The sequence below is a fragment of the Bradyrhizobium sp. 25ACV genome, assembly GCF_054863005.1.
The window spans coordinates 280,274-391,102 of the sequence record NZ_JAVAYO010000006.1; the positions used below are offsets into that span (position 1 = coordinate 280,274).

Genomic DNA, 110,829 nt, shown 5'->3' on the forward strand with positions numbered 1-110,829 from the left:
GTTGCGAGGAGCGTCCGCGGCGCTGCCGCCACAGTCGGGCAAAATTGCCCGGTTCCCGTATTTCTCCGGCTTCGGTTTATGGGTAATTTTTCTACAATCCGAATCGTCAAATGGACTCCGGACGCTGGGTCGAGTCGGCCAGGCCAGCGTGTTGTTTGCGTGTCACAGGCTCTGGCACTCCGCTTGCATCCTCTTCGTGGTCTGAAACTACCGATGAGGTGACAGGAATGTTCGTGACCGTCGTTGCCGTGCTCTGCCGGCTGAGTGCAGCCAGCTCAGGCAGTTGCATCGAGGAAATCGTGACCGACAGCAACATGACGCCCGAGATGTCGTTGATGCAATGTGCGATCGGCGCACAGGCGCCGTTGGCGAAATGGATGGGTGAGCATCCGATCTATCGCGCCAATTGGCGCTTGGATCGGTACAAATGCGTGCCCGGCCATTACGAGATCAAGGGCCACGCCTAAGGCCCCGCAAAACTACTGATCCGAAGACGACAGATACGAGGAAACGCCCCGGGGGCCGCTTGTCCCTCCGCGGGCACTGCCAGCGCCAAGCCCCAGCGAGGCGGCGCGCCCTGTGGCCACGGTCACACGCTGTGACCACGGTCACACGCTTCTCCCATCACGCCACCGCGCGCATGATGAGCGCCCGCGCCTTGCGCCCTTCCGGCGTCGGCATCAGCGCGTAATTGTGCGGCTGGTCCCGCAGCAGATGCAGATCGACCGGCACGCCCACGGCCCTCGCCCGCTCGGCGAGATCGACGCTGTCGGGGTAAAGCAGATCGCGCGTGCCTGCGAAGATCGTCATCGGCGCCAGCGCGCGAAAGGCGCCGTTGAGCGGGCTGACGAAGGGATGGCCGATATCGAGATCACCGGCATAGAGATGCCCGGCCTCGACGATCCCCGGAATGTCCTGGATCGGATCGCGCTTTGCGATCTCGATCTGTTCGGGACGGCTGACCGAGGCATCGGCGGCGGGCGAGATCAGCATCATCCGGTCCGGCTGCCGATGCCCGCGATCGCGCAGCCATTGGCACGCGGCGAGCGCGAGGCCCGCGCCGGCGGAGTTGCCGACCACCGTGACCTTTGCGGATCCCGCGTCTTCCAGCAGCATGCGCAAGATCTCGGCCGTAACAGGCACGACATCCTTCGCGGTGGCGCGCGGCGCCAGCGGATAGATCGGCACGACGCACACGACGTTCGCCTTGCGCGTCATCTCGCCTATGAAGCGCCAATGCGCGGGCACGATCTCGTTGATGAAGCCGCCACCGTGCAGGAACATCACGAAATTGCAGCCCTCATGCCCCGACGACGGTGCGGTGTAATAGACCGGCCAGCCGCCCATCTTCGTCAGCGTCACCTCGACACCACGACCAAGCCCCGTCGGCTCGAACGAGGCCGGCTGCAAGGCGAGCTTCTGCACATGCGCGTGCACCGCTTCGGCCGATGCCAGCTGCTGCTTGAACGGAAGCAGCCGAAGCAGCGCATTGAAGGCGCGGCTTTGCAGGCTGGGTGCGGGATCGCGCCGGGCCGGCGAGCTGAACAAGCAACCACCGGGACAAAACTGCAAGGCCGACACGATCCTGGCAACGCTCATGGCCACATCCCCATTTGGCGCGTTCGCGACGGCGACAAAGAGGCTTGCCGACCCGCCGCTATTTGCCGTTATAATGCGAGCATTCACTCGCTTTTCCAACTCGCATTCAGATCACAAGGCCGTGGCCCGCAAACCGCCGACAAAACCCCGGAAAACTGCCTCGCAGGCGCGATCACGCGCCACCATCGACGCGCTGATCGAGGCGACTGCTCGCATTCTGGTCCGCGAAGGTTTCGAGAAGGCCAGCACCAACCGCATCGCCGAGGTCGCCGGGGTCAGCGTCGGCTCGCTGTACCAGTATTTTCCGAGCAAGGAAGCGCTCGTCGCCGCCGTGATCGATCGTCACAACGAGGAGATCATGGGCCTCGTGCGCACAGCGCTGACCGAAGTCGCCGACCTGCCGATCGAAAAGGCGGTGCGAAAACTCGTCAGCGTCGCGATCGAAGCCCACCGCATCGACCCGAAGCTACATCGGGTGCTCGCCGAACAGATCCCGCGCACCGGCCAGCTTAGGGACGTCGAAGCCTTCAACCGCGAGGTCCAAACGTTAGTGCGCGCCTATCTCGAAAGCCGCCACAAGGAGATGCGCAAGATTGACCTCGACGTCGCGACCTTCATCTGCGTCAGCACGATCGAAGCGGTGGCGCACAACACAGTGCTGAACGGGGCGGAGATGCTGTCGGAGAAGATGGTGAAGGTGCTGGTGGATGAGACGACGAGGTTGGTGGCGGGGTATTTGAGGTAGGTGGAACGATGCCGAAACCTGGACACGCTTGCTTAGGCTGCGAGGAAGGTCGCACTTCATAAGCGCGCGGAGAAGTCAGCCCCTCTCCGTGAGATTGAATGAGATATCCCGCTAAATCACTCCGGGAGTTCATGGAGCGCACTGATCGAGTATGCCGATAAGCTTCGGCCTGCCGCTCCCGATGCTCATTCCCTCGAACCCGAGGAATATAGGTGCCTCATACGAGACCTGAATCGCCACACCAACATTCTCTCCCTTGCGAAGGGCGACTGTTTCCTTTTGCGACAGCGCGTATACGACATTGAACAGGCCGTTTTGAATCCGCTTGGACTTCGGACTCAGTCGATACACCTGCCCATCGATCAAAAGAGAATGAGCGGCCATATTCATGAGCTCAGTATCCCTACGAAGGGTATCGAAGATAGCGAGTAAGAATGCGCGGCGCTTTTCGCAGTAGAGGATGAATTTATTTATTCCGGATTCTTCGGTTGTTCGCTGTCCTTTCAGATAAAGTTGTCCGTCGGTACTTTCGATTGTCCAAACAGGTCGGGTCCGCCCGTTATTGACGACATTCAGCCGTTCCAAAGTCGCTTTGTCGATTTCATGCATCCCGTCAGGGCTCGCGGCGGCGCTCAACGTGAAAAGATCTGGATCAACATCCATCGAGCGCATGTATTCGACTGCCAGGGCGGAGATGATCTGGGCAATCCCTTCAATGCGCTCATCGGCCCGCACCGACTTGAATTGGTGAACGCCGTAACGAGACTCGCGTTTCAAACACCTGAATTCACCGCCCAAATAGGCGTATGCGCACGCGCTGTAACAGCCGCCCTCATCAATATCGAAGGGCTTCGAAGAGAATGGTGATTTCCGACCGATGTCGGTGGAGAACCCATATTTTCGAAACAGGCGGCCGAGTTCTATTCCCGCAACCAGGCTTCCACCGGGTGAGTCCAGATAGACAATAGAGCGATCGGGAATACGATTCTGCGTTACGTATCGCTCAAACCGCTGGGGGCGTCGGGATCGATGTCTCCGTCCAAAAAGACGAACCACCGATTGCCCGCTATCTCAATGGGTAACTCCGGCGGGAATCCCCTTACAGTCATGTTCGATTGAGCATCCGCTGAACCCGACTGAAAAGCCAATAGAAGAGCGAGCGCGTAGATCGTTCGCCACACCATGGCTTTCACAAGCTGCGCCATCGATTCAATTCCTGCCTCAAACGCCACAAGGTAGCGTGAGAGCACAGGCCGTCGCCACACCTTTTGGTAGAAGGCAAGCCGCGCCGCAAGTCGCTTCGGAAAAGCGACATTCCGTCAATCACGTTGCTACTGTGCATGGGGTTGTTTTCGGGCATTTTGGTTTGCCCGACCGCCGGGGCAGCCACCCGCTGCCGACCGTCGCGCACGCGCCCCCGGCCAGCACGAGCTCTACGCCCCGCTCAGTCCACCCGACAGATGCTTTGAGGAAAAATGGTCGGAGCGAGAGGATTTGAACCTCCGACCCCTAGTCTCCCAGACGAGCGCTAAAGTCTGAAAACACTAAATGTATTTGCAAACCCCCGGATTCTAGACGCACTGATTCTGCACCGCTTTTCACCACCGCTGCAAACGAGGAAAGCGATATTGGCAGCGCGCATTTCTGGAAATCCGACTCACTTCCGCCACAATCGCCGCGCAACATAATTGCGTGTTCGGAAGTCGTTCCGAAACAATAGCACAGCACCGAGGACTTCTCCCCTCGCCCGCCTAACCAGCGGGCTAACCGTGCATGTTGCTTTTTTGTCTCTAGCGTCCCGCTTCAAATCGCTCTTCGAAACCAAGACCTCGTCTGGCGTCTCCTCGCCGGAGGCTTGGCTGATCGACCTGTTCGGCGCCGGCACTACCCTTGCCGGTGTGAACGTCACGCCACATGGCGCAATGACTTGTGCTCCCGTCTCAGCCGCAGTGCGCTCGATCTCCGAGGCAGCCGGTTCTCTTCCCCTTCACGTCTATAAGAAGCTCCCGGGCGGCGGCAAAGAGAAGGCGCCGCACCATCCCCTCTACAAACTCCTGCACGACGCGGCAAACGGCTGGACCCCGGCTGCGCTCTTCCGCACCCAACTCATGGCGGACGCGCTGTTGCAGCCCTGGGGCGGCTTCGCCCAGGTTGTCCGCGTTGACGGCGGTAAGGCCGCCGAACTAATTCGGCTCGACCCCAAGACCGCACCCGTTGCTGTAGACGACCGCGACCTTGAGCCGACTTACAAGGTCAATGGTCGGGAAATCGACGGCGCCGATCTGATCCATATTCCCAGCCCGGCTTACGATCAGCGCAAGGGCCTGGTCGGCGAAGGTCGCGAAGTCATCGCGCTGGCGATCGTTTTGGAGCGTCATGCGGCGCGTCTGTTCGGCAACGGCGCTAGACCTTCTGGCGTTCTCAGCTTGAAGGGCACCATTACGCCCGACGCGCTCGGCAAGGCTAAGGCCGCGTGGCAGGCCGCGCATAGTGGCAGTAGCTCCGGCGGCACCGCAGTCTTACCGAGCGATGCATCTTGGCAGGCGCTCACGTTCAACAGCGTCGACAGCCAATTTCTGGAGATGCGGACGTATGCGGTCGCTGAGATCGCGCGACTGTTTCGTGTCCCGTTGCACATGCTGATGCAGGTTGATCGTGCTCAGCCGCGCTCGATTGAATCGATCGGCCAAGAGTTCCTCTCGCAAGCGTTATTGCCCAGGCTGAAGTCATTCGAGCAAGAGCTTGAGTTGAAGCTTCTGACGCCGGAAGAGCGCGATCAATTTGCCATCGAATTCAATATCGACGGCTTCGCCCGTGCCGACTTGCTCGCGCGTGCGCAGGCCCTTAGCGCCACCGTCTCAGCGCGCATCCTCAACCCGAATGAAGCGCGCCAGATTGGCTTTGGTTTGCCGGCCTATGAGGGCGGCGACGTGTTCGAAAACTTCAATACGTCATCCGCACATGCCGGCGGCGCCCTCAATGCGCAGAACGACAACAACAATCAAGCGGCCGCCTAATGCTCCGGACAGTCCATCTCCACGGCAAGCTCGGCAAGGAATTCGGCGCATCCCATCGTTTCCACGTGGCGACCGCTGCTGAAGCGCTCCGCGCGCTCAACTGCACCTTCCCCGGGCGCTTCTTGAAGGCGATCGAACAGGGCGCCTATAAGATCGTGCGGGGCGACAAGCGCTCGGGCATGCAGCTAGATGTCGACCTCGTCAACCAGTTCAACCTCGGCCATGCCGACTTGCACCTCATCCCGGTCGCACGCGGCGCCAAGAACGAAACCGCGAAGGGCACCACAAAGATCGTGCTCGGTGCTGCCCTTGTCGGCGGCGCAATCTTCCTCTCCGGCGGCATGCTCGCAACCCCGCTCGCGGCTTCCGGTATTCTCAGCGGTGCAACCTACGGCACCGTTGCGGCGATCGGCCTTGGCCTCGCGCTGTCCGGCGCCTCAACGCTGCTCACCAAGCCCCCCGGCGAGCAAACCCAAGCCTCCAATAGTCTCAGCGTCAACGGCGGCAACATCGGCAATTCAGGCCGGCAAGGCGACGCCATCCCGCTGATTTATGGCGAGTGCCTCGTCGGATCGACGCCGGTTCAAGCGTGGTCCGACGTCGAAGACATCAGCGTCTATGCCGACAGCGCCGGCTCCATCGAAACCGCTTTTGGGGAGGCCGGCTGATGCCTGATCTCTTCACCTTCTTTGGGGATGGCGAGCACACGTTCAGGCTCACCAAGCCCATGATCCATGAGCTTGAGAAGCAGTGCGGCCCCATTGGCGCGCTCAGCAACCGCATGTTCGCGCGTTCGTTCAGTCAGGCCGATCTTTCCGAGACCATCCGGCTCGCGCTGATCGGCGGCGGCACCACACCCAAGCGCGCTCATGAACTGATCGTCGCCTATGTCGACGGCCGGCCGCTGGTCGAAACATACGAACTCGCCGCCAAGATCCTTGAGCGGACGCTGTTCGGCAATCACGAGGAAAAAAGGACATGAAGACCACGCTTACCGCGAACGGCACCACATCTCCAACGTTCTGGCCGGGTGGTTCCGGCACCTTCTCTGCCACCGGCACATTCGGCGGCGGCACTGCGAAGCTGCAAATGTCTCCGAACAATGGTGTCACCTGGATCGACGTCGACCGCAACGGCGACACTTACGTCACGTTCACGGCGAACGGTCAGGGCGGCTTCGAGCTTGCACCCTGCCTGTTGCGCGTCAGCCTGACCGGCGCAACGTCTCCATCTCTGTCGTTCAAGGCGAACCGCTCGTGACCGCGATGGACCGCCTTGAGATCAAGGCGACGCTCAGCGTCAGCGATGAAGGCGAAGTCACCGGCATTGCGTGGCCGTTCAATGCAGGCCCCGACAGCTACGGCGACTTGATCACCAAGGGCGCTTTCGGCGCGATCATTCCCGATCTGCCGATTCTGTATCAGCACCGGCCGGACGATCTCGTCGGAACGTGGAACGAAGTGAAAGAGACCGAGGACGGGTTGACTGTCAAAGGTCAGCTTCACCTCGACCAGCCCCGCGCGCGTTCAATCCGCGCGATGCTCAAGACTGGTCTCGTCACCGGCCTTTCCATCGGCTTCCGGACCAAAGCCGCGCGCAAGCAAGCCCGGGGCCGCATCATCGACGCGCTGGACCTCGCTGAGATCAGCTTGGTTCGCGACCCCGCCCATTCTCGCGCCCGGATCACGGGCACGAAATCCGACGACGCGGCGCGTGCCGTGGCCGATCTCATCAAGCGTTTCACGGCAACGCTGAAATCCTAGTAGGAGCTTTGACGACCCAATGAAGACTATGAACGCCCTGGAATTCAAGGATACCGGCGAAGCCGACGATCCGATTGCCTCCGTTGCCAAAGAACTGGCGGATTTGAAGACGGCCCTCGAAACGAAGGCCGCCAACGACAACACCAAGCTGACCGAGCGCTTGGACCGCATCGAGGCTAAGGTTAACCGGCCCGGCGCCAAGTCTGCCGCGAACGACAATGAGCCCCAGGTCGAGACCAAGGCGCTCAACGGCTTCCTTCGCAACGGCGCACAGTCGCTCGACGACCTGGAGCGCAAGACTCTCAATCTCGGCACCACCACGGCCGGCGGCTATGTGGTCGCGCCCGAATATTCGACCCGCGTCATCGAAGGCCTGACCCAGTTCTCGCCGCTGCGGTCGCTCGCCAGTGCCATGTCGATCGGCACCACCGAGACCTACATTCCGATCCTCACGTCCGGCACTGATGGCGGCTGGGTGACGGAAACCGGAACGCGCCCTTCGGCTGAACCGGCGTTCGAACAGGCCAACATCAAGACCTTCGAATATGCCGCCACGCTTCCGGTGTCGGTGCAGCTCCTGGAGGACAACGCCGTCGATCTCGCCAGCCTGTTAAAGCGCTGGATTACGAAGAAATTCGGCAAGGCGGAGGCAAGCGCTTTCGTTGTCGGCGACGGCAACGGCAAGCCCACCGGCCTGCTGCATACGCCCGCCGACTACACCCAAATCGTGGCCGACCAGGACGGCTCCGACCTCCTGGAAAAGCTGATCGACCTGTTTTATGCGCTGCCGGGCGAATATGCGAATGTCGGCGCGTGGATGATGAAGCGCTCCACCATGGGCCTCATCCGCAAGTTGGCCGACGTCTCGACCACCCGTCGCAGCATCTGGTCAGACAGCATCGCCAAGGGCACACCGGCCACGCTGCTCGGCGCCCCGATCTTTGAAGCTCCGGATATGGACGGCATGGCTGGAGCGGGCAGCCCCGCCGCCGATACGTTCCCGGTTATCTTCGGCGACTACGCCAGCGCCTACCAGATCGTCGATCGCGTCGGCGTGGCTGTGATGCGCGACGATTTCACCGGCGCCGACAACGGCATCGTGAAGCTTCGCGCCCGTCGTCGCGTCGGTGGCAAGCCGATTCTGCCTGAAGCGGCCGTGGTCCTCAAGGCAACGGCGTAACAGCTATGCGGCTCGCAGCGAATACTTTTGCCCTCCAGCTCGGCGACAAGTCTTTCGACCTGAAGCCGTCGCTGCGAGCCGCATTCATCCTATACGAACGTTATGACGGCTTCCATAACCTCTCGCGCCACCTCGCCGACGGAAGCCTGACCGCCGCTCTCGACATCATCAGCGCGACCATCGTCAACGCCAAGGCCTGGGGCAAATACGCGCTGCCAGCCAATGGTGCCGTCGTGCGCGACCTCTTGGCCGCTACCGGCGACCTGATCGAATTCGTCCTGGTGCTCGCCGGCGCTGACGACGAGACCAGCGGCGATGGCGACACCGGCAAGCCGATCCCGTTCGATGAATACTTCACTCAGCTTTACCAGATCGGCACTGGCTGGCTTGGCTGGACGCCTGATGACACGTGGGAAGCAACGGCCGCCGAGATCATCAACGCCCAGAAGGGCCGCATGGACATGCTCAAGGCTTTGTTCGGCAGCAAGGAACAAACCGCCGAATCTTCCGACCTAGCGACCGTCAAGGCCGACCTCAACGCCATCGGCGACCTTACCGTTCATTCATTGGGGGCGCGCTGATGGCCTGGAAACCACGCCGCGTATGCTGCGGCAAGATCATTGCGGCAGCCGATCTCTGCGAATGCCAGATCCGGCGCAAGGCTGAGTCCGACAAGCTCAGGCCCAACGCCACCGATCGCGGCTATGACAGCAAATGGCGCCGTGAGAGCAAGGCATTCCTCGCCCTTCCTCAGAACCGCTTCTGTGCATGTGGCTGCGGTCGCACTGCCGATTGTGTTGACCACAAGACTCCCCATCGCGGCGACATGAAGCTGTTCTGGGACCGGAAGAACTGGCAGCCGCTCGCCAGTTCGCCCTGTCATGCCAGCCGCAAACAAAGCATGGAGCGCCAATCATGAGCGACAAGGCCCTTTGGCGTGCGGTCGTCCACCAAGCGATCACGGATGCAACGCAGCCACTCTCGATCGGTCGACAATCGGTTCGCCTCGACCAGATGCGCACCCGTGAATGGCTGACTCAGCCCAACGTCGACTTTGAAGATGTTTGCAGCCTCGCGGAGCTGGATCCGGTCAAGGTGCGTAAGCACGTGCTGCCCCTAATCGCCAAGGCCATGGAGAACGATCAGCCGATGCCTCAACGCACGCCGCAACGCCGCGTCCGCTTCTCAGCGAGGTATACCCGGGGGGTGGATCAAAACCCTCAAGAAATCGTCCGCGACCGGTGCCTCCGGGTCGCGCAAGAGAGCGTTTAATTGGAGTTTTTCTGACTATGCCCGGCATCACCCTGGACCAAGCGAAGGCCCACCTGAACGTCACCCTGGACAATGACGACGCACTGCTTACGGACAAGCTGGCCGCCGCAAAGGCATGGGTTTCAGCTTACACGGCCGGCGATCCAGACGCAGACGGCGCCCCGGCGCCGCTCCAAGAGGCAGTGCTGCAATTGACAGCGCACCTCTATCAGAACCGTGAAGCCAGCCTTGTCGGCGTCACAGCCCAGCAACTTCCGTTCGGTTTCCTCGACCTTTTGGCCCCTTATCGGGCTTGGTGCTTCGGGTAATGGCCTTTTCCGACCCCTCTTTTGCCCTTCAGAAGGCCATCCGAGCGCGCCTGATTGCGAGCCCGGAATTGATGGCCCTGGTCCAGGCAGAGCACGTCCTGGACGCCAATGGACGGCCTGAGATCATCCCGGCCGTCTACATCGGCGAGGGACAGACCCTATTCCGACGCTGGGACGCGACGACGCATGCCACGCTGCACGTTTGGTTCCAAGAGCCGGGCTTGGTCCAGTGCAAAGAGGCCGTTTCCGCCATCGTTGCCGCGCTGCGGATCGACGCCCAGGCCGATGGGGTGCTGCCGATCGACGGCTTCACCGTCCACGACATGCAGGCCACCCAGACCCGGTATATGCGCGACCCGCACGGCTCTTACAGCCACGGCATCGTCTCGGTCGTGGCAATCGTCAAAGCGAGGGCGGCATGAGGGCCGGCAACCTCGACCGCGTCATTGAAATTCAGCGCCGCACCACCGGCCTGGACCTCTACGGCACGCCCGTAGAGACCTGGAGCACGTTCGCCACGATGCGGGCGGAGCTGCTTAAGAATGCCACCGACGACCGCGAGGGCCCGCGCGGCCACACCACCGACGCGACGCGGACCTTCCGTATGTATTACTTCGCCAGTCTGAGCCTCAATGACCGGCTGCTCTATGAGGGGCAGCAATTCGAAATCAAGAGTATCACTGAGATCGGTCGCCGCGTCGGGATGGACGTCGCCTGTGAACGGGTTGGACTTAGCGTATGAAGCAATCAGACAGGCGACTTGATACCATCTCGCTCAAATACTTCGGCGAGGCCTTCATCGAAGTTCTTCACGAAGTGATGCATGCGTTCGAGCGTTTGCCGTATCGTATCCAGTCTTCGGTGCCGAGGAACAATTCCTGGATCGTATTTGATCATGGACACGATGGTGCTCAGTCGATGAACAATCATCAAGTAGTGCAGGCGGTCTGGGATCTTCAATTGTGGTGCGACATCTCGCAAGAGAGGGTCCAACAAATGCGCCTCCATTTGGGCCCTCGCCTTGTCGGTTGCTGTGTCCCATCGCATCTGATCGTTATGGGTCGTCGCAGCAATCGCTTTTCTGACCGCAAAGAGCAGAGCGGCCGCGGCATGAACGGTCTGAGTGACCAACACTCCTGCAACTACCCTGGCCTCAGCGAATTCATGCTCTTTTCGAGAAGCATCCGCTTCACTACGCGAATGTTCAATTGCTTGCGCGGCGCGAATTTGCCTTTGCACAGCAAACCAAGCGATGATCGCCGCGATCAAAGTTACGCAAGCGCCAATGACCGCACCAAAAATGCCAAACCAGTCCGCTCGCGGTCCTTCCTTCGCGAAATTAATCGCAAACATCACCCAAACCGGCAGGGTGAAAAACGAAACCGCCGTCCCGGCGCAAAACGCCGCCACGGCAAGTGTTGCATTGAATGCGCGTTTCCCCATTCTCAAAATCTGCCCTGCTACTCGATATTTGTCGAGAGGGCCGTGGCATGAAGGGCCGAAAACCACAGCTTGCCGCCGATGCGAATGCACTTGACGCCGCGACCAAACCGCCGGCGTGGCTGAGCAAGCATGCCAAGGCCGAATGGCGCCGCGTCATGCCAGAGCTTGCCAAGCGTCGAATCCTCACCATCGCGGACCTGGGTTCGCTGGAGAGCTACTGCCTTGCCATGGGCCGGGTCAGGCAGTTGGAAGCGCTGTTGCGCACCGAGATCGACCTGAAGCTCCTCCGCGCCCAGGACAAGAGCATGGTGACCGCGCGCCAACTTGCCGCGGAACTCGGTTTGACGCCGGTCTCGCGCTCCCGGCCGGCTGTCCGCGACAATGACAACGAAGGCGACGATGACAACCCGCTCGCCCTCTAAGGACACCTATCCGCACTGGATCTTCGACGACTCGCCCATTCCCGACCCGTTCGGCTATGGCGAGCGCGCCGTCGAATTCCTCCGGCGGCTTAAGCATCCCAAATCGACGCTTCCCCGGAAGCAATTCCAGCTTGATCCGTGGCAGGAACGTATCGTGCGCGCGATCTATGGGCCGCGCGACGACGCCGGCAATCGGATCATCTCGCGCGTCGTCATCTTGATCGCAAAAGGAAATCGCAAGACGTCTCTCTCGGCAGCGCTGGCGTTGCTGCATACGATCGGCCCCGAGCGCGTCTCCGGCGGCGAAGTCATCTTTGCGGCTAGCGATCGTAAGCAGGCCGGAATCGCGTTCAAAGAGGCACGCGGAATCATCAAGGCGGACCCGAAACATTTGGTTCCGGTAACGAAGGTCTATGACGCCTTTAACAGCGCAAAGAAGATCAGTTATCCCCGGGAGGGCACCGAGCTTGAAGTAATCTCTTCCGATGCGCCGTCTCAGGACGGGCGGACGCCGAGCTTCTGCCTGGCTGACGAAATCCATTGCTGGCGCGGAACGTCACTCTGGACCGTTCTCGCCAACGGCCTGGACAAGATCGACAATAGCCTACTTGTCATCGCCACGACGGCGGGTCGCGGACAGGATAATATTGCCTATGAGATCATCGAGCGCGCGCGCAAGGTCGCGCGCGGCGACATCTTCGATCCAACTTGGTTGCCGGTGCTGCTCGAATCCCCTCCGGACGTTGACTATTCCAGCGAGGACGCTTGGCGCCGCGTAAACCCCGGCAGCGCACATGGGTATCCGTCGATCGCGGGCTTTCGGCGGCATGTTGCGAATGCAAAGGACAGCCCGACCGAACGCGACAGCCTGTTGCAATACAAGCTCAACGTCTGGCTTGACCATTCAACTTCGCCCTTTGTCGACATGGCGACCTATGACCAGGGCGCCGCACCGATCGACTATGAGGGGATGCACGGTGCGCCGTGCTGGGTTGGCGTCGACATGAGCAAGACGACTGACCTTTCGGCCGTCGTCGCGTGCTTCCGAGACGGTGACACCTACACCGTGTTGCCGCACTTCTTTTGCCCAGAGGCCGATATCCGCAAGCGCGGCGACCTGGACGGAGTGAATTACGCCTCATGGGCAAGGGACGGTTTCATTACGGCCACGCCCGGCAACGTCATCGATAATGCCGCCGTCGCAGACTACATTCGCGGTCTAGCTGAGCGCTTCCAGGTGCAAGAGATCGGCTTTGACGTGGCGTTTGCCCAGGGTGTCATGGCGCCCCTGGTCGACGAAGGGTATCCGGTCGTCACCATTCGCCAAGGATGGGTGACGCAATCGCCGGCTCTCAATGTCCTGGAGCGCGCGATCATCAGCGGCAACTTCCGGCACGGCGGACACCCGGTCTTGCGCTGGAACTTCGCCAACGTAGCGATCCACAATGACGCGAACGACAACCGTATCATCCACAAGAGCAAGTCGACCGATCGCATTGACGGCGTCGCGGCGACTTGGATGGCGGTGTCGCGCGCGGCTGCCGGCGAAAGCAACCGATCACTCTATGACCTGCCTAATGCCATTGAACTGCTTTCCTGGTGATGCATGACTGACGATCTAGACGCATACCTCAATTCGCTTCCCGACAAGCTCACCGAGCATCTATCGGACGTGCTGCGGGAGCAGGCATTCCGTCTTTCCGACGCTCAGCGCGCCGCGTTGCGATCTCTTGAGCAGTCGCCAGAGACCGGCGCTTTAGAAGCGTCGTGCACCGTGGCCCAGGGCGAAAACGAATTGGAATACCTGGTGAAGGCCGGCGGCGACATGACGACCAAGGAAGTCCGCGAGGGGAGCGGCGAACCCTATGACTACGCGCTCGGCTTCGAATTCGGGACCAGCCGTCAGCCGGCGCGGCCGTTTTTCTTCAACACCTATGAAGCCATGCGCGATGACATGCAGCAGGCAATCGACGATGCAGTTAGCGAGGTTCTAAATGACTGACACTACCGGCCGCGAAATCACCTGGGCGGGCGGCACCCATACCTTTGACCTGGGGCATCCCTGGGTGCGCCGCGTTATTTCTTGGCGCGGCATCAACGGACACGCGCCGGCCGCGCTGCTCGCTCGTTTCGGCGCGGACAGCTACGGCTCGGAAGAGGTAGAGCGCGTCATCGAATTGGGCTTGATCGGCGGCGGCATGCCGGAACGTGACGTTGAGGCCACGCTTGACGCCCATGTGCGCGGCAAGCCGATGGCTACCAGCGTTGCGCTGGCCAGCACTGTGCTGGCGACGTTGCTTGTGGGGGCCGAAAATGCCCGCGCCTAGTCTCTCAATCCCGATCAAGCTCAACCTCGACCAGTTGAAGGAACAGTTGCGACAAACCACGTCGCTCACCGGCAACGCTACGCGCCAGATCGCGAAGCAATTTCTGGACATGAACAAGGATCTCGCCAAGGACGCGATCTTTGCGACGATGGCGCGCGGTGCCGTTGATCTCGCCGGCAAGGTCGCGCTCGCGGTCGGCGCCTATAAGCTCATGACGGCTGCGATCAGCGGCGCCCGTGAACAGATGGCGCAAATGGTGGAGATCGCCAATAAGGCTCAAAACCGTGGCGTCTCGCCCGCGTTCCTCCAGGCATTCACTTCGGAAGCCCGCAAGCTGAAGGTAGAGGCCGGCGAGCTCGAGTCCGCCCTGGATCACGCTTTCCAGGCGACCAAGGACCGCTCGCCAATCGACATCGGCGAATGGAGCGTCGGCGAAGAGAAGATTACCGACGTTGAAAAGGCATTGCGCGTCTACAATGAGACGCTTGCCAAGACGGCCGGCCAACAGCTACAGGGCTTGGTTCTGTTCCGGGACGCTCAGACGCAAGAGGACAAGGTCAAGGCGGTTCTGGCCGCCATGGTGCAGCTCGACAGCATCGGGCAGCATGCCGCGAGCCTGGACCTTGGCGAGAAGATGTTCGGCGCCCAGATCGTCGATCGCATGCGGCAGGGCAAAACGTCGGCTGAAGGCATGCTGCAAACGATCAAGGAAGCGAGCGCAAGCGCAGACGGCATTTTCAGCAACGTCCTGGTTGAGCGGGCGAAGGAAGTCGACGACCAGCTCAAGATTGCCCATCAGCGACTCTCGACCGCGCTCAAGCCGTCCTGGGACGACCTCGCCAGCGTCATGATGGATATCAAGGGCGCATGGGCCGACGTGATCGGCTACATCGCCAAGGCGGTGGAGCTATCCAACAAGCTGCCCCGCATCCCCGGCATGCCGGCGAGCGCCACCGACCTCGACGCCAAGCGGGACGCGCTCGCCCAGGTCAACGCCCGTTTGAACGGGATCGGGGGCGGGTTGCTCGGGAGCGTCAACCTTCCGCCGCTCTCGATCCCCGGCATCGGACAGGTCTACGCTGGCACGACGGCGGACCTTGAGGCGCACCGCGACCGCCTGCAAAAGGAGATCGCGGCCCTGACGGCCGGCCAAGATCAGTCTGGCCCGGCTGTCCCCGGTCAATCGCGCGGCACTGGTCCAGCGCCCACCAAGATCAGCACCGGCAGCAATGTGGACAAGCTCGGCAGCGCCGCCGACAGCATTGAGAAGCGCATTGCCGCGTTGCAGGCGGAGGCAGCTGGCCTCGACCTCACTACGGCTGCACGCGAGCGCTCTAAGGTCGCCGCTCAGCTCGAAACCGTCGCAATGCAGGCCAATGCCGCCGCTGGAAAGGGCGAAGGTGTTGTTACGGCTGAGCAGCGCCAGCGTATCGAGGAAGTCACAGAGGCCTACGGCAAGGCCACCGAGGCCATTGAGAAGGCCACCGTCGCTCAATCGATCCGGCGGGGCCGGCAGACCTCGCTCTTGGATCCCCAGGACGTGCAGATCGCCGAACAGCTCAAGGGCCTCTATCCGGACGTCGCCACCGCCCTGAATTCGGTTGAGGCGTCGGCTATGCGAACCAATGAGGCCATGCGCTCGGTCGGCAGCGCCATGAGCAGCAGCCTCACCAGCGGCCTCGCGGACATCCTGGACGGCACCAAGAGCGTGGCGGCAGGCTTCGCGGACATGTCCAGGGCCGTCGTCCGCGCGCTCGAAGAGGCCATGATCAAAATGCTGATCGTGCAGCCGATCATGCGGGCTCTGTCCAGTGGGATGGGCTTCAGCGACGGCGGCTTGGTTGGCCCAGCGCTTGCTAAGGCGGAGGGCGGCTATATCAGCGGACCAGGAAGCAGCACTTCAGACAGCATTCCGGCCCGGCTCAGCAACGGCGAGTTCGTCGTGCGGGCCTCCGCGACCGCGAAGCACCGCGCCGTCCTTGAGGCGATCAACAGCGACCGCATTCCCAGGTTCGCAGACGGGGGCTTGGTCGGTAACGCCGGCAGCGGAGGCGCCCCCATGATCGCCCCCTCGAATGTCATCGCGCCGCAGATCGCCGTCACCGTGCAAGGCTCGCCTGGTATGTCGGACCAGGACCACCAGCGCACCGGAGAAAACGTCGCGCGGTCTATTGAGCATCAGGTTCGCAGCATGATCGCCAACGAACTCCGCACGCAGCGGCGACCGGGTGGCGTGCTGCGGTAGCAAGAAAAGCCCCCGGCGGAGTGACACCGGAGGCTTTCCCTGATGAGACACACGGCGATCGGTGTCGGTAGTGCTATAGCAATCGCCTCGCGGATTTCGCAGATTTTTTTGGTCTGGGCTGCAAAAAATACGGCGTGATCCTAAAGCAGAACGCTATATGCCGAAGTTGATGAGACCCTGTTGCGCCTAGCGCGGCAGTATAGCGGCCTTGAACGAACGGTGTGGCGGAACATGACGCCACCTATGAGCCAGCCGCAGGCGCACGGATATCGGATCAAGCGCTCCCCTTTATAGGACGCCTTGGTAGGGTTGCACCGGACGATCTCTATGATCGTCGAACGCGCCAAAAAGATGAAGGCACTGCCTTGCGGCATCCTTCTCCAACCCCTCTGTTGATGGACATCTGGCAGATGGTTGGGCATCCGGCTTCGGCCGGGTAACCGCGTGATCGCTTGCGATCGAGATGCGGAGTTTAAGGCGAGGGCACGGGACGCCACCTCGCCGCATTGGTCATCACCAACGCTACGCTCCAGATTAACCTTCGATGGAATGAACCTTCGAATCTCTCTCCCTTCGGGATAAGCATTAGGGCTGTTGCTCTCTGCTTATCTCAGGAGGGAGAAAGTTTCCCTTGGAATGGGCTTGGTTGTGGGCTTTAGGTTGGTTAGCGTAGGGGTAGCGGGGACGTGACCGACGCCGAGAGCGAAGCGAGCGGCTAGGAGCGGCCCCTAAAACGACGGTTCAAGCGAACTGGGTTGGCTGGGGGAACGATGGACAAAGAGGAGCTCGCGGCGCGGGCCGCCGTGGCGTGCTGGAACGGTTCGGAGGGAAGAAACGCCGGCGCAATACGGGCGGCTAACCCCCTGGACCTGGACACGCTGACGTTATTCCTGAACGCCTGGATGTTGGCGCGCGGAAATCCAATACCGAGGCGACCAGGACTTCTATCGTTCCTGAATGCTCACGCTATGCCGGCGCTACGAGCCGTTGATCAGGCTTCTGATGACGCCTATCGGATCATCGAAAAGCTCAGCGTTAGGGCCGTTTCGGAACAGGCAACCCGGGGACGGCCCACCTCGATGCTGTCCAAACTTGCTCACGCAGTCAGCCCCCTAGTTTTCATTCCCTACGACTCGCGGGTCCAGAAGGCGCTCCGGGCTGTAAGCAAAGGGGTCAAGGCTCATCACTACTGCGATTACATGCGGGCGGTTTTGTCAGAGAAGCCCGCTTTCGATCGCGAGCTTAGGCAGCGAGGCCTATCGGTCGAGAGCTTGCGGGCAACCGGCATGAGCCAGACGCTTTTCGAGATGAGGGCATTGGACAAATGGCTAATGTTGCGAGGCGGCTTCAGCGCGACCAGGATGGAGCGGGAAGTTCGTGCACTCGCAATGTAAACAACGACTGACTTTAAAAGATTTTTCGATCATCTGAGTAAGTTGTCACTGACCCTAGTTGGATCTTCAATATGGCAAAGAGCCCGCTCGCAAACACTCCCGGCTTCATCGCCGCTCGCGACATCGTTCAGAAGGAATTCGACAAGGCCCAAGAGGAAGTTAATCACGCAAACAAGCCCGGCAGCGCCTTCGCAGCGACGAATCGAGACAGGGCGATTCTAAGAAGAGACGTGCTGGCGAAGGTATTGCGCGATCTTAGCTGATGAAGTCATTGCTGACTTCAATTTCAGATTTAGCGAATATCGCCCGCTTGCCGGCGACTCGCAAATCGCGCATCTCGATTCCCGTGCATCACCGCACCACATGGGGCTGACAGATGACCACCGACCTGGGAACGTTCATTCCAACCTCGACCTACAACGATCTTGTCACCGCGCTGACCGAGATCGACGACCGCAATCCCTTCAGCGAGGGCAGCCGGCGCTGCCCGCGAATGGCGCGAGAACGAGATCAAGCTCGTGCTCGGCATGACTGGCGACATTTGGCCAGTAGATCTTCGTGCCGACCTCGTTACCGACGTGCTCCCGCACGCGGACAAAATGTCGCACTAAAGAATCTGCGATTGCCCACATCGTCCTGACTACAGGCTCTTCGCGAGCAGCACTCACAGTCGGAGCCGTTCGCTCCTCCATGTCGTCACCAGCCGGCGCACCCCGCCGGCTGGTTTCTTCTCAGGGGATCAATTCGACTGATTACATGGAGAGTGATGAGATGCCTACCGGAGTGCTTCCCGAGGTCACCATTGTTAATGCCGCAGAGCGCGTCGTCGCCATCGGTTTGAAAGTATGGGACCAAGAATGGAAAGTGATGATCGAAAGCGACGACGCCGAGCGCTTCGTCGAACGTGTCCGTGGCCTACGGAAGCGATCGACGGCGCGGCTGACCTATCTGGACACTCACAACGACGACGTGAAGGCTTATGTCGAGATCAAGCGTTCGAGCAGCGGTTATATCCTTTGCGTCGATCTCATCCGCGCTGAGATCGCAGGCGACGAGGTTGTTGCTGACAAAGCTCAGCGATCGATGCTTTTGTGTGACGCGGAGATGTTCGAGCTCCTCGCTGACCTCGAACTCGCCGGAGGAGTCACGGCGCCGGCCTCGACTGCCAGCACCGACTCAGAGACCACTAAGCCGTTGCGGACGGCGACTTCGTCGATCTGTCGGAGACGCTCAAACAAGCGGTGGAAATCTTCCGCAGCCGCTGACTTCTAGCCATTGCTCAAGATCGTCCCTCGCGCTTAGATTGCGCGGGGGATTTTTCATGCCTGATTATTCAAGCTCATTCACAAAATACCGCGCCTACAATATCACGCCAGACACCCTGGGGGCGATCGTCTCTCTGGTGACAAAATTCACCGAGAGGCCAGCAACTATTACCATCTATCTGGACGACGACCACGAGGTCAAAGACACCGACCTTAATGCGCTGATCAACGATACGTTCGTCAAGGCGCAGAGAATCCAACGCGTGAAAATCGATGGCAGGAACAGGTTGGGACCAGACTTAGTCCATTCCATATCAATCAGCTTTGATTCCGACCAGTTGTTGAGAGTAGTGCAGGTGACAATTGCCGGAGATCGCGATCGATCTATCGTGGCTCGTCGAGAGTTGGACACACTACTTCGAGGGGCCGAGTATTGGTATTCGGCCCTACTTCCGTCGAGATCATCCTTCCTTTTCTTCCAGCTATCGTTCTTCGTGCCGATTGTCATTATTGCGGCTCTGTCGGTCTATTTAACCTGGTTATTCGGCGGTGCCGTGACGGAAAGCTCGATAACTGGTTGGGTGCTTGTTCCGGCTGTCGTTCTTCTGGCGGGATATTTCGGCCTCAAGGACTACGTTTTTCCAAGGCTAACCTTTGACATTGGTCGTTCAGCGGATCGAATTAAGATGGCAAGTTACTGGCGGAATATTCTGCTCACGGGCGTCGTGATTGGGATCGTCATCAAGCTGGTGATTGATCGGCTGCTAAAGTGATCAACAGAAGCGTGTCTCAGCGCCTCTCGATCGGCGTCACGCGGTCCCGCAGCGATCACTCCAAAAAATCTGAGTGATCCCGAGCTCCAACGCTATATGCGAACCAGAAACCGAACTGGATCGCACACCTTGCCGACGCTCAGCAAACGCGGACTGACAAAACAGGAAGCGGCCGACTATTGCGGCTGCAACACGCTGTCCGCCTTTGATCGCTGGATTCAGAAGGGACTTATCCCCAAGGCATTGCCAGGGACCAGCCGCTGGGACCTCAAGGCCCTTGACGCCGCCCTAGACCGGGCATCGGGCCTTGTGACAGAATCAGCACCTGAACTGACCCCCTACCAGCGCTGGAAAGTCGAGAATGCGCGTAAAGCCGAAGCCGCTTAAGCTCAAGGGCATCAACCGCGTTCCGAAGCGGCAGGCAGACGGCACGGTCAGAATCTATTTCTATCACCGCGCCACCGGCATTCGCCTGGACCCCGACCGCCTGGCAGAAACTTACGCTGAGGCGGAGAAGCGCACCCGTCGCAAGAGCGAGAAGACGCTCACCGATCTCATTCGCCTGTTCGATACGTCCAGCACATTCGCCGCCCTGAGCGAAGAATCGCGCAAGCAGTATCCCTGGAAGCTCAAGCGCATTGAGCAGAGGTGGGGCACCGTCCCCGAGGACACGTTCAACAACGCCGACGACGCCGACGCATTCGCAGCGGACGCCCTCGCGTGGCACCAGGAGCTAGGCAAGACCTCGCGCCGATCGGCCGACAATCTCATGTCGGCGCTCTGCCGCGTGCTATCGTTTGCGAAAGAGCAGCGCCGCATCAAGCACCACCCTATCCCGACCTTCCACCGGCTCTACAAGAGCGACCGGGCCGACAAGACATGGTCGGAGGAGCTTCAGCAGCAGTTCATCAAGACGGCACGGCCCGCGATGGCGACGGCCATGATCCTGGTCCGAAATACCGCAATGCGCGCCAGCGACGTCCGCAAGTTTGCCTGGACGCGATACGACGGGCAGCGCGTCCAAATTCGATCCAGCAAGACCGGCAAGATGCTCTGGATTCCTGCGACGCGAGAGCTGAAAGCGCATCTGGACGCCCTGCCCCGCACCGGCGCGCTGGTTATGCTGACGCCGACCGGCAAGGCTTACACCAAGCGCTACTTCAATGATCACTGGCGCGAGGATGCCGACGCAGTCGGAGCCGGCGATCTGAACTTCCACGACAACCGGGGCACGGCCGCGACGTTGCTGGCGGAGGCCGGCGCCACGGCGCCAGAGATCGCCGAGGCGCTGACCTGGACCGTAGACAAGGCCCAGCGCGTCATTGACGCCTATCTGGCCCGGCGCGGCGTTCTAGCGGCCAACGCCTACGCTAAGCTTGAAGACTATCGAGATCGAAATAGAGAGGCCGCCCACTGAGGCGGCCTTACTTTTGCGTGTTCCGCTTATAAATACACGTGTCGAGAACAAATGCGGATCTATATATTATAGCAGTTGTTCTATTCCGGAGAACACGGGTCTCCACTTAGGCGGCCTTATTTCTCCGGATCGAATCTGGCTACCCGCACAGGCCCTTCCCAGAGCTCTACGGCGTGCCCATCGACAAGCTGCTTGGCTCTCTCCCTTGCTGTCGGCTCGTCCACCACCTCAAGGTCAATTCGGGATTCGATGTGTCCGTCTGACCCTATCAGGTAGGCTCGATATTCGCGCATGGTCCCGCTCCAAAACTCGCCTCGTTCCGAAGCCGAAAATGAAATTTAGAGCCGATCCAAAAACCCGTCAAAGTCAAATTAGGCCACTCCGTCTTTCAACTTAGGCCACTGAGGTCGGAAACAGGCCAGCGCCAGAAATTGGAGGCGAACAAAAGCGCACTTGCAGAGCGGCCGCCGAACAAAATTCAGAACGGCCGGCGAACGGAATTGCAAACTATTTGCAAACGGGCGGTAGGCTGCAAACCAACCGCCGCTGGACGCACTTGATTTTATTGAGAAAAATGGTCGGAGCGAGAGGATTTGAACCTCCGACCCCTAGTCTCCCAGACTAGTGCGCTAACCGGGCTGCGCCACGCTCCGAACGTCGTTCCATTAGCTAGGATCGCTGCTTTGCGCAAGGCGACGCGGCACCATTTTGGTGCCTCTCCGTCCATGGCTCGGAGCCCAAGCGGCCGGAACTGCCGGCAAAGCCGACTGAACCCGCCCCTAGCCGTCCTTCAGTGCCTGATCCAGCATCTCGCGGCAGGCGACGAGGTCGGCGAGGACGCGCCCTAACCGTTCCCGGTCCAGTGCACTGGGGCCGGCCGGGGCCGCGGTAGTCGTGCCGCCCTTGCGGAAGGTGGTGAGGATTTCCTCGTCGTCGACCTCGGTGAAGCGGAAGTCGATGCCTTCCTCCTCATCCCCCTGGTAGTCGTCATCGTCGGTGTCGGCGACGCCCTTGATCGGCGCCTCCTCGTCGTCGGGCTCCATCAGGCTGGCGCCGATGGCGTCCTCGATGGCGCCGAACGAGACCGCGGCGGCGCTGTCGGCGAGGCCCTGCACCGATTTGACGCCGTGTTCCTTCAGGATCCGCTGCACCCCGCGGATGGTGTAGCCCTCGCCGTAGAGCAGACGGCGGATGCCCTTGAGCAGGTCGACATCATCGGGGCGGTAATAGCGGCGGCCGCCGCTGCGCTTCATCGGCTTGATCTGGGAGAATCGGGTCTCCCAGAACCGCAGCACGTGCTGCGGAATGTCGAGCTCCTGCGCTACTTCGCTGATGGTTCGGAACGCATCCGGCGCCTTGTCCAAATGCCAGTCCTTTCCGAAAGGCGGTTACGCCTCTTGTGGAGCCTTGGTGGCGTCGCCGTTGGCGCGGTGCTGGCCGTTGATCCGCTGCTTCAGGATCGCCGACGGCTTGAACACCATGACGCGGCGCGGCGAGATCGGCACCTCGGTGCCGGTCTTCGGGTTGCGGCCGATACGCTGACCCTTTTTGCGGACCATGAAGGACCCGAACGAGGACAGTTTCACCGTCTCGCCCTTTTCCAGGCAGTCGGTGATCTCCTTCAGCACGAGTTCCACGAAGGCGGACGATTCCGTGCGCGACAGGCCCACCTTCTGGTAGACGGCTTCGCACAGATCAACACGCGTTACGGTTTTACTTTGATCGGTCATCGCCCTGCCCCACATCACGGCGAACAATTGTTGTCTGAAATTATGAGGTTACGATACGGCGGTCAACAGCGCTCATCAATGCAGACGCATCGATCTTGCGGCCAAATCCGGCAAAATTTTATCGACTGTTGCTCTACCAGCGCACGAGCGCGGAGCCCCAGGTGAAGCCGCCGCCCATGGCCTCCAGCAGGACCATGTCGCCCTTCTTGATGCGGCCGTCCTTGCGGGCCACCGACAGCGCCAGCGGAATCGAGGCCGCCGAGGTGTTGCCGTGACGGTCCACGGTCAGCACCACCTTCTCCGGCGCGATGTGGAGCTTGTGGGCGGAAGCGTCGATGATTCGCTTGTTGGCCTGGTGCGGCACGAACCAGTCGATGGTCTCGGCATTGAGCCCGGTGGCCTGGAAGGCATCGACGATGACGTCGGTGATCATCCCGACCGCATGCTTGAAGACCTCGCGGCCCTCCATGCGCAGATGGCCGACGGTCTGGGTCGAGGACGGCCCGCCATCGACGAACAGCTTTGCCTTGTGGCGGCCGTCGGAACGCAGATGCGTGGTGACGATGCCGCGGTCGGTCGCGGCCTTGCCCGGCTGCTCCTGCGCCTCCAGCACCACCGCGCCGGCGCCGTCACCGAACAGCACGCAGGTGCCGCGGTCGTTCCAGTCGAGGATGCGCGAGAAGGTCTCCGCGCCGATCACCAGCGCGCGCTTGAAGGCGCCGGTGCGGAGGAAATTGTCGGCGGTGGCGAGCGCGAACACGAAGCCGGAGCATACCGCCTGGAGGTCGAAGGCCGCGCCGTGGGTGATGCCGAGCCCATGCTGCACGGCGACCGCCGTCGCCGGGAAGGTATTGTCCGGTGTCGAGGTCGCGAGCACGATCAGGTCGATCGACTGCGCGTCCATGCCGGCGTCGGTCAGCGCAGCCTGCGCCGCCTTGATCGCCAGATGCGAGGTGAACTCGCCCTCGGCGGCGATGTGCCGCTCGCGAATGCCGGTGCGCTGCACGATCCACTCATCGGACGTATCAATGCGCGCCGCCAGCTGGGCGTTGGTCACCACCTGCTCCGGCAAATAAGAGCCGCAGCCCAGCACGACCGAACGAATCTGAGTCACGAAACAGCCTCCTGCGCGGCCTGCACGGAATTGAGTGCACCACCTTCGCGGTTGAGCATCTGATTGATCTTGTTCAGGAGATCGAATTTGACCATCTCATAGCCAACATCGATCGCTGAGGCAAAGCCTTCGGCGCTGATTCCGCCGTGGCTCTTGACCACTAATCCGTTCAAACCCAGGAACACGCCGCCATTGGACTTGTTCGGGTCCATCTTATTGCGCAACGCCTGAAAGGCGTCGCGCGCGAAGAGGTAGCCGAGCTTGGACATCCAGCTCCGCTGCATCCCTTCACGCAACAGTTCCGCCATCTGCCGCGCGGTTCCCTCGGCAGCCTTGAGCGCGATATTGCCGCTGTAACCTTCGGTCACGATGACGTCGGCGTGCCCCTTGCCGATGCCGTCGCCCTCGACGAAACCGATATAGTCGAGTTCCGGCAGGTTCCTGGCGCGCAGGATTTCCCCGGCTTCGCGGATCTCCTCGTGCCCCTTGATCTCCTCGACCCCGATATTGAGCAGCCCGACCGTGGGGCGCTTCTTGTCGAACAGCACGCTTGCCATCGCCGCGCCCATCACCGCGAGCGACACCAGATGGTGCGCGTCGCCGCCGATGGTGGCGCCGAGGTCGAGCACGACGGATTCGCCGCGCTTGGTCGGCCATACCCCGGTGATTGCCGGACGGTCGATCCCCGGCAGCGTGCGCAGATGGAAGCGCGACATCGCCATCAGCGCGCCGGTATTGCCGGCCGAGACCGCGACATCCGCCTCGCCCTTCTTCACGGCATCGATGGCAAGCCACATCGAGGAGGTCTTGCGGCCGCGCCGCAGCGCCTGGCTCGGCTTGTCCGAGCCGCTGACGGCCACGTCGGTGTGGATGATCTTCGAAGCGGCCTTGAGGGCCGGATGCTTCTCGAGCTCGGGCTCGATCCTGGCGCGGTCCCCGACCAGCAGGAACTCGGTCCCGCGATGCCTCTGAAGCGAGATGGCGGCGCCGGGAATGACCACGGCGGCGCCGGCGTCGCCCCCCATGGCGTCCAGCGCGATGCGAACCTTGCTTGGCATAAAAGTCCTGGAAACCTGGTCTGGTGCGGTCTTGGGTCAGCGGGACCGCAAAATGAGTTCGCCACGGACATGGCGGCCGGCCAAGCGCCACGCCGCACCCGGGTCGGGGCGCGACAATAGCGTTTTGTTACCCCGAAACAACCTCTTGCCCCCAGCCTTTTGCTTCCAGGGCGATCCGGCTGCCAAACCGCAAATTTACAGGAAACATATCGAAATCAAATAGATAAATCAGCCTTTCAAACCATCCGCGCAAGCACCTCGCGTCCCGTAGCAAAGCGGTGCTCCCGGCAATGCCCAGCTATTTGCCCTTCTTGTTGTCCTGGAGCGCCTTCAGGGCAGCGAATGGATGGTCCTCCGGGTCGGGGGCGGTGACCTCCGCCTCGAACACGACCCCCTCCTTGCGCGGATAGGGATCGATCGCCAGGAACAGGGCGTCGGTGGCGAGCCGGCCGAGATCGATGATGCCCCCCACGATCGGTTCGGGCGGGTCGGCGACCTCCGACGGCTCCTTGTCGTCCTGCCCCTCCGCGATCAGGTCGGCGAGGCGGCGCGCCTCGGCCTCGGGGGCGAACACCAGGTCCACCTCCTCCTCGATCTCGCTTTCGATCGGATCGAGCGTGACCACGCAGGTCTGGCCGATTCGGGCCCGGACGCTGCCGGTCACCTGGACCCGACCGCCGCTCCGGGGCACCACGTCGAAGTCGGCCTTGGCCGACAGGACTTCGCGAAGGCCCGCAAGCTCGGCCATCGCCTGCCGCTCGGCGGCCGAGGCCTCGAGCTTGCGGTGCAGGCCGGTGTCGGGGATCTGCGCGACGATGACGGGGGCCCGCCAGGGATCGGGCTCGGATCCGGTATTGGGTCGGCTCATGGCGTGTCGCCCTCGGAAAGCGCTGGAGGAAACCTGAAGGAGGCGCGCAGCAGCGCTGCCTCGTCTGTTCGGCCGAGATCGGCCTCGGTGGCCCGGGCATAGGCCGCGAGCCGCTTCGCCTGGTCCAGGTCGGTCCCGTTCAAGATATTCTTGCAGATCGCCTCTGCCAGGGCCTCGCCGCCGGCCTCGATGGCCTGGTCATAGGCCTGGGCGCGGCCGTAAAACGCCTCCCCGAACGCCCGCATCCGCTTCGGCACGGTCTGGTCGCCGATCCCCATCTCGCGCAGATTGTCGTCCATGTCCTCGCAGAAGCGGTCGAACAGCGCCTGCGACAGCTCCGAGGCTCCTGCGATGGCGCCCTGGACCGTGCGCAGGCGCCGCAGCAGCAGCCACAGATGCAGCAGCAACAGGTCGAAACGCCCGTTAACCGTATCGGGCACGCCCAAGTCGCGGTAAAATATGGGTTCTCGCGCCTGCGTCACGATCATGCCATAGATGGCTTCAATGGTGCCCGACGGGGTTAGCCGGGGTTTCCTGAAGTGATTGAACGGCCAAAACATTGTGGTTTCCGCAAGCGGGCGCGCGCGAGTTGCATTAAGACGCCCAGCCCGGTACTTCAGCGCCTCGCGCGACGCAAGGGGACGGAATCAGTTCCGCTATGACGACAACGAACCAGATCAGCCTGCGCGCAGGTACGCGGCGCGGCCTTCACGCACGCTGGCGTGGCCTGCGCATGCTCGCCGCCGTCGCCCTGGTCGGCGCCGCGCTCACCGGCTGCACCGGCGAGCAATTCCAGAAGGGTTACATCCTGCCGCCCGGCGCGCTGGAGCAGATTCCGATTGGCGCGAGCCAGGACCAAGTGCTGATCGTGATGGGCACGCCCTCCACGGTGGCGACCCTCGATGGCGAAGTGTTCTACTACATCTCGCAGCGCTCGGAGCGCATGGTCGCCTTCATGAACCAGAAGGTGGTCGATCAGCGCGTCATCGCGATCTATTTCGACAAGAACCGGCGCGTGCGGCGCCTCGCGAATTACGGCCTGCAGGACGGCAAGATCTTCGACTTCATCAGCCGCACCACGCCGACGTCGGGCCAGGAGATGAGCTACCTCACGCCGCTGTTCAAGCTGCTCAGCTTTAACTAAGTCCCCGGAGCGTTTTCGGGCGAAGCCGGTGACCGGCTCGCATCAGGAAAACGCTTCAGGACAAGCATCCAAACGCCTTCCAATTCCACCGGAAGGTATATGGCCCTCGCCTGCGGCGTCGTGCCGCTCTCCGCGCGGCGCTGACCGCCGCGCGCGACTTGCCGCCGCACCTGCGGTTTCCTACGCTCCCTGCAAAGAAAGAAGCAGGGAGTGGATTCGTGCCTAAGACTTTGTCCCGACGTCGCGTGCTCACCGGAGTGGCCGGCCTTTCGGCCGCAGCGATCCTGCCGCGATCGAGCCTTGCCGACTGGAAGCCGACCGAAAACGTCCGCCTCGTCGTGCCGGCTGCGGCCGGCGGCTCGACCGACGTGTTGGGCCGGCTTCTGGCTGCGCATCTGCAAACCGCCTGGGGCCAGTCGGCCGTCGTGGAAAACCGCTCGGGCGGCGGCGGCACCATCGGCACCGCCGAGGTGGTTCGTGCCAAGCCTGACGGCCACACCATCCTGGTCGGCAATCCTGGTCCGAACGCGATCGCCTACAGCATCTTCAAGAATCTGACCTACAAGCCGGACCAGCTCCAGCCGGTATCCAACATGATCCGGATCCCGAACATCGTGTCGGCGCATCCGAAGACCGGCATCAAGTCGATCGCCGAGCTGATCGCCTATCTCAAGGCCAATCCGGACAAGCTCAGCTACGCCTCCTCCGGCGTCGGCCAGAGCCCTCACCTCACCGGCGCCTGGTTCCTCCAGCTCACCGGCCTCAAGATGACGCACATCCCGTTCCGCGGCGCCGGACCCGCGCTCCAGGCGGCGCTGGCGGGCGACATCCAGATCCTGTTCGACAATCTCTATCCGAGCCTGCCGCAGGTGCAGAACGGCACGCTCAACGGCCTCTGCGTCACCACCACCGAGCGCAGCGACCTCGCGAAAGACCTGCCGACCATGCGCGAGAGCGCACCGGAGCTGGCGAACTTCGACGTCTCGTCCTGGTTCTCGGTCTTCCTGCCGAAGGGCGTCTCGCCCGAGGTGCTGAGCGCGCTCAATCTCCAGGTCAAGGCGATGCTGGAGCGCGACGACATCAAGAAGCAGATCGCCGCCATGGGCGCCCGCGCCGATTACGGCACGCCGGAGCAGTTCGCCGCCTTCGTGGATGCCGAGACGAAGAAGTTCGCCGGCATCATCCAGAAGGAAGGGCTGCAGATGGACGTGCAGTAGGTCTCACCTTCGTGATTGCGAGCGTAGCGAACGTAGGGCGGACTAGCGAAGCGTAATCCGCCGCCTTCTTTGCCGCCCCGATGTTGGCGGATTACGCTTCGCTAATCCGCCCTACGCGGAAAACAAAAACCCCGCGGCTCGCACCGCGGGGTTTTGTCTTGTCTCGTCTCCCGCCGCTCAGTGCGCGAGGATCGCCAGCAGCAGCAGGGCCACGATGTTGGTGATCTTGATCATCGGGTTCACCGCGGGACCCGCCGTGTCCTTGTAGGGGTCGCCGACGGTATCGCCGGTCACCGCCGACTTGTGGGCATCAGAGCCCTTGCCGCCGAAATGACCGTCCTCGATGTACTTCTTGGCGTTGTCCCAGGCGCCGCCGCCCGAGGTCATGGAGATCGCGACGAACAGGCCCGTCACGATGACGCCGAGCAGCATGGCACCGACGGCGGAGAACGCCGCCGACTTGCCGGCCACGCCGCCGCCCGCGATCGCGTAGATCAGGAAGTAGACGACGATCGGCGACAGCACCGGGAGCAGCGAGGGGATGATCATCTCCTTGATCGCCGCCCGGGTCAGCAGGTCGACCGCCTTACCGTAATCCGGCTTGTCGGTGCCCTGCATGATGCCCGGCTTCTCGCGGAACTGACGCCGGACCTCCTCAACGATCGCGCCGGCCGCACGGCCGACCGCGGTCATGCCCATCGCGCCGAACAGGTACGGCAGCAGGCCGCCGAACAGCAGGCCCACCACCACATACGGGTTGTTGAGCGAGAAGTCCGGATTGACGCCGGCGAAGTAAGGATGACGCGCGGAGTCTGCAACGAAGAACTTGAGGTCCTGGTTGTAGGCCGCAAACAGCACGAGGGCACCGAGACCGGCGGAGCCGATCGCGTAGCCCTTGGTGACCGCCTTGGTGGTGTTGCCGACCGCATCGAGCGCGTCGGTCGACTTGCGCACCTCCTTCGGCAGGCCCGCCATCTCGGCAATGCCGCCGGCATTGTCGGTGACGGGGCCGAACGCGTCGAGCGCGACGACCATGCCGGCCAGCGCCAGCATGGTGGCGGTCGCGATCGCGATGCCGAACAGGCCGGCGAGGCTATAGGTGACCAGGATGCCGGCGATGATCACGATCGCCGGGAGCGCGGTCGCTTCCATCGAGACGGCGAGCCCCTGGATCACGTTGGTGCCGTGACCGGTCACCGAGGCCTGGGCAATCGACTTCACCGGCCGATAGTCGGTGCCGGTGTAGTATTCGGTGATCCAGATGATCAGCGCGGTGACGATGAGGCCGACCACGCCGCATTGGAACAGCGCCATGCCGGTATAGTCGACGCCATCGAGCTTGCCGAAGCCGATCAGGCTGTAGATCACGCCGGCGATGCCGATCAGCGACAGGACGCCGGTTGCGATCAGGCCCTTGTAGAGCGCGCCCATGATCGACTGGCTCGGCCCGAGCTTGACGAAGAAGGTGCCGATGATCGAGGTGATGATGCAGATGCCGCCGATCGCAAGCGGCAGCGTCATCATGTTGGCGAGGATCGGCGTCTTGGCGAAGAAGATCGCAGCGAGCACCATGGTGGCGACCGCGGTCACCGCATAGGTCTCGAACAAGTCGGCGGCCATGCCGGCGCAGTCGCCGACATTGTCGCCGACGTTGTCGGCGATGGTGGCCGGGTTGCGCGGATCGTCCTCGGGAATGCCGGCCTCGACCTTGCCGACGAGGTCGCCGCCGACGTCCGCACCCTTGGTGAAGATGCCGCCGCCGAGACGGGCGAAGATCGAGATCAGCGAGGCGCCGAAGCCGAGTGCCACCATGGCATCGATGACAGTACGGCTGTCGGGCGCAAGCTTCAGGGAATGCACCAGGAAGCCGAAATAGAGCGTCACCCCGAGCAATGCGAGACCTGCCACCAGCATGCCGGTGATCGCGCCTGCCTTGAAGGCGAGCTCGAGGCCGCCGGCGAGCGACGTCGTCGCGGCTTGCGCGGTGCGCACATTGGCGCGGACCGAGACATTCATGCCGATGAAGCCGGCTGCCCCCGACAGGACGGCGCCGATCAGAAAGCCGATGGCGACGTAGATTCCGAGGAAATAGACAAGCAAGAGGAAGATGACCACGCCGACGATGCCGATCGTGGTGTACTGGCGCCGCAGATACGCCTGTGCACCCTCAGCGACCGCTCCCGCGATCTCCTGCATGCGCGGCGACCCCGCATCCGCGCTTAACACCGAAGACGTCGCCCAAATCGCGTAGACGACGGAAAGCACTCCGCAGAGCACTATCAACCATAATGCTGTCATGTGATTTTTGCCTCAGATCCTTGATGTACCCCCGGCGCCTTTTGTTGTCCGTCGAGCGGTGCGGCGCCTTGATTTCGAACAAAGCCGCCCCTTGCCCAAAAGGGGCGGCCTTAGTCGGTAGCAAGCTTGCCAAAATCAAATTGAGGGTGCAACGCCGGATAAGGCCGAAAACGCCGATCTCGGCAGGTATTTAGGCCAAGTGCAGCGAACTAAGATGCCGGTTTGGAGCAATTCCTAGAAGTGGCTGTAGGACAGCCGCCTCAAGACCAATTCCTGGCCCTGCCCGTCCAGGAAACGCGGCCCCTGCTTGCCCGCGACGATCGTGCCGATCGCGGTGACGGCAAGGCCGGCCGCCCGCCCCGCGGCCATCAGCGCATCGCCCTGCGCCGGCGGGACGGTGCACAGCACCTCGTAATCGTCGCCGCCCGCAAGCAGCGTCTCGACGCAAGCGACGTTGCGGGCAACCAGGCTTGCTGCCGCGGCCGAGAACGGCACGCTCGTTACGTCGACCGTGGCGGAGACCCCGGATGCGGCGCAGAGTTTGGTCAGGTCGCCGGCGAGCCCGTCGGAGACGTCCATCGCTGCGGTCGCATGATCGCGCACGGCCCATGCCAACCGGTTGCGCGGCTGCGGCACGCGATAGCGTGAGATCAGGGCTTCCCTTGCAGCGGGATCGGTCGTGAGCGCAGCCGCAGCGGCGCCGCCTGTGAGCACGTCGAGGCCGAGCGCAGCGTCGCCGATCGTGCCGGTCACCAGGATGCGATCACCCGGCCTCGCGCCGGTACGGCCGACCATCCGCCCCTGCGGCACGCGGCCAAAGGCGGTGATCGAAATCATCTGCGGGCCCGGCGTCGAGACCGTGTCACCACCGAGCAGCGGACAAGCGAATTCCTTTGCGTCTTCGCCCAGCGCGTCCGCAAAGGGCCGGAGCCAGGCATCCTCCTTGCTCCGAAGCGCCAGAGTCAGCACGAATCCCGCCGGCGTCGCGCCCTTGGCGGCGAGATCGGACAGGTTCACCCGCAGCGCCTTGCGCGCGATGGTGTCAGGGGGATCGGTGGCAAGATAGTGCACGCCTTCGACGACGGCGTCGGTGGTGACGACGATGTCGTCGCCGGATGACGACAGCACCGCAGCGTCATCGACCAGACCGAACGCACCGGGATCGGTCGCCAGCGGCTTGAAATAGCGCGCGATGAGGGAGTCTTCGGGGGAGGGGTTTTGCGGAGTGGTCATCGATGCAAGCGCCCCCCCCCGCTGTCATCGCCCGGCATGACCGGGCGATCCAGTATTCCAGAGACGATCGTGTGACATCGACAGGCCGCGGCGTACTGGATCACCCGCCTTCGCGGGTGATGACAGCGGAGTATGGGGCAGCCGTCTCGCATGAATTCACCGCCCTCGCCGGAAATTACCCCCGCCCGAACTCGTCGCCGCGAAACTGGCGGCCGATCTGGTCGAGCACGGCGTTGACCATGCCGGTCTCCTCGCGGTCGACGAAGGCGTTGGCGACATCGACATATTCGGAGACGACGACGCGGCCCGGCACGTCCTTGCGGTGCTCCAGCTCATAGGCCCCTGCCCGCAGCACCGCGCGCAGGATCGCTTCGATCCGCTTCAAGGGCCAGCCCTTCGACAGCGCCTCGTCGATCAGGGGATCGAGCTTCTTCTGGTCGCGCACGACGCCCGAGACGACGTCGCGGAAGAAGGCCGCTTCGGCCGGCAGATACGTGTCGCCCTCGACCTCGTTGCCGAGCCAATGGCTCTCGAACTCGGCGAAGATGTCGTTGATGCCGGCGCCGGCGATATCCATCTGGTACAGCGCCTGCACCGCCGCGAGCCGCGCCGCGCCGCGCCGGTTTGCCTTCTTCTCGTTTGGCCCTGCCGGCTTCTTGGTGGGGTCAGCCATGGCTTCAGGCCCGTGCCATGCGGCGTTTGATGCGCAGCATCGCAAGCGCCGCACGCGCGGCATCGCCGCCCTTGTTGAGCTCGCTGGCCCGCGCACGTGCCCAGGCCTGCGCCTCATTGTTGACGGTGAGAATGCCGTTGCCGAGCGGCAGCTTTCGCGCCACGGCAAGATCCATCAGCGCGCGCGAGGATTCCTGCGACACGATCTCGAAATGGATGGTGTCGCCGCGGATCACGCAGCCGAGCGCGATCACCGCGTCATAGGGCTTGCCGTTCGCCGCCGCCGCGTCGATGGCGATGGCGACTGCCGCAGGGATCTCAAGCGCGCCGGGAACCGTGATGACGTCATGCGTCAGGCCGGCCGCCTTCAATTCAGTCACCGCGCCGTCCAAAAGCGCGTCCTGGAGATCGTCATAGAACCGCGCCTCGACAATCAGCGCGCGTGCGCCGGAAATGTCGGTCTGGTCCTTCAGGGGTGCGCGCCGCGCGTCTGCCATCGTCTCAATCCGTTTACTGGGGTCGGCGCGTTATGTAGTCGCCGCAGGCACGTAAGCCAAGTTCAAAGACTGTTATTCCGGGGCGCGGAGCGAACCCGGCATCTCGAGATTCCGGGTTCGGCTCTTCGAGCCGCCCCGGAATGACGGCTCTGCCGTCACTTCATTTCCGTCAGCCGCGCCGCGTAGCGGGCCATCAGGTCGACCTCGATATTGACCTCGTCCCCCGCCTTCCAGCCGCCGATCGTCGTGACCGAGAGCGTGTGCGGGATGATCAGCACCGAAAAGGTCGTGTCCTTCACCGTATTGACCGTCAGTGAGACGCCATCGAGCGTGATCGAGCCCTTGGTGGCGATGAACCGCGCCAGCTCCCGCGTGGTCGAGAGCTCGAACCGCGCCATGTCGGGCAGATCCTCGCGGCTGACGAGGGTCGCGATACCGTCGGCGTGGCCAGCGACGATATGCCCGCCGAGCTCGTCGCCGATCTTGAGCGCGCGCTCGAGGTTGAGCCTGGTCCCAACCTTCCAATGCTTGGCCGTCGTGAGTGCCAGCGTCTCCGCCGCAGCATCGACGTCATACCAGGTCCCTTGCTGAGAGTCCTTGCCGCCTGCGACGCCGGAAGCAACCACAGTCAGGCAGACGCCGTTGCTGGCGATCGACGCACCGTCGGCGATGGTGGTCTGATCGTAGCGGCAGGCGATGCGCAGCCGGTGCAGCTGGCCCTGTGCCACGGGCGTGAAGCTGACGATCTCGCCGATATCGGTGACAATGCCGGTGAACATTACGCGCGCTCGTAGATGGTGAGAGTATCCTTGTCGAATGTTTCGCTAGCATGAACCTTGTAGGCCCGCGACTGCGTGATTTTCGACAGGGGCAATGCATCGAGCGCATCGACGCCGCCACTGCCCACCGCTTCCGCGCCGCGGAACAGCCAGATCTCGTCGACGAGGTCGGCGGCGACGAACGAAGCCGCAACGCGGCTGCCGCCCTCGACCATCAGGCGGGTGATGCCCTTCCCGGCCAGCGCACGCAGTGCGGCCGGCAAATCGAGCCCGGAGGCGCTTGCCGGCGGGATGCGGATCACTTGCGCGCCGGTCGCGCCGAGACGTGTTGCTGCCGCGGCTTCCGCAAGGTCGGAGCCCATCACCCAGAGCGGCGTCTCGCGCGCGGAGCCTATGAGCTTGCTCGCCCCGGGAATGCGCAGGCTCTGATCGAGCACCACGCGCACCGGCGAGCGCGCCGCCATGCCCGGCAGGCGGCAGGTGAGAAGCGGATCGTCCGCCAGCACCGTGCCGATGCCGACCAGGATGGCATCGCTCTGCGCCCGCAGGAGATGCACGCGATTGCGCGCCGCCTCCCCCGTGATCGCGACCGGCTTGCCGCCGGCGGCGCCGATCTTGCCGTCGGGCGAGACCGCGAGCTTCAGGATCACATGCGGGCGCTTGTCCCGGATGCGGCGGAAATGCCCGGCATGGTCGAATGCGGCTTCCGCCGCGCACAGGCCCACGTCCACATTGATGCCGGCCGCGCGCAGCCGCGCATGGCCCTGGCCTGCGACCTCAGGATTGGGATCCTCGATCGCCGCCACCACCCGCTTGATGCCGGCGGCGATCACCGCGTCGGCGCAAGGCGGCGACTTGCCGAAATGCGAGCACGGCTCCAGCGTGACATAGAGCGTGGCCCCCCGCGCCGCCTCGCCGGCCCGGCGCAAAGCCTCGGGCTCGCCGTGCGGCCGTCCGCCCGGCTGTGTCCAGCCGCGGCCGACGATCACGCCGTCTTTCACGATGACGGCGCCCACGGCCGGGTTCGGCCAGGTGCGTCCCTGCCCACGGCGTCCGAGCGCCAGCGCAAGCTGCATGAAACGAAGATCGGCGTCCTTGGCCTCGCGGGCCTTCTGCGCGAACTGATCCTCCAGGATACGGAAGATCATTTGCGGATCGCGGCGAGCCGCGCTTCCTCCTCACCGGAGAGCTCGCCGAGCACATCGGCGAAATCCTTGGCCTCGCGGAAATTGCGGTAGACCGAGGCGAAGCGCACATAGGCGACGTCGTCGAGGGTGCGCAGATGCTCCATCACGGTCTCGCCGATCACCTCGGAGGAGATCTCGGCCTCGCCTCCGGTCTCGAGCTCGCGGACGATGGTGGAGACCATCTTCTCCACCCGCTCCGGCTCGACCTGCCGCTTGCGCAAAGAGATCTGCACCGAGCGCATCAGCTTGTCGCGGTCGAACGGCACCCGGCGACCGTTGCGCTTGATCACGGTGAGCTCGCGCAGCTGCACGCGCTCGAAGGTGGTGAAGCGGAAATTGCAGGCGACGCACACGCGCCGCCTGCGGATCACGGAAGAGTCCTCGGTCGGACGCGAGTCCTTTACCTGCGTGTCGAGACTATTGCAGTTAGGGCAGCGCATCCTCGTGGCCCAGCCTTACTGATAGATCGGGAACCGATCGGTGAGCGCCTTGACGCGTTCCTTGATCGCGGCCTCGACCAGCGGCGCCTTGCCGTCGTCCGACTGCGCGATCGCGTTGAGGACCTCGGCGATCATGCCGCCGACCTGCTGGAATTCGGCGACGCCGAAGCCGCGCGTGGTCGCCGCCGGCGTGCCCAGACGAATACCGGAGGTCACAAACGGCGACTCGGGGTCGAACGGAATGCCGTTCTTGTTGCAAGTGATGGCGGCGCGAACCAGCGCCTTCTCCGAGGCGTTGCCCTTCAGGCCCTTCGGCCTGAGGTCGACCAGCATCAGATGGTTGTCGGTGCCGCCGGAGACGATGTCGAAGCCGTGGCTCTTCATCGCCTCGGCCAGCGCCTTGGCGTTCTCGACGACGTTCTTGGCGTAGACCTTGAAGTCCGGACGCAGCGCCTCGCCGAAGGCGACCGCCTTGGCCGCGATCACGTGCATCAGGGGGCCGCCCTGCAGCCCCGGGAAGATCGCCGAGTTGAACTTCTTGGTCAGCGTCTCGTCATTCCACAGCATCAGGCCGCCGCGCGGACCGCGCAGCGATTTGTGCGTCGTCGTCGTGGTGATGTGAGCATGCGGCACGGGCGAGGCATGCACGCCGCCGGCGACGAGGCCCGCGAAGTGCGCCATGTCGACCAGCAGGTACGCGCCGACGCTGTCCGCGATCTCACGGAAGCGCTTGAAGTCCCAGGCGCGCGAATAGGCCGAGCCGCCGGCGACGATCAGCTTCGGCTTGACCTGTTCGGCCTGCTTGGCAACCGCATCCATGTCGATGATCTGGTCCTCGCGGCGCACGGTGTAGTGCGCGGCCTTGAACCACTTGCCGCTCATGTTGACGGGCGAGCCGTGGGTGAGATGGCCGCCCGCAGCAAGGTCGAGACCCATGAAGGTGTCGCCGGGCTGCAGCAGCGCCAGGAACACCGCCTGGTTCATCTGGCTGCCGGAGTTCGGCTGCACGTTGGCGAATTTGGCACCGAACAGCTTCTTGGCGCGGTCGATCGCGAGGTTCTCGGCGACGTCGACCCACTCACAACCGCCATAGTAGCGCGCGCCCGGATAGCCTTCCGCGTATTTGTTGGTCATCACCGAACCCTGCGCTTCCAGCACGGCCCGGCTGACGATGTTCTCGGAGGCGATCAGCTCGACCTCATGGCGCTGCCGGCCGAGCTCGCCCTTGATGGCGGCGGCGATTTCCGGGTCGGCCTGCTCGAGCGGAGCGGTGAAAAACGAATCGGGCGCGGAGGCGGTTTTGGGTGCGGTCATCTTGCGAATATCTCCACCGCCGCAGCCTTTTGGCGGGCTACGGGCGGTCTGGTGTGGCGATCGGAAGCGGCGTGCGCGATCTACCACATCGCCCGCAACAGGCCAAGCATTTGCGGGTCGGGCCTGATATTTATGCAAGATATGGTGGAGGGTGGCGGTTTTCGGCACTTGGGGCCGGCTCTGGGGAGCCGCCCGTCCACCCCTCCCGAATGGGGCCGCTTTGGGCCCTAACTCCTTATCCAGCCGCCGGCTGTCTGTCACAGCCCGGTATACCCCGCCTTCACCGGGTCCACGCTGCCGTCGAGCTGGCGCAGATAGGTCAGGCCGCAGACCGTCAACCGGTGGGTGTCCTTCTCGCCGGCTTCCATCAGGATGTTGAGATAGTTCGTGACCTTCTCCCTCGCCTCCTCGCTGGCCGCGGCGGTGCGGTTGGCGAGCAGGTCATAGGTCTGCATGATGCGGTCGATGGCGGCTTCCATGGCACCCTCTGGTTCGTGCGATATTCTGGGTTCGTCGGTATTTTGGGACTGTTGATCAGGCAACCGCGCGGGCCTCGGCCTGCGCCTGGAACCGGGCGATCGCCGTGTTGGCGAGCCGGATCTTGTTGAACTCCCCGTTCTGGAGCAGCTTGATGATGATCCCGAGCAGGCGTTCGTCGGTGACGAGCGTATCGGGAATCGCGCCGGAACGGCGAAGGTAGTTCGCGGCGATGGCGTAGGCCTCGCTCACGAGTTCCACGTTCATCGCCTGCAGCCCGCGCTCGACCAGCATCGACATTTCTCCGATCCGAAGGAGATAAGCGCCAAGCCCGGAACAGGTTCCTCGGGTCGCAAAATTTTCTTCGCAGATGCAAAATGCAAAACGCACCGGTCCGGGGGCAACTCCGGGCCGGCGCGCTGGGGAAGTTGAGGCACGTTCGGGCGGCTTGCCGGTCTTGTTGCGGGCCGGCTTGGCCTTATCCCTTGGAAACTCAGAGCCGATACAGGATCTGGTCGGTCCAGAACCGCTCGAGGCGGTGCAGCGACTTGTTGAGGGTCGAGAACTCCTCGCCCGAGATGCCGCCGACCTGCTCCACCGTCTTGACGTGCTTCTGGTAGAGCGCATCGACGATGCGGCGGACTTCCTGGCCCTGCGGGGTCAGGCGAATGCGCACCGAGCGGCGATCGACGCGCGAGCGCTGATGATCGAGGAAGCCGAGCTCGACGAGCTTCTTCAGATTGTAGGAGACGTTGGAGCCGAGATAGTAGCCGCGCGTGCGCAGCTCGCCCGCGGTCAGCTCCTTGTCGCCGATGTTGTAGAGCAGGAGAGCCTGCACCGAGTTGATGTCCGCGCGGCCGCGGCGATCGAATTCGTCCTTGATCACGTCGAGGAGCCGGCGATGCAGCCGCTCCACCAGAGTCAAAGCTTCCAGATAGAGCGACTGCACCGAACCCTGCTGGCCGGAGACGCGCTCTGCGGTATCTGCCGCAGTTGCGACGGCTTTCATCATGACACTTCCCCTGTTGTCGTTTTTATCGACACTTATTCGACGAAACTTGTGTCCCGTCTGATAGGTGCAACTTAAGGGGCTCGTTTGAAGATCGGCTTAAATAAGAGAATAAAGAGATCATGAATTTAAGACAGTGAATTGCGGATTAAGCCTGTGCCACAAGCACTTTTCGCAACGCTCTGTTGACCTTCGCAAGGTCCTGTTCACCCTCCGTCCGCCGCAACTGTCGCATTCCAGAACAGCCCCGCTCCGTTTCGAAACGGGCGCGTAACGGCTGTGGCGGAACCGGCTGGTCAACGAAAACTTACCGCAAATTTTAGGCAACCAACGGTCAACCAATCCGGCACAACTCCGCTAACGCCACTCTCGTGTCCCGGACAAGCGAAGCGCAGATCCGGGACCCAGAGGGCCACAAACGAGATCGCAGAGATATGGGCCCCGGCTCTGCAACGCATCACGCCGCAAGCGCGGCGCGGTGCATTGCGTCCGGGGCACGAGATTGTGCGTTGTGATCGTCTGATCTCTACGGCGGCCGCTCGCGCGCGGCCATCCAGGCGAGCGCGAGATAGGCGGCGAGCATGAAGGCTTCGACGCCGACGACGATCAGGCTGCCGCCGTAGATTCCCGGGAACATCAGCTCGATCACCGCCATCGACACCACGGTGGTGAGCCACACCACGGCGCCCCACGGCGTTGCCAGCCACAGGCCGACCGCGGCGACGAGCTCGATCACCGCGAAGTAGACGGTCGCGGCCTGCCAGGCCATCGACTGGTTCTCGAATGCCTCGTCCTCGCCGCCGACGAAGCCCGTCACCTGCGCCCAGTGATAGAGACCCTTCAGGATCGAAAGCAGCGCCATCACCCGCAGGAACAGCACGAGGCGGCGCGTCCAGACATTGTCGTCGGACTCCGAGCGCTCCGACGAGATCGCGGCCACCGACATCGCGCTGTCTCTGGCGCTGTCTCTGACGGCGTCCCTGGGGCTGCCGTCACGGGCCGCATCGCGGGTGGAAATCTCGGACATGGCCCCCTTCTGGCTGCTTCGGCCCGCAAAATCAATCGGCGCCCAAGCTCGACTGCCAAGTCGGCTCAATTCTGCCTTGCGGCAGGTCAAGCCGCGGTGACGGGAACCATGCGAGCTGGTATAAGAATAATTCCAGCCGGAGGAAGAGTGATGGCGATTAAATACGGACGTCCGATCGAATTGCGCGAGGTTTCGCGCCGCGAGGGAGCGGCGGTGCCCCATGCCCTCGATCTGACCGTCCGCCCGCGCCGCAACCGCAAGGCCGAATGGGCCCGGCGGATGGTGCGCGAGAACGTCCTCACCACCGACGATCTGATCTGGCCGCTGTTTCTGATCGACGGCCACAACAAGCGCGAGCAGGTCACCTCGATGCCCGGCGTCGAGCGCCTCAGCGTCGACCAGGCCGTGCGCGAGGCCGAGCGCGCCATGAAGCTCACCATCCCCTGCCTCGCGCTGTTTCCCTACACCGAGCCGTCCTTGCGCGACGAGGAAGGCTCTGAAGCGACCAATCCGAACAATTTGGTCTGCCAGGCGGTGCGCGCGATCAAGAAGGAGTTTCCGGAGATCGGCATCCTCTGCGACGTCGCGCTCGACCCCTTCACCAGCCACGGCCATGACGGCCTGATCTCGGATGGCAGGATTCTCAACGACGAGACGGTCGCCGTGCTGGTGCGTCAGGCGCTGGTGCAGGCCGAAGCCGGCTGCGACATCATCGCGCCCTCCGACATGATGGACGGCCGCGTCGCCGCGATCCGCGAGGGGCTGGACCGCACCGGCCTGCTCGACGTGCAGATCATGGCCTACGCCGCGAAATACGCTTCCGCCTTCTACGGCCCGTTCCGCGACGCCATCGGTTCGGCCAAGACGCTGACCGGCGACAAGCGTACCTATCAGATGGACAGCGCCAACACCGACGAGGCGCTACGCGAGGTCGAGCTCGACATCGCTGAGGGCGCCGACATGGTGATGGTGAAACCCGGCATGCCTTATCTCGACGTCGTTCGCCGCGTGAAGGACACCTTTGCGATGCCGACCTTCGCCTACCAGGTCTCGGGCGAATACGCGATGATCGCGGCCGCCGCGAACAACGGCTGGCTCGACGGCGAGCGCGCCATGATGGAGAGCCTGCTCGCCTTCAAGCGCGCCGGCGCCGATGGCGTGCTGAGCTATTTTGCGCCGAAGGCGGCGGAGAAGTTGCGCGCGCAGGGGTAAGCTCGCACCCAATCCTCGCTGTCGTCCCTGCCTAGTGCGCAATTGCGCACGGGGCGCAGGGACCCATACCGCGTGATCCATCCGTGATTGCGCGGTGTACGTACCGGCGAAGGATACACTGCAAGTCTTCGCCAAACTCCTCCCTGTGGTAATGGGTCCCTGCGCCCGTGCGCAATTGCGCACTAGGCAGGGACGACATGGGAGTTTGGGGCGCGGGCTATGCCTCTCCTCCCGCCCCCGAATCGCCGGAATATTTCGGCTTGTTAACGTCCCTGCGCCCTTGGCACGGGGATGGCCTGTTCCCATGTCCTGCCTTGAGGGTTTTCCTTCTGTTTCCCTCTGGGAGGACGGATCATGTCGTATGACTCGGGCAATTCGGGCGCCTGGCGCAATGACGGCGGAGCGCAGCCGCACGCCTACGACCCCTATCTGCACCCGGAGCTGTTCCGCGGCGTTGCGACGCGGCGCGTGTTCGCCTTCCTGATCGACATGGTCGTGATCTCGGTGCCTGTGATCCTCGGCTACATCTTCATCGCATTGTTCGGCGTGGTCACGCTCGGCATCGGCTGGGCGCTGTTCTGGCTGGCCTGGCCGGCCTCCGTGATCTGGGCCATCGTCTATTACGGCGCCTGCATTGGTGGCCCCTCCTCCGCGACGATCGGCATGCGGGTGATGGATCTGGAGCTGCGCACCTGGTACGGCGCGCCCGGCTATTTCGTGCTCGGCGCCACCCATGCCGTGCTGTTCTGGGTGTCAGTCTCGTTCCTGACGCCCTTCGTGGTGCTGCTCGGCCTGTTCAACGGCCGCCGGCGCCTGCTGCAGGATTTCGTGCTGGGAACGGTCGTGATCAACAATTCCGTCCGCGCTCCGGTGCCGCAGGCCGCAAGGACCTGGTGATCAAGAACCTATCAACCTGGATCCTCTAAGCTGACTGATCTGACCTGCCGAGCTGACCAATTGACCGGGGGCTTCCGTAGCGCGATGCTGATACTCACTTCGGAGGCCCACGACGTCCCTTGACCCAGCACTCGCGCGATACCCCCCAATTTTACCTTACGGCGCCGTCCCCCTGCCCGTATCTGCCGGGTCGGCATGAGCGCAAGGTGTTCACGCACCTCGTGGGGGAGCGCGCAGGTGACCTCAACGACCTCCTGACCCATGGCGGCTTCCGCCGCAGCCAGTCGATCGCCTACCGGCCGGCCTGCGACCAATGCCGCGCCTGCGTCTCGGTCCGGGTCATCGCCAACGAGTTCCGCCCCTCCCGCAACTTCCGCAAGGTGATGGCGCGCAACGCCGACATCATCGGCGAGCAGCGCAGCGCGGTGCCCACCTCCGAGCAATATTCGGTGTTCCGCGCCTATCTCGACGCCCGCCACCGCCATGGCGGCATGGCCGACATGACCGTGCTCGACTACGCCATGATGGTCGAGGACAGCCATGTCGAGACCCGCATCATCGAATACCGCAAGCGCGGCCCCGATAGCGGCATCACCGGCCGCGGCGAGGAGCTGATTGCGGTCGCACTCACCGACGTGCTCAGCGACGGCCTGTCGATGGTCTATTCGTTCTTCGAGCCGGGCCAGGTCAGCCGCTCGATGGGCACCTTCATGATCCTCGACCACATCGCCCGCGCCCGCCGGCAGGGCTTGCCTTACGTCTATCTCGGCTACTGGATCGAGGGCTCGAAGAAGATGGACTACAAGGCCCGCTTCCTGCCGCAGCAGCGCCTCGCGCCCTCGGGCTGGCTGCGCATCGACGCACAGGGCGACGCGGCATCCGAGCCGCAGGATTGAGGTCCGACTTCGCAGCTCTCAGGGGGCCGCAGCTTCGGCCAGTTCCGACGTCGCGAACTTTGCAGCCCCCTCCTCACCGACGATGAATTTGAGCGCCGCAAGTCCGGGCAGGAAGAAGTAGCCTCCCCCGAGCGTCGTCGTGAAGTTCGCCAGGGAGACCTCTCCACCGCTCGGCAGGCCCGGCACCGACAAGGCCTTCGGGAAGGTCTGCGGGTCGGACGACCCGACGAGCGGATCGTCGGCGTGAAGGTTGACGAAACTCGGATTCCGCGCCCAACGCTGCTGGACGAACTCGAACTGCCGCTCGATATCCGCATTGCAGGCGATGAAGAAGATGCCCTTGCGCGTCTCGCCGTTGCTATCCTCGCGATACGGCCGGCCGCGACGAAGCAGCCTGTGCAGCTTGGTCGACTTGATGCTCGACTTGACGTCGACGCCCAGCGTATCCCGCGGATTAACCCGTCGAATGTGAGCCCCCTTCGGACATATGAAGCCGTTGGCGTCGTCGACACGATAGCGGAACGCGTCAAGTTCCGAATCCGTTTTTGGGTTGCTCGGGTCGTATTTCCACGCGAGCGACCAGCCATTGTCCTGGCGCCCCATCAGCTTATTGCAGATGTCCTGGCCATTCACCTCCCGAAAGCGATCGAACGCCGCCACGTCCTGCTCGATCTGGCGCACGGCGAGGTAGCTTCCGTTCAGGGCAAAACGGCCGCCGGGATGTTTGGCGAGGCCTGAGGGCCCCCACCCCTTCACGTCCGGGCAATAAGTGAGCTCATCATATTCGTTGCGATAGCCGAGGATGAACTCTCCAGGCTGGACGACGCGATCATCGTACAGCGCATCGGCCTCCTTCTTGTCCTTGTCCTTGTCCTTCTCTGACCGGAGCAGTCGGACACTGTCGTCTTGCTTCAATCCCTTGATGACGGGCTGCGCCAGGCCGTCGCGAAACCCGAACGCTTCGCGCAATTTCTCTTCCTTGTCGCCTTCCAGTTTTCGAAATGAGCAAGGGTCGTTATCGACTTGGATGGCGCTGAATATCGTCTCATCCGGGCGCGAAATGATCGGCCCAACGCCTCTCTCCGTCCATTCGGCAATCAGGACATGTACGGCATCGCCGCTGTCACCATCAACGTCTGACCAGCGCCATGCGCGGGGATTGTCCCTCAGGAGCAACGCGCGCGCATCGCTGCCCATGCCACTGCGGAAGGGGGTCGGGAATGGATAAAGGTCGTCTTCCACGCATCCGAGCTTTGTCAGCCCCGAAAAACTGAACGCGATTGCCGCAGCCCTCGCGATCGGATGCGTTCTCGACTTCTTGACCTCCTTTGCGTTTGCAATGATGCCGCTTTGGACGAATTTTGCGAGCCACGCCCGGGCCGCCGTCTCCTGCCCGTCCCTGATCGTCAGCAGCCAGAACCGACTGTCTTGCAGCCAGCCGTAGCCGCTCCTCAGCATTCCCTGGATGTCATCGAAATGGTGCGCGAGATGTGCTGCCGGCGCTTTCATGATTCGATGGCCCTCATGATCAGGTCGTCGTTGCTGTCGTTCCGCTCTCCGAACAGAGCGTCGCGCAGTCCCGTTGCGAGGTTGATCTGGTCGACAGATTCTTTGCGCGCGTCGAAGCGGAACATATGCGGAAGCATGCTGTCGCGCGCGTATGACTTGAACTGCAGCTCGCGCTTCACGCCCCGGAACACGATAAATCGCGTCGGCGGGAAGCTGCGCGCATGGATCACGGCGGGCTGGCCGATCGCTGCCGCATCACGGGGCTTCAACGTGGTCCACCGCCAGGCGAGGTTCGTCCCGATCGTGGCGCCATTGATGAAATCGTCGAGATAGCCGCCGAAACTGCCATCATAGTTCGAGCAGAACAGGTAGCGGCGCCCGTCCTCGATGATGTGCCAATGGCCGAAATGAATGCCCGGCGCACTGCCCAGCCGACTGTCGGTGAAGATCACACGTCCAAACAGCGTCACGATGCGCAGCGACACCCGGATCCACCAGGCACTCCAGCCGGTCGGACTGCGGAGATCCGTCAGGCTGACCATATGGGCGGTTTCGCGCACCACCAGCCCTTCGCTATTCTCGATCGACGGATCGACCTGTTGGGCGCGAGGCACGTTGTCTTCGTAAGGTTGAAAGAACCAGTTGCCAACCGTCGCGAGATCCTGATTGATCCGGGACAGCAGGCGGACCGCGCAGATCAAGACGACGATCGCGAGGATAACGAAGGCGATGATCTGCCATCCGAGGAATTTGGCAGTCAACGCTTCGTAAGCGTGCACGATCGTCCAGGGCCAGAAGATCAAGGCGAACGCGAGCGCGACGAGGGCGAAAGCGATCGGCACGCTGAGCAACAGGCCGATCCGATAGGTAAGCCATGACGACCACGTGTCCGTGGGCCGGTCGAGCTCGCGCCCCACGCTCTCCAGCCAGCGTCGCCACGTCCTGGAAAGGGCTGGCAGAGCGATCAGGAACAGCCATACCAAGACCCCGAACCCGAGCAGCGCAAGTACACTGCGGATACTGACGCCAAGCACCCAGCGACTGGCCCTTGAAATGAAGGCCACTACGTCCGTCACGCCGGAATATGGCGGCCCGAACAACCAAGTGTAGACGCCAAGCGCACCGCGCGGCACTGCGCCGACCAGCCAGACTGCGATCAGCCACAGCACGAACAGCGTCAGCAAATAGCCGATTTTTGCGGAGATGCTCGCGCCCTTGCCGCGCCAGTACGAACGCGGCGCCGGATCCAGTGCCCAGCCGAAACGAGGATTCTGGAATGCCCTTTGCGCGAGCGCGAGCGCGAACGCAGAGCGATCATCGCCATACAGCATGGCCTGCTTCATGGCCCGCGCCTCGTCTCGGGTCCATTCAAGCAGCTCCTGCTCCTTCTCGATCTGCCGGGCCGTTCGATCGCGGGCGCCGATGAAGCCGCCATCGGCGATGCTGAGATGCTTCATCAACATCTTGTGCAGCTTTTCGTTGCGTTCGCTCCGCAGCGCTGTGGCATCGCCCGGCCAGAACGAGCTGTACAGCGACCACATCGCCTCGCTCCAATGGTAGACGAGCCGGTAGAGCAGATCGTAGGGATCGATTCCTTCTTCGATCGCGAGTTCGAGCATCAACAAGGGCCTCTTGTCGCCTGCGTCGGCCCTGGCCGGCAGCAAGGCGATGGAGGCGAACTGGACCACCTCGACGTCTCGGAACAGAGAGTACAGCCCCTTGGAAATGGGGCTGTCTTCCGAAAGATCGGTCGTGCCGTTCCAGCCTGGCACTACGATGCAGATCATCTGCTGGCGGACTATCTCGAGCATGCCCGTCTTCTCCCGCCTACTAGATGAAACTCACACGCATTCGCGACATCAGCGCTCCGTCATAGGTGATGGGCTTGCCCTCACCCCGCGCCAGTTGCAGCTCGGGCAGGATCAACAGACCGATCAGCGCGCTGGTCAGGATCTTGACCGCGTAGACCATAGCCGGACACTGGCGCGTGCCGTATCCGAACATCAGCCAGCGCAGATCTTCGTTCGTGCCCCAGTTGCGCGCCGGAGAAAATTGGCTGATGTCTTTGTCTATAGCGGCATCGAACATTGCGGCGATCCCCCAGATCGCCATCTTTCCGCCGGCGGGGCACTTGGCATTGTGCCGCGCACCCGTCTCGAATTCCGCGTCGCGCGGCACATCGCGCGCGAGCAGCGGAAAAATCGGGCGGAAACGCAAAAGCTCGAGGACATGATCTTGCACCAGCTTGCGGAAGGCCTCGTCCTCCCAAACCTGGTTCGGACTTATTTTTAGGAGCTGCTGCGCCTGCGCGCGCAATGCCTTGTGAACATCGGGACGCCCCAGCAGCTCCTGCACGGCAAGTGCCCCCGATTGCACGGTGACCGGATGCGAGATCCAGGCGAGGCCGACCGCGTTCCGCTTGATGACACCGAACGGACAGGACGTCCCCCATGCGAGCTGGATGTCTTTGCCCACGCCAGCGATACGCGAGCTCAGTGCGTCAGCGTTGAGTTCGGCCCTGCGCTGCACTCTCAGCGTCGCCGAGCTGCCAGCCAGGAGTTGCCCCGCCACATAGCGGATCTCGAGGAGATATTGCCGCTGCAGCCCTGGATCATCGAGGCTTCCGGTCGCGCCCGCTGCCACCCTGTTGGTGGCCTCCCCGAACAGGGGATGCATAGCGCGAAACACGATCCACATCAGGTAATCCTCGATGAGATCGAACGATTTCTTCTTGCCGAGCGGCCGGAGCTTCTCAACGTAGTCTCGGACCGCAAGATCGGCCGCGGCGGGCAATGTCGCGTCCAGGACAGCCAGCCGACCATCCAGCAGAAGCCTGTCCGCCTTGTATGTGGCGTCGGGATCCATGCCGATCAGATAGTCGCCGGCCGACAGGTTCGCCGCGTGAGCGGTGTTGGAGAAACTGTTCGGCCTGGTCAGCACCCTTTTTACAGCGTCGGCCCGGGCCGCCATGCCCAACCAGCCGCCGACGAACGGCCAATGCCGAAGCACCGCACCGATCGCGCGCAAAGCGCCCGGATGGCGATTGGCCCAGCAAAAGATCCCATAGGAGAGGCTGCGCAGCCCCGGCGGCATTGCATCAGGAGTGCCAGCTGAGATTTTCATGCTGCGTACCCGTCCTTCCGCCGATCTGCGAGCGCCGCGGCGGCCCGCATCCGATAGTGAGGCATGCCCAGACGCTCCGCCGCCTCGGCGGTTCGCTTGAAATGCGCTTCGGCCCCGGCCTGATCGCCGGCATGCCGCAGCGTTTCGGCGAGCTCGTACAGGGCTTCGGTCTGGTGTCCGTATTCCTCAGCGGCCTGCTCGACCGCCTTGCGTCCGACGGCGATCGCATCGTCCAGTCGTCCGAGCTTGCGATAGGCGACACCCAGGCTGACGCGCATGAACGTCCTGCCATAGGGGCCGGCCGCCTCGTAGATGCGATCGGCGAACCCCTTCTCCAGCATGGGTACCGCTTCGGCAGCCTTGCCATTGCGCGCCAGCGCGCTGCCGAGAACGCCGGTGCACACGGACAGCATCGTCGGCACGTTGTGCGTCATGCATCGCTGCACACCCGTGCGCATCAAGGACTCGGCGCGGTCGAGCTCCTCGCGTTCGATCCAGATCTGCGATTGGACCGTGTCGATCAACAGACGGGAATATGGGTGATCGATGTTCGACAGAATCTCATAGCTCTTGGCGAAGAAATCGTCCGCCGCGCCGCCATCCCCGAGGCGCCACAGCGTGCTGGCATGAAATGCGTACAGGTTGATGATCGGAATCGCGGCCCAGCCGGACTGGACATAATGCGCCGACAATTCCGGTTCGTAGTCCGACAGCAGGATGCGGCCTTCGGCCGCCGCGTCCGCGTACCGCCCGAGCGCATGCAGATGCATGAGGCGGGTCTGATGCGCCGCCATCATCATGTGACGACGCTGTGCGAGGCGCGCCGCTTCCAGTCCCTGCGAAGCGTAGCCCAGACCTTGCTCGAAATGTCCGCGCATCCACAGAAACACGGCCGTCTCGGTCGAAACCGCCGCCCTTGCACGCTGATCGTTCAGTTGCACGGCGATGGCTTCAGCCCGCTCCATGTTGTCGAAGATCTCGTCGATCTGCCCGAGAGCCAGCATTGCGCCAATGGCCTCCAGCCGAAGCGCGAGCTCCAGGGTCTGGGCGGTCGTCGCGCCCTCGACACGCCGTGCCGCCTGGATACCCTTCTCCAGCAGCTGAACGGCCTCCCGATTGGCCGAGCGCGAGATCGCACGAGCCATCGACTTGACGGCGAATCTTGCCGCCTGCTCCCACTCCTCGCCCCCGAAGGCATGATGCGCCAGTGCCGGCGCGGCATCGACATCGGCGGCCCCGGGCTGGGCGTGTAGCGCCAGGAAGGCCTGGCGATGAAGTGCCTTGAGCCTGGCGCGCGTGAGCACCCCGAGCACGACGTCACGGACCAGCGCATGGCGGAACGCGAAGGCGTGCGATCCGTGCGAGCCGCTCGCCTGATCCGGACTCGTCAGCAATCCGGACGCGACACAAAGGCCTAGCAATTCTTCGGCGCGGTCGAGATCCACGGCCTGCATCGCGGCAACCAAATCGTGCGTGATGGGATCACCAAGGATGGCCGCAGCCTCGAGCGCCGACTTTGCGGCTTCGGGCAGTCTGTCGACCCGCGCCCCGATCACCGCCGCGATGGAGCCCGGCACACGCAGCTCTCCGAAAGGCCTCTGCAAACGGTAGGCGCCAGGGGTCCCTTCCAGCGACCCGTCATCGATCAGCGTGAAGACCAGTTGCTCCAGGAAGAAGGGATTGCCGTCGGCACGCGCGACCAGTTCGGTCGTGACGCCGAGCACGGACGGATCATCGCCGAGAAAGGCGCGCGCGAGCTGGAGCATTTCTCCGTCGCCCAGCGGCTCGATCACGCGCTCGGAAAACCAGGACGCCCGTCGCCACTGGTGGTCGAAATCCGGGCGATAGGTGACGCAAATCAGGACCGGCAGCGCCTGAAGTTTGGGAAGCAGGCCCTCGAACAGCCGCCGGCTCTCGCGGTCGGCCAGGAAGACGTCCTCGAGCACGAGCAGGAAGGCGCCGGACCGCACGCGTCTGTGCACGAGCCAGAGCAACGCCTCGCCGATCCGGCGCCGTCGTTGCGCCGGGTTCAGCGCCAGCCAGGCCTCATCCGGCGCCGCAAGTCCCAAGAGATCATTGACCGCCGCCAGATGCTCGGCGCCGTCATCGGGCCATTTCGCAATCAACGCCTGCTTGGCGGAATGCCGAATGTCTGCCGCACTCGTTTGCGGAAGCCCGACCAAACTTGCGGTCAGATCGGTGGCGGTGCTGTAGGCCCGCGTGCTCGCATACCCTCTCGCCTGGGAAAAGCAGACTTCCACCCCCTCCCGCGCGAGGCTGTCCATCCAGTCGACGATCAGGCGCGACTTGCCAATCCCGGCATCGCCGCACAACCCGATCGTTCGCATTCCGGACTTTTGAACGGTCTTCAGGGTCCCTTCCAGGATCCTCAAGGTGTCTTCGCGCCCGATCAGAGGCGCCCAGCGCGGCTTCCGCGTCAACGGCGCCGCCGCCGAACTTTCGGTCTCCACCACGACTTCATGCACTTCGATCGGAACATCCAGTCCGCGCACGGTCCGCACGCCGGCGGTACGCGTGTCGATTTGCTGCGCCACCAGCCGCTGCGTCGCGGCGCTGATCAGAATGCCGCCGGGCGGCGCCATCTTCTCAAGTCGCGAGGCGAGATGGATTGTCTTTCCGTCCGCGCCGTAATGGGACCACCGGTACTGTCCGACGATACCGACCAGCACCTCGCCCGAATTGATACCGATGCGTAGCGTCGGGCTGACAACGCCTCCGACGTCATGGGCTGGAATGGATGCTCTCTGCATCTTGAGAGCGGCAAGGCATGCCCGCAGGGCGTGGTCTTCCTGCGCCACGGGCGCGCCGAACAAGGCGACGAGGCCATCGCCGAGCAACTGGCTCACCGTGCCGCCATAAGTCTCGACCGCTTCAGCCAGCCGGTCCAGTGCCCTGCCGAGATAGGCGCGGGCTTCCTCGGGGTCGACATGCTGCAAAAGGGAGGTCGAGTTGCAGACGTCGACGAACAGCACGCTGACCTGCTTGTTTTCAGTCAGCATCTGCGAGCGAACGGGAAGATGATGGTGCAGCTGGACGACGTGCGCATCGCGCTCCGGGGCGCCCGGCTCCTCCGCGTTACGATTGAGACTCGCGCCACATTGAGAGCAGAAGCGATGCTCGCGGGAAATACGGGCTGAACAAGCGGGACACCTGGTCACGGCAGCACACACTCATCAATGACTTGAACGAAATTACCAACGCGTTCTGGCTTGAACATCGCCCCTTCGGGGCGTGAACCCGCTCAGCAGAAAAACAAGCCGTCGATCAATCCAAACGATCAAACCAAACATTTCGTGCGCCAACTATATTCGCGCACAACCGATAGATGAGTCTGGAGATTTGCAGTGGCCGCTCTTGGTCCGGCGCAGGACCCGCCGATCATCCCGCCGGAAGCAAAATCAATGCTGAAACAGGGGTTATTATTGTACGCCCGGTCAGCAATTGCAACTAGTATACGCGCGCCGCACAAATTGAAAAGTGACAGTTTGCCAAATCGAGTTCCGACGCCAGGTTTTGCAACCCCTGCGCGCAAAACGGAAGCAACGTCGCCAGCCAACACATCTAACCGGGCAGACGCTCGCTTTCGCAAAGGTCATGCTCGCTGCCTGATCGGGGGCCGTCCGAGCAAGGCCCAATTGAACGGGCCGGACAGATAGCCGCCGCCCTCACCCGAACAGTGTATCCACCAGCAGCTTCACGTTCAAAATCACGATGACGCCCGCGACGATCCACGCGATCGCCGCGACATATCCCGGAATCGCGAACTGCCCCATCTTGCGACGGTCGGAGACGAAGCGGACCAGCGGGATCACCGCAAAGGGCAGCTGCATCGACAGCACGACCTGGCTGAACACCAGCAGATCAGCGGTGCCGCGCTCGCCATAGATCGCCGTCACCACGATCACCGGAACGATGGCGATGCCGCGCGTGAGCAGGCGGCGCGCCCAGCTCGGCAGGCGCAGGTCGAGAAAGCCTTCCATCACGATCTGGCCGGCCAGCGTTGCCGTCACCGTCGAGTTGAGGCCGGAGGCGAGCAGCGCCACCGCGAACAGCGTCGAGGCAATACCGAGGCCGAGCAGCGGCGACAGCAACTCGAAGGCCTGACCGATCTCGGCAACGTCGGAGTGGCCGCTCTTGTGGAAGGTTGCGGCTGCGACCACCAGGATCGCGGCGTTGATGAACAGCGCCAGCATCAGGGCGATGGTCGAGTCCGTCGTCGCCCATTTGATCGCCTCGCGCCGGCCGGTGTCGTTGCGCTCATAGGCGCGCGTCTGCACGATCGAGGAATGCAAATAGAGATTATGCGGCATCACCGTCGCGCCGATGATCCCGATCGCGATGTAGAGCATCTCGGGGTTGGTGAAGATCTCGCTCTTCGGCATGAAGCCGTGCAGGACCTCCGCCACTGGCGGCGACGCGGCCACGATCTGGACCGCGAAGCAGACCGCGATCACCGCCAGGAGTGCGATGACGAAGGCTTCGAGGAAACGGAAGCCACGGTTCATCAGGAGCAGCAGCAGGAAGGCATCGAGGGCCGCGAGCAGCGCGCCGCCGATCAGGGGAATGCCGAACAGCAGCTTCAGCGCGATCGCGGTGCCGATGACTTCGGCGAGATCGCAGGCGATGATCGCCGCCTCGCAGGCGAGCCAGAGCAGGAAATTCACCGCCGGCGAATAGGTGGCGCGGCAGGCCTGGGCGAGGTCGCGGTCAGTGACGATGCCGAGCCGTGCCGCCAGCGACTGCAGCAGGATCGCCATCAAATTCGAAAGCAGGATGACGGACAGCAGCGTGTAGCCGAACTTCGAGCCACCGGCGAGGTCGGTCGCCCAATTGCCGGGGTCCATGTAGCCGACCGAGACCAGATAGCCCGGGCCGACAAAGGCGAGTAGCCGGCGCCACCAGCGGCCCGCGGCCGGAATGGCAACCGTGGCGTTGACCTCGGCGAGACTTTTGGTGACGGGCGCATCAGCGCGCCAGCCGGCGGCGTCGGGTGTGAAATCAGGCGAGCGGGCATCCATGGGGCGAGAATACCGAAATCGAGTCTTATTGCAACTCATTTGCAACTGCATCTAGCGGCATGGGTTCCCGTTCCTGCCGTTATTCGCCGCCGTGTCGGGAAGCGGGTGGGTTCGGCGGCCCTTGGCGCCGGATACTGGCGCCAACCCGACTTTGCAGGAAATGAGCCATGTCAAACCCGCCTCGCCTCCCTGACACCTTTGGCCGCCTCGCCTGGTCCAACCTCGCGGCGCAGTCGGCCGAGCAGATCGCATTGGCCGCAGCTCCGATCGTCGCCGTGCTCACGCTCGGGGTCGCGGAAGGCCAGACCGGCCTGTTGCAGACCGCGCTGACCCTGCCCTTCGTGCTGTTCGCGATCCCGGCCGGCCTGCTCGCCGACCGGATCTCACGCCGCTCGCTGATGGCCGGGGCCGAGGCGCTGCGGGCGGTGGCCCTCGGGACAATCGTGCTGCTGCTCGCGCTCGGCGCCCTCAATCTTCCGCTGCTGGCCCTGCTCGGCTTCGCGGCCGTGTGCGGCACCGTCGTCTACAGCGTGGCCGCGCCGGCGCTGGTGCCGTCGTTGGTGAGCTCCGACCTCCTGCCGGCGGCGAATGCCCGGATCGAGCTGGCGCGCACTATCGCCTTCGCCAGCGGACCCGCCCTCGGCGGCGCACTGGTCGGCTGGTGGGGCGCGAGCCCGGCCTTCGGCTTTGCCGCGGCGCTCTCCGCCATCGCTGTCGTGCTGCTCTCGGGCATCTTCGAACCCGCGCGCGCACCCGCCCCGCGGCGCCATCCGTTCCAGGACATCCGCGAAGGCGCGGCCTTCGTATTCCATCATCCGCTGCTGCGGCCGGTGTTCATCACCCAGTTCATCTTCAACACCGGCTGGTTCCTGCAGATCGCGGTGTTCGTGCCCTACGCGGTGCGCCATCTCGGCCTCACCGCCGCCGGCGTCGGCATCGTGCTGACCATATATGGCGTCGGCATGGTGATCGGCGCGCTGTTCGCAACGCGCGTGATGCAGCGCGTGGCTTTTGGCACCGTCGTCGGTCTCGGCCCGGTGACGGGCTTCGTTGCAGCTGTGGTGATGGCGCTGACGGTGCTGGTGCCCTCGCCCTGGCTTGCGGCGTTGAGCTTCTTCCTGCTCGGCGTCGGGCCGATCCTGTGGGTGATCTCGACCACGACGCTGCGCCAGTCGGTGACGCCGCCGCGCCTCTTGGGCCGCGTCTCCGCCATCAACATCATGAGCTACGGTGCCCGCCCGCTCGGCTCGGCACTGGGCGCGATCGTCGGCGGTCTCTGGAGCGCGGAAGCTTGCCTTTATCTCGCGGCCGCCGTGTTCGGCCTGCAGGCGCTGGTGATCTGGCTGTCGCCGGCGGTGGCGCTGGATCGGCAGCCGGACATGGTGGGGGATGAAGTGGCGGCGCGGTGCTAGCTCGCCAGGTACCGCTCGTAGCTCCCCGTCACCGGCTCGCTGGCGTCGACCTCGGGATCGAGCGTGTAGAGATCCTGCGCGCGGCCGATGCCGCGTAGCGCGTAGCGGCCGGTGGACACGAGATAGCGCCGGCCGGCGGCATCCAGGCCCTTGTAGAATTCCGCCGATGCCAATAGCTCGCGGTCGACCGAGCGGCTCATCGAGGCGATGCGGCTGACCTCGTTGACGGTCGGCCCGACCACCGTGAAATCGAGCCGGTCCTCGCTGCCGATATTGCCGTAAAAGACCTCGCCGACATGCAGGCCGATATAGGCCGACGTCGTCGGACGGCCATCGGCCTCGCGCCGCTTGTTCAGCGCCGCGACGTTCTTGCGGAACAGATGCTCGGCGCGGAGCGCAGCGCGCCGCGCATCCGCCATGTCCTCACCCCAGAACATCGCGAGCACGCCGTCCCCGATCAGCTTGAGCACGTCGCCGCCGGCCTCGTGGATCGCGTCGATCACGGCCTGCGCATAATCGTTGAGGAACGGGATGATCTCGTCGGGGCCGATGCTCTCGCTGATTCCGGTCGAGCCGCGCAGATCGGAATACCAGAGCACGGCGTTGATGCGCTCGGTGACGCCGCGCGAGATGCGGCCGCGCAGCACCTGCTCGGAGGCGTCGCGGCCGAGATAGACGCGCCCGAGCGTGCGCGCGATGTCGACCTGCTGCCCCGATTTGATCGCGAGCCCCAGCACCGGCACGAGATCGCGCAGGGCCTCGAGCTCGCCCTCGGAGAAGCCGCCGTCGCGCCGCGTGGTCCAGCAGGAATAGAGGCAGTCCATCAGGCCGAGCGCGCCGTTCTCGCCGAAGCGATGCACGAAGGCGAGATAGTGCTTGTGGCCTTTTTCGGCGAGCTCGCCGATCTGCGAGAAATCCATCGACGGCGCGTCGGCCAGATCGATCACCATCTCGTCGTGGCCGTGCTCCAGCATGTGGAAGAACACCGAGCGGCGCCAGCTTGCGGCGGCGTCGCCCTCGGCGGTCGAGCGGTATTCGAACGCGTCGCTCTCGTTGCTGGGACGGTCGCTCCAGCGGAAGCCGCGGCCCTCATAGATCGGATGCAGCGTGTCGATCACGACCAGCGCACGCGACAGCTCCAGCCCTTCGGCGCGGCAGCGCTCGCAGAAGCCGCGGAGCAGTTCGTTTTCGGGAAGGCCCGTGAGCCCCTGGCCGGTCAGCCAGTTCATCAGCGCAAGGCGCGAGGTCAATTGCATGCGCCATTATGGCGTGCATTCGTGACGAGCGGAAGGCCACGCGCGAACGTCATGCAACCAAGGCGCCCGCGTGCAGCAGGTCGAATATGCCGCAGGCGCGGTTGACGCGCTGTCGTGCCGGCTGCAAATGGAACCGATGTCACTGCCGACCAGAAATACAAGAATATGAGCCAGCGCCAGCTTCCGATCATCCTGGCGCTCGGCACCACGCAGACCCTGGCCTGGGCGTCCAGCTATTATCTGCCGGCGCTGATCGCCGATCCCATGGCGCGCGACCTCGGCGTCTCCTCCAACTGGATCTTTGGCGCGTTCTCGGCCTCGCTGGTGATCTCGGCGATGCTCGGCCCGCGCATCGGGCGCCAGATCGATCTCGTCGGCGGCCGGCAGGTGCTGTCGGCCTCGAACCTGACGATTGCCGCCGGCCTCGCGCTGCTTGGCTTCGCACACTCCGTTCCGGTGATGGTGTTCGCCTGGCTGGTGCTCGGCATCGGCATGGCGATGGGGCTCTACGACGCCGCCTTCGCCGCGCTGGGGCGCATCTACGGCACCGAGGCGCGCAAGCCCATCACCGGCATCACGCTGATGGCGGGCTTCGCCTCCACCGTCGGCTGGCCCCTCACCGCCTGGGGCCTCGCCCATATCGGCTGGCGCGAGACCTGCTTTGCCTGGGCGGTCGCCAACATCCTGATCGGCCTGCCGCTCAATTTCTTCCTGCTCCCGACGATCAAGGGCGCCAGGCAGGCGGCGGCGACGGCGGAGAAGCCGCATTTGCCGCTCGACCGCACCATGGTCCTGCTCGCCTTCATCTTCGCGGCGGTCTGGACCGTCACCGGCGCCATGGCCGCGCATTTCCCGCGTATCCTCGAAACGACAGGCGCAACGCCGGTCGAGGCGATCGCGGCGGGCGCGCTGATCGGCCCGGCGCAGGTCGGCGCCCGTATCCTGGAAGCCGGCTTCCTCAGCCGCTTCCATCCGCTGTGGTCGACCCGCCTCGCCTGCCTCACCCACCCGATCGGCGCGGTGATCGTGGCGATCTTCGGCGGCGCCGCGGCGAGCGCGTTCGCGCTGTTCCACGGCTCAGGCAACGGCATTTTGACGATCGCGCGCGGCACGCTTCCGCTGTCGATCTTCGGCCCAAAGGATTTCGGCTACCGTCTCGGCATCATCGGCGCGCCGGCACGCATGGCGCAGGCGGTGGCGCCGCTGACCTTTGGCCTGCTGATCGACCTCATGGGCGCCAAGGTGTTGATCGTCTCGTCCGCGCTCAGCCTGTCGGCGCTGGCGGCGTTGTTCCTGATCCGCACCAAGCCGCGGCCGGATTGACCCTACAGCCGCTTTCGCGCACAAGCGACCCATGAGCGAAGAGACCCGCCCGCCCCGCACATTCAAAGGCCTCGTGCGCTGGGCCACCACGCCGCCGCAGGCCTGGGGCGTCTATCTCCTCGCCATCATCCTGGTGTGGTTGGTCTCGTTCTATGCCGGCACGCTGAAGCCGAAGAAGACGCCGGACCCGAGCCCGCCCACAGTGACGGCACCAAAAAGCTAAGCCAGCTAATCGTAAAACTCCGGCGCCAGCTTCTGGCTGTCGCGCTGGGCCTTGTCGTGGTTGATCCAGAGCTGCGCCTTCTCCTTGGCCAGCGTGTCGGCGATCTTCTGCATCGAGGCCGCGCTCTGGTCCTTGTTGACGTTCATGCCGGGCACACGGCGGTTGTCCCAATTGTCCTTGAAGTGGACGGCATCGCCCGACAGCACCACCGCGCCGGTCTTCGGCAGTTTCACCAGCAGCGACTGATGCCCGGGCGTGTGGCCGGGCGTCGACAGGATGGTCACGCTGCCATCGCCGAAGACGTCCTTGTCGCCGTTAAGCAGCTCGACCGGGTGCGAGGGCTTGAAACGCGGCTCGTTGTTGGCGCCGGGCCAGTCATATTCTGCCTTCTGCACGTAGAGCGTCGCCTGCGGGAACAGCTCGACATTGCCGGTGTGGTCGGGATGCGTGTGCGAGACCGCCATCGCCTTGACGTCGTCGGGCTTCAGCCCAAGCTGTTCGAGCTGGGCGGCAAGCGTCTTCGGCCGGCGCCAGGTGACGGCCTTGGGATCGGCTGGCACAAGACCATTGGGCATGCTTGCGACGGAATCGGCGATGCCGGTGTCCCACAGGAACCAGCCCTTGCTGTGCTTGACGAGATAGCAGGTGTCGACGAAGTCCATCGTCTTGCCCTCGTTCAGGCCGGGCGTCCAGCGCGAGATATCGCCTGCGGTGCCCTCGCCGCAGTTGAGCACATAGAGCTTCTCGACGCCGGCCTTTTCCGATTGCGCCAGCGCCGCGGGGCCGGACAAAGCGAGTGCAGCGATGGCGACAGCGAACGTGATCCTGGGCATCATTGTTCCTCCGGTACAGCCATGCGGGCTGCGACCGAGGATCAACCCCGGCCGCGTCGCAGAATTCCGCTCGCGCGGTTCATGTCAATGCGGGCAGGTCTCGACCTCGACCGTGACGTGACTGAGGCCCTTCAATCCGGCGAGCCGCCGCTTGTAGACCGCCGGTTGCTTCGGCTCGTCCGACACCACCGAGAGCAGCACGGCGCAATGGCCGGGGCCGACCTGCCAGAGATGCAGGTCGGTGACGCGGTCGTCGCCAACCTCCATGCGCGCCCGGATCACCCGCTCCAGCTTCTCGTCAGCGCGCACGTCGAGCAGCACCGCGCCTGACGTCTTGATCAGGCCGAACGCCCAGCTCGCGATCACCACGCTGCCGATCAGGCCAACCGCCGGATCGGCCCAGACCCATCCCGAATACATGGCGACGGCAAGAGCCGCGATCGCCAGCACCGAGGTCGCGGCATCGGCCATGACATGGACGTAGGCCGCGCGAAGGTTGTTGTCGTGGTGATGGTGATGGCCGTGATGATCATGATCGTGATCCCCGTGGTCGTCATGTGCATGGCTGTGATCATGATCATGGCCGTGATGGTGATGATCGTGGCTGTCGCGCAGCAGCCACGCGCTGGCGAGATTGACGCACAGCCCGAGGGCGGCCACAGCGATCGCCTCGCCATAGACGATCGGCACCGGATTGATCAGCCGCAGCACGCTCTCATAGGCGATCTCGACCGCGATCAGGCCGAGGATGACCGCGCTGGCGAAGGCGGCGAGATCGCCGAACTTGCCGGTGCCGAAGGTGAAATGCGCATTCCCCAGGTGCCGCCGCGCGAATCGATAGGCGAAGGCGGCAATGCCGAGCGCGGCGGCATGCGTGCCCATGTGCCAACCGTCGGCCAGCAGCGCCATCGAGCCGAACAGCGAACCGGCCACAATCTCACCGACCATCATGACCAGCGTCAGGACGACCACGAACCAGGTGCGCCGCTCGTTCTCGTCGTGCTTCTGGCCGAGAAAGGCGTGATCGTGGGTCCATTGTTCGATGGAATGGGAATGCATCGAATTCTCCAGGAGATTCAGCTCTGTTGGCGGACAATATAGTCGCCATGCATCACTTTTCGAAGGTCCAATCATCCCACGGATTGACAGTGCTTCTTAGTTTCGCTGTAATCCGCGCCATGGGGATTTGAGCGATCTCCCCACGAGGCGACATGCCCAAGTATCGCGTCCCGTTCGATTTATGCGAGGACGCATCATGTCTACGTTCACGACCATATCATCTGACAAATTGGCACGGCTGATCGGCACGGCGAACGGCCCTGCCCTGATCGATGTGCGCACCGACGAGGATTTTGCCGCCGACCGGCGGCTGATCCCCGGCTCCATCAAGCTCAGCCACGATAATGTGACGGACTGGGGCGGCGACTTCGCCGGCCGCCGGGCCGTCGTCTCATGCTTCCGCGGGGAGAAGCTCGCGCAGGGCACGGCGGCCTGGCTCCGCCAGCTCGGCGTGGAGGCCGAGACGCTCGAGGGCGGCTTCGAGGGCTGGAAGGCGGCCAAGCTGCCGCTGGTCGACGCCCGCAAGCTGCCGCCGCGCGATGCCAAGGGGCGCACCGTCTGGGTCACGCGGGCGCGACCGAAGGTCGACCGCATCGCCTGCCCCTGGCTGATCCGCCGCTTCGTCGATCCCAATGCGGTGTTCCTGTATGTGGCGCCGTCCGAGGTGGTCGCCGTCGGCGAGCGATTCAATGCTGCCCCCTTCGACATCGAGAACGTGTTCTGGAGCCACCGCGGCGAGCTCTGCACCTTCGACGTGATGGTCGAGGAGTTCGGCATTGCGACGCCGCCTTTGCTGCGGCTGGCCACGCTGGTGCGCGGCGCCGACACCGCGCGGCCCGACCTCGCGCCGGAGGCGCCCGGCCTGCTCGCGGCCTCGCTCGGGCTGTCGCGGATGTATGACGACGACCTCGCGCAGCTCGAGGCCGGCATGACGCTGTACGATGCCTTCTACCGCTGGTGCCGTGATGCCACCACCGAGACCCACAACTGGCCGACCAACAAGGTGAAGGCTTAATGGACACCCGTAACGTTCAAGCTGGAGCTGATGCCGGTCACGGCATCAGCTTCGGTGAAGCCTTTCGCGTCTGGCTCCGCGTCGCCTGCCTGAGCTTCGGCGGGCCTGCGGGCCAGATCGCGGTGATGCACCGCATCCTGGTCGAGGAGAAGAAATGGATCTCCGAAGGCCGCTTCCTGCATGCGCTGAACTACTGCATGCTGCTGCCGGGCCCGGAGGCCCAGCAGCTCGCGACCTACGTCGGCTGGCTGATGCATCGCACCGCCGGCGGACTGATGGCGGGCGGGCTGTTCATCCTGCCCGGCATCATCGCCATCATGGGCCTCAGCTACATCTACGCCATCTACGGCAATGTCAGCTTCGTCGAGGCGCTGTTCTTCGGGCTGAAGGCCGCCGTGCTCGCCATCGTCGTCGAGGCTGTGGTCCGCGTCGGCAAGCGCGCGTTGAAGAACCGCATCATGATCGCGCTGGCGGCAATCGCCTTCGTCGCGATCTTCTTCTTCGCCGTCCCCTTCCCGATCATCATCATCGCCGCCGGCCTCATCGGCTATGCCGGCGCGCGGAGCGGCCGTCCTGAGTTCGCCCCCGCCGGTCACGGCCATGGCGACAGCACGGCATTGATCGACAGCATGCTCGGCGAAGCCGTGCCCGATCACGTGCGTCCCAACACAGCGCGTGCGATCCGCGTCGGCGCTTTGTGGCTGGCACTCTGGCTCGTGCCGGTGGTCGTGTTGCTGCTCGCGCTTGGGCAAGGCAACGTGTTCAGCCAGATTGCGCTGTTCTTCTCCAAAATGTCGCTGGTGACTTTCGGCGGCGCTTATGCCGTGCTGGCCTATGTCGCCCAGCAGGCGGTCGAGCATTATCACTGGCTGAAGCCGCACGAGATGCTCGACGGCCTCGGCATGGCCGAGACCACGCCGGGCCCGCTGATCATGGTGCTCCAGTTCGTGGGCTTCATGGCCGCGTTCCGCGATCCGGGCGGCCTGTCGCCGTTGCTCGCGGCGACGTATGGCGGACTGCTCGCGACCTGGGTTACCTTCACGCCCTGCTTCCTCTGGATCTTCGTCGGCGCGCCCTATATCGAGCGCCTGCGCGGCAACACGGGATTGGCCGGCGCGCTCAGCGCAATCACCGCCGCCGTCGTCGGCGTGATCCTCAACCTCTCGATCTGGTTCGCGCTGCACACGCTGTTCCGCGAGACGGTGCCGGTGCACGCGTTTCCGCTGGATTTCGACAGGCCGGTGCTGACGAGCGTCGATCTCCCCGCGCTGGTGCTGGCAATCGCGGCAGCAACTGCGATCTTCCGGTTCAAGCTGGGGATGCTGACGGTGCTGGCGGGCAGCTGCGCGGCGGGTGTGGGGCTAAGGCTGGCGGGGGTGATTTGAGACACGTAATCGTCGGTTCGCCGACGGAGCTGCATGGCGGCTTTGGGCCAGGAAGAGACACGGTTCCAGCACATTGGCGCGGCCCGATAACCGGCGACGCCCGAGACATTCGTTTCAGCTCAGATGGCAGCTCCGGCCAGCAAGAAAGTACCGCCAAGTGCGACCATCACAAGTCCAGGCCAGTTCGATTTGATGCCGAAGCCGCCACCTGGCCTTTCAGGCTCCAGCGTGTCACGCCCGGAGCGAAGCCACCTTCCACCGCTGAATCGGCCTCGCCAGATGGGCTGAAACGCCATCTGGAGTATGCCGCCGAAAACAAGCAGCACACCAAGCCATATGAGGGTCATGCTCACCTCCTCTACCCGTGAACGCCGATAGTGCTGCGCCGAAACTTCGGTCCATTCAGCATCTATCCGCGGCTCTCGGAATCAGACCGACCTTGAAAGCCGCCGGACTCACCAGCGCGCCGCACGCAGGCTGGGGATCGCACTCACCGAAGCTCAGGCTACGCATCCCGCTTAGTCTTCGTCCGGCTCGCGCACGACCGGCGATTCGTCGGTTTGGTTCTCCTCCTCGTCTTGCTCTTCGTCCTCATCCTCTTCGTCGTCATCTTCTCCGTCGTCATCAGGATCTCGAGGCGGCATCGTGTTGCTCATAACCGCGAAGACATGCCATTCGATCCTGGCGGGAACCTGCTCGGGGAGTAGGGTCATGTTGTTGCTCCTCGGATGTGCCCTGGGGCACTTTACCCCTTTTTCGGCGAGGCAGGTGACCGAGATGGTTCGCGTGCGAGCCAGAGCTCCTTCCAAAGCTTCCTTCCAGAGTTTCTTGGCATCTTTCTCCCGCTCGGCACGAGCCATAGCCGTTTTGTTTGAGCGTGAGCTTGCGCGCCAACCGGATCGTGCCGGTCCGGGGCAGACTGAAAAGAGACAGCCAGGTGGACGCTTTTCCGTCGATCCGCCCTGAGCGGACACGATGGCGCAGGTCCGGCAGTTCATTCGGAGCCAAGAGCCGCCCCTCCGCCAGCAGTTTGTCCCTTCTCGGCTCCGTCCGAAACGGTATCAGCGTCGAGATCCTGATGCTAGATTTCCTGGGTCATACCGAACAGGAGGACGACATGCCTGATAGCGTCTACAAGGTCATAGAACTGGTCGGTACCAGCAGCGACTCGTGGGAGAAGGCGGCCGCCAATGCGGTCGAGCAAGCTGCGAAATCTCTCCGGGATCTTCGCGTTGCAGAGGTCATCAAGCTCGATATGCAACTGGATGAGAACGGAAAGGTTGAGGCCTATCGCGCCAAGCTCAGCGTTTCGTTCAAGTTCGAGGGCTCCTGAGCCTCGGCACCTCGGCCCCCACTTGCGGGGCGAGGATGGCTCGTTGGACAAGGCGCGTTGCGCGGTCCGCCCAACCGGGCGGTGTGACCCATCCCGGAGTAGGCCCTAGTCCGACTGGGGCTGATGTGCTTTGATGCGTGGGGGCGTGAGGCGCGTGTGGCGCGTGGTGGCCCCATGTACATGGTCATTCGCAAGTACGCCAAGGTTCGTTCGGTAGCGGACGCTGCTCGCCGCGCCAAGAGCGGCGTCGGCGAGATCCTACGACAATCGCACGGATTCAAATCTTACTATGTCCTGGATGCGGGCGACGGTCTTGGTATCGCTGTGATGATATTTGACGACCGCGAAAGCGCCAATGCAGCAAATGCCAAGATACTGGCGTTTGTTCAAGCAAGTCTACCCGACCTCGATCTTGGAGTTCCCGAAATCACGACCGGCGAGGTTTTGGTGCACATAGAGGCTAATGGGTCCTCGAGCATAAAGTAGCCCTAAACGCCGGCAGCTGCGTGGGAGCGCCGCCCTCTTGCTGATGTCGTCGAATTTCAGACTCGCGCCTTGTAGCGAATGGAATGCGTCTCATTCATCCGCCCATGGTCATCGCACAGGGTGATCCCATGGGTGGTCCACTCGCGTACCGTCCGATTCTCAAGTGCGCTACCTGGTTGGGTAGCAGAATGGCCGCAGGAGAAGCCGATCATGACTGACGATCAGGTCAATCTCGTCGTTCAGCACCTTTGCGAGCAATTGCACCTTGCGCTCCGATTGAAGAACAGCGAGGCACATCCACCAAATGCCAAGGATATTGGATTTGATGCGGCCTCTGTCAGAACTGTATTGCTGACCGGGTTGCGTTCGGCGGATGTCACGATCCGCCACGAGGCAGCCGGGACGAGCGAAGAGCCGCCGTGGTCCTGAACGCAAAAACGAGGGACAGAAGCCCAGCGCCAATGTCTCAGTTGGGGTCAAAATGCGAAGAACTGCGGGTGAACAGATCCAGTCCGCTATGCCTCACGGAGCGGACGTCAATCCGAGAGGGCGTCACTGCGCAGATGGGCCATCTGCGGACTCATGCAGCGCCGCTATTGTGGTCGCTATTCGATCACCTCGTCGGCGCGGACGAGCAACGAGGGGGACACAGTGAGACCGAGTGCTTTGGCGGTCTTCATGTTGATGACCAACTCGAATTTGGTTGGCCTCTCTACCGGCAACTCAGAAGGCTTGGTGCCTTTGAGTATCTTGTCCACGTAGCCGCCCGCACGGCGCATCAGATCGCCCGCTTCGGCTCCGTATACCGACAATCCGCCATTGGCGTAATGTCGGAACAAGTAGATTGCCGGCAGATGATATTTCGCCGCCAGCGCGATGACTCGCGGAGCCTCGACATAGGTGAGAGGATCACCAAAATCGATTATCGCATCGGCGTGCTGAGCGGCGGCCGAGGCAAAGGCGGCGTCGAGTTCTTCGGCCCTGGTCGCCTCAACTATTAGCAGAACTATACCAAGCCTACGAGCCAAGCTGGGTATTTCTTCCGCCAAATAATGCCTTTGCATTGGGTTGTCGGGATTGACCAAAAGCGCGATCTTCGAGGCGCCGGGTACGAGTTCCCGAAGGATCTCGATACGTTTAGCGAGGAAGTCATCTGGTACCATGGTCGAAAGCCCCGTTATGTTGCCACCGGGGCGTGACAGGCCTTGGACGAGGCCGAGCTGCACGGGATCTGCTACCCCCACGAATACAATTGGAATGGTGGCAGTCGCCGATTTCAGGGCTATTGCTGCTTGTGGTCCCGGAGCAACGAGGACATCCGGATTGAGTGCAACCAAGTCGGCGACGGAGGCTGGTAGTCGATCCGGGGGTTGGGAAAAGCGATACTCGATCACCAGATTTTTCCCCTCCACCCAGCCGAGACTTCGCAGCGTATCAACGAACACACGCTCGGCTTGGTTCAGGGCCCGCCCGCTCCCATCACCTATGGCAAGAAAGCCAAGTCGACGGCGAGCTCCCTGCGCCCACGAGCGCCTTCGCGAAACGAGCAGTGCCGCAGTAGCCGCTATGAACTCCCGCCGCTTCATCGGATCCTCATCGCAATTTGAGGATAATGGGAGACGGGAGATATGGTATCACGTTCGATGGTCGCGCGGACTGCGATGCTGCGTCGCAAGTACGGCGTGTGGCGCCGGACGGCTTTGGGTCAAAAGCCGCCGCCTCCAGCCGAACCAAGCGATGTCCGCTCGACTCTGTGAGGCGACATTCCGATGAACAGAGAGACCTTCGGCAAGGGGCCAAAAGCGGACCTTGGCGGCGCCGAAGTGGCGTCTGCTTTCTGATCGAGAGACAACGTCTCGTTAGCGCCAGATCGAGCTGATAGCAGCCACCTCAATTCGTCGTGGTCTTACTGGCGCGCATGGACACGAGCTTTTCCTCACGAAATCGGAGAATGAGCCATGCGGTCTCCTCGAAACCGTCTGCGAGCTTTCCGTGGTGAGAATACACCATCTGAGCAGCTTGCGACTTCGACGGCGGTCCCAGCGCCGTGACGACCTCCAAACGCGACATACCTAAATGCAGCTTGCCGTCGACGACGAGGGGCGCGAACTTTTCCGGGACGATGGCGCAATCGGTCGAGGTCTCGGTGTCTTTCTCGGTGATCTCTTCAACGACCTCTGTGACGAGATGGTCCGGGCCGCCTATCTCTCCGCTGGACATGACCCATAGTCGATGCTGCGCGCGCCTATAACACAGCCAATAGATGCTACCTCCTGCGTCGCCCTGGTGTTGGATGGTCCCTTCGCCCACGGCTTCGCGAACCGCGCCGAGCGGCGTCTCCTCGAAGCGGCCGGCGAATGCGCCTAGCGAAAAGCGGGTCGCCAATCTCTTCACGACTGTCGGCCGCACGCGCTCGAACGCATGTTCGCCGACCGGGGGTGGAGGTGTTTGCGCGGAGCAGTCGTCCGCGGGGATCGCGAAAATGAGAAACAACAAGAAGAGCGTCTTTCGACCATCAACTCCGAATTGCCTGACATTGAAGGTTGAGCGCTTCTGCATAGCTCAATTGCTCATCATTTTGGGCTCAAAGCTTTCTTCACCCGCCCGATCGTTTCTGGGGCGTCGGGAGCGGCCGGGGATAGCGTATCGCTATTTCCCCGCCCCCTCTTCCGACCCTTTGGTCGGGGTCACAATTCAAATGGTTCATACACGAACTCGGTCAGCTTCCGGTCCGGGTCACAAGCCGTCGATGGCGACCAAGCGGAACGACTTCCGCTTTGCCCTTAGAAGCTGCCATTCGCGAACACCCGTCCTCGAAAAAAACGCTCGTCGCAGCGCGCCCGTCGGGCAAAACAGCCGACCAATTCCGCTACGTCGCCTGTCAAGCCCCACCCCGCAAAATATTCCACTTTACCGAAATTCGGATTTATCGTACACACCGATCACCCTGGCCCGAGACGAGGGGCGGATCGCGATCGTCACGAACCGCGGGCTGGGCAGCGATGGACGCGACGGCGTCGGGCACGATGGGCATTGCAGGGCGGCTTCAGCCGTGAGCAATGGCTTTCCGCGCGAACGACACGACGCTGACAACGTCTTCGCATGGCTTCGGGGGCGAGCACACGCCACCCCTCGGATTCCCAGCGAGGACGTGCGCGGACGGAGAAGTCGTGTGGTCCCGACGCCCGGGGTCTGTGCGTCAAGTCTTGCGGTGATGTGGCGGCCGACCGGCACGCGCATCGATTATCCGCAAGGCGACGGGGGCAATAGTGCAACGCTCCCCGAGGAGAGCACGAAGGACACCGTTAAAACCATTCGCGCAGGGAAGGCCGGGCGACCGGCAACACCTGTGGTCCACCCCGTGTGCACTTCTGTCGCGCACGGATCTCGGGTGCCGCCGGCGCCCGGCCTTCCCTGCGCCCTCGTCTTTTTCGAGGGCGGCACATGAAGCAAAACTCGGGCGAGACGCGCCGCGGGAGCGCGAACGTACGTCTGCTGTTTGAAATATGAATTGGAGCGCGATGGCCTCCCCGCTTGCTCCGTCATTGCGAGGAGCTCGCGACGAAATTGCGAAGCAATTTTGCGCTGATGCGACGAAGCAATCCAGAATCCCTCCGCGGATAGATCCTGGATTGCTTCGCTACGCTCGCAATGACGGTGTTGAAGCCGCGAGCACTGCACCATCACCGTCACCCTGAGGTGGCCGCTTCTTCAGCGGCCCTCGAAGGGCGACGGCCCGGCTGTCACTGTTGAGGTATCGAAGCATCTCGGCCGGTCATCCTTCGAGGCTCCGGATGGGGCGCTATCGCGCCCCATCACTCGCTCCTCAGGATGACGGGATTCAACGCAGCAGAAACTACCGCATCATCATCCGCGCGATGGCTTCCCCAATTACCACCGTGGTGAAATGCGTGTTGGCGCGGCAGTCGGACGGCATGATCGAGGCGTCGGCGACGCGCAAGCTCGCAATGCCCTTCACCCCGCCGTCAGGATTGACCACGCCGTCGGCATCCCCGGCGCCGCTCATGCGGCAGCTGCCGGCGGCGTGCTGGATGTCGCCGGTCTCACGGCGCAGCACTGCATCGAGTTCGTGATCCGGCAGGTGAGCTGCCTGCGGCAGCGTCAGGTCGGTATCGGCGAGCCGGATCCAGTCCGCGATGCCTGCCAGCGCCGGCTGCGACGTGATCACAGCGAGCCGTCTCACCGCATCCATCATGCGCAGCATGTCGCGGGGATCGGCCAGCATGTTCTCCTCGACGACGGGATCGATCGCGGGATCGGTCGAGGCCAGCTTCAGCGTGCCGCGCGAATAGGCGTTGAACAGGCCCGCACCGATCGCCCCGGGATTGCCGATGCCGCGGTGATTGAAGGCGATCAGGATCATGTCGCGCTTGCCGCCATTGGCGAGGCCCGAGGAATAGGTCACGCAGCAATTGGTGTGACGGGTGTCCGGGTCCGTGGGGCGCAGCTCCTCGCGAAGCTGGATCGTGGCGCGAAACAGCGGGTGATCGAAGTAGTGGCGGCCGACCGGCAAATCGCGCGCAACGCCAATTCCCATCGCCTTCAATTCCTCGGCCGGGCCGACGCCCGAGCGCAGCAGGATCGCCGGACTGTGGATGGCGCCGGCGCACAGCACGATCTGCCGCGCGCTGATCTCGTGGGTGCCCTGCCCTTCGATATGAACGCGGACGCCGGTTGCCCTTCCGTCGCTGATCAGGACGCGATCGACCAGCGCATGGCCGCGAATTTCCAGATTGGCGCGGCCGCGCGCCGGCTCGAGATAACCCTCATTGGTGCTGATGCGGCGGCTGTCGCGGCTGTTGATGGGATAGCAGGCAGCACCCTCGCCATCGGGGCCGTTGAGGTCGGCGCACCAGGGATAGCCGCTCGCGAGCGCCGCATCGCGCAAGCCCCGATCGATCGGTCCCCAGGTCTCCGGCGGCGCGCGATAGACCGGCAGCGGCCCGCCGCGGCCGTGGCCCTCGGCATCGCCGAACTCCAGATCGTCCTCGATCACGGAGAATAGCGGCATCACCTCCCTGGCCGACCAGCCGGTGCAGCCGTTGGCGGCCCATTCGTCGAACGCATCGGCAACGCCGCGGATGGCGATCTGCCCGTTCATCATCGACGAGCCGCCGAGCCCCTTGCCGCGCCAGTAGAAGCGCGCCTCCTGCCCGGCCACCCGGCGCGACAACAGATCTGGCCACTGCCATTTCTCCTGGTACTCGCGCTTGTGGATGATCGGGATCGGGTTCGGCGTCCGCACCTCCCAGGGCGCCTCATCGGCGCGCCAGTCGCGCCCCGCCTCCAGCAGCAGGACGCGCCGCGCGGGATCTTCGGACAGCCGCGCCGCAACAGCCGCGCCAGCGGAGCCGCCGCCGACAACAATGACATCGTACATCGCGTTATTTCTCGACATTCCAGAAGACCCGCGTCGCGAACGGTATCAGACCGCGCTGGGCCGTGGAATGCGAATTGGAGAGCAGCCCTGTTGCAACGACGATGGAACGACAGGTGCGCGCTGCACATTCTCCGTGCCCCGGACGCGGCGCAGCGCTACTTCAGCGGTGCGCTGCAGAGCCGGGGCCCATGTCTCCGAGCAATCGGTGCGGCGTGGTTCCCGGCTCTGCGCAGCAACGCGAAGAGCGTTGCAGCGCGTCCGGGACAAGAAAGGCCCCTACCCGATCACCTTGCCGAACTTGTTCGACTTCGGGAAACCCTTCGGCGGCAGGCGGCCGGCGTCAGCGCGGGTGCCTTGCCACTCCGCCAGCTCCTTCATGGTCGCCGAGAATTCGCGGCCCGCGGAGTCCTTCCAGGTCAGGCCCGCCTTGGCCTCGAACACGGCGACGTCGGAGAGATCGCCGTCCTTGTACTTCTGCAGCCGCACGCCGCGGCCGCGCGCCATCTCGGGCACCTGGTCGAGCGGGAAGATCAGCATCTTGCGGTTCTCGCCGATGACCGCGACGGTGTCGCCCAGCACTTCGGTAACCACGCGCGCCTCGTTCGGCATGTCGACGTTGAGGACCTGCTTGCCCTTCTTGGTGGTGCCGACGCAATCGTCCTCGTTGACGACGAAGCCCTGGCCCTCACTGCTCGCGACCAGGAATTTGCGTCCGCCCTTGTTCACGAACAGCGCGACGGGCGCCGCCTCCTGCTCGAGGTCGATGAACAGGCGGATCGGCTCGCCGTGGCCGCGGCCCCCTGGCAGCTTGGCGACATCGAGCGAGTAGAACTTGCCGTTGGTGGCGAACAGCAGCAGCTTCGAGGTCGTCTCGGCGAAAAACGCAAAGCCGAGCTTGTCGTCCTGCTTGAAGGCGAGCCCCGAGAGATCCTCGACATGGCCCTTCATGGTGCGGATCCAGCCCTTGTCGGAGACCACGACCGTCACCGGCTCGCGTTCGACGAGGGCCTCCTCCATCGCGGCGAGATCGTGCTCGGGCGCGTCGGCAAAAGTGGTGCGACGCTTGCCGAGCGGCGTCTTCGGTCCGAACATGTCGCGGACCTTGCCGACCTGCTCGCCGACCTTCTTCCACTGCTCGGCTTCCGAGGCGAGCACCGCGTTGATGCCCTTGAGCTCGGCACGGAGGTTCTTGTCCTCGGTGCGGATCTCCATCTCCTCGAGCTTGCGCAAGGAGCGCAGGCGCATGTTGAGGATGGCTTCGGCCTGCACCTCGGTGAGCTTGAACTCCTTCATCAAGGCCGGCTTCGGCTCATCCTCGGTGCGGATGATCTTGATGACCTTGTCGATGTTCAGATAGGCGATCAGGAAGCCGCCGAGGACTTCCAGCCGGTGCTCGATCTGCACCTTGCGGTAGTTGCTGCGGCGGATCAGGACGTCGCGCAGATGGTCGAGCCATTCGCGCAAGCACTCGGCCAGCCCCACCACCTTGGGCACGCGGCCCTTGATCAGCACGTTGAGGTTCAGCGGGATCTTGTTTTCGAGCTCGGTGAGACGGAACAACGATTCCATCATCAGCGCAGGATCGACGTTCTTCGACTTCGGCTCGATCACGATGCGGACGTCTTCCGCCGACTCGTCCCTGATGTCGCCGACCAGCGGCAGCTTCTTCTGGTCCAGCAGCTCGGCGACCTTCTCGATCAGCCGCGACTTCTGCACCAGGAAGGGAATCTCGGTGACGACAACGACCCAGGCGCCTCGCGCGCCCTCCTCCTGCTCCCACCGCGCGCGAACGCGGAACGAGCCGCGGCCGGTGGTGTAGGCTTCGGCGATGGCCTGCTTGGAATCGACGCAGATGCCGCCGGTCGGGAAATCGGGCCCCTTGACCCACCGCATCAGCGCCTTGGATTTGGCGTCGGGCTTCTCGATCAGGTGCAGCGCGGCTTCGCAAAGCTCGGCCGCATTGTGCGGCGGGATCGAGGTCGCCATGCCGACCGCGATGCCCTGCGCACCGTTGGCGAGCAGGTTCGGGAAGCCGCCGGGCAGCACGACCGGCTCCTTCGACTGGCCGTCGTAATTGGCGCGGAACTCGACGCCGTCCTCGTCGATGCCGTCGAGCAGAAGCCGCGCGACGTCGGTCATGCGCGCTTCGGTGTAGCGGTAGGCGGCGGGATTATCGCCGTCGATATTGCCGAAATTGCCCTGGCCGTCGACCAGCGGATAGCGCGAGGAGAAGTCCTGCGCGAGGCGGACCATGGCGTCGTAGATCGCCTGGTCGCCGTGGGGATGGAACGAGCCCATCACGTCGCCGACGATTTTTGCGGATTTCTTGAATGCCGTGCCGGGGTCGAGCCTGAGCAGGCGCATGCCGTAGAGGATGCGCCGGTGAACCGGCTTCAGGCCGTCGCGCGCGTCGGGCAGCGCGCGGTGCATGATGGTGGAGAGCGCATAAGCGAGATAACGCTCCTCGAGCGCTTCGCGCAGCGGCACCTCGTGAATTTCGGCCGGTTCTTCCGGCGGAACGATTCGTTTTCCCATGCCGCCCGGTTAAACCGTGGAAGCGAATCGGGCAAGGATGGATTGGTTCCCTGTGGGCGCCTAATGCCCCGCCCAGCCGGCTGTCACGGTCTGGGTCTGGGTCCCACCAGGCGTTTGGGCCGGCGCCGGCACGTTGGTCAGGCACCGCCGGGCGGCCTCGATTTCGGCCTCCGTCGCTCCCTTCGACCGCGCCCATGTCTCTGCGGCCGCAGCAGAATATTTCGCCACATAATACCGGACGACCGTGCAGGACGCCCGGCGAAACACGCCGGGTTGCGGCTCACCGGCCATTGCATCAGGCGCAAACGTGAGCAGCGCCGCGGACAAGGCGAATCCTCTGATCAACATTTAGGCTGTCCCCGCTATGGAACCTGAGGAAGCGAACTCAACCAGCCCCACTTCGTTCCCCCGGAACTCCATACAGAGAGGCAAAGCAGAGTCCCGCTCCGCTCATGGCGCGGGAATCGCCACCTTCGCCTGCTGCCGGATCAAGGCGTTGATGAAGCCCGCGCGCGCGTCGGAATGGCCCTGCCCGCGCGGCTCCAGCACATGGCGCAGCAGGAACAGGCCGGTGAGCCGAAAGCCGTCCTGGAGATCCTGCTCGGTGAGATCGCTTGCGGTTTCGCCCTGGCGCAGGAACGGCGGCAGGCGCAACAGGCGGTCGCGCCACGGCTCGCCCGCGCCGCGCGACACCGCGCCGCCGGATTTCGGCGAGACGTAGATCAGATCGGTGGTCTCGCCCGTGACCGCGCAATTCTCCAGCGCCAGCCCGAAGCCGAGCTCGGCGAGCATCGCCAGCTCGAAATGGATGAGATGCACGGCCGCACCACCAATATCCTCGAAATCGTCGAGCGAATGCTCGAGCAGCGCGAAGATCTCCTCATGCGGATCGCGCTCCGGCAAGAGCCGCGCAATCGAGGCGAGATGGGTGACGCCGTAGACGCCATGGGACGATCCCAGCAGCGTCGCCGCGCGCAGCTTAAGCCCTTCGATCGCATAAGTGCCGAGATGCTCGTCGAGCCGCGCCCGCCACACCGCGCTGACGCTGTTCCCCGGCTGCAGCAAGGGCCGCATCCGCGAGCCGGCGCCGCCGCGCACGAGGCCGAGATGGCGGCCGTGCCCGCGCGTCAACAGCTCGACGATGGCGCTGGATTCGCCATGCCGCCGCACGCCCAGCACGATGCCTTCGTCGGTCCATTCCATGGGGTGAAGTGTAGCGGATTCCGGCCTTCAATCGTAGGGCGGATTAGCCGAAGGCGTAATCCGCCGATTGCCCAGCACAGGTAGGTGGCGGATTACGCTTCGCTAATCCGCCCTACGCACCGTTACGCGTTGAACCAGCCCTGCGCGTCGCCGCTGAAGGAGAAATACAGGCCTACCGTCGTCAGCGCACAGGAGACGATCTCGATGGCGCTGTCGAGCTCCATGCCCTTCTCCCCGATGATCTGGCCGAGCGAGATCACCGACAGCACGAGGGCCGCCGCCAGCACCCAGCGCGGCCAGTTCTTGCGCCAATGCGCGGCGAGCCAGACGAAGTAGACCAGGAGCAGGATCATGCCGCCGGCGAGCAAGGTCCCCGTCATGATCATCTGCTCGGTCACCTCGGCACTGGGCGTGCGGTCCTGGACCGCAACGGACAAGGCGTCCAGCATCAACGACGCATAGAGCAGCGCTTCGAAGCGCCGGACATTGCTGGGCACGCTCATCGGATACCGATCTGTTCTTGGTTATTCTCTCGGAAAGTCCAGGCCCATCTCGCGGTAGCGATCGGGATCGTCGCCCCAGTTCTCGCGCACTTTGACGAACAGGAACAGGTGGACCGGCACGTCCAGGATCTGCATCAGTTCCTTGCGCGAGTCCGCGCCGATCGACTTGATGGTGGCGCCGCCCTTGCCGAGCACGATCTTGCGCTGGCTCTCGCGCTCGACGAAGATCGTCTGCTCGATCCGCACCGACTTGTCCTTGCGCTCCTCCCACTTGTCGGTCTCGACCGTGGATTGGTAGGGCAATTCCTGGTGCAGCTTCTGATAGATTTTCTCGCGCGTGATCTCGGCCGCCAGCTGCCGCATCGGCGCGTCCGACATCTGATCCTCGGGGTAGAGGAACGGGCCCGATGGCACTATCTCGGCGAGAGTCTTGCGGAGGTCGTCGACGCCGTCGCCCGAGATCGCCGCGATCATGAAGGTCCGCGCGAACTTCATGCGCTCGTTGGCGGCCTGCGCCAGCGCCAGCAGTTTCTCGCGCTGAACCAGATCGACCTTGTTGATGACAAGGATCTTCTCGTGATTGACGCTGGCCGCCTTGGTGAGGATCGCCTCGGCCTCCTCGTCGATCCCGGTCTTGGCGTCGAGCAGCACGCAGACCAGATCGGCGTCATGCGCCCCGCTCCAGGCGGTCGATACCATGGCGCGGTCGAGCCGGCGCTTGGGCAGGAAGATGCCGGGCGTGTCGACCAGAATGATCTGCGCGTTGTTCTCGATGACGATGCCGCGGATCAGCGCGCGCGTGGTCTGCACCTTACGCGAGACGATCGTGACCTTGGCGCCAACCAGCGCGTTGACCAGCGTGGACTTGCCGACATTCGGCGCGCCGATCAGCGCAACGAAGCCGCAGCGCGTGGCAGTGGGCGCCTCGCCGCTTGTTTCAGCCGTCATTGCCGCCGCCAACGCCCTCACGTTCGATCATCACTGAAGCTGCTACTTTCTCTGCCGCGCGCTTGCTGCCGCCGATGCCCTCGGCCGGCGCGAGCCCCGGCAGGTCCACCGCGACGCGGAATTGCGGATCGTGGTGCGGGCCGGTGCGCTCGACCTCGCGGTAAACCGGCGTCGGCAGCCCTTTGCCCTGCGCCCATTCCTGCAGCACGGTCTTGGGATCGCGCAACGGACGGCGCGGCTTGTGCATGCGCTCGGTCCAGTTGCGCTTGACGAACTCGGCGGCCGCCGCATGGCCGCCGTCGAGGAAGATGGCGCCGATCACGGCCTCGCAGATGTCGCCGAGGATGGACTTGCGCAGGCGCGCGTCGGCGCTGGAGCCGACCGAGCCGAGCTTGATGTCGTCGAGCAGTCCGAGCGACTTGGCCACGTCGGCGCAGCTTTCCTTGCGCACGAGTTCGGCAAGACGCTTGGACAGCTCGCCCTCATCGGCGTTCGGGAAGGCATGATAGAGCATGTCGGAGACGACGAGCCCGAGCACGTGGTCGCCGAGGAATTCCAGGCGCTGGTAGCTGTCGCCGCGCTTGCGCCCGGACTTCAGCGCCGAGACATGCGTGATCGCCTGCATCAACATATTCGGGTCGGCGAAGCTGTGGCCGATGCGCGCCTCGAGCGCCGCGTTGGCATCGGTGCCCTTGGCCTTGCTGCTCCGCGTCCGCTTCTTCTTTGCAGGCGTCTTCGCTGCAGCTTCGCTCTCAGGAGCGGCTTGCGCCTCGGTCGGTTGGATCGCGATGTCCTTGGCTTCGTCTTTCATCGGACGATTTTGAAGAACCGATTCCAGCGCACCGCCCACGGCCAGCGCCAGAACATCCAGGCATGCTCGCCTTCGGCGATGGAGAAGAAGATCATCTGGGCGCGGCCGATCAAATTCTCCTGCGGCACATAGCCGACCTGGCCGAGGAAGCGGCTATCGGTGGAGTTGTCGCGGTTGTCGCCCATCATGAAGAAATGGCCGGCCGGCACGGTGTAGACATTGGTGTTGTCCACGTAGCCGTTGTCGGCGCAATCGAGCGTCTCATAGGACACCCCGTTCGGCAGCGTTTCCTTCCAGCGCTTCACGCGGGAGATGCCGCCACCTTCCGAGCCGCAGGGCTCCTCGCCGACATATTCGCTCATCCGCTGCCGCTCGACCGGCGTGTCGTTGATGTAGAGCAGCCCGTCCCGCATCTGGATGCGGTCGCCGGGAAGGCCGATCACGCGCTTGATGTAATCGGTGGAATCGTCTTTCGGCAGGCGAAACACGACGATGTCGCCGCGGTTCGGATCCGAGCCCCAGATCCGCCCGGAGAACAGCGGCGGCGAGAACGGAATCGAATAATGGCTGTAGCCGTAGGAATATTTCGAGACGAACAGATAGTCGCCGACCAGCAGCGTCGCCTTCATCGAGCCGGACGGGATGTTGAAGGGCTGGAACAGGAAGGTGCGGATCACCAGCGCGATCAGGAGAGCGTGGATCACGACCCGGATCGTCTCACCGACGCCGCTCTCAGTTTTCGTTCCTGAAGTCACGCTCATTGCTCTCTCAATTCCGCCCGGCGATCACAGAGCGCCCTCCTCCCGCGAACGGCCCACCGGTTCGCGGCGCAAGGAGATTGTCCTGATTCTGATAGTGAGGGCCAATTCCGGCGTAAAGCCGAATTTACCCAAGCTGATTTGCGTCGGCGGACTTTTAGACGGTTGTCGGAGGCCACGCAATCAAGGATCGCATCAAAACTGAATAAGGCATTGATTTATAACACAAATCATAAAATTCGCCGGGCCCTCTCAGGGTTTCGGCAGCGGGACGGCCGAAATGATAACGAAGGCCTGCGCCAGCGGCCAGTCGTCGGTGATCGACAGGTCGATCCGCGCCTCGAACCCCTCCGGGGTCAGGGCCTGGAGCCGGGCCAGCGCCCCGCCGGTCAGTTGCATGGTCGGCCGCCCGCCCGGCAGGTTGACCACCCCCATGTCGCGCCACCACACGCCGCGCCGGATCCCGGTGCCGAGCGCCTTGGAGCAGGCCTCCTTGGCGGCGAAGCGCTTGGCGTAGGTCGCCACCACCATCTTCTCGTTCTTGGCCCGCCGCTCCGCCTTGGCCCGCTCGGCCGCAGTGAAGATGCGTTCGAGGAAGCGCTCGCCATGGCGCTCGATCACCTTGCCGACGCGGGTGATGTCGATCAGGTCGGAGCCGATGCCGATGATCATGCCCGGCTCCGGCCGCGGTCCATCGCCGCGCGCATGCTGCGCACCGTCTCGGCAAGACCGACGAACAGCGCCTCGCCGATCATGTAGTAGCCGATGTTGAGCTCCATGATGTCTGGCAGCGCCGCGATCGTCTCTGCCGTCGCATAGTCGAGCCCGTGCCCGGCATGAACCTCCAGCCCGGCGGCCTTGGCCAGCTTCACCCCCGCCACGATCAGCTGCCATTCGGCCTCGGCCTTGGCGGTGTGGCCGTCGACGACGGCGTCGCACCAGGCGCCGGTGTGGATCTCGATCACCGGCGCGCGCAGCCGCGCCGCCATCTCGATCTGGGCGGGATCGGCGGCGATGAACAGGGAGACCCGAATGCCGGCATCGTTCAGCCGAGCGATATAGGGCGCCAGCGCGTTGTGCTGGCCGACCACATCCAAGCCGCCTTCGGTGGTCACCTCCTGCCGGCGCTCCGGCACCAGGCACACGGCGTGCGGCTTGGTGGCGAGCGAGATCCGCATCATGTCGTCGGTCGCCGCCATCTCGAAATTGAGCGGCTTGGAGATCTCGGCCTTCAGCCGCGCCATGTCCTCATCGCGGATGTGGCGGCGATCCTCGCGTAAATGGGCGGTGATGCCGTCGGCGCCGGCTTCGATAGCCATCAGCGCCGCCCGCACCGGATCGGGATGGCGGCCGCCGCGCGCGTTACGCACGGTTGCGACGTGATCGATATTGACGCCGAGGCGGAGCTTCGAAGCGGGCATTTCAGAACTCGCGAAGTGACATTTCCCAACTCGTCGAGCGCGGGCTCGACCCGCGCATCCATCTTCTTTGAAGAGAGATGGGTTGCCGGGTCAAGCCCGGCAACGACAAGCATCATCCATTAACACGTTCGACTTTGGCGACGACCGCCTTCGCGCGCAGCTGTGCCAGGATCGCGCTGAGGTGCTTGAGATCGTAGACTTCGAGATCGATCGTCGTCTCCGTGAAATCAGGCGAGCGGCGCTGCATGCTGATGTTGTCGATATTGCCGTCGTGCTCGGCGATCACGGTCGCGATCTGGGCGAGCGCGCCGGGCTCGTTGACGTTCTCGACCTTGATGCGGGCGGGGAAGCGCTGCGGCGCGGAGTCCTCGATGTCCCAGCGGACGTCGAGCCAGCGCTCTGGCTCCTCCTCGAAATCCTTCAGCGCCGGCGCCTGGATCGGGTAGATCGTGATGCCCTCGCCCGGCGTGACGATGCCGACGATGCGATCGCCCGGCACGGCGCCGCCATTCGGTGCGAACTTGATCGGGAGGTCGGAATTGATGCCGCGGATCGGGATCGCGACCGGGCTGCGCGGCGGCTCCGACGACTTCTCCTTGAGCTTGGCGGCAAGCCCTTTCTTGACGCCGTAGCGCGCGATGCGCTCCTCCTTGTAGTCGGGATACATCGCCCGCGCGACGTGGGAGGCCTTGATCTCGCCGCGGCCCACCGCCGCCATGACGTCGTCGATCGAGGTGCGTGCGAGGCGCGGCAGCGCGCCCTTGAGCTTGTCGTCGGCATATTCGATCTTGGCGCGCTCGAACAGGCGCTCCACGATGCGCCGGCCGAGGCCGGCATATTGATCGCGCACCGCCGTCCGCGTGGCGCGACGGATCGCGGCGCGCGCCTTGCCGGTGACCGCAAGGGTTTCCCAGGCCGAGGGCGGCGCCGATTGCGCTTCCGAGGTCAGCACTTCGACCTCGTCGCCGTTCTGCAGCTCCGAGGACAGCGGCGCGAACTGGCCGTTGATCTTGCAGCCCACCGCGCTATTGCCGACGTCGGTGTGCACGGCATAGGCGAAGTCGATCACGTTGGCGTGGCGCGGCAGCGCGATCAGCTTGCCCTTCGGGGTGAAGCAGAACACCTGGTCGTGGAACAGCTCGAGCTTGGTGTGCTCGAGGAATTCCTCCGGGTTGGCGCTCTCCGAGAGGATGCCGATGGTGTGGCGCAGCCAGGCGAACGCATTGGACTCGCGCTTGAGGAATTCGGTCGGCGAGCCGACGCCCTCCTTGTAGAAGACGTGCGCGGCGATGCCGCGCTCGGCGATCTGGTCCATCGCCTCGGTGCGGATCTGCAACTCGACGCGCTGGTTACCGGGGCCGATCACCGTGGTGTGGATCGAGCGGTAGTCGTTCTGCTTCGGCGTCGAGATGTAGTCCTTGAAGCGTCCCGGCACGACCGGCCAGGTGGTGTGGACGATGCCGAGCGCGCGATAGCAGGCCTCGATGTCGTTGACGACGAGGCGGAAGCCGAAGATATCGGACAATTGCTCGAAGCCGACCGACTTGCGCTCCATCTTGGTCCAGATCGAGAACGGCTTCTTGCGGCGGCCATAGACCCGCGCGCCAAGGCCCCGGTGGCGCAGATTGTTGGAGAGCTGGTCCTCGATCTCGCCGATCAGATTGCGGTTGCGTTCGGCGAGCGCGTCGAGACGCTGCATCACCACCGAATAGGCCTCGGGATCGAGGGTGCGGAAGGACAGATCCTCCAGCTCCTCGCGCATTTCCTGCATGCCCATGCGGCCCGCCAGCGGCGCATAGATGTCGAGCGTCTCCTCGGCGATGCGCCTGCGCGACTCCGTCGGCACGAAATCCAGCGTGCGCATGTTGTGCAGGCGGTCGGCGAGCTTGACCAGGAGCACGCGGACATCGTCAGCAATGGCCAGCAACAATTTGCGCAGATTCTCGGCCTGCTTGGCCTCGCGCGACACCAGCTCGAGCCGCTTCAGCTTGGTCAGGCCCTCGACCAGCGCGCCGATCTCCGGCCCGAAGATCTGGTCGATCTCGGCCCGCGTCGCTTCGGTGTCCTCGATGGTGTCGTGGAGCAGCGCGGCCACGATGGTGGCGTCGTCGAGCTTGAGGTCGGTGAGAATCGCTGCCACTTCGAGCGGGTGCGAGAAATACGGATCGCCCGAGGCGCGGGTCTGCGAGCCGTGCGCCTTCATGGCGTAGACATAGGCGCGGTTCAGCAGGTCTTCGTTGGTGTTGGGATTGTAGGACCTGACGCGCTCGACGAGGTCATATTGACGCATCATGCGCGCGCGGGGCTTGGCCGGGCGCGCGACCGGCGCAGTCGGGGCCACGGCAACCGATTCGGTTGCGGCCTGCATCTGCGTGGATCTGCGGCGCCGATATACCATCCCGTCCTGCCTTCAAACGAGCCCGAGCCGGCCCGCTGTATACATCTTAGCTCCGATCGCGCTTGTGTCCGATCAATTCAGTGACAGGACGCATCGCCAAGTACAACGCATGGTAACCACGAAAACGTCAACAAAAGCAAAGGCCCGAACACCGGTTCGGGCCTTTGATAAAATCACAAGAAATCGACGATCGCGACGGACGATTTACTCGTCTTCCTCGGGCTGCTCCTCGGGCGGCGCGAGGCCTTCGAGACCCTTCAGGAGCTCCTCTTCGGTCATGCGCTCGACGGCGACTTCGGTATCGTCCGCATCGACGCTCGCGCCCGCGGAACCGATCAGCGGCACCGTATCCGGCTCGGGCTCGTCGACCTCGACGAACTTCTGGAGCGAGTGCACCAGCTCCTCGCGCAGGTCCTCGGGCGAAATGGTCGTGTCAGCAATTTCGCGCAAAGACACAACAGGGTTCTTGTCGTTATCGCGGTCAACCGTTAGTTGTGAACCGGACGAAATCATGCGGGCACGGTGGGCGGCCAGCAGGACCAGGTCAAACCGGTTGTCGACCTTGTCGATACAATCTTCTACGGTGACGCGAGCCATGGACTGTCGCTCCGTTGTGGGTGGGACGAAATATGTGGATGATTGGGGCTAGTTATAGGGGCTGGGGCGGTTTCGCAAGGCCAATTTGTGATTTGGCCTCGCCAAACGGCTCTGCTACCCCCACATTAGGGCTGGGATGGGCGGTTACCCGGGCTGCCATTGAGGGCGGCGCCGGGTCTATGAAAGTCCGCCATAACTATACCTTGTTTGCCCCGACTTCTCCGGATTTGCGGCTTCGACGGATTTCGGCGGCACCCTAGACTGCGCGGCCTGCTGCCGCCGCGCCAACAATAAACGATCAATCACGAACACTACGCGAGCAAACTGAATGTCACCTTCCTCTACCGACAAGATCGCGCTCTTCATCGACGGAGCCAATCTCTACGCGACGGCGAAAACTCTGGGCTTCGACATCGACTACAAGCGCCTGCTGAAGGAGTTTCAGAGCCGCGGAACGCTGCTTCGGGCGTTCTACTACACCGCCATCATCGAGGATCAGGAATACTCCTCGATCCGCCCGCTGATCGACTGGCTGGATTACAACGGCTACACCGTCGTCACCAAGGCGACCAAGGAGTTCATCGACGCCTCCGGCCGCCGCAAGGTCAAGGGCAACATGGACATCGAGCTCGCCGTGGACGCCATGGAGCTTGCCGAGCACATCGACCAGATGGTGCTGTTCTCCGGTGACGGAGACTTCCGCTCCCTGGTCGAGGCCGTGCAGCGCCGCGGCGTGCGGGTCACGGTGATCTCCACCATCGCCAGCCAGCCGCCGATGATCGCCGACGAGCTGCGCCGCCAGGCCGACGTCTTCACCGACCTCGTCGAGCTGCAATCCAAGCTCGGCCGCGATCCCTCCGAACGCCCCGCCCCGCGCGACCGCGGCGATCGCGAGGCCCGCCACCACGCCCCGCAATTCCTCCAGCGCGCAACCACCATGGCGCCGAGGGGCGATGACGACTTCGAGGAGTGAGGCGGCCCGGTCAAGCCGCCAGCCTCCCACCGTCGTTCCCGACCGCAATTGTCCGCTCTGTCCGCGCCTGGTCGCCTTTCGCGAGGCGAACCGGGCGCGCGAGCCGTTGTGGCACAACGCGCCGGTCGCGCCCTTTGGCGACGTCAAGGCACGCCTGTTGATCGTCGGCCTCGCGCCGGGGATGCAGGGCGCCAACCGCACGGGACGGCCGTTCACCGGCGATTACGCCGGTGACCTGCTCTATGCCACGCTGCTCGAATTTGGTTTTGCCAAGGGCACCTATCAGGCACGTCCCGATGACGGCCTGAAGCTGGTCGACTGCCGGATCGCCAATGCAGTGCATTGCGTTCCGCCGCAGAACAAGCCGCTGCCGGTGGAGATCAACACCTGCCGCCAGTTCCTCGTCGCGAATCTCGAGACGATGCCGAAGCTGCGCGCGATCATCGCGCTCGGACGGATTGCGCACGACAGCGTGCTCAAGCCGCTGAAGCTGAAGGCCTCGCAGGCCCCCTTCGGCCACGGCGCCGTGCATCAGGCCGGCGCGTTCAGGCTCTACGACAGCTATCACTGCTCGCGCTACAACACGAATACTGGCGTGCTGACGCCGGACATGTTCCGGTCGGTGTTCGCGAAGGTGAAGGCGGATCTCGATTAGCGCGCTGGTTCACGCCTTGGCCGGATTGGCCTTCAGCCACTCCAGGACGTCGCCGGCGTTCCGGTCGGGCGGAAACACCGGGTAGAACACATGCGTGATCCTGGCGTCGTCGACGATCAGCGCAAGACGCTTGATCAGCGTCAGGCCCGCGACCTCCATCGTCGGCAGATTGAGCGCGCGCGTCAGCGCCAGCTTCTCGTCCGACAGCACGGGGAACGGCAGATGCAGCCGTGACGCCATCTCGGTCTGGTACTCGTTGCTCTGGGTCGAGAGGCCGAACACGTGGGAGGCGCCCGCGCCCTTCAGCTCGGCGAACAGATCGCGAAATGCGCAAGTCTGTGGCGTGCAACCGCGCGCACCCGGGATCATGTCCCAATCGTCGACCAACGAAATCTTGCCGGGTTCGCCGGTGCGGGGATAAGCGAACACCACGGTCCGGCCGTGCAGCGCCGACAGCGTCACCGAGGTGTCGTTGGTCGCGAGCAGGCCGATTGGCGGCAGCGTCATGCCGGTCAGATGCGCGGCCGCGCCGTCGTCTTCAGGTGCGGGAATCTGGCTCCAATCGACCTCGAGCAGGTTCCGTTGGTTCATCTCGCTATCCCCTCGCCCGCATCAGGCGGCCCTTCTCCCGGCTCCAGTCGCGCTTCTTTTCGGTCTCGCGCTTGTCGTGGAGCTTCTTGCCTTTTGCAACCGCCAGCTGCAATTTGGCGCGCCCACGCTCATTGAAATAGAGCTTGAGCGGGATCAGCGTCATGCCCTCGCGGTCGACGGCACCCATCAGCTTGTTGATCTGCCGGCGATGCAGCAGCAGCTTTCGCGGCCGCTTCGGCTCGTGATTGAAGCGGTTGCCTTGCAGATATTCGGGAATGGTGGCGTTGATCAGCCATATCTCGCCGTCTTTGGAATCGGCGTAGGACTCCGCGATCGTGCTCTTGCCGTTGCGGATCGACTTGACCTCGGTGCCGGTCAGCGCAATCCCCGCCTCGATCGTATCCTCGATCGCATAGTTGAAGCGGGCCTTGCGATTTTCCGCCATGACCTTGATCGGACGTTCGTTCTTTTCAGCCATGGCGACGAAACCTGAGCGCGATGCGCAGCGATGCTAACAGTTTGGATGAAGCGCGCGCGTCACTTCTTGAGGAGATCGCGGATCTCGGTCAGCAGCACGACCTCCTCCGACGGCTTCGGCGGCTCCGCGGGCTTGGTCTCTTCCTTCCGCTTCAGTGTGTTCATGGCGCGGATCACCAGGAACAGCACGAAGGCGACGATGATGAAGTTGATCGTCAGCGTCAGGAAGCTGCCGTAAGCAAGTACGGCGCCTTGCTTTTTCGCATCCGCTAAGTTGGTGGCGGTCACCGCCTTCGACAAGGGGGCGAAGTAGTTCGAGAAGTCGAGGCCGCCGGTCGCGGCGCCGATGATCGGCATGATGATGTCACCGACCAGCGAGGTGACGATGGCGCCGAAGGCCGCGCCAATGATGACGCCGACCGCGAGATCGACGACGTTGCCCTTCATGGCGAATTCGCGGAACTCCGTGAGCATCCGCCTGCCCTTTTCGTCGACGCTCATGAACGGCCTCCCCGATAGGTCAACCCATCAGTTGATGAGGCCAGCGTGCACCATGGCGCTGCGCACGGCAACGCGGGTCGGCTCGGAGACCGGCACCATCGGCAGCCGCAGCGTCTCGTCGAGCTTGCCGAGCAGCGACATCGCGTACTTGATCGGCGCCGGGTTGCTCTCGATGAAGAGGTTGTTGTGCAGCGGCATCAGCTTGTCGTGGATCTTCAGCGCAGCGGCATGGTCACCCCTAGCCCAGGCGGCCTGGAACTCCGAGCACAGGCGCGGCGCGACGTTCGACGTCACCGAGATGCAGCCGTGGCCGCCATGCGCCATGTAGCCGATGATGGTCGCGTCCTCGCCCGAGAGCTGGTTGAAATCCTCGCCCATCGCCGCACGCTGCTGCGACACGCGCACCATGCTGGCGGTGGCGTCCTTCACGCCGGCGATGTTCTTCAGCTCCCACAGTCGCTTCATGGTGTCGACTGACATGTCGATCACCGAGCGCGGCGGGATGTTGTAGATGATGATCGGAATGCCGATCGCGTCGTTGATCGCCTTGAAGTGCTGGTACATGCCTTCCTGGGTCGGCTTGTTGTAGTAAGGCGTCACCACCAGCACGGCATCCGCGCCCGCCTTCTCGGCGTGCTGGGCGAGCTCGATCGCTTCCTTGGTCGAGTTGGAGCCTGCACCGGCGATCACAGGCACGCGGCCCTTGGCTTCAGCGATGCACCATTCGACCACCTTCTTGTGCTCGTCATGGCTGAGCGTCGGGCTCTCGCCGGTGGTGCCAACCGGGACCAGGCCGTTGGTGCCCTCCGAAATCTGCCAGTTGACCAGGGATCGGAATGCCGCCTCGTCCAGCGAGCCGTTCTTGAACGGCGTGACCAAGGCGGTGAACGATCCCCGGAATTTCGTCTTGGCTGCCATGGACTTCCTCCGTACGCGGCTATCTCTTGAGCAAGCCCCTTTCATATCGGGTCTATCCCGCCGGTAAAAGGCCCGCTTCCGTGTGACGCACCGTTTAGGCCGCGATTTTGCCGCGGTAGTGGTGCAAACCCGCCCGCGGTAAGCCGCTGTTGGTATTTTGTCCGCATATTCAATCAAATACAGCTAGATCTTGAGCCACTTGACTGATTCGGGGCGACCAAACCCGTGACCTCATTCCCTCGTGCCGCCTGGCGATCCACCGGTCTCATCGTGTGCCTGATGGCAGGGCTGTCGGTCGGCTGCGCCGCCCTGGCCAAGTCCAATGAGACGACGGCGGAAGCTGGCAAGGACACCGCGAAGCCAGCTGCCAAGGACACCGCGAAGGGCTCGTCCAAGGGAACCGGCAAGGAAACTTCGAAGGACGCGGCCAAAGGAGCAAGCCCGGGCGCAAGCAAGGGCGCGAGCAAGGGTGCCGCCGGCGCTCCGGCCAAGGACGCGGCGAAGAAACCGGCCAAGGAGACGGGCAAGGACACGGGCAAGAGCGCCGGAAAAGAGCCCGCGAAGGACAAGCCCAAGCCTGCCGCAGCGGCCCCTGCGCCGAAATCGCATCCGGCCGCCGGCGGTTCGCCGCCGAAGACCGCCCCCGCGCCGGCCGTGACCGCCACCGTCAGACCTTCCGCCCCCGCGGCCAGACCGGCCGCAGCGCCCGTGCTGGCCCCGGCGACGCGCCAGCATGCCGCGCCGCGCAAGCCGGTCATACCGGCCGCGGTCGCGGCGACGTCGTCGACGCCCCAGGGCGACAAGGACGCCCTCGAGAGCATCATCGAGCTCGTGCGCAAGCGCAAGGCGGGTGAGGCCAGCAACGTCGCGGCCGGCATCTCGGATCCGGTCGCGCGAAAACTCGCGGAATGGATCATCCTGCGCAGCGAGGACAATGGCGCCACCGTGGAGCGCTACCGCGCCTTCCTCTCCGCCAATCCGAGCTGGCCGTCGCAGACCTTCCTGCGCCGGCGCCTCGAGGCCGCGATGTGGGACGACAGGCGCGACGATTCCGTCGCGTGGTCGTGGTTCGAAAACGAATCTCCGATCTCCGCCAAGGGCCGCTTCACGCTCGCCAAGGCGATGCTGGCGCGCGGCGACCGCGCCAACGCCGAGCGGCTGGTGCGCGAGGCCTGGCGCAGCGATCCGATGTCCGAGGATACCGAGAACAACGCGCTCGACCAGTTCGGCGCCCTGCTGACGCCGGGCGACCAGAAGGCGCGGATGGACACCCTGCTCTACGGCAGCGAGAACGAGGCCGCGCTACGCGCCGCAAAGCGCCTGGGTGCCGGCTATGTCGCACTCGCCAAGGCCCGCATCGCCGCCGTCAAGAAGGCGCCGAACGCGCGTGCGCTGCTCGACGCCGTGCCCCGCGAGCTGCACAACGACCCCGGCTTCACCTTCAGCAAGATCCAGCTGCTGCGCCGCGAGGAGAAGTTCGCCGAAGCAGCCCAGCTCATGCTGTCGGCGCCGAAGGATCCGAACCGGCTCCACAATCTCGACGAATGGTGGATCGAGCGGCGTCTTTTGGCGCGCAAGATGATCGACACCGAGGAATTTCGCAGCGCCTATCTGATCGCGCGCGACGCCGCACTGCCCTCGCGCGACATCTACAAGACCGAGCAGGAGTTCACGGCCGGGTGGATCGCGCTGCGCTTCCTCAACGACCCCGCGGCCGCCACCCAGCATTTCGCCCGCATCGGCGTCGGCAGCGTCAATCCGACCGCGCTGGCGCGTGCGGGGTATTGGCAGGGCCGCGCCGCGGAAGCGGCGGGTCGCCAGCAGGAGGCGCGCAACGCCTATGCCCGTGCGGCCGAACAATCGACCAGCTATTACGGCCAGCTCGCCCGGGCCAAGCTCGGCCTGCCGCAGATCGAGCTCAACAGCCAGCCGCGCGGCCGCGGCGCCGAGCGGTTGGAGATCGTGCGCGCCGCGCACCTGCTCTACGAACTCGACGAGCGCGAGATGGCGATACCGCTGCTGGCCGACATGGGCGAGAACGGCGATCCCGAAGCACTCGCCGGCCTCGGCGAGCTGACCCAGCGCTACAACGATGCGCGCGGCATGCTGCTGCTCGGCAAGGCCGCGCTCAATCGCGGCCTGCCGTTCGACTTCTACGCCTACCCCGTCAACGGCATTCCGCAGTTCACGCCGATCGGTCCCGAAGTGGAGCGCAGCATCGTCTATGCGATCGCGCGGCAGGAGAGCGCATTCAATCCGTCAGTGGTCTCGCCGGCGCAGGCCTACGGCCTGATGCAGGTGACGCCCGACGCCGCGCGCTATGTCTGCAAACGCCACGGCGCGACTTACGATCTGGGGCGGCTGAAGAACGATTCGGTCTACAACGCCACGCTCGGCTCGGCCGAGCTCGGCGGACTGCTCGAGGATTATCGCGGCTCCTACATCATGACCTTTGCCGCCTACAATGCCGGCCGCGGCAGCGTGAAGAAGTGGGTCGAGCGCTACGGCGATCCGCGCGACCCCAAGGTCGACGCGGTCGACTGGGTCGAGCTGATTCCGTTCTCCGAGACGCGCAACTACGTGCAGCGGATCATGGAGAACCTGCAGGTCTACCGTGCCCGCTTCGGGGGCGGCACGCGGCTGCAGATCGAAGCCGATCTGCGCCGCGGCGCCGGCAGCGTGGAATAGCGATCAGCTCTTTCGATTCGCAGCCGCGAGCATGGGTGGCGAGCGCTGCCGTTGCCTCGCGGTGCAGATGAAGGCGCCTGTCGCCACCGCTGCAAAGACAGGTCAGCGAAGGCGTTTGAGCGGCCAGGCCGGCCAACGGCAGTCCTTTCCCAGCGCGCCACTGTCAGGGATGGGAAGCGCGGAGCTCCCCTCTCCCACCCAAAGCATCGCATTTGGGAGCGGCCCCTCTGTGGCTATCCTTCGAGACGCCCGCCGTTGGCGGGCCCTCAGGATGAGGACGGAGTGTGCGGCAGCAGTCTTGGCGGGCATCGACGCCGCTTAGCCTCCAGGAGACCGCCGCCGGGTCCGCGCAAAGCGCGGCCCGATGACAGGCTTCGCGGTCGTCTCGAAGGACGAGGTGCGCGCTCAGCTGGCGGAAAATGCCGTATGCGATTGCCCTGCTCTCCCGGTACGCTTCCATCAGATCGCAACGAAGACCGATCAATGGAGAGCGATGCGCCAAACTTGGCCCATTGCGCGAAGTGCGAAGGCGAGCAACCGCGGCAAAAGAAAAGCCCCGGCGGTTTCCCGCCGGGGCTCTCTGTCAGGTCGTTAGACCGAACTTACCAGTTGCGCTGAGCGCGGAGGAGCAGGGTGATGGTGTCCTGATCCTTCAGCTCGTACACAGCGGCCGGCTTGGCCGTCGTGCCAGCACCGGCGTAACCAACCGTACCGGAGTACTTCTGGTCGAGGTGGGTCCAGTTCAGGTCAGCCGAGAACGTCAGGTTCTTGACCGGGGTCCAGCGGGTGATGACACCGACCTGCGCAACGGCGAAGTCAGGGTTACAACCCGTCACACCGACCAGGCCACCGAACACGCCGCCTGCACCACCAGCGCCGCAAAGCGTGGTCTTGGCGAGCGAGCCGAACTGCGCCTGAGCGTAGGCACCGTACAGCGCGGTGTTCCAGTAGGGATCCCAGTTATGGGTGTAAGCACCGCGGAAGCCCCAGGTCTTGACGGTTTCCTGCGAGCTGCCGGTCACGAACACGGTGTCCGGAGCGATGGCGAAGCCGACGCTCTGGTAAGCAACGCCCGAGCTGCCGAACATCGAGTAGCTGCCGCCCGCCAGGTTCTGGAAGTTGTAGCGGGACGCGCCGTCGGTGTAGACGCCCGAAATGTTGATCACGTCACCCGCACCAGTCGGGATGTTCTTGATCGACAGAGCGAGCTGAACAGCCCAACCCCACTTGTCGTCGGGGTGGCCAGTCGGCTCGGTGGCGCCGTAGTAGGCAACGTGGTTGTCATGAGCAGCGACCGACGCCTGGAACAGACCCCAAGCCTGGTCGACACGGACCATACCGACGAGGTTCGGCGAACGCGAACCGCCGATGGCGTTCGAGCCATACGAACCGCCGATCATGCCAGTCGCCGAAGCGCCGGTCATGTTGAGGTTGCCGGCCTGGTAGTAAGCCGTCGCGTCTTCCGCCGAGAACGACGCCGTCACGCCCTGACCGAAGTCAGCGGTGTAGGTGAACTGGTTGACACCAGTGACCGTGCCGGAACCGCCGACGAGGCTGTCGAAGTTGTTGCCGGGATAGTTGGTCCAGGGCGCGTCGAACTGCGACACGGCCTTACCCATGGTGAAGCCAGCGAACTGGATGAAGGCGTAGTACACGCCGAGCGAACCGCCCGAGGTGTTGCCGTCGGTGCCGTTGATCGACGAACCAACGAGCGCCGGGGTGGCGCCGGAGGTGTTGAGCGCCAGCGTGCCGCTGTAGGCGGTCGTGCCCGTCGCGCTGCCGGTGCCGGCGTAGTTGCCGGTGGTCCAGGAGAACACGCCGTCGAAGAAAGTACGGACGACGCCGTACTCGGTCGCGGTGCGCGTGTCGATGTTGAGATCTTCACGAGCGCGCATGGTGTAGTAGTTCGTCAGACGGTTACGCGCGCCGTTGTTCGACGTGAGCTGACCGCTGAAGCTCGAGTTGGTGTTCAGCGCGACTTCAGCGCGCAGATAACCACCCAGCTTGATGCAGGTGTCGGTGCCCGGGATGTAGTAGAAGCCCGCGCCGTACAGCGAGCAGATCTTCACGTATTCGACCGCCTTGGCCTTCACGGGCAGATCGGCTGCTTGAGCTCCGCCCACGGCGATCAGACCCGCCGCTGAGCCGAGCAAAAGGCTCTTAACCAACTTCATGTTAAACCTCCAAGTTGCTCTTCAGGGAAGGTCACTGACCGGACGGCCAATTCCCCAACCCCCTCTAAATCACCGCTCCGGGCTCCTTCGCGTCTTCGGACACACCCGCATGAACGCGAGGGACTTAAGCGAAATGACCTAAACGGGACGACCTCGGGATGCCCCCCTCCGTCGCTCAGTCACAATTACCGAACGTCCTTGCACACACAACAAGAGAACGCTTTGAAACGGGCCTATGAAGCTTGTTTTCCGACGGGTGTTGCACAAATAACACGCAGATGTGATCGAAGCGCCCTCGCAACCAATTGTTTTCATTGACGTTTTAGAGACGGTTCCTCCTGCCATCAAAGTTCCCCACTTAAGGCACCGCAAGCGAGATCTCGGCCTGGAGGGGCTTTGACGCACTCGAATCGTAGAATCGGAGGGAGACTCAAGGAGAACGCATCGACCTGCTCCGCGCCTCCAGCCTGATGCAGGCACGGCTATTATAAGGTGCGCGACGAGCACCTTGTGCCGCCCGCCCCGTCCCATCAATTCTTCCAGTAAACTCAGTGCCTTACGCGAGCTAAGACGTTCTCATAGGCGGAACTATCCTTCGAGATGCGCCGGACGCTCCAACTCTGTGCCCGATTCTCGCAACGTTACGGCCACGCCCCGGGGCCAAACTGCTTTGCCGCGAAAATCGCTGGGAATATTCGAGCGAAAACACACGCTTCCAAATTGACCGGCCCGAGTAATTAGATGCATAAGGCTCGCACCGGAGAGGTGGCCGAGTGGCTGAAGGCAACGCTTTGCTAAAGCGTCATACGGTCTCAAGCTGTATCGAGGGTTCGAATCCCTCCCTCTCCGCCAACCAGCGGCAGAATCAATCAATGTCTGGGCGTTCTTTCACCTGAAAGCGCTCGTGTGACCGGCGCGAAAGCCTGGCGCAAGGATCGGCGGCGAGCTCCAGCTCGATTCGCGCTATCTTATATGTGTGGGTATGTGTTCGGTCCGTGCCTACCGGTGGAACCGCCAGATCCGCCAATGCGAGGGCGAAATCAGCACCGCTTCGCCGGCCCAAACGTTGTACCAGACGCCGGACCTGCGCCGGCACGGAAATGACCAGGGCAGAATCCCCGTCTTGTGCGGACGTCCGAGTTCCAGATCGCACTCATCGGGAGCGATCTGAATCGGCAGCCATCGTCCATTGGTGTCGGTGTCGCTCATGCCGCTCGGTTCTTATGTGCGGCACGACGAAGAAACTTGATTCAGCGCAACCAGGCCCACCCGTGCGAACACGGGTGCGGATGCGATTCTCGGTTCAGTGCGTGGAGACCCACGCCCTCGCCTCGCGCTGCGCGGCCGAGATCTCGGCATCCGACATCTGCCCGGCGACTTCCTGGCGCAGCGTCACGGCGTCCTTGCGGCCCTTCAGGGCGGCGAGGTTGAACCATTTGTGCGCGGCGACGAGATCGACCAGCCCGGAACGGCCGCTCGCCCAATAGATCCCGCGTTCGAACAGCACGTCCGACAGCGCGGTCGCGTCGATCGGCGTTGCCGTCTCCAGATCGAAAGTACCCTGAAACATAACGCATCCCCTTTTTTCTTGTGCCTTGCTCCCCCGAGCGCGGCTCCCGTCCAACTCTGATGTGCATGACCCTTCCCGGGACCGCGCACTGTTCAACTCATCCCTTGGGCTTCTTGCCCAACGCCGTTTGCCGGCTTGTTGGAGGCGATGATGGCGGGCAAATTTGAATGGCAGTTTAAGTATCGCGATGAAGCAGACGTAAACGCGAGCGCGCGGCGCCGGCGCGCAGAATTCAAGAAGTCCCTGATTTGCAGGCACTTCCGCGATTCGTCAGATTTGGTTTACCCTGGGATTTTGGGACATCGATAACCATCGCGCGCGGTGGGCGCATCCTGTGGCGTCCCAACTCGCTTTCGTCGCGCGCCCCGGGCTAAGGCCAAGGCTTCGCCGGGGTCCGTCGTCTTGGAGCGCCGAAGCTTCAGCGAAGGCGGTAGGCGGACGAGCCGGTATTCCGGAGACAGCAATGTCGCTCGAGAAGCCGGAGCGTACTGGATCGCCCGGTCGGAGCCCGGCGATGACACCGCGAATGGCAAAGCGGCGTGCGAGCAGCGCGCAATCGGCCCCGCAGCCCTCGCCTGCCCAAGGCGGAGCGGCCAGCGCAACGATGACGCCGTGGTCAGATCAGCAATGTGGGGAAAAGGAATGCCGGCAATACCCCGGCCTCAGGAGAACGAGGGCGTCGGCGAACACGTCAGGACCAGATTCCACTTTGACCGCGAGGCCACTCGTGAAATTGCAGAACCGGAGAACCGGCCCCGCACCGAACGAAGAAAACTTGTTTCTTCTGCCGGACCGCAAAAGAGAACGGTCCGACCGTTGACCTGATGTCTCGCCGACACCCTCTATCGTCGACCAGAACCTCTGGGAGGCGCTGATGACGTGCCGGCTCTCAAGGAGCCGGCAACTTCAGAAGCGAAGTTACTTCTTCTTGGCGACCTTGCGGGTCTTCTTCGCAGTCTTCTTCACTGCGCTCTTCGCCTTCTTCGCCTTCTTTGCCTTCTTAGCTTTCTTGGCCATGTTGCCCTCCGATGTGTGAGATGGCTTAATCGCTGCATGCATTCGGGGATCGAGTGCACACTCATCCCGAATACACCAACACAACGAAAAAAACAGCGTCTCGCTTAAAGAAGTGTTGACGGCGCAAGGCGCGTGCGCTTGGCGAGCGCGATGCAAGCACGCTGCATGACGCGTCTGCACGATCGCGCAGAGTGCCAGCATCGTCGATGTCTGCGAGAGATGCGATTGCAGAAAACTCTATGCAGCAAGTATTTTCCTGCACGCGCGCATCGCGCACGATCGACCCGACGGTGCGCATCGTGACGGTCGAGATCACCTTGCAAGGGCATTTCGCGGACTCTGAGTCGCGATTTTTGGCAACGAAATTATTTTCATGCTTAACGGCGCGAGCGCTCGCCAGAGCGTGTGCGAGCCGCCTTTTTGCGCGAATCGCGTGACGGCGATTCGGCCGTCGCATCGCGTCTGGTCGGGATGAAGTTTGCCGCCGAGGATGCGCGCGAGCGCCGCATCACGAACCGAAAGCGAGGTGACGAAGCGTGTCCGTCACCTCGTTCGAACGCGCGACGCTAGACGCCGAGCTTGGACTTGAGCAGGTCGTTGACGCTCTGCGGGTTGGCCTTGCCGCCCGACGCCTTCATCACCTGGCCGACGAACCAGCCGAGCGATTGCGGCTTGTCCTTGACCTGCGCGGCCTTGTCGGGATTGGCCGCGATGATGTCGTCGACAACCTTTTCGATCGCCGAAAGATCCGTGACCTGCTTCATGCCGCGGCTTTCCACCAGCGCGCGGGGATCGCCGCCCTCCTGCCAGACGATCTCGAACAGATCCTTGGCGATCTTGCCCGAGATCGTGCCCTCGCCGATCAGGTCGATGATCCCCGAGAGCTGCTCGGCGTTGACCGGAGAGCCCGTAATATCCCGGCCTTCCTTGTTGAGACGGCCGAACAGCTCGTTGATCACCCAGTTCGCCGCCATCTTGCCGTCGCGCGCGCGGTTGCCGAGCTTGTCGAGCACGGTCTCGTAGAACACCGCGCTCTCGCGCTCGGCGACGAGCACGCTCGCATCATAGGCCGACAGGCCGAGATCGGCGACGAAGCGCGTCTTCTTCTGGTCCGGCAGCTCCGGAAGGTTCGCCTTCAGCTCGTCGACGAATTCCTGGCTGAACTCCAGCGGCAGCAGGTCGGGATCGGGGAAGTAGCGATAGTCGTGCGCCTCTTCCTTGGACCGCATCGAGCGCGTCTCGCCCTTGCTGGGATCGAACCGACGCGTCTCCTGCTCGATCTGACCGCCGTCCTCCAGGATCTCGATCTGGCGCCGCGCTTCATACTCGATCGCCTGGCCGATGAAGGTGATCGAGTTCATGTTCTTGATTTCGCAGCGGGTGCCGAGCGGCGCGCCGGGCTTGCGCACGGACACATTGACGTCGGCGCGCAAGGATCCCTTCTCCATGTCACCGTCACAGGTGCCGAGGTAGCGCATGATCGAGCGCAGCTTGGTCACATATGCCTTGGCCTGCTCGGCGTCGCGGATGTCCGGTTTCGAGACAATCTCCATCAGCGCCACGCCGCAGCGATTGAAATCGATGTAGGACAGCGACGGCGACCGGTCGTGCAGCATCTTGCCGGGATCCTGCTCCAGATGCAGCCGCTCGATGCCGATGGAGACACTGCGGCCGCCGTCGAGATCGACGATCACCTCGCCCTCGCCCACGACAGGCGACTTGTACTGGCTGATCTGGTAGCCCTGCGGCAGGTCCGGATAGAAATAGTTCTTCCGGTCGAACACCGAACGCAGATTGATCTGCGCGTTGAGACCGAGCCCGGTCCGGACAGCCTGCCTGACGCATTCCTCGTTGATGACGGGCAGCATGCCCGGCATCGCGGCATCGACCAGCGACACCTGCGTGTTCGGCTCGCCGCCGAATGCGGTGGACGCGCCCGAGAACAGTTTTGACTTCGACGTCACCTGGGCGTGGATCTCCATGCCGATGACCACCTCCCAATCACCGGTGGCGCCCTTGAGAAGCTTGTGCGTGGCCGTGCTCATGTCGTGCTCCCGAGCAGCGTGACAGCGATCCGCTCCCACTCCGCTTCCAATGAATCCTTTGCCGCCGGCTGGCCGGCCTGGCGGTACCAGTAGCCGGCGTTGCCGAGATCGCCCTCGACGCGGTGCAGGTAAGCGTGCACCCAGGCCGCGTCGCGGCCGTTGTCGTCCTGGACGATCTTGTGCGCGCGGTCCCAGTCCCCCTTCGCGGCCCACCATAGGCCGGCGAGCGGCGCACTCAGGTGTGGCGCGGGGGCCGCGCCGTCGAGGCTCGCGATGAACGCCGCGGCATTCACCACCACCTCGCGGGCGTGAAGCGGCCGGCGGCCTGCTCGATCACCTCGCCGAGCGAGAACAGCGTCTCCTCCTCGAACGGACGGCCGATCAGCTGCAGGCCGAGCGGCAGGCCCTGCGCATCCTTGCCGGCGGGCACCGCGATGCCCGGCAGGCCCGCCATGTTCACGGTCACCGTGAAGATGTCGTTGAGATACATCTCGACCGGATCGGCGCCGCCCTTCTCGCCGATGCCGAAGGCCGCCGACGGCGTCGCCGGCGTCAGGATCGCGTCGACGCCCCGCGCGAAGCAATCCTCGAAATCCTTCTTGATCAGCGTGCGCACCTTCTGGGCGCGCAAATAGTAAGCGTCGTAATAGCCGGCCGAGAGCACATAGGTGCCGATCATGACGCGGCGACGGACCTCTGCGCCGAAACCTTCGGCGCGGGTGTTCTCGTAGAGCTCGGTGATGTTCTTGGCCTGCTCGCGCAGGCCGTAGCGGACGCCGTCATAGCGCGCGAGGTTGGAGGACGCCTCCGCCGGCGCCACGATGTAATAGGCCGGCAGCGCGTATTTGGTGTGCGGCAGCGACACCTCGACCAGCTCGGCGCCGGCCGCCTTCAGCCAGGCCGCCCCCTCGCTCCAGAGTTTTTCGATCTCGGCCGGCATGCCGTCGAGGCGATACTCCTTGGGAATGCCGATCTTCATGCCCTTCACGGATTTGCCGATCGCGGCCTCGTAATCCGGCACGGGAATGTCGACCGAGGTCGTGTCCTTGGGGTCGTGACCGGCCATCGAGCGCAGCAGCATCGCGCTATCGCGCACGCTGCGCGCAATGGGACCTGCCTGGTCGAGCGAGGAGGCAAAGGCGACAATGCCCCAGCGCGAGCAGCGGCCATAGGTCGGCTTGATGCCGACGGTCGCGGTGAATGCCGCCGGCTGGCGGATCGAGCCGCCGGTGTCGGTCGCGGTCGCGCCCATGCAGAGCAGCGCCGCCACGGCCGAGGCAGAGCCGCCGGACGAGCCGCCCGGCACCAGCGTCGTGTTGCTTCCCTCGCGCCGCCAGGGATTGCCGACGGGACCGAAGCACGAGGTCTCGTTCGCCGAGCCCATCGCGAATTCGTCATTGTTGAGCTTGCCGAGCATCACCGCACCGTCGCGCCACAGCTGCGAGGTAATGGTGGACTCGTAGGTCGGCACGAAATTGCCGAGGATCTTCGAGCATGCGGTGGTGCGCACGCCCTTGGTCGCGAACAGATCCTTGATGCCGAGCGGGATGCCCGCGAGCGGACCGCCGTCACCCTTGGCGATCTTCTCGTCCACGGCCTTCGCCATGTCGCGCGCCTGCTCCGGCGTCTCCATCACGAAGGCGTTGAGCACCCGCGCGGCTTCGATCGCGCTCAGATGCGCGTCGGTCAGCTCGAGGGACGTGAAAGTCTTGTCGGCGAGACCCTTGCGGGCCTCGGCGAGCGTCAGCGATGTCAAATCGGTCATTTATTGATCGGGCTGCAGAAGAACGGAGACAGGGTCTTGTCGTTGGCCGGGTCGTCTTTTTTGGCGGCCGCATTGGCGGCGGCCTCGATTTCGTCGAGCACGGCATTGACGGCGACGTTGGGATCGGCAGCCTTGCCCTGCCGCTCCATCTTGTCGAGATAGTTCATGTAGGCCTGATAGGCCTTCTCATCGTCGCAAAGCAGGCACATCGGACCTAACCTGTCTATTCAACGACCTTGGGCACCAGGAAGAAGTGACCTTCGGTCGCGGGCGCGTTGGCAACGATATCGTCGGCGATCTCGCCGTCATTGACCACGTCCTGCCGCTTCTTCATCTGCATCGGGGTGACCGAGGTCATGGGCTCCACGCCCTCGACATTGACCTCCGAGAGCTGCTCGACAAAGGCGAGCATGGCGTTGAGCTCGCCCTGCAGATGCGGAACCTCGCCCTCGGAAACCGCAATGCGCGCCAGATGCGCGATGCGGCGGACGGTAGCGGCGTCGACGGACATTATATAAGGCCTCTCACGGCAAAACCTATGTGCCGTATAGCAGAGGCCGGTTTTGCGCCGCAACCGGCGCCGGGACTTAGCTGGCCAGCGCTTTCATGCGGGCCAGCGCCGATTTGGCAAAATCCCGGGTCAATTCGGCCGCAGGGACCTCGCGGCCCAGTGCCACGGCCTGTCCAGCCCAGAGATTGGTGAAATCCACCCTGCCCTGCTTTTCGGCAGCCGTCTTCAATGGGCCCAGCGCGGTCGCGGCATGGGGAAACGGCGGGGCATCCGGCGAGATCGGGCCGGCCTCGCGCATCAGGCGGTTCTGGATGCCGCGCGCCGGCCGGCCGGTCATGACATTGGTGATCACGGTGGAATCGTCCCGCGCTTCAGCCAGCGCCTTGCGGCCGCCGGCGCTGACCTTGGACTCCGGACAGCGCAGATAGGCGCTGCCGATCTGCACGCCCGAGGCACCGAGCGCGAAGGCGGCCGCGATGCCGCGCCCGTCTGCGATGCCACCGGCCGCGATCACCGGCACCTTCACGGCATCGGCGACCTGCGGCACCAGCGCAAACGTGCCGGGCTGCTCGGAGATCTTGTCGGTCAGGAACATGCCGCGATGGCCGCCGGCCTCGGCGCCTTGCGCAATGACGGCATCGACGCCGCGCTGTTCGAGCCAGACCGCCTCCTTCACCGTCGTCGCCGACGAGATGACGAGGCAGCCGGCGGCCTTGACGCGCTTGAGCAGCGCCTGCTCCGGCAGACCGAAATGGAAGCTGACGACCTCGGGCTTCAGCTCCTCGACGACCTCGCAGAAGGCGGAATCGAACGGCGCGCGGTTCGCCGCAGCGATCGGCGCTGCGGGATCGAGACCATGCTCGGTGTAATAGCCCGCGAGCCGCTGCTTCCAGCGCGCTTCGGCCTCGGTCGAAAGGTCAACCGGCGTGTGGCAGAAGAAGTTCATGTTCACCGGCGCCTTCACGCGCTGGCGGATCATGTTGACCTGCTCGCGCGCCTTCTCCGGCGACAGCATCGCGCTCGGTAACGAGCCGAGCCCACCGCCCTCTGCCACGGCGATCACCAGCTCCGCATCCATCACACCCGCCATCGGCGCCAGCACGATCGGAGATTCGGTCTTGAAGAGGTCGATCAGTCGACGGTCAGGCCACATGGTCATTCTCTCTCGTTTTTCTTACCCCCCTGGAGGGGGAGGGTTCGATCGCGCGAAGCGCGAGCGGGGTGGGGTGAAAGTCTCTCGATTGAGACGCTGCCCGAGTGGAGAGATCACCCCACCCCGCTCCGCACTCGCTTCGCTACATGCGTAGCGACCCTCCCCCTCCAGGGGAGGGTGAAGAATCCTACCCCGCCACTACCGAGTTCCGACGTCCGGCAAGAAGCTGTTCGGCCTCAATCGCGATCCGCTCGACGATCTCGGCTGCCGCAGGAATATCATGGATCAGACCGACCGCCTCGCCGGCAAAGACGGCGGCAATCTCGAAATTGCCGGCCGCTTTGGCGGCAGCATAGTCTCTCGCAATCTCGCTCGCGCGCTGCATCAGCTCGATCTCGCGGCCGGTCCAGCGCCTGATGTGATCGTTGACCAGCGTTCGAGCGGTGAACGGGGCCGGCCAGAACAGGCTGCGCGACCAGTCGACGATGACGCCGCGCACCGTATCGTTGGGATTTGCCGCGCGGATGCGCTGCTTGGCCTCCTCGGCGCCGTCGGCCTCCACGCTCGCATAGAAGCGCGTGCCGATCAGCACGCCGGACGCACCCAGCATCATCATTGCGGCGAGCCCCCGGCCATCGGCGATCCCGCCGGCCGCGACGACCGGCACGCGTCCGGCCGCGAGATCGACGATCGCCGGCACGATGTCGACCGTAGTACGCGATGCGCCATGGCCGCCGGCCTCCGTCCCCTGCGCGATCAAAATATCCGCGCCGGCATCGAGCGCCTGCTTGGCCATATCCTCGCTCTGCACCTGGCAGATCAGACGCAGGCCGCGATCCTTGATGCGCGGCGCGAACGGCGCGGGATCACCAAATGAGAGCATGATGGCCTGCGGACGAGCGTCGAGGGCGATGTCGAGAAGATCGGGCTGCCTTGCCAGGCTCCACGTGATGAAGCCGATGCCGAATGGTCCAAAGCCGCTCAGCTTCCTTGTCTCTGCTTCGAGCCGCGCCCGGTCCCCGTAGCCGCCGCCAAGTATTCCGAAACCGCCAGCTTCGCTGACCGCGCGCGTCAACCGGCTGCCCGCAATCGTGTCCATCGGCGCGAGCAGGATCGGATGCCTGATCCCCAGGAGCTGGGTCAGCGGCGTCGCGATCGGCATGGCGTCCCTCCAGTCTGGACAGGAAGACTAGGGGCGAATAGCATTCTCCAAAATTGAATTATACAGAACGCTACCATCTCAAACGCGAAACGGTACGATGGAACTCAGCGATCTCCAGACCTTTGCCGCCGTCGCCCGCAGCGGCGGCATCACCCGCGCCGCCGAAGAGCTCAACACGGTGCAATCCAACGTCACCCAGCGCGTGAAAGCGCTGGAGGCGGAGATCGGCACGCCGCTGTTCGAACGCCATAGCCGCGGCATGACGCTGACCGGCGCCGGCAAGCGCCTGCTGCCCTATGCTCAGAGGATGGTGGCGCTGTCGCGCGAGGCCGTGCTTGCCGCGCGCGACGATGGCGAGCCCAAGGGGCCGCTCGCGATCGGTTCGATGGAGACGACGGCAGCGGTGCGGCTGCCGCCGCTGCTCGCCGACTTCCATCGCCGCTTTCCCGCGGTGCGCCTGTCCTTGCGTACCGCGCCGACCGCCGACCTCGTCGCCTGCGTGCTCGACGGCACGCTGGACGCCGCCTTCGTCGCAGGCCCCATCACGCATGCCGACCTCACCGCAATGAGCGCGTTCCGCGAAGAGCTGGTGCTGGTCAGCGCGCGGCGCTGGACCTCGCTCGCCGAGCTGCGCGCCGGCACGCCGGAATCCGGCCCGACGGCGCTGGTGTTCCGCACAGGCTGCACCTACCGCCAACGGCTCGAGCAGATCTTCGTCGACTTCGGCTGGCCTTCGGCCGCGCGCTTCGAACTCGGCACGCTCGACGGCATGATCGGCTGCGTTGCCGCCGACATGGGCGTGACGTTGCTGCCGCGTGCCGTCGTCGAGCGCAGCTCAATGAACGGCAGCGTCTCGATCCACACGCTGAGCACCTCGCATGCGCGCGTCGAGACACTCTTCATCCAGCGCCGCGCCGGACATCAAACCAGCGCGCTGAGCGGTTTTGCCGCGTGCATGAAGCAGGACGAGGACGTCATCGCAGCCTGACGCGATGCTTCGTTCCATCGCACGAAATTCGCTGTCACAAATCCGTCGCACTTGAAACCAGCGACGTCGCGCTGCGTTTCGGCGGCCGCAGCACCGCGCGCTAAAATATTTTGAAGCGCAGATGCCTTTGACGTTAGGATGCGGCACTGCCAGCGCAAATTACCATAACGAAGCCAAAACATCGGGAGGACTATCGATGCGCAATACGCTCGTGTTGTGCTGCGTCGCCGCGTTGTCGGCGATGTCAGGAACTGCAAGCGCTCAGGACTGGACGAAATCGAAATGGGGCCCGAACGACGAGATCGGCGCCGCCAACTACATGACACCGGAGCTCGTGGTGAAGGCCGCCTCCCTGGTGAAGACCGGCAAGACCTACGCGCTCGGCATTCCCGTCACACCGCAGACGCCTGCCTATCCGCCGCGTCAGTTCAAGCTCACCATCGTGCAGCCCGGACAGGCCGGCAGCCGGGCCTCGGCCCCAACAAGGCCACCTACAATGACGACATCCTCGACACCTGGGTCGGCATCGGCAGCCAGCTCGACGGGCTCGGTCATCTCGGCGTCGAGCACGTCTATTACAACGGCAACAAGCTCGCCGACTTTGCCGATCCGAACGGATTGAAGAAGCTCGGCATCGAAAAGGTGCCGCCGACGGTCACGCGCGGCGTGCTGCTCGACATGGCCGCCTATTTCAAGACCGACGTGGTGAAGGAAGGCACCGCCTTCAACGTCAAGGAGATCGAGGAAGCCGCCAAACAGCAGAACGTCGAGATCCGCCAGGGCGACGTCGTGATCTTCCACTCCGGCTGGCTCAGCCTGATCGGCAAGGACGACAAGCGCTACTCGGCCGGCGAGCCCGGACTTGGCGTCGAGGGCGCAAAGTACCTGACCGGCAAGGGCGTCGTCGCTGTTGGCGCCGACACTTGGGCGCTCGAAGTGCTGCCGTTCGAGTCCAAGAACGTGTTCGAGGTGCACCAGATCCTGCTCGCGATGAACGGGACCTACATCCTCGAGAACATGGACACCGCCGCGCTCGCTCGCGACAAAGGCTATGAATTCCTGTTCGTGCTGGGCCAGCCGCGCTGGACCGGCGGCGTGCAGGCAATGATCAACCCGATCGCGATCCGCTGACGTCGGACGCGCGTCTGGGCGAAAGAAACCGGGTGAGGACAGCAGTGCCTCGATAGAGCGCACCCCTGCCCTCACCCGAACGTCGCCTCGGTTTCGCTGCTTCGCGAACCGAAGCGCTCATCAGAGCCGAATGTCCTCATAGGACTCGATCCGCCGCGGACCGACCGAGGTCGCCTCGTGCGAATCCGCATCAGTGAGATTGCCGAAATCGAGCTTGGTCAATTTCGCGAGGTCCGCGATCGAGACCTGGAAGACACTGACATCCTCCTCCGACATCTTTTCGCGCAGATCCGCCTCCTGGATGCGATCGATCTCCATGACCAGCTTTCGCTGGCTCATCAGGAACGCCGCCGCCTTGAGCGCGTCGTCATCCTCGTTACGTCGGATCAGAATCTTCCAGAAATATTTCGGGATCTGAACGCCGCCGAAGCTGGGATCCTTGTGCGGCCGCCCGGCCGGATTGGGCAGATCGGATCCATCGGCATCCGGCCCGTCGAACACCGGACCGTTCATGACGATGCCCTTCTCCTCGCCTTCGAGCAGGACATCGCGCGTGTAGTCCTCGAGGCCCGCCCAGAGCTGCTTGCCCTGGTTGAACGAGAAGAACTGCGGCGAGCAATTGGTGAAGTGGAAGGAATCGTCGCCATGCTGCTTGGCCGCGGCGACGGTGTCGCCCCAGGTCGCATCGAGGCGGCGCACGAGATGACCGCGATCGAAGGGATTCTTGCTGCGGTCCGCCTCGAAGGTGGCCTGCTTGCGGTAGAACTCGTCGCCGATCTGGGCATCGTCGTCGATGCGCGGATCGCGCAGCCAGGAATCCCCTTCGCGCTTGCCGACGTCCTGTTGCTGCCCGCCGTCGATATTGACACAGCTGAAGAAGGCGAGCCGGCGCTCCTTGTTCATGACGACGCTGTAGTTGAAATATTTCAGCTCGGACTGTCTGGAGCTTCCCTTCAGCGTCGCGATCCGGGACTTGAGAGCGGCCGGAATCTTCGGCAAGGCCACCGAGAATTTACCGGTGCCGAGAAAATTCGCCTTGTATCCGGGACGCGATTTCAGCGTGCTCTGATCGATATGCACGGCCTCCATGGGCAGGCCGTTCGCACTGATGCGAGGCAGGAGGCCAGCCGGCGGAGCGATCAACGGCTTGCCGCCGTTCGGCATACCGCCATTCTGCGCCCCTCCGTTGCCCCCAGCCGGGCCCGGCACGGGTGCCAGCGGAGCGAACGGAATGTCCTTCCTGAACATCGGCAACGGCACGCGGATCGGGACTACCAGCGAGGTCCCGTCGAGCGATTGCTCGACCCAGACATTGGCGCCGAAAGCAGGCGCGGCGACCGGCGCGCTGACCTTCTCGGCCTCGAGCCGGATCGGCGGCTCTTCCTCGTCCAGCACCGGCCTGATCAAGGGATGGGAGCCGACGGCGACCTTGAGATCGGCGACGATCGCGCTGATCCGGATGCCTTCATTGGCGATCCAGTCGATCAGGGATTCATCCATCGACGGCTTCCACACCTTGCCGTCCTTGGCCAGGGTGCGGCCTTGCGAATCCTTCCGGGGAACGCCGCTGTGATGCAGCCCGACCACCTGCCAGAAGCGGTTGAACGCCGGCGAGCCCGACGATCCCGCCGTCGTATCGGTGTTGTACCAGAGGAAGTCGCCGACATATTTGAGCAGCTTGTTCTCGCGGACGCAGACCTGCTTCATCTGCCCGCTGGGATGCTGGACGATGGTGAGGTACTCGCCGGGGTCTGCTTTGCCGGGCGCTCCGCTGAGCGGCAACCATCCCCAATCCTCGAGCTCCTCGTGGCCCGACAGCGAGGTCGGCGCCACCGCGACGATCGAGAAATCCAGCCTGTCATTGGTGTAGAAGAACTTGCCCGGCTCGAAGCCGAACCGCACCGGCACACGCTCTTGTCCGGAGACGTCGAGCTCGTAGTTGAAATCGGCGATCGAATTGGCGGCGTCGGCCGGCTTGCCGAAGACATGATGGTTCGTCATCAGCAGGCCCGGCCCGATCAGAAAGCCCGAGCCATAGCCGAGCAGGTTCGACTTGAGATCTCTGAGCTGAATGCGGCAGACCGAGCGCGAGGCCGCCGTCCCCTTGGCGAGATAGTTGATGCTGTCGAGATCATTGCCCTGGATGATCCGCTCCAGGCCGATCTCGGCCTTCTCCACGTCCTGCGTCTCGGCCAGAAGCTGGCGCTGGCGCACGCGCATCTTCTCGACCGTCATCTCGATCGGACCGTCGCCCAATTTCCGGTTCAAGGCTTCGGGTGAGAACTCGGCTTGCTTGAATCGCCTTTCTGAGCCCGCGATCAGGCTTGGCTTGATGAGCATCATGACCTCTCAAATGACTGGGCGAATATCGGACGTGGTCGGCGCCTGAAAAATTTGCGCCAAGGTTGCAGCACGGGCTGGACTGCCGGTTGCTGCCGCTCGTTCTGGAAATCGGGGCACATGCCCCACACTACTTTAGACCTACATTTATATCTCTTCGCAACCAGAGCGTCAATCGATGCGCGCAGCCGGAGACGCGACATCATGCCATGGCCCGCGACGTCACCCGTGTGAGATTTGCCACAAATGATCGACGCACTTTGTGTTCACGATTTCGCGCGCTCGTTGCTATCGCCGGACGATCTACGGCTTCAGCTGCCACCGCCGCAGCGCCACGACGGCCCAGATCGCTTCGACCAGACCGAACGGCCAGGCGCCCTGCAGAAAGCCGTAGGCCGAGCCGAGCGCGCAGGACGCGGCGAACAGCAGCACGAACCAATGGCTGCGATCTTCCAGGGCGTAACTGACCAGCATCGCCGTGACGGCGAACAGACCGAATAATGTCAGCGTATCCATTGTTCCGGGTTCACTCCGCGGCGCGACGCGTGATATGCGCTACGCATGCCGGCTCTTATCCTGCCTCTCGTCGATGCTGCAACCCACTGGCCCGCCCGCGGTGCGCTGGTCGGGCTCGACCTCGGTACCAAGACCATCGGCGTTGCGGTGTCCGACCCGGACCGGCGGCTTGCGACCGGCGTCGAGACGATCCAGCGCAAGCAGTTCAAGCAGGACGCGGCCCGGCTGCTCGCGATCGCGGCCGAGCGCAGGGTGGTCGGCTTCGTGCTCGGCCTGCCCATCAACATGGACGGCAGCGAAGGCCCGCGCGCGCAATCCACCCGCGCCTTCGCCCGCAATCTTGCCGGCCTGACCGCCCTCCCCATTGGCCTGTGGGACGAGCGCCTCTCGACCGCGGCTGTCGAGCGCGAGCTGATCGGCATGGATGTCAGCCGCGCCAAGCGCGCCGAGGTGATCGACGAGCACGCCGCGATCTTCATCCTGCAGGGCGCGCTCGACCGCCTCGCCAATCTCCGTCCAGGGACCGCCTGACCGATGGCCGTCGTGATTGCGGCGCTGCTGCCGGTCTTCATCCTCATCGTGCTGGGAATCGTCTTGAAGCGCAGCCTGATGCGGCTGGACACGCAGTGGCACGGGCTGGAGCGGCTGACCTATTTCGTGCTGTTTCCGATGCTGCTGATCCAGACCCTGGTGAAGGCCGACCTCTCCAAGGTGCCGGTCGCCGGCGTTGGCGGCGCGCTGCTGCTGTCGGCGCTGGCGATGTCGCTGCTCTGCCTCGCGCTGCGCCCTGCCCTGGCCCGGCTCGATATCGACGGCCCCGCCTTCACCTCGATCTTCCAGGGCGCGACGCGCTGGCAGACCTTCGTCGGGCTGTCGGTGGCCGCCAACATGTTCGGCGATGTCGGGCTGGCGCTCGCCTCCGTGGCGATGGTCGCGATCATTCCCCTGGTCAACGTGTTGAGCGTCGTGGTGCTCGCCCATTACGCCGCGCCGGAGAAGCAGTCAGCGCGCACCATCGTCATGACGGTGATCCGCAACCCCTTGATCTGGGCCTGCGCCATCGGGCTCTTCGTCAATGTCACCCACCTGCCGTTGCCAAAACTCTGGCACGAGGTGGCGGACGCGCTCAGCCGCTCCTCGCTCGCGATCGGCCTGCTCGTCACCGGCGCCGGTCTGCATCTCGAAGGCCTCTTGCGTCCAAGCCTGGCCGCGGCCATCGGCGTCGTCTTCAAGCTCGCGCTGATGCCTGCGCTGGCGCTGGTGCTGGCCGTCTGGTTCGGACTGTCGGGCGACAGCCGCGCCATCGTGGCGATCTGCGCGGCGGTGCCAACCTCGTCCAGCGCCTATGTGATGGCGCGCCAGATGGGCGGCGACGCGCCGCTGCTGGCGCAGATCATCACGCTGCAGACAATTTTGGCGGCGATCACGATGCCGATCGCGATCGCGCTGGCGGCTTAGCTCCCCAGCCACATCGTCAGGACCACCGCGGTCAGATTGTTCAGCGCATGCAGCACGATGGTGAGCCAGAGCGAATTCGCGCGATAGCGCATGTAGCCGAACCACAGGCCGATGGTGAAGACTTCGGCGAGGAAGTACATGTCGTATTGCAGGTGCACGACCGTCCAGACCAGCGACGACAGCAGGATCGCGCCCGGCACGCGCAGGAAGCTCGCCGACCAGCCGCGATAGAGGAAGCCGCGCGCCAGGATCTCCTCCGACATCGGCGCAGCGACGCTGAAGGCGAACAGCAGCAACAGCGCCGCGCCCTTGTCGCGGCCCGATTTCAACAGATCGGTCATGAAGCCCGGCGTCGCCTCGCGGCCGAGCGCGCGCGACATCGTCTCCCAGACCAGCACCAGCAGGATGAGGCCGACCGCACCGAACAGCAGCTGCTTCCAGGACGGCCAGTGCAGCGCGAGATAGTTGACGAAGGAGGCTTTCTTGATGGCAATGGCGAGCCACACCGCCAGGAGGGTCGTCGGCAGGCCCATGATGACCGAGAGCGCGAGCGCCTGCGGATCGCGGCCGACCGCCTGGAGCGAGGCGAAGTCCATGGGAAGACCACGCTGCGCCACCAGCAGGACGACGGCGCCGATTTGCCCGACGAACATCGCGACGAAGACGAAGAGGCCCCACAACGCGGTGCCCCAGAACATCCAGACGCGCGGCGTCGCTGGCGTCACGGTCAACGGCGGATGGTCGGGATTGAGGGAGTCCATCAGGAGGCTTTCGTTGGGAAGACTCACGGCAGCGCCCGCTGCAGCAACGCGCGGGCCTCGCCGCTGTCGAGCTCGACGGCGCCGTACATGCTGGCGTGATTGGCCGCAAGGCGCGTGCTCGCGAACAGTTCGGCATTGCGCGGGGAAACCCCGTTGAGAGCCGCAGCCGCAGCCAGCAGCGCCAGCTTCTCGACCGCAAGCCGCGCGACGCGCTCGCCATCGGCGCGGCGAAGAGTCTTGCCGATGAAGGTGGCCGTCTCGCCTGCGCCGGGCAAGCCCTTCGTCTCGGCCGCAAGTGATTGCAGCACAGCCGTCGCCGCCTCCGGCTCGCGCGAGAGCGCCCGGAGCACGTCGAGGCACATCACGTTGCCGGAGCCCTCCCAGATCGCGTTGACCGGCGACTCCCGGTAGTGCCGCGCCAGAATGCCGTCCTCGACATAGCCGTTGCCGCCAAGGCATTCCATGGCCTCATAGAGGAACGGCGGCGCACTCTTGCAGGTCCAGTATTTGATCGCGGGCGTCAAGAGCCGCATATAGGCGGCCTCCGCCGCATCGTGCGGCGTGCGGTCGAAGGCGCGGCAGAGCCGCATCACCAGCGCCGTGCTCGCCTCGACATGCAGCGCCATGTCCGACAGCACGGCCTGCATCAGCGGCTGGTCGGCCAGATGCTTCTGGAACACGCTGCGGTGACGGGCGTGATGCAGCGCATGCGCGAGCCCCGAGCGCATCAGGCCGACGGAGGCGATCGCGCAATCCTGCCGCGTCAGCTGGACCATCTGGATGATGGTGCGAATGCCCTTGCCCTCCTCGCCGACCCGTTCGGCGTAGGCACCGACGAACTCGACCTCGGACGAGGCATTGGAGCGATTGCCGAGCTTGTCCTTCAACCGCTGGAACTGGATCGCATTCACGGAACCATCCGGCGCGAAGCGCGGCATGAAGAAACAGGTCAGCCCGCTGTCTGCCTGCGCCAGCACCAGGAAGGCATCGCACATCGGCGCCGACATGAACCATTTGTGGCCGGTGATGCGATAGGCCACGCCCTCGCGCACCGCGCGCGTCATGTTGGTGCGCACGTCGGTGCCGCCCTGCTTCTCGGTCATGCCCATGCCGAGCGTCATGCCGCGCTTCTGCCACCACGGCGCAAAGCTCGGGTCGTAGCTCCGGGTCGACAGCACCGGCATCACCTTGCCGAGCAGGTCCGGCTGCATCGCCAGCGCACCGACCGAGGCGCGGGTCATCGTGATCGGACAGAGATGGCCGGTCTCGACTTGGGCTACCATGTAGAATTTTGCCGCACGAATGACTTCGGCGGCATCGCCCGCAGGTTTGCCGTTGGCGGTCCAGGTCGAATTGTGCACGCCGGCATGGGCGCTGTGCGCCATCAGCTCATGATATGCCGGGTGAAACTCGACCTGGTCGCGGCGATTGCCTTTGGCGTCGAAGGTGCGCAGCTTCGGCGTGCTCTCGTTCGCGACGCGCCCGCGATCGGCCATCGCGGCCGAGCCCCATTGCTTGCCGAACTCGGACAGCTCGCGTTCCGCCGCCGCACCGCCATTGGCCTTCACCGCATCGACCAGCGGCCGATCCACGACGAACAGGTCGATATCCTCGAACGGCGGCGACTGGTTGAAGACCTCGTGGGTCGCGAATACAGGCTGGGTCATGGTGCTTCCTCGGCGCGGAATCAGTTCCGGCGCGGCTGGATCGGGAAATCATAGGCTGCCCCGCCTGCCCCCGGCAGGGAAAAATGCCACCACTCCTTCGAATAGTTCACAAAGCCTTGCCCGGCCATCGCAGCCACCAGCCGCTTGCGCCAGGCGCGCTGCTCCGCCGTGATCGCCGGTGCCGCGGTATGGCCCTTGGCATCGGTACAGTCGTAGCCGGTGCCCATGTCGACGCTGCCTTCCGGCGCGCGCGCTTCGACCGGCGCGGTGCAATCGGCATAGGTCTTTGCCGGATCGTATTTGGCGGCGCTGTCGGCTTTGAGATCGACCAAAGTGAGATCGAGCGCGGCGCCCGTGGAATGCTGCGACCGGCTCGCGATGTAGCCGAGGCGGAACAGTTCGGTCTTGGGAATTTTGGGATTGTAGCGCCGCTCGGCGGCGCTCTCGTGACCGTTCTGCGACCACTTGACCATGTCGAGCGAGGCTCGCGCCGGCCGGTAGCAGTCGAACATTTTGAGCGAGAGATTTTGCGCCGCCAGCTCCTCTTGAACCGCCTTCAGCCGCAGCCCGACTTCGCGCTTCACCACGCATTCACCGGCATTGTAGCCGGCGAGCGGCCGGCCGACGAAATTGTTCGACGTGGCGTAGCGGATGTCCTGGATGATGCCGGGATCGATCTCGCGCAGATAGACGAAGCCGCCGGGGAGCGATTGGGCGTGGGCTGCACCGATTGTCATCGCAGCCAGAAGCACAGTCAGAATTGTTTTCACGAAATGCCCCCACATCGTCATGGCCGGGTTTATCCCGACCATCCACGTTCTTTTTGCGTCAAATGCGATAGAAGATCGTGGATGCCCGGGACAAGCCCGGGCATGACGGGAAGGTAGGGACAGGCCGCGCCAGAGCGACCAAACCGACAGATCAGGGGATAACTCACCGCCCCGGCTTTGGCCCTTGCCCCCTCATCCATCCGCGCCTATAGCTCTCGTTTTAATGACATCGAAATCGACCTTCGTCCTCGGCCACCGGCATTTGCTGGGCATCGAGGGCCTTTCCGCGGCCGACATCACCGGCCTCCTCGACCTGTCCGAAGAATATGTCGAGCTCAACCGCCAGGTTGACAAGAAGCGCACCGTCCTGCGGGGACGGACGCAGGTGAACCTCTTCTTCGAGGCCTCCACCCGGACCCAATCCTCGTTCGAACTCGCGGGCAAGCGGCTCGGCGCGGACGTCATGAACATGTCGGTGTCCTCCTCGTCCATGAAGAAGGGCGAGACGCTGATCGACACCGCGATGACGCTGAACGCAATGCACCCGGACATCCTGGTGATGCGCCATCACGCCTCCGGCGCGGTGGAACTGCTGGCGCGCAAGGTTGACGGTTCCGTGATCAATGCCGGCGACGGCGCCCATGAGCATCCGACCCAGGCCCTGCTCGACGCGCTGACGATCCGCCGCAACAAGGGCCGGATCGAAGGGCTCGTGGTCGCGATCTGCGGCGACGTGCTGCATTCGCGTGTCGCCCGCTCCAACATCATCCTGCTCAACACGATGGGCGCCCGCGTCCGCGTGGTCGGCCCCACCACGCTGCTGCCGCCGGGCATCGAGCGGATGGGCGTCGAGGTCGCACGCGACATGCGCGAGGGGCTCAACGGCGCCGACATCGTCATGATGCTGCGGCTGCAGCGCGAGCGCATGAACGGCTCCTTCGTGCCGTCCTCCAGCGAGTACTTCAACTATTTCGGGCTCGACCAGAAGAAGCTCGCCTACGCCAAGCCCGACGCACTGGTGATGCATCCCGGCCCCATGAACCGCGGCGTCGAGATCGACTCCATCGTGGCCGACGGCGCGCAGTCCCTGATCCGCGAACAGGTGGAGATGGGGGTGGCCGTGCGCATGGCGGTGCTGGAAGCGCTCGCCCGTAACCTGCCGAACGCGTGATGCCGATGTTGACCGATCGCCGCCCCATCCTGCTCGCCAACGCCCGCGTCGTCGATCCCTCCCGGGATTTCGACGGTGTCGGCGACGTCCTCATCGCCGACGGCGCCATCCGCGAGACCCGCCGCGGCATCGGCGCGGCCGGCGTCCCCGAAGGCACCGACATCGTCAACTGCTCCGGCAAGATCGTCGCGCCCGGCCTGATCGACATGCGCGCCTTCGTCGGCGAGCCCGGCTTCAGCCATCGCGAGACCTTTGCCACCGCCAGCCAGGCGGCCGCGACCGGCGGCATCACCACAATCATCTGCCAGCCCGACACCTCTCCGGTGATCGACAATTCGGCGACCGTCGACTTCGTGATGCGCCGCGCCCGCGACACCGCGATCGTCAACATCCAGCCGATGGCGGCGCTCACCAAGGGCATGCACGGCGATGAGATGACCGAGTTCGGTCTGCTCAAGGCCGCGGGCGCCGTCGCCTTCAGCGACGGCGTCAGAAGCGTGACCAATGCGCAGGTGATGCGCCGCGCGCTGACCTACGCGCGCGATTTCGACGCGCTGATCGTGCACTACACCGAGGACCCCGATCTCGTCGGCGAAGGCGTGATGAACGAGGGCGAGTTCGCATCGCGGCTCGGCCTGATGGGCATCCCGAATGCCGCCGAGGCCGTGATCCTCGAGCGCGACATGCGCCTCGTGGCATTGACCGGCGGCCGCTATCACGCGGCCTCGCTGACCTGCATCGATTCCCTCGAGATCCTCCAGCGCGCCCGCGACGCCGGGCTCGCCGTCAGCGCCTCGGTCTCGATCAACCATCTTGCGCTGAACGAGAACGACATCGGCCCCTACCGTTCCTTCCTGAAACTGTCACCGCCGCTGCGGACCGAGGACGACCGCCGCGCGCTGGTGGCCGCAATCGCCTCCGGCCTCCTCGACGTCATCATGTCCGACCACAATCCGCAGGACGTCGAGGTCAAGCGCCTCCCCTTCGCGGAAGCCGCTCCCGGCGCCGTTGGTCTCGAAACCATGCTGCCCGCCGGCCTCCGCCTCGTGCACAATGGCGAGCTGGACCTGAAGACGCTGATCCGCGCGATGTCGACCCGCCCGGCCGAGTTGCTCGGCCTGCCTGGCGGAACCCTGCGTGCAGGTAGCCCGGCCGACGTCATCGTGATCGACCCCGATGTGCCCTGGGTGGTCGATCCCGCCGACCTCAAATCGCCCTGCAAGAACACCCCGTTCGACGAGGCCCGCTTTACAGGCCGCGTGGTGCGCACCATTGTCGGCGGACGCACGGTCTACGAACATGTCTGATGTGCGCAATCGTTCGGCTCGGAAGTCGGGCCTTTGGAGCTGCCGCCATGGGGCTTGAAGCATTTCTGCCGGTGGCCTTCGTCATCGGCTACCTCCTCGGCTCCATCCCGTTCGGGCTGGTCCTGACCAAGCTCGCCGGCACCCAGGATATCCGCTCGATCGGCTCCGGCAGCATCGGCGCCACCAATGTGCTGCGCACGGGACGCAAGAGCCTCGCCGCCGGCACCCTGTTGTTCGACGCGCTCAAGGGCACCGTGGCCGTGGTGATCGCCGGCTACATCGCAGGACCCAATGCCGCCATGGTCGCCGGGCTCGGCGCCTTCCTCGGCCATCTCTTCCCGGTCTGGCTCAAGTTCAAGGGCGGCAAGGGCGTGGCCGTCTATATCGGCATCCTGCTCGGCCTGTTCTGGCCTGGCGCCGTCGTGTTCTGCCTGATCTGGCTGGCGACCGCCTTCACCACCCGCTACTCCTCGCTCTCCGCGCTGGTGGCGGCGTTCGTCACGCCGATGTTCCTGTGGTGGTTCGGGCATCTCGCGTTGTCGGCGCTGACGGCGCTGCTGACGCTGCTGCTGTTCTATGCGCACCGCGAGAACATCAAGCGTTTGCAGACCGGCAAGGAAAGCCGGATCGGCGAGAAGGCGTAGAGCGTTTTCGAGCGAAACGGATTCCGGTTCGCGTCAAACGCGTGTCCACAGCCGGGCATCTACGGATACCTAGGCACCTCTTCTGCATTATATGTCAGTTCCTGTTCGCAAATGACGGCCGAATCACGGTTCTATTGGCGAGCGGGTTCCGGCCTGTCATCCTGACAGCGGAAATGGGTTACGCGGTTGCTCAGAATGAGCGAGAAGATTGTTGGCGCGCATGACGGGGTTGGTTCGCGAGGTGCGGTGAGCACCGCGGCAAGCCGGCTGCTCTCGACCACCTACATCTGGTCCGATGCGCCCTCGCCGCCCCCCGCGCCAGAGCCTCCTCCCGTGCTGCCGCCAACGTCGCAGCCTGATCCGATCGCGCAAGCGCCTGTGACGGTCGAACTGGTGACCACGACCGCGCCCGTTCCGCGCGCGCAGCTACCCGCCGGCCAATGGCCGCCGCGAAAGCTCTCGCTGGCGCTGCAGGGCGGCGGCACCTTTGCCGCCTTTACCTGGGGTGTGCTGGAGCGGCTGCTGGAAGAGCCCATCGAGATCGACACCATCAGCGGCGCCAGTGCCGGCGCCATCAATGCGCTCCTGCTCGCCTCCGGCCTTGCCGAAGGCGGCCGCGAAGCGGCCCGGGCACGGCTGAGCCGGTTCTGGCTCCGCCTGATGCACGAGGCCTCGTTCCGCTCGCTGATGCTGGTCGGCGGCTTTTCGCCGGCGGGAAGTTCGGTCGCGTTCGGTCCGACGCTGCGCTCCGGCCAGTTCGATCCGTTCGATCTCGATCCGCTGCGGCAGGCGCTGTCGCGCGACATCGATTTCGCCGCCCTGCTCAATCCGGACTGCCCCAAGCTTTTGATCGCGGCGACACGGATCCGCGACGGGCAGCAGCAGATCTTCCGCAACGACGCCATCACCGCCGACGTCGCGCTGGCCTCGACCTGTCCGCCCCTGGTTCACTGCGCCGTCGAGATCGAGGGCGAAGCCTATTGGGACGGCGGCTTTGGCGGCAACCCGCCGCTGCTGCGGCTGGCGCAGGAAACGACCACCGCCGACGTCCTGCTCGTCCAGGTCA

At 63.9% G+C, this 110,829-nt stretch carries 112 protein-coding genes, 2 tRNA genes and 1 pseudogene (1 of these 115 running past the window's edge); 50 read left to right on the plus strand and 65 right to left on the minus strand.

The genetic code is table 11. The features are described 5' to 3' along the window. The first annotated feature begins 227 nt into the window (after positions 1–227). On the plus strand, positions 228–467 hold the full coding sequence (locus RAD04_RS16545) for a hypothetical protein (RefSeq protein WP_461620658.1): 240 nt from the start codon (positions 228–230) through the stop codon (positions 465–467). A 157-nt stretch (positions 468–624) separates the two neighbouring features. Here RAD04_RS16545 and RAD04_RS16550 read toward each other — a convergent pair whose 3' ends face one another. Then, positions 625–1,548, minus strand: a complete 924-nt coding sequence (locus RAD04_RS16550; RefSeq protein ID WP_461624611.1) for an alpha/beta hydrolase fold domain-containing protein — start codon at positions 1,546–1,548, stop codon at positions 625–627. Between RAD04_RS16550 and RAD04_RS16555 the strand changes: the two genes are divergently transcribed. After that, positions 1,490–2,344 (plus strand): TetR/AcrR family transcriptional regulator, encoded by an 855-nt coding sequence (locus tag RAD04_RS16555; protein WP_461624612.1) that lies wholly within the window; start codon positions 1,490–1,492, stop codon positions 2,342–2,344. The two genes, RAD04_RS16550 and RAD04_RS16555, sit on opposite strands and share 59 nt — an antisense overlap. Before the next feature lie 129 nt (positions 2,345–2,473). Here the strand turns inward: RAD04_RS16555 and RAD04_RS16560 are convergent, their stop codons facing one another. Next, positions 2,474–3,400 carry a COG3904 family protein gene (locus RAD04_RS16560; protein ID WP_461624613.1) on the minus strand — a complete coding sequence of 309 codons (927 nt, stop codon included), beginning with the start codon at positions 3,398–3,400 and terminating at the stop codon, positions 2,474–2,476. A gap of 713 nt (positions 3,401–4,113) precedes the next feature. On the opposite strand from RAD04_RS16560, the gene RAD04_RS16565 reads away from it, so the two are divergent. From RAD04_RS16565 to RAD04_RS16620, 12 genes are read left to right on the plus strand one after another with little or no spacing between them, the layout of a single operon-like run. Continuing rightward, positions 4,114–5,361 carry a phage portal protein gene (locus RAD04_RS16565; RefSeq protein WP_461624614.1) on the plus strand — a complete coding sequence of 416 codons (1,248 nt, stop codon included), beginning with the start codon at positions 4,114–4,116 and terminating at the stop codon, positions 5,359–5,361. Further along, a complete protein-coding gene (locus RAD04_RS16570; protein ID WP_461624615.1) occupies positions 5,361–6,029 on the plus strand; it encodes a tail assembly protein in 669 nt (222 codons plus the stop codon). The genes RAD04_RS16565 and RAD04_RS16570 overlap by 1 nt, the downstream gene beginning before the upstream one ends. Continuing rightward, positions 6,029–6,343, plus strand: a complete 315-nt coding sequence (locus tag RAD04_RS16575) for a gene transfer agent family protein (RefSeq protein WP_461624616.1) — start codon at positions 6,029–6,031, stop codon at positions 6,341–6,343. The genes RAD04_RS16570 and RAD04_RS16575 overlap by 1 nt, the downstream gene beginning before the upstream one ends. Beyond that, on the plus strand, positions 6,340–6,621 hold the full coding sequence (locus RAD04_RS16580) for a hypothetical protein (RefSeq protein WP_461624617.1): 282 nt from the start codon (positions 6,340–6,342) through the stop codon (positions 6,619–6,621). The genes RAD04_RS16575 and RAD04_RS16580 overlap by 4 nt, the downstream gene beginning before the upstream one ends. A gap of 5 nt (positions 6,622–6,626) precedes the next feature. Then, positions 6,627–7,124 (plus strand): HK97 family phage prohead protease, encoded by a 498-nt coding sequence (locus RAD04_RS16585; RefSeq protein ID WP_461624735.1) that lies wholly within the window; start codon positions 6,627–6,629, stop codon positions 7,122–7,124. A gap of 19 nt (positions 7,125–7,143) precedes the next feature. Continuing rightward, entirely contained in the window at positions 7,144–8,304 is a 1,161-nt protein-coding gene (locus tag RAD04_RS16590; RefSeq protein ID WP_461624618.1) for a phage major capsid protein, read from the plus strand. A 5-nt stretch (positions 8,305–8,309) separates the two neighbouring features. Further along, positions 8,310–8,885, plus strand: a complete 576-nt coding sequence (locus tag RAD04_RS16595; RefSeq protein ID WP_461624619.1) for a hypothetical protein — start codon at positions 8,310–8,312, stop codon at positions 8,883–8,885. After that, a complete protein-coding gene (locus tag RAD04_RS16600) occupies positions 8,885–9,223 on the plus strand; it encodes an HNH endonuclease (protein WP_461624620.1) in 339 nt (112 codons plus the stop codon). Before RAD04_RS16595 ends, RAD04_RS16600 begins: the two co-directional genes overlap by 1 nt. Continuing rightward, the gene (locus RAD04_RS16605; RefSeq protein WP_461624621.1) at positions 9,220–9,576 is read left to right on the plus strand and encodes a hypothetical protein; all 357 of its coding nucleotides are present in this window, start codon (positions 9,220–9,222) and stop codon (positions 9,574–9,576) included. The genes RAD04_RS16600 and RAD04_RS16605 overlap by 4 nt, the downstream gene beginning before the upstream one ends. A gap of 17 nt (positions 9,577–9,593) precedes the next feature. Beyond that, positions 9,594–9,884: a head-tail connector protein gene (locus RAD04_RS16610; RefSeq protein ID WP_461624622.1), complete on the plus strand. Its 291-nt coding sequence runs from the start codon at positions 9,594–9,596 to the stop codon at positions 9,882–9,884. After that, positions 9,884–10,306 carry a DUF3168 domain-containing protein gene (locus tag RAD04_RS16615; protein WP_461624623.1) on the plus strand — a complete coding sequence of 141 codons (423 nt, stop codon included), beginning with the start codon at positions 9,884–9,886 and terminating at the stop codon, positions 10,304–10,306. The genes RAD04_RS16610 and RAD04_RS16615 overlap by 1 nt, the downstream gene beginning before the upstream one ends. Beyond that, a complete protein-coding gene (locus RAD04_RS16620; protein ID WP_461624624.1) occupies positions 10,303–10,626 on the plus strand; it encodes a phage head closure protein in 324 nt (107 codons plus the stop codon). Before RAD04_RS16615 ends, RAD04_RS16620 begins: the two co-directional genes overlap by 4 nt. Positions 10,627–10,631: 5 nt before the next feature. On the opposite strand, the gene RAD04_RS16625 is transcribed toward RAD04_RS16620, so the two are convergent. Continuing rightward, the gene (locus RAD04_RS16625; RefSeq protein WP_461624625.1) at positions 10,632–11,327 is read right to left on the minus strand and encodes a hypothetical protein; all 696 of its coding nucleotides are present in this window, start codon (positions 11,325–11,327) and stop codon (positions 10,632–10,634) included. Between the two features lie 47 nt (positions 11,328–11,374). Between RAD04_RS16625 and RAD04_RS16630 the strand changes: the two genes are divergently transcribed. The 11 genes from RAD04_RS16630 to RAD04_RS16680 all read left to right on the plus strand — a co-directional run bounded on the left by RAD04_RS16630 (position 11,375) and on the right by RAD04_RS16680 (position 21,170). Next, positions 11,375–11,749, plus strand: coding sequence for a phage terminase small subunit P27 family (locus RAD04_RS16630; protein ID WP_461624626.1), 375 nt, complete (start codon positions 11,375–11,377; stop codon positions 11,747–11,749). Next, on the plus strand, positions 11,727–13,352 hold the full coding sequence (locus RAD04_RS16635; protein ID WP_461624627.1) for a terminase large subunit: 1,626 nt from the start codon (positions 11,727–11,729) through the stop codon (positions 13,350–13,352). The genes RAD04_RS16630 and RAD04_RS16635 overlap by 23 nt, the downstream gene beginning before the upstream one ends. A 3-nt stretch (positions 13,353–13,355) precedes the next feature. Continuing rightward, the gene (locus RAD04_RS16640) at positions 13,356–13,751 is read left to right on the plus strand and encodes an HK97-gp10 family putative phage morphogenesis protein (RefSeq protein ID WP_461624628.1); all 396 of its coding nucleotides are present in this window, start codon (positions 13,356–13,358) and stop codon (positions 13,749–13,751) included. Beyond that, complete coding sequence (locus RAD04_RS16645) at positions 13,744–14,076, plus strand: gene transfer agent family protein (protein WP_461624629.1); 333 nt, start codon at positions 13,744–13,746, stop codon at positions 14,074–14,076. Before RAD04_RS16640 ends, RAD04_RS16645 begins: the two co-directional genes overlap by 8 nt. Then, positions 14,063–16,321, plus strand: a complete 2,259-nt coding sequence (locus RAD04_RS16650) for a phage tail tape measure protein (protein ID WP_461624630.1) — start codon at positions 14,063–14,065, stop codon at positions 16,319–16,321. Before RAD04_RS16645 ends, RAD04_RS16650 begins: the two co-directional genes overlap by 14 nt. A 770-nt stretch (positions 16,322–17,091) precedes the next feature. Continuing rightward, positions 17,092–17,715 carry a hypothetical protein gene (locus RAD04_RS16655; RefSeq protein ID WP_461624631.1) on the plus strand — a complete coding sequence of 208 codons (624 nt, stop codon included), beginning with the start codon at positions 17,092–17,094 and terminating at the stop codon, positions 17,713–17,715. A gap of 71 nt (positions 17,716–17,786) precedes the next feature. Beyond that, positions 17,787–17,978: a hypothetical protein gene (locus RAD04_RS16660; protein ID WP_461624632.1), complete on the plus strand. Its 192-nt coding sequence runs from the start codon at positions 17,787–17,789 to the stop codon at positions 17,976–17,978. A gap of 427 nt (positions 17,979–18,405) precedes the next feature. After that, positions 18,406–18,987 (plus strand): hypothetical protein, encoded by a 582-nt coding sequence (locus tag RAD04_RS16665; RefSeq protein WP_461624633.1) that lies wholly within the window; start codon positions 18,406–18,408, stop codon positions 18,985–18,987. Positions 18,988–19,036: 49 nt separating this feature from the next. Then, positions 19,037–19,753: a hypothetical protein gene (locus tag RAD04_RS16670; RefSeq protein WP_461624634.1), complete on the plus strand. Its 717-nt coding sequence runs from the start codon at positions 19,037–19,039 to the stop codon at positions 19,751–19,753. A gap of 129 nt (positions 19,754–19,882) precedes the next feature. Beyond that, positions 19,883–20,140, plus strand: coding sequence for a helix-turn-helix transcriptional regulator (locus RAD04_RS16675; protein WP_461624635.1), 258 nt, complete (start codon positions 19,883–19,885; stop codon positions 20,138–20,140). Continuing rightward, positions 20,115–21,170: a tyrosine-type recombinase/integrase gene (locus RAD04_RS16680; protein ID WP_461624636.1), complete on the plus strand. Its 1,056-nt coding sequence runs from the start codon at positions 20,115–20,117 to the stop codon at positions 21,168–21,170. Before RAD04_RS16675 ends, RAD04_RS16680 begins: the two co-directional genes overlap by 26 nt. Before the next feature lie 575 nt (positions 21,171–21,745). Here RAD04_RS16680 and RAD04_RS16685 read toward each other — a convergent pair. The 7 genes from RAD04_RS16685 to RAD04_RS16715 all read right to left on the minus strand — a co-directional run bounded on the left by RAD04_RS16685 (position 21,746) and on the right by RAD04_RS16715 (position 26,500). Next, a tRNA-Pro gene (locus RAD04_RS16685) sits at positions 21,746–21,823 on the minus strand. Positions 21,824–21,949: 126 nt separating this feature from the next. After that, on the minus strand, positions 21,950–22,534 hold the full coding sequence (locus RAD04_RS16690; RefSeq protein WP_461624637.1) for a MerR family transcriptional regulator: 585 nt from the start codon (positions 22,532–22,534) through the stop codon (positions 21,950–21,952). A gap of 24 nt (positions 22,535–22,558) precedes the next feature. Further along, on the minus strand, positions 22,559–22,900 hold the full coding sequence (locus RAD04_RS16695; RefSeq protein ID WP_461624736.1) for an integration host factor subunit alpha: 342 nt from the start codon (positions 22,898–22,900) through the stop codon (positions 22,559–22,561). A gap of 133 nt (positions 22,901–23,033) precedes the next feature. Further along, positions 23,034–24,014, minus strand: coding sequence for a beta-ketoacyl-ACP synthase III (locus RAD04_RS16700; protein ID WP_018320056.1), 981 nt, complete (start codon positions 24,012–24,014; stop codon positions 23,034–23,036). Then, entirely contained in the window at positions 24,011–25,072 is a 1,062-nt protein-coding gene (gene plsX, locus RAD04_RS16705; RefSeq protein ID WP_461620654.1) for a phosphate acyltransferase PlsX, read from the minus strand. Before plsX ends, RAD04_RS16700 begins: the two co-directional genes overlap by 4 nt. 298 nt (positions 25,073–25,370) lie before the next feature. Next, positions 25,371–25,940 (minus strand): YceD family protein, encoded by a 570-nt coding sequence (locus RAD04_RS16710; protein ID WP_461624638.1) that lies wholly within the window; start codon positions 25,938–25,940, stop codon positions 25,371–25,373. Further along, the gene (locus RAD04_RS16715; RefSeq protein WP_461624639.1) at positions 25,937–26,500 is read right to left on the minus strand and encodes a ubiquinol-cytochrome C chaperone family protein; all 564 of its coding nucleotides are present in this window, start codon (positions 26,498–26,500) and stop codon (positions 25,937–25,939) included. Before RAD04_RS16715 ends, RAD04_RS16710 begins: the two co-directional genes overlap by 4 nt. A 98-nt stretch (positions 26,501–26,598) precedes the next feature. Between RAD04_RS16715 and RAD04_RS16720 the strand changes: the two genes are divergently transcribed. Both RAD04_RS16720 and RAD04_RS16725 read left to right on the plus strand, forming a co-directional pair. Further along, positions 26,599–27,084: an outer membrane protein assembly factor BamE gene (locus RAD04_RS16720; RefSeq protein WP_177237153.1), complete on the plus strand. Its 486-nt coding sequence runs from the start codon at positions 26,599–26,601 to the stop codon at positions 27,082–27,084. A gap of 218 nt (positions 27,085–27,302) precedes the next feature. Continuing rightward, complete coding sequence (locus RAD04_RS16725; protein WP_018320051.1) at positions 27,303–28,301, plus strand: Bug family tripartite tricarboxylate transporter substrate binding protein; 999 nt, start codon at positions 27,303–27,305, stop codon at positions 28,299–28,301. A 177-nt stretch (positions 28,302–28,478) separates the two neighbouring features. Here the strand turns inward: RAD04_RS16725 and RAD04_RS16730 are convergent, their stop codons facing one another. From RAD04_RS16730 to RAD04_RS16785, 12 genes are all read right to left on the minus strand, one after another. Then, positions 28,479–30,599 (minus strand): sodium-translocating pyrophosphatase, encoded by a 2,121-nt coding sequence (locus RAD04_RS16730; RefSeq protein ID WP_461620649.1) that lies wholly within the window; start codon positions 30,597–30,599, stop codon positions 28,479–28,481. Positions 30,600–30,833: 234 nt separating this feature from the next. Continuing rightward, positions 30,834–31,832, minus strand: a complete 999-nt coding sequence (gene thiL, locus RAD04_RS16735) for a thiamine-phosphate kinase (protein WP_461624640.1) — start codon at positions 31,830–31,832, stop codon at positions 30,834–30,836. Positions 31,833–32,007: 175 nt separating this feature from the next. Further along, a complete protein-coding gene (nusB, locus tag RAD04_RS16740; protein ID WP_461620647.1) occupies positions 32,008–32,505 on the minus strand; it encodes a transcription antitermination factor NusB in 498 nt (165 codons plus the stop codon). Between the two features lie 4 nt (positions 32,506–32,509). Beyond that, positions 32,510–33,001 carry a 6,7-dimethyl-8-ribityllumazine synthase gene (gene ribH / locus RAD04_RS16745; protein WP_028144410.1) on the minus strand — a complete coding sequence of 164 codons (492 nt, stop codon included), beginning with the start codon at positions 32,999–33,001 and terminating at the stop codon, positions 32,510–32,512. A gap of 155 nt (positions 33,002–33,156) precedes the next feature. Beyond that, the gene (locus RAD04_RS16750) at positions 33,157–33,780 is read right to left on the minus strand and encodes a riboflavin synthase (RefSeq protein ID WP_461624641.1); all 624 of its coding nucleotides are present in this window, start codon (positions 33,778–33,780) and stop codon (positions 33,157–33,159) included. Then, positions 33,780–34,928: a bifunctional diaminohydroxyphosphoribosylaminopyrimidine deaminase/5-amino-6-(5-phosphoribosylamino)uracil reductase RibD gene (gene ribD, locus RAD04_RS16755; RefSeq protein ID WP_461624642.1), complete on the minus strand. Its 1,149-nt coding sequence runs from the start codon at positions 34,926–34,928 to the stop codon at positions 33,780–33,782. Before ribD ends, RAD04_RS16750 begins: the two co-directional genes overlap by 1 nt. Next, positions 34,925–35,407 (minus strand): transcriptional regulator NrdR, encoded by a 483-nt coding sequence (gene nrdR, locus RAD04_RS16760; protein WP_011087793.1) that lies wholly within the window; start codon positions 35,405–35,407, stop codon positions 34,925–34,927. The genes ribD and nrdR overlap by 4 nt, the downstream gene beginning before the upstream one ends. A 15-nt stretch (positions 35,408–35,422) precedes the next feature. Continuing rightward, positions 35,423–36,721, minus strand: a complete 1,299-nt coding sequence (gene glyA, locus RAD04_RS16765; RefSeq protein ID WP_018320044.1) for a serine hydroxymethyltransferase — start codon at positions 36,719–36,721, stop codon at positions 35,423–35,425. 257 nt (positions 36,722–36,978) lie between these two features. Beyond that, the gene (locus RAD04_RS16770; protein WP_018320042.1) at positions 36,979–37,200 is read right to left on the minus strand and encodes a hypothetical protein; all 222 of its coding nucleotides are present in this window, start codon (positions 37,198–37,200) and stop codon (positions 36,979–36,981) included. 55 nt (positions 37,201–37,255) lie between these two features. After that, positions 37,256–37,492: a hypothetical protein gene (locus RAD04_RS16775; RefSeq protein ID WP_018320041.1), complete on the minus strand. Its 237-nt coding sequence runs from the start codon at positions 37,490–37,492 to the stop codon at positions 37,256–37,258. A 199-nt stretch (positions 37,493–37,691) separates the two neighbouring features. Continuing rightward, positions 37,692–38,210: a transcriptional regulator LdtR gene (gene ldtR, locus RAD04_RS16780; RefSeq protein WP_018320040.1), complete on the minus strand. Its 519-nt coding sequence runs from the start codon at positions 38,208–38,210 to the stop codon at positions 37,692–37,694. 523 nt (positions 38,211–38,733) lie between these two features. After that, complete coding sequence (locus tag RAD04_RS16785) at positions 38,734–39,234, minus strand: DUF6163 family protein (protein WP_018320039.1); 501 nt, start codon at positions 39,232–39,234, stop codon at positions 38,734–38,736. Between the two features lie 150 nt (positions 39,235–39,384). Here RAD04_RS16785 and hemB point away from each other — a divergent pair, with 150 nt between their 5' ends. The 3 genes from hemB to RAD04_RS16800 all read left to right on the plus strand — a co-directional run bounded on the left by hemB (position 39,385) and on the right by RAD04_RS16800 (position 42,239). Then, the gene (gene hemB, locus RAD04_RS16790; protein ID WP_461624643.1) at positions 39,385–40,446 is read left to right on the plus strand and encodes a porphobilinogen synthase; all 1,062 of its coding nucleotides are present in this window, start codon (positions 39,385–39,387) and stop codon (positions 40,444–40,446) included. A 354-nt stretch (positions 40,447–40,800) separates the two neighbouring features. Further along, entirely contained in the window at positions 40,801–41,343 is a 543-nt protein-coding gene (locus RAD04_RS16795) for an RDD family protein (RefSeq protein ID WP_038950910.1), read from the plus strand. A 119-nt stretch (positions 41,344–41,462) separates the two neighbouring features. Beyond that, the gene (locus RAD04_RS16800) at positions 41,463–42,239 is read left to right on the plus strand and encodes an arginyltransferase (RefSeq protein ID WP_018320036.1); all 777 of its coding nucleotides are present in this window, start codon (positions 41,463–41,465) and stop codon (positions 42,237–42,239) included. Between the two features lie 18 nt (positions 42,240–42,257). On the opposite strand, the gene RAD04_RS16805 is transcribed toward RAD04_RS16800, so the two are convergent. The 5 genes from RAD04_RS16805 to RAD04_RS16825 form a co-directional block, all read right to left on the minus strand. Continuing rightward, positions 42,258–43,748 carry a Dyp-type peroxidase gene (locus RAD04_RS16805; protein ID WP_461624644.1) on the minus strand — a complete coding sequence of 497 codons (1,491 nt, stop codon included), beginning with the start codon at positions 43,746–43,748 and terminating at the stop codon, positions 42,258–42,260. Then, positions 43,745–45,520, minus strand: coding sequence for a hypothetical protein (locus RAD04_RS16810; RefSeq protein ID WP_461624645.1), 1,776 nt, complete (start codon positions 45,518–45,520; stop codon positions 43,745–43,747). Before RAD04_RS16810 ends, RAD04_RS16805 begins: the two co-directional genes overlap by 4 nt. 58 nt (positions 45,521–45,578) lie before the next feature. Next, entirely contained in the window at positions 45,579–46,871 is a 1,293-nt protein-coding gene (locus tag RAD04_RS16815; RefSeq protein WP_461624646.1) for a cytochrome P450, read from the minus strand. Continuing rightward, complete coding sequence (locus RAD04_RS16820) at positions 46,868–49,891, minus strand: adenylate/guanylate cyclase domain-containing protein (RefSeq protein ID WP_461624647.1); 3,024 nt, start codon at positions 49,889–49,891, stop codon at positions 46,868–46,870. The genes RAD04_RS16815 and RAD04_RS16820 overlap by 4 nt, the downstream gene beginning before the upstream one ends. Before the next feature lie 666 nt (positions 49,892–50,557). After that, positions 50,558–51,910, minus strand: coding sequence for an Nramp family divalent metal transporter (locus RAD04_RS16825; protein ID WP_461624648.1), 1,353 nt, complete (start codon positions 51,908–51,910; stop codon positions 50,558–50,560). 167 nt (positions 51,911–52,077) lie between these two features. On the opposite strand from RAD04_RS16825, the gene RAD04_RS16830 reads away from it, so the two are divergent. Further along, positions 52,078–53,322, plus strand: a complete 1,245-nt coding sequence (locus tag RAD04_RS16830; protein ID WP_461624649.1) for an MFS transporter — start codon at positions 52,078–52,080, stop codon at positions 53,320–53,322. Here RAD04_RS16830 and RAD04_RS16835 read toward each other — a convergent pair. Continuing rightward, positions 53,319–54,578 carry an adenylate/guanylate cyclase domain-containing protein gene (locus RAD04_RS16835; RefSeq protein WP_461624650.1) on the minus strand — a complete coding sequence of 420 codons (1,260 nt, stop codon included), beginning with the start codon at positions 54,576–54,578 and terminating at the stop codon, positions 53,319–53,321. The genes RAD04_RS16830 and RAD04_RS16835 overlap by 4 nt on opposite strands. A gap of 165 nt (positions 54,579–54,743) precedes the next feature. On the opposite strand from RAD04_RS16835, the gene RAD04_RS16840 reads away from it, so the two are divergent. Together RAD04_RS16840 and RAD04_RS16845 are read left to right on the plus strand one after the other, a co-directional pair. Then, positions 54,744–55,901 (plus strand): MFS transporter, encoded by a 1,158-nt coding sequence (locus tag RAD04_RS16840; protein ID WP_461624737.1) that lies wholly within the window; start codon positions 54,744–54,746, stop codon positions 55,899–55,901. A gap of 31 nt (positions 55,902–55,932) precedes the next feature. Then, positions 55,933–56,124: a hypothetical protein gene (locus RAD04_RS16845; RefSeq protein ID WP_461624651.1), complete on the plus strand. Its 192-nt coding sequence runs from the start codon at positions 55,933–55,935 to the stop codon at positions 56,122–56,124. A gap of 5 nt (positions 56,125–56,129) precedes the next feature. Here the strand turns inward: RAD04_RS16845 and RAD04_RS16850 are convergent, their stop codons facing one another. Both RAD04_RS16850 and dmeF read right to left on the minus strand, forming a co-directional pair. Then, on the minus strand, positions 56,130–56,960 hold the full coding sequence (locus RAD04_RS16850; RefSeq protein WP_461624652.1) for an N-acyl homoserine lactonase family protein: 831 nt from the start codon (positions 56,958–56,960) through the stop codon (positions 56,130–56,132). Positions 56,961–57,041: 81 nt separating this feature from the next. Further along, positions 57,042–58,016 (minus strand): CDF family Co(II)/Ni(II) efflux transporter DmeF, encoded by a 975-nt coding sequence (gene dmeF, locus RAD04_RS16855; RefSeq protein ID WP_461624653.1) that lies wholly within the window; start codon positions 58,014–58,016, stop codon positions 57,042–57,044. Positions 58,017–58,212: 196 nt separating this feature from the next. Between dmeF and RAD04_RS16860 the strand changes: the two genes are divergently transcribed. Both RAD04_RS16860 and chrA read left to right on the plus strand, forming a co-directional pair. After that, positions 58,213–59,031: a chromate resistance protein ChrB domain-containing protein gene (locus RAD04_RS16860; RefSeq protein ID WP_461624654.1), complete on the plus strand. Its 819-nt coding sequence runs from the start codon at positions 58,213–58,215 to the stop codon at positions 59,029–59,031. Then, positions 59,031–60,416 carry a chromate efflux transporter gene (gene chrA, locus RAD04_RS16865; RefSeq protein WP_461624655.1) on the plus strand — a complete coding sequence of 462 codons (1,386 nt, stop codon included), beginning with the start codon at positions 59,031–59,033 and terminating at the stop codon, positions 60,414–60,416. Before RAD04_RS16860 ends, chrA begins: the two co-directional genes overlap by 1 nt. 119 nt (positions 60,417–60,535) lie before the next feature. On the opposite strand, the gene RAD04_RS16870 is transcribed toward chrA, so the two are convergent. Both RAD04_RS16870 and RAD04_RS16875 read right to left on the minus strand, forming a co-directional pair. Continuing rightward, complete coding sequence (locus RAD04_RS16870; RefSeq protein WP_026202141.1) at positions 60,536–60,763, minus strand: hypothetical protein; 228 nt, start codon at positions 60,761–60,763, stop codon at positions 60,536–60,538. Positions 60,764–60,934: 171 nt separating this feature from the next. Then, entirely contained in the window at positions 60,935–61,129 is a 195-nt protein-coding gene (locus tag RAD04_RS16875; protein WP_461624656.1) for a hypothetical protein, read from the minus strand. Positions 61,130–61,299: 170 nt separating this feature from the next. Here RAD04_RS16875 and RAD04_RS16880 point away from each other — a divergent pair, with 170 nt between their 5' ends. The 3 genes from RAD04_RS16880 (at position 61,300) to RAD04_RS16890 (ending at position 62,664) form a co-directional block, all read left to right on the plus strand. Then, positions 61,300–61,749, plus strand: a complete 450-nt coding sequence (locus tag RAD04_RS16880) for a dodecin family protein (RefSeq protein ID WP_461624657.1) — start codon at positions 61,300–61,302, stop codon at positions 61,747–61,749. Positions 61,750–61,923: 174 nt separating this feature from the next. Then, positions 61,924–62,235, plus strand: a complete 312-nt coding sequence (locus tag RAD04_RS16885) for a hypothetical protein (RefSeq protein ID WP_461624658.1) — start codon at positions 61,924–61,926, stop codon at positions 62,233–62,235. A 210-nt stretch (positions 62,236–62,445) separates the two neighbouring features. After that, the gene (locus tag RAD04_RS16890; protein WP_212244940.1) at positions 62,446–62,664 is read left to right on the plus strand and encodes a hypothetical protein; all 219 of its coding nucleotides are present in this window, start codon (positions 62,446–62,448) and stop codon (positions 62,662–62,664) included. A 176-nt stretch (positions 62,665–62,840) separates the two neighbouring features. Here the strand turns inward: RAD04_RS16890 and RAD04_RS16895 are convergent, their stop codons facing one another. The 14 genes from RAD04_RS16895 to rpoZ all read right to left on the minus strand — a co-directional run bounded on the left by RAD04_RS16895 (position 62,841) and on the right by rpoZ (position 78,810). Beyond that, the gene (locus RAD04_RS16895) at positions 62,841–63,821 is read right to left on the minus strand and encodes an ABC transporter substrate-binding protein (RefSeq protein ID WP_461624659.1); all 981 of its coding nucleotides are present in this window, start codon (positions 63,819–63,821) and stop codon (positions 62,841–62,843) included. Positions 63,822–64,125: 304 nt separating this feature from the next. Then, entirely contained in the window at positions 64,126–64,794 is a 669-nt protein-coding gene (locus RAD04_RS16900) for a hypothetical protein (RefSeq protein WP_461624660.1), read from the minus strand. A gap of 1,297 nt (positions 64,795–66,091) precedes the next feature. Beyond that, entirely contained in the window at positions 66,092–67,636 is a 1,545-nt protein-coding gene (locus RAD04_RS16905) for a GMC family oxidoreductase (protein WP_461624661.1), read from the minus strand. Positions 67,637–67,912: 276 nt separating this feature from the next. After that, on the minus strand, positions 67,913–70,171 hold the full coding sequence (gene parC, locus RAD04_RS16910; protein WP_461624662.1) for a DNA topoisomerase IV subunit A: 2,259 nt from the start codon (positions 70,169–70,171) through the stop codon (positions 67,913–67,915). A gap of 60 nt (positions 70,172–70,231) precedes the next feature. Beyond that, a complete protein-coding gene (locus RAD04_RS16915) occupies positions 70,232–70,519 on the minus strand; it encodes a hypothetical protein (protein ID WP_018320016.1) in 288 nt (95 codons plus the stop codon). Positions 70,520–70,621: 102 nt separating this feature from the next. Further along, entirely contained in the window at positions 70,622–71,374 is a 753-nt protein-coding gene (gene recO / locus RAD04_RS16920; protein ID WP_461624663.1) for a DNA repair protein RecO, read from the minus strand. Positions 71,375–71,496: 122 nt separating this feature from the next. Continuing rightward, the gene (locus RAD04_RS16925; protein ID WP_038972470.1) at positions 71,497–71,877 is read right to left on the minus strand and encodes a hypothetical protein; all 381 of its coding nucleotides are present in this window, start codon (positions 71,875–71,877) and stop codon (positions 71,497–71,499) included. A 21-nt stretch (positions 71,878–71,898) separates the two neighbouring features. After that, complete coding sequence (era, locus tag RAD04_RS16930) at positions 71,899–72,825, minus strand: GTPase Era (RefSeq protein ID WP_461624664.1); 927 nt, start codon at positions 72,823–72,825, stop codon at positions 71,899–71,901. After that, positions 72,815–73,636, minus strand: a complete 822-nt coding sequence (gene rnc, locus RAD04_RS16935; protein WP_018320012.1) for a ribonuclease III — start codon at positions 73,634–73,636, stop codon at positions 72,815–72,817. Before rnc ends, era begins: the two co-directional genes overlap by 11 nt. Beyond that, the gene (gene lepB / locus RAD04_RS16940) at positions 73,633–74,397 is read right to left on the minus strand and encodes a signal peptidase I (protein WP_018320011.1); all 765 of its coding nucleotides are present in this window, start codon (positions 74,395–74,397) and stop codon (positions 73,633–73,635) included. Before lepB ends, rnc begins: the two co-directional genes overlap by 4 nt. A 249-nt stretch (positions 74,398–74,646) precedes the next feature. After that, on the minus strand, positions 74,647–75,066 hold the full coding sequence (gene acpS, locus RAD04_RS16945; protein ID WP_461620620.1) for a holo-ACP synthase: 420 nt from the start codon (positions 75,064–75,066) through the stop codon (positions 74,647–74,649). After that, on the minus strand, positions 75,063–75,815 hold the full coding sequence (locus RAD04_RS16950) for a pyridoxine 5'-phosphate synthase (protein ID WP_461624665.1): 753 nt from the start codon (positions 75,813–75,815) through the stop codon (positions 75,063–75,065). The genes acpS and RAD04_RS16950 overlap by 4 nt, the downstream gene beginning before the upstream one ends. Before the next feature lie 112 nt (positions 75,816–75,927). Next, positions 75,928–78,213, minus strand: a complete 2,286-nt coding sequence (locus tag RAD04_RS16955; RefSeq protein WP_461620618.1) for a RelA/SpoT family protein — start codon at positions 78,211–78,213, stop codon at positions 75,928–75,930. A gap of 204 nt (positions 78,214–78,417) precedes the next feature. Next, positions 78,418–78,810, minus strand: coding sequence for a DNA-directed RNA polymerase subunit omega (rpoZ, locus tag RAD04_RS16960; protein ID WP_008133017.1), 393 nt, complete (start codon positions 78,808–78,810; stop codon positions 78,418–78,420). A gap of 328 nt (positions 78,811–79,138) precedes the next feature. On the opposite strand from rpoZ, the gene RAD04_RS16965 reads away from it, so the two are divergent. Further along, positions 79,139–79,783, plus strand: coding sequence for a LabA-like NYN domain-containing protein (locus RAD04_RS16965; protein ID WP_018320007.1), 645 nt, complete (start codon positions 79,139–79,141; stop codon positions 79,781–79,783). Continuing rightward, on the plus strand, positions 79,764–80,438 hold the full coding sequence (locus tag RAD04_RS16970) for a uracil-DNA glycosylase (protein WP_461620616.1): 675 nt from the start codon (positions 79,764–79,766) through the stop codon (positions 80,436–80,438). The genes RAD04_RS16965 and RAD04_RS16970 overlap by 20 nt, the downstream gene beginning before the upstream one ends. Before the next feature lie 9 nt (positions 80,439–80,447). Here RAD04_RS16970 and RAD04_RS16975 read toward each other — a convergent pair whose 3' ends face one another. The 4 genes from RAD04_RS16975 to dapA are packed head-to-tail and all read right to left on the minus strand — an operon-like array spanning position 80,448 to position 82,925. Then, entirely contained in the window at positions 80,448–81,029 is a 582-nt protein-coding gene (locus RAD04_RS16975; protein WP_461624666.1) for a peroxiredoxin, read from the minus strand. A gap of 4 nt (positions 81,030–81,033) precedes the next feature. Beyond that, positions 81,034–81,507 (minus strand): SsrA-binding protein SmpB, encoded by a 474-nt coding sequence (smpB, locus tag RAD04_RS16980; protein ID WP_018320004.1) that lies wholly within the window; start codon positions 81,505–81,507, stop codon positions 81,034–81,036. 59 nt (positions 81,508–81,566) lie between these two features. Beyond that, positions 81,567–81,980 (minus strand): large conductance mechanosensitive channel protein MscL, encoded by a 414-nt coding sequence (gene mscL, locus RAD04_RS16985; protein WP_461620678.1) that lies wholly within the window; start codon positions 81,978–81,980, stop codon positions 81,567–81,569. Positions 81,981–82,034: 54 nt separating this feature from the next. Next, on the minus strand, positions 82,035–82,925 hold the full coding sequence (dapA, locus tag RAD04_RS16990) for a 4-hydroxy-tetrahydrodipicolinate synthase (RefSeq protein ID WP_461624667.1): 891 nt from the start codon (positions 82,923–82,925) through the stop codon (positions 82,035–82,037). Between the two features lie 279 nt (positions 82,926–83,204). Here dapA and RAD04_RS16995 point away from each other — a divergent pair, with 279 nt between their 5' ends. Continuing rightward, positions 83,205–85,613 (plus strand): lytic transglycosylase domain-containing protein, encoded by a 2,409-nt coding sequence (locus RAD04_RS16995; protein ID WP_461624738.1) that lies wholly within the window; start codon positions 83,205–83,207, stop codon positions 85,611–85,613. 602 nt (positions 85,614–86,215) lie between these two features. Here RAD04_RS16995 and RAD04_RS17000 read toward each other — a convergent pair. Continuing rightward, positions 86,216–87,787, minus strand: a complete 1,572-nt coding sequence (locus tag RAD04_RS17000) for a porin (protein ID WP_461624668.1) — start codon at positions 87,785–87,787, stop codon at positions 86,216–86,218. Positions 87,788–88,546: 759 nt separating this feature from the next. On the opposite strand from RAD04_RS17000, the gene RAD04_RS17005 reads away from it, so the two are divergent. Beyond that, positions 88,547–88,639 (plus strand) — tRNA-Ser (locus RAD04_RS17005). 147 nt (positions 88,640–88,786) lie between these two features. On the opposite strand, the gene RAD04_RS17010 is transcribed toward RAD04_RS17005, so the two are convergent. From RAD04_RS17010 to RAD04_RS17050, 9 genes are all read right to left on the minus strand, one after another. Next, positions 88,787–88,996, minus strand: a complete 210-nt coding sequence (locus RAD04_RS17010) for a hypothetical protein (RefSeq protein WP_461624669.1) — start codon at positions 88,994–88,996, stop codon at positions 88,787–88,789. Between the two features lie 94 nt (positions 88,997–89,090). After that, positions 89,091–89,357, minus strand: a complete 267-nt coding sequence (locus RAD04_RS17015; protein WP_018321086.1) for a hypothetical protein — start codon at positions 89,355–89,357, stop codon at positions 89,091–89,093. A gap of 1,583 nt (positions 89,358–90,940) precedes the next feature. Continuing rightward, positions 90,941–92,419 (minus strand): Asp-tRNA(Asn)/Glu-tRNA(Gln) amidotransferase subunit GatB, encoded by a 1,479-nt coding sequence (gatB, locus tag RAD04_RS17020; protein WP_461624670.1) that lies wholly within the window; start codon positions 92,417–92,419, stop codon positions 90,941–90,943. Beyond that, a complete protein-coding gene (locus tag RAD04_RS17025; protein WP_271609620.1) occupies positions 92,416–92,718 on the minus strand; it encodes a hypothetical protein in 303 nt (100 codons plus the stop codon). Before RAD04_RS17025 ends, gatB begins: the two co-directional genes overlap by 4 nt. Continuing rightward, the gene (gatA, locus tag RAD04_RS17030; RefSeq protein WP_461624671.1) at positions 92,709–94,184 is read right to left on the minus strand and encodes an Asp-tRNA(Asn)/Glu-tRNA(Gln) amidotransferase subunit GatA; all 1,476 of its coding nucleotides are present in this window, start codon (positions 94,182–94,184) and stop codon (positions 92,709–92,711) included. Before gatA ends, RAD04_RS17025 begins: the two co-directional genes overlap by 10 nt. Next, positions 94,181–94,393 (minus strand): hypothetical protein, encoded by a 213-nt coding sequence (locus RAD04_RS17035; RefSeq protein WP_018321091.1) that lies wholly within the window; start codon positions 94,391–94,393, stop codon positions 94,181–94,183. The genes gatA and RAD04_RS17035 overlap by 4 nt, the downstream gene beginning before the upstream one ends. A 14-nt stretch (positions 94,394–94,407) precedes the next feature. After that, positions 94,408–94,695, minus strand: a complete 288-nt coding sequence (gatC, locus tag RAD04_RS17040) for an Asp-tRNA(Asn)/Glu-tRNA(Gln) amidotransferase subunit GatC (protein ID WP_007611211.1) — start codon at positions 94,693–94,695, stop codon at positions 94,408–94,410. A 76-nt stretch (positions 94,696–94,771) separates the two neighbouring features. After that, positions 94,772–95,848: an NAD(P)H-dependent flavin oxidoreductase gene (locus RAD04_RS17045; RefSeq protein WP_461624739.1), complete on the minus strand. Its 1,077-nt coding sequence runs from the start codon at positions 95,846–95,848 to the stop codon at positions 94,772–94,774. A 187-nt stretch (positions 95,849–96,035) separates the two neighbouring features. After that, positions 96,036–97,010 (minus strand): NAD(P)H-dependent flavin oxidoreductase, encoded by a 975-nt coding sequence (locus tag RAD04_RS17050; RefSeq protein WP_461624672.1) that lies wholly within the window; start codon positions 97,008–97,010, stop codon positions 96,036–96,038. A 97-nt stretch (positions 97,011–97,107) separates the two neighbouring features. On the opposite strand from RAD04_RS17050, the gene RAD04_RS17055 reads away from it, so the two are divergent. Continuing rightward, positions 97,108–97,998, plus strand: a complete 891-nt coding sequence (locus tag RAD04_RS17055; RefSeq protein WP_461624673.1) for a LysR substrate-binding domain-containing protein — start codon at positions 97,108–97,110, stop codon at positions 97,996–97,998. Between the two features lie 196 nt (positions 97,999–98,194). Further along, positions 98,195–99,129 (plus strand): annotated as a pseudogene (locus RAD04_RS17060) (cyclase family protein). A gap of 120 nt (positions 99,130–99,249) precedes the next feature. Here RAD04_RS17060 and RAD04_RS17065 read toward each other — a convergent pair. Both RAD04_RS17065 and RAD04_RS17070 read right to left on the minus strand, forming a co-directional pair. Then, positions 99,250–101,397, minus strand: a complete 2,148-nt coding sequence (locus RAD04_RS17065; protein ID WP_461624674.1) for a DNA/RNA non-specific endonuclease — start codon at positions 101,395–101,397, stop codon at positions 99,250–99,252. Positions 101,398–101,772: 375 nt separating this feature from the next. Then, positions 101,773–101,985: a hypothetical protein gene (locus tag RAD04_RS17070; protein ID WP_461624675.1), complete on the minus strand. Its 213-nt coding sequence runs from the start codon at positions 101,983–101,985 to the stop codon at positions 101,773–101,775. A gap of 45 nt (positions 101,986–102,030) precedes the next feature. Between RAD04_RS17070 and ruvX the strand changes: the two genes are divergently transcribed. Both ruvX and RAD04_RS17080 read left to right on the plus strand, forming a co-directional pair. Beyond that, the gene (gene ruvX, locus RAD04_RS17075) at positions 102,031–102,516 is read left to right on the plus strand and encodes a Holliday junction resolvase RuvX (RefSeq protein ID WP_091967019.1); all 486 of its coding nucleotides are present in this window, start codon (positions 102,031–102,033) and stop codon (positions 102,514–102,516) included. 3 nt (positions 102,517–102,519) lie between these two features. Then, the gene (locus tag RAD04_RS17080) at positions 102,520–103,443 is read left to right on the plus strand and encodes an AEC family transporter (protein ID WP_461624676.1); all 924 of its coding nucleotides are present in this window, start codon (positions 102,520–102,522) and stop codon (positions 103,441–103,443) included. Here the strand turns inward: RAD04_RS17080 and RAD04_RS17085 are convergent. From RAD04_RS17085 to RAD04_RS17095, 3 genes are read right to left on the minus strand one after another with little or no spacing between them, the layout of a single operon-like run. Continuing rightward, positions 103,440–104,204 (minus strand): lysostaphin resistance A-like protein, encoded by a 765-nt coding sequence (locus RAD04_RS17085; RefSeq protein ID WP_461624677.1) that lies wholly within the window; start codon positions 104,202–104,204, stop codon positions 103,440–103,442. The genes RAD04_RS17080 and RAD04_RS17085 overlap by 4 nt on opposite strands. A gap of 23 nt (positions 104,205–104,227) precedes the next feature. After that, positions 104,228–105,871 (minus strand): acyl-CoA dehydrogenase family protein, encoded by a 1,644-nt coding sequence (locus tag RAD04_RS17090; protein WP_461624678.1) that lies wholly within the window; start codon positions 105,869–105,871, stop codon positions 104,228–104,230. 20 nt (positions 105,872–105,891) lie between these two features. After that, positions 105,892–106,608 carry a M15 family metallopeptidase gene (locus tag RAD04_RS17095; protein WP_461624740.1) on the minus strand — a complete coding sequence of 239 codons (717 nt, stop codon included), beginning with the start codon at positions 106,606–106,608 and terminating at the stop codon, positions 105,892–105,894. Between the two features lie 256 nt (positions 106,609–106,864). Between RAD04_RS17095 and RAD04_RS17100 the strand changes: the two genes are divergently transcribed. The 4 genes from RAD04_RS17100 to RAD04_RS17115 form a co-directional block, all read left to right on the plus strand. After that, a complete protein-coding gene (locus tag RAD04_RS17100) occupies positions 106,865–107,812 on the plus strand; it encodes an aspartate carbamoyltransferase catalytic subunit (protein ID WP_018321103.1) in 948 nt (315 codons plus the stop codon). A gap of 5 nt (positions 107,813–107,817) precedes the next feature. Then, entirely contained in the window at positions 107,818–109,119 is a 1,302-nt protein-coding gene (locus RAD04_RS17105) for a dihydroorotase (protein WP_461620676.1), read from the plus strand. A gap of 47 nt (positions 109,120–109,166) precedes the next feature. After that, a complete protein-coding gene (gene plsY / locus RAD04_RS17110; RefSeq protein ID WP_461624679.1) occupies positions 109,167–109,763 on the plus strand; it encodes a glycerol-3-phosphate 1-O-acyltransferase PlsY in 597 nt (198 codons plus the stop codon). A gap of 195 nt (positions 109,764–109,958) precedes the next feature. Continuing rightward, positions 109,959–110,829, plus strand: the 5' portion of a protein-coding gene (locus tag RAD04_RS17115) for a patatin-like phospholipase family protein (RefSeq protein ID WP_461624680.1). The gene runs 341 nt beyond the window's last position; only the first 871 of its 1,212 coding nucleotides appear in the window; the start codon lies at positions 109,959–109,961; the stop codon falls past the right edge of the window.

What these genes read in the sequence shown, in the direction of transcription:
- RAD04_RS16545 (WP_461620658.1), top strand. Translation starts at nt 228, where the DNA reads ATGTTCGTGACCGTCGTTGCCGTGCTCTGCCGGCTGAGTGCAGCCAGC.
- RAD04_RS16570 (WP_461624615.1), top strand. Translation starts at nt 5,361, where the DNA reads ATGCTCCGGACAGTCCATCTCCACGGCAAGCTCGGCAAGGAATTCGGC.
- RAD04_RS16575 (WP_461624616.1), top strand. Translation starts at nt 6,029, where the DNA reads ATGCCTGATCTCTTCACCTTCTTTGGGGATGGCGAGCACACGTTCAGG.
- RAD04_RS16580 (WP_461624617.1), top strand. Translation starts at nt 6,340, where the DNA reads ATGAAGACCACGCTTACCGCGAACGGCACCACATCTCCAACGTTCTGG.
- RAD04_RS16585 (WP_461624735.1), top strand. Translation starts at nt 6,627, where the DNA reads ATGGACCGCCTTGAGATCAAGGCGACGCTCAGCGTCAGCGATGAAGGC.
- RAD04_RS16590 (WP_461624618.1), top strand. Translation starts at nt 7,144, where the DNA reads ATGAAGACTATGAACGCCCTGGAATTCAAGGATACCGGCGAAGCCGAC.
- RAD04_RS16595 (WP_461624619.1), top strand. Translation starts at nt 8,310, where the DNA reads ATGCGGCTCGCAGCGAATACTTTTGCCCTCCAGCTCGGCGACAAGTCT.
- RAD04_RS16600 (WP_461624620.1), top strand. Translation starts at nt 8,885, where the DNA reads ATGGCCTGGAAACCACGCCGCGTATGCTGCGGCAAGATCATTGCGGCA.
- RAD04_RS16605 (WP_461624621.1), top strand. Translation starts at nt 9,220, where the DNA reads ATGAGCGACAAGGCCCTTTGGCGTGCGGTCGTCCACCAAGCGATCACG.
- RAD04_RS16610 (WP_461624622.1), top strand. Translation starts at nt 9,594, where the DNA reads ATGCCCGGCATCACCCTGGACCAAGCGAAGGCCCACCTGAACGTCACC.
- RAD04_RS16615 (WP_461624623.1), top strand. Translation starts at nt 9,884, where the DNA reads ATGGCCTTTTCCGACCCCTCTTTTGCCCTTCAGAAGGCCATCCGAGCG.
- RAD04_RS16620 (WP_461624624.1), top strand. Translation starts at nt 10,303, where the DNA reads ATGAGGGCCGGCAACCTCGACCGCGTCATTGAAATTCAGCGCCGCACC.
- RAD04_RS16625 (WP_461624625.1), bottom strand. Translation starts at nt 11,327, where the DNA reads ATGGGGAAACGCGCATTCAATGCAACACTTGCCGTGGCGGCGTTTTGC.
- RAD04_RS16630 (WP_461624626.1), top strand. Translation starts at nt 11,375, where the DNA reads ATGAAGGGCCGAAAACCACAGCTTGCCGCCGATGCGAATGCACTTGAC.
- RAD04_RS16635 (WP_461624627.1), top strand. Translation starts at nt 11,727, where the DNA reads ATGACAACCCGCTCGCCCTCTAAGGACACCTATCCGCACTGGATCTTC.
- RAD04_RS16640 (WP_461624628.1), top strand. Translation starts at nt 13,356, where the DNA reads ATGACTGACGATCTAGACGCATACCTCAATTCGCTTCCCGACAAGCTC.
- RAD04_RS16645 (WP_461624629.1), top strand. Translation starts at nt 13,744, where the DNA reads ATGACTGACACTACCGGCCGCGAAATCACCTGGGCGGGCGGCACCCAT.
- RAD04_RS16650 (WP_461624630.1), top strand. Translation starts at nt 14,063, where the DNA reads ATGCCCGCGCCTAGTCTCTCAATCCCGATCAAGCTCAACCTCGACCAG.
- RAD04_RS16655 (WP_461624631.1), top strand. Translation starts at nt 17,092, where the DNA reads ATGGACAAAGAGGAGCTCGCGGCGCGGGCCGCCGTGGCGTGCTGGAAC.
- RAD04_RS16660 (WP_461624632.1), top strand. Translation starts at nt 17,787, where the DNA reads ATGGCAAAGAGCCCGCTCGCAAACACTCCCGGCTTCATCGCCGCTCGC.
- RAD04_RS16665 (WP_461624633.1), top strand. Translation starts at nt 18,406, where the DNA reads ATGTCGTCACCAGCCGGCGCACCCCGCCGGCTGGTTTCTTCTCAGGGG.
- RAD04_RS16670 (WP_461624634.1), top strand. Translation starts at nt 19,037, where the DNA reads ATGCCTGATTATTCAAGCTCATTCACAAAATACCGCGCCTACAATATC.
- RAD04_RS16680 (WP_461624636.1), top strand. Translation starts at nt 20,115, where the DNA reads ATGCGCGTAAAGCCGAAGCCGCTTAAGCTCAAGGGCATCAACCGCGTT.
- RAD04_RS16695 (WP_461624736.1), bottom strand. Translation starts at nt 22,900, where the DNA reads ATGACCGATCAAAGTAAAACCGTAACGCGTGTTGATCTGTGCGAAGCC.
- plsX (WP_461620654.1), bottom strand. Translation starts at nt 25,072, where the DNA reads ATGCCAAGCAAGGTTCGCATCGCGCTGGACGCCATGGGGGGCGACGCC.
- RAD04_RS16710 (WP_461624638.1), bottom strand. Translation starts at nt 25,940, where the DNA reads ATGAGCCGACCCAATACCGGATCCGAGCCCGATCCCTGGCGGGCCCCC.
- RAD04_RS16715 (WP_461624639.1), bottom strand. Translation starts at nt 26,500, where the DNA reads ATGTTTTGGCCGTTCAATCACTTCAGGAAACCCCGGCTAACCCCGTCG.
- RAD04_RS16720 (WP_177237153.1), top strand. Translation starts at nt 26,599, where the DNA reads ATGACGACAACGAACCAGATCAGCCTGCGCGCAGGTACGCGGCGCGGC.
- RAD04_RS16730 (WP_461620649.1), bottom strand. Translation starts at nt 30,599, where the DNA reads ATGACAGCATTATGGTTGATAGTGCTCTGCGGAGTGCTTTCCGTCGTC.
- thiL (WP_461624640.1), bottom strand. Translation starts at nt 31,832, where the DNA reads ATGACCACTCCGCAAAACCCCTCCCCCGAAGACTCCCTCATCGCGCGC.
- nusB (WP_461620647.1), bottom strand. Translation starts at nt 32,505, where the DNA reads ATGGCTGACCCCACCAAGAAGCCGGCAGGGCCAAACGAGAAGAAGGCA.
- ribH (WP_028144410.1), bottom strand. Translation starts at nt 33,001, where the DNA reads ATGGCAGACGCGCGGCGCGCACCCCTGAAGGACCAGACCGACATTTCC.
- RAD04_RS16750 (WP_461624641.1), bottom strand. Translation starts at nt 33,780, where the DNA reads ATGTTCACCGGCATTGTCACCGATATCGGCGAGATCGTCAGCTTCACG.
- ribD (WP_461624642.1), bottom strand. Translation starts at nt 34,928, where the DNA reads ATGATCTTCCGTATCCTGGAGGATCAGTTCGCGCAGAAGGCCCGCGAG.
- nrdR (WP_011087793.1), bottom strand. Translation starts at nt 35,407, where the DNA reads ATGCGCTGCCCTAACTGCAATAGTCTCGACACGCAGGTAAAGGACTCG.
- glyA (WP_018320044.1), bottom strand. Translation starts at nt 36,721, where the DNA reads ATGACCGCACCCAAAACCGCCTCCGCGCCCGATTCGTTTTTCACCGCT.
- RAD04_RS16770 (WP_018320042.1), bottom strand. Translation starts at nt 37,200, where the DNA reads ATGGAAGCCGCCATCGACCGCATCATGCAGACCTATGACCTGCTCGCC.
- RAD04_RS16775 (WP_018320041.1), bottom strand. Translation starts at nt 37,492, where the DNA reads ATGCTGGTCGAGCGCGGGCTGCAGGCGATGAACGTGGAACTCGTGAGC.
- ldtR (WP_018320040.1), bottom strand. Translation starts at nt 38,210, where the DNA reads ATGATGAAAGCCGTCGCAACTGCGGCAGATACCGCAGAGCGCGTCTCC.
- RAD04_RS16785 (WP_018320039.1), bottom strand. Translation starts at nt 39,234, where the DNA reads ATGTCCGAGATTTCCACCCGCGATGCGGCCCGTGACGGCAGCCCCAGG.
- hemB (WP_461624643.1), top strand. Translation starts at nt 39,385, where the DNA reads ATGGCGATTAAATACGGACGTCCGATCGAATTGCGCGAGGTTTCGCGC.
- RAD04_RS16795 (WP_038950910.1), top strand. Translation starts at nt 40,801, where the DNA reads ATGTCGTATGACTCGGGCAATTCGGGCGCCTGGCGCAATGACGGCGGA.
- RAD04_RS16805 (WP_461624644.1), bottom strand. Translation starts at nt 43,748, where the DNA reads ATGAAAGCGCCGGCAGCACATCTCGCGCACCATTTCGATGACATCCAG.
- RAD04_RS16815 (WP_461624646.1), bottom strand. Translation starts at nt 46,871, where the DNA reads ATGAAAATCTCAGCTGGCACTCCTGATGCAATGCCGCCGGGGCTGCGC.
- RAD04_RS16820 (WP_461624647.1), bottom strand. Translation starts at nt 49,891, where the DNA reads ATGCTGACTGAAAACAAGCAGGTCAGCGTGCTGTTCGTCGACGTCTGC.
- RAD04_RS16825 (WP_461624648.1), bottom strand. Translation starts at nt 51,910, where the DNA reads ATGGATGCCCGCTCGCCTGATTTCACACCCGACGCCGCCGGCTGGCGC.
- RAD04_RS16830 (WP_461624649.1), top strand. Translation starts at nt 52,078, where the DNA reads ATGTCAAACCCGCCTCGCCTCCCTGACACCTTTGGCCGCCTCGCCTGG.
- RAD04_RS16835 (WP_461624650.1), bottom strand. Translation starts at nt 54,578, where the DNA reads ATGCAATTGACCTCGCGCCTTGCGCTGATGAACTGGCTGACCGGCCAG.
- RAD04_RS16840 (WP_461624737.1), top strand. Translation starts at nt 54,744, where the DNA reads ATGAGCCAGCGCCAGCTTCCGATCATCCTGGCGCTCGGCACCACGCAG.
- RAD04_RS16845 (WP_461624651.1), top strand. Translation starts at nt 55,933, where the DNA reads ATGAGCGAAGAGACCCGCCCGCCCCGCACATTCAAAGGCCTCGTGCGC.
- RAD04_RS16850 (WP_461624652.1), bottom strand. Translation starts at nt 56,960, where the DNA reads ATGATGCCCAGGATCACGTTCGCTGTCGCCATCGCTGCACTCGCTTTG.
- dmeF (WP_461624653.1), bottom strand. Translation starts at nt 58,016, where the DNA reads ATGCATTCCCATTCCATCGAACAATGGACCCACGATCACGCCTTTCTC.
- RAD04_RS16860 (WP_461624654.1), top strand. Translation starts at nt 58,213, where the DNA reads ATGTCTACGTTCACGACCATATCATCTGACAAATTGGCACGGCTGATC.
- chrA (WP_461624655.1), top strand. Translation starts at nt 59,031, where the DNA reads ATGGACACCCGTAACGTTCAAGCTGGAGCTGATGCCGGTCACGGCATC.
- RAD04_RS16870 (WP_026202141.1), bottom strand. Translation starts at nt 60,763, where the DNA reads ATGACCCTCATATGGCTTGGTGTGCTGCTTGTTTTCGGCGGCATACTC.
- RAD04_RS16875 (WP_461624656.1), bottom strand. Translation starts at nt 61,129, where the DNA reads ATGACCCTACTCCCCGAGCAGGTTCCCGCCAGGATCGAATGGCATGTC.
- RAD04_RS16885 (WP_461624658.1), top strand. Translation starts at nt 61,924, where the DNA reads ATGTACATGGTCATTCGCAAGTACGCCAAGGTTCGTTCGGTAGCGGAC.
- RAD04_RS16890 (WP_212244940.1), top strand. Translation starts at nt 62,446, where the DNA reads ATGACTGACGATCAGGTCAATCTCGTCGTTCAGCACCTTTGCGAGCAA.
- RAD04_RS16895 (WP_461624659.1), bottom strand. Translation starts at nt 63,821, where the DNA reads ATGAAGCGGCGGGAGTTCATAGCGGCTACTGCGGCACTGCTCGTTTCG.
- RAD04_RS16900 (WP_461624660.1), bottom strand. Translation starts at nt 64,794, where the DNA reads ATGCAGAAGCGCTCAACCTTCAATGTCAGGCAATTCGGAGTTGATGGT.
- RAD04_RS16905 (WP_461624661.1), bottom strand. Translation starts at nt 67,636, where the DNA reads ATGTACGATGTCATTGTTGTCGGCGGCGGCTCCGCTGGCGCGGCTGTT.
- parC (WP_461624662.1), bottom strand. Translation starts at nt 70,171, where the DNA reads ATGGGAAAACGAATCGTTCCGCCGGAAGAACCGGCCGAAATTCACGAG.
- RAD04_RS16915 (WP_018320016.1), bottom strand. Translation starts at nt 70,519, where the DNA reads ATGTTGATCAGAGGATTCGCCTTGTCCGCGGCGCTGCTCACGTTTGCG.
- recO (WP_461624663.1), bottom strand. Translation starts at nt 71,374, where the DNA reads ATGGAATGGACCGACGAAGGCATCGTGCTGGGCGTGCGGCGGCATGGC.
- RAD04_RS16925 (WP_038972470.1), bottom strand. Translation starts at nt 71,877, where the DNA reads ATGAGCGTGCCCAGCAATGTCCGGCGCTTCGAAGCGCTGCTCTATGCG.
- era (WP_461624664.1), bottom strand. Translation starts at nt 72,825, where the DNA reads ATGACGGCTGAAACAAGCGGCGAGGCGCCCACTGCCACGCGCTGCGGC.
- rnc (WP_018320012.1), bottom strand. Translation starts at nt 73,636, where the DNA reads ATGAAAGACGAAGCCAAGGACATCGCGATCCAACCGACCGAGGCGCAA.
- lepB (WP_018320011.1), bottom strand. Translation starts at nt 74,397, where the DNA reads ATGAGCGTGACTTCAGGAACGAAAACTGAGAGCGGCGTCGGTGAGACG.
- acpS (WP_461620620.1), bottom strand. Translation starts at nt 75,066, where the DNA reads ATGATCATCGGCATCGGCTCCGACCTGATCGACATCACCCGCGTCGGC.
- RAD04_RS16950 (WP_461624665.1), bottom strand. Translation starts at nt 75,815, where the DNA reads ATGCCCGCTTCGAAGCTCCGCCTCGGCGTCAATATCGATCACGTCGCA.
- RAD04_RS16955 (WP_461620618.1), bottom strand. Translation starts at nt 78,213, where the DNA reads ATGGTATATCGGCGCCGCAGATCCACGCAGATGCAGGCCGCAACCGAA.
- rpoZ (WP_008133017.1), bottom strand. Translation starts at nt 78,810, where the DNA reads ATGGCTCGCGTCACCGTAGAAGATTGTATCGACAAGGTCGACAACCGG.
- RAD04_RS16965 (WP_018320007.1), top strand. Translation starts at nt 79,139, where the DNA reads ATGTCACCTTCCTCTACCGACAAGATCGCGCTCTTCATCGACGGAGCC.
- RAD04_RS16970 (WP_461620616.1), top strand. Translation starts at nt 79,764, where the DNA reads ATGACGACTTCGAGGAGTGAGGCGGCCCGGTCAAGCCGCCAGCCTCCC.
- RAD04_RS16975 (WP_461624666.1), bottom strand. Translation starts at nt 81,029, where the DNA reads ATGAACCAACGGAACCTGCTCGAGGTCGATTGGAGCCAGATTCCCGCA.
- smpB (WP_018320004.1), bottom strand. Translation starts at nt 81,507, where the DNA reads ATGGCTGAAAAGAACGAACGTCCGATCAAGGTCATGGCGGAAAATCGC.
- mscL (WP_461620678.1), bottom strand. Translation starts at nt 81,980, where the DNA reads ATGCTCACGGAGTTCCGCGAATTCGCCATGAAGGGCAACGTCGTCGAT.
- dapA (WP_461624667.1), bottom strand. Translation starts at nt 82,925, where the DNA reads ATGGCAGCCAAGACGAAATTCCGGGGATCGTTCACCGCCTTGGTCACG.
- RAD04_RS16995 (WP_461624738.1), top strand. Translation starts at nt 83,205, where the DNA reads ATGGCAGGGCTGTCGGTCGGCTGCGCCGCCCTGGCCAAGTCCAATGAG.
- RAD04_RS17000 (WP_461624668.1), bottom strand. Translation starts at nt 87,787, where the DNA reads ATGAAGTTGGTTAAGAGCCTTTTGCTCGGCTCAGCGGCGGGTCTGATC.
- RAD04_RS17010 (WP_461624669.1), bottom strand. Translation starts at nt 88,996, where the DNA reads ATGAGCGACACCGACACCAATGGACGATGGCTGCCGATTCAGATCGCT.
- RAD04_RS17015 (WP_018321086.1), bottom strand. Translation starts at nt 89,357, where the DNA reads ATGTTTCAGGGTACTTTCGATCTGGAGACGGCAACGCCGATCGACGCG.
- gatB (WP_461624670.1), bottom strand. Translation starts at nt 92,419, where the DNA reads ATGAGCACGGCCACGCACAAGCTTCTCAAGGGCGCCACCGGTGATTGG.
- gatA (WP_461624671.1), bottom strand. Translation starts at nt 94,184, where the DNA reads ATGACCGATTTGACATCGCTGACGCTCGCCGAGGCCCGCAAGGGTCTC.
- RAD04_RS17035 (WP_018321091.1), bottom strand. Translation starts at nt 94,393, where the DNA reads ATGTGCCTGCTTTGCGACGATGAGAAGGCCTATCAGGCCTACATGAAC.
- gatC (WP_007611211.1), bottom strand. Translation starts at nt 94,695, where the DNA reads ATGTCCGTCGACGCCGCTACCGTCCGCCGCATCGCGCATCTGGCGCGC.
- RAD04_RS17045 (WP_461624739.1), bottom strand. Translation starts at nt 95,848, where the DNA reads ATGTGGCCTGACCGTCGACTGATCGACCTCTTCAAGACCGAATCTCCG.
- RAD04_RS17050 (WP_461624672.1), bottom strand. Translation starts at nt 97,010, where the DNA reads ATGCCGATCGCGACGCCGCTGACCCAGCTCCTGGGGATCAGGCATCCG.
- RAD04_RS17055 (WP_461624673.1), top strand. Translation starts at nt 97,108, where the DNA reads ATGGAACTCAGCGATCTCCAGACCTTTGCCGCCGTCGCCCGCAGCGGC.
- RAD04_RS17070 (WP_461624675.1), bottom strand. Translation starts at nt 101,985, where the DNA reads ATGGATACGCTGACATTATTCGGTCTGTTCGCCGTCACGGCGATGCTG.
- ruvX (WP_091967019.1), top strand. Translation starts at nt 102,031, where the DNA reads ATGCCGGCTCTTATCCTGCCTCTCGTCGATGCTGCAACCCACTGGCCC.
- RAD04_RS17080 (WP_461624676.1), top strand. Translation starts at nt 102,520, where the DNA reads ATGGCCGTCGTGATTGCGGCGCTGCTGCCGGTCTTCATCCTCATCGTG.
- RAD04_RS17085 (WP_461624677.1), bottom strand. Translation starts at nt 104,204, where the DNA reads ATGGACTCCCTCAATCCCGACCATCCGCCGTTGACCGTGACGCCAGCG.
- RAD04_RS17090 (WP_461624678.1), bottom strand. Translation starts at nt 105,871, where the DNA reads ATGACCCAGCCTGTATTCGCGACCCACGAGGTCTTCAACCAGTCGCCG.
- RAD04_RS17095 (WP_461624740.1), bottom strand. Translation starts at nt 106,608, where the DNA reads ATGACAATCGGTGCAGCCCACGCCCAATCGCTCCCCGGCGGCTTCGTC.
- RAD04_RS17100 (WP_018321103.1), top strand. Translation starts at nt 106,865, where the DNA reads ATGACATCGAAATCGACCTTCGTCCTCGGCCACCGGCATTTGCTGGGC.
- RAD04_RS17105 (WP_461620676.1), top strand. Translation starts at nt 107,818, where the DNA reads ATGTTGACCGATCGCCGCCCCATCCTGCTCGCCAACGCCCGCGTCGTC.
- plsY (WP_461624679.1), top strand. Translation starts at nt 109,167, where the DNA reads ATGGGGCTTGAAGCATTTCTGCCGGTGGCCTTCGTCATCGGCTACCTC.